This window comes from Rhodococcus sp. WB1, assembly GCF_001700945.1.
Classification (GTDB): domain Bacteria; phylum Actinomycetota; class Actinomycetes; order Mycobacteriales; family Mycobacteriaceae; genus Rhodococcus; species Rhodococcus aetherivorans.
The window spans coordinates 2,693,606-2,808,948 of record NZ_CP015529.1 but is presented as its reverse complement, the minus strand read 5'-3'; the positions used below and the strand labels follow the sequence as shown (position 1 = coordinate 2,808,948).

General features: G+C 71.3%; 101 protein-coding genes and 8 tRNA genes (2 of these 109 running past the window's edge). 63 read left to right on the top strand and 46 right to left on the bottom strand.

The window, feature by feature from the left end:
• The 3 genes in view from hemE to hemQ are tightly spaced (at most 5 nt apart) and all read left to right on the top strand, a layout consistent with a single transcriptional unit that may run on beyond the window.
• On the top strand, positions 1-18 hold the 3' end of the coding sequence (hemE, locus tag A4U64_RS12390; RefSeq protein ID WP_006938085.1) for a uroporphyrinogen decarboxylase. The gene continues 1,080 nt to the left of window position 1, outside the view; the window shows 18 of its 1,098 coding nt (coding positions 1,081-1,098); the start codon falls outside the window, past its left edge; its stop codon occupies positions 16-18.
• Complete coding sequence (locus A4U64_RS12385; RefSeq protein WP_050035139.1) at positions 15-1,379, top strand: protoporphyrinogen oxidase; 1,365 nt, start codon at positions 15-17, stop codon at positions 1,377-1,379. The genes hemE and A4U64_RS12385 overlap by 4 nt, the downstream gene beginning before the upstream one ends.
• 5 nt (positions 1,380-1,384) lie before the next feature.
• Complete coding sequence (gene hemQ / locus A4U64_RS12380) at positions 1,385-2,080, top strand: hydrogen peroxide-dependent heme synthase (RefSeq protein WP_006938082.1); 696 nt, start codon at positions 1,385-1,387, stop codon at positions 2,078-2,080.
• Positions 2,081-2,129: 49 nt separating this feature from the next.
• On the opposite strand, the gene A4U64_RS12375 is transcribed toward hemQ, so the two are convergent.
• Positions 2,130-3,074 carry a lactate/malate family dehydrogenase gene (locus tag A4U64_RS12375; RefSeq protein ID WP_065922614.1) on the bottom strand — a complete coding sequence of 315 codons (945 nt, stop codon included), beginning with the start codon at positions 3,072-3,074 and terminating at the stop codon, positions 2,130-2,132.
• Positions 3,075-3,221: 147 nt separating this feature from the next.
• On the opposite strand from A4U64_RS12375, the gene A4U64_RS12370 reads away from it, so the two are divergent.
• Positions 3,222-5,507, top strand: a complete 2,286-nt coding sequence (locus A4U64_RS12370) for a molybdopterin-dependent oxidoreductase (RefSeq protein WP_084648636.1) — start codon at positions 3,222-3,224, stop codon at positions 5,505-5,507.
• A 90-nt stretch (positions 5,508-5,597) separates the two neighbouring features.
• On the opposite strand, the gene A4U64_RS12365 is transcribed toward A4U64_RS12370, so the two are convergent.
• Complete coding sequence (locus tag A4U64_RS12365; protein WP_029543449.1) at positions 5,598-6,563, bottom strand: L-lactate dehydrogenase; 966 nt, start codon at positions 6,561-6,563, stop codon at positions 5,598-5,600.
• Positions 6,564-6,629: 66 nt separating this feature from the next.
• On the opposite strand from A4U64_RS12365, the gene A4U64_RS12360 reads away from it, so the two are divergent.
• Entirely contained in the window at positions 6,630-7,355 is a 726-nt protein-coding gene (locus A4U64_RS12360; RefSeq protein ID WP_006938076.1) for an HAD family hydrolase, read from the top strand.
• On the opposite strand, the gene msrB is transcribed toward A4U64_RS12360, so the two are convergent.
• The 3 genes from msrB to A4U64_RS12345 are packed head-to-tail and all read right to left on the bottom strand — an operon-like array spanning position 7,318 to position 10,667.
• Entirely contained in the window at positions 7,318-7,746 is a 429-nt protein-coding gene (gene msrB, locus A4U64_RS12355) for a peptide-methionine (R)-S-oxide reductase MsrB (RefSeq protein ID WP_037201669.1), read from the bottom strand. The two genes, A4U64_RS12360 and msrB, sit on opposite strands and share 38 nt — an antisense overlap.
• Before the next feature lie 10 nt (positions 7,747-7,756).
• Positions 7,757-9,064 carry a glycosyltransferase family 87 protein gene (locus A4U64_RS12350; RefSeq protein WP_006938070.1) on the bottom strand — a complete coding sequence of 436 codons (1,308 nt, stop codon included), beginning with the start codon at positions 9,062-9,064 and terminating at the stop codon, positions 7,757-7,759.
• 46 nt (positions 9,065-9,110) lie between these two features.
• Positions 9,111-10,667 (bottom strand): alpha/beta hydrolase, encoded by a 1,557-nt coding sequence (locus A4U64_RS12345; protein ID WP_180987016.1) that lies wholly within the window; start codon positions 10,665-10,667, stop codon positions 9,111-9,113.
• Positions 10,668-10,820: 153 nt separating this feature from the next.
• Between A4U64_RS12345 and zapE the strand changes: the two genes are divergently transcribed.
• Positions 10,821-11,837 carry a cell division protein ZapE gene (gene zapE / locus A4U64_RS12340; RefSeq protein ID WP_043798161.1) on the top strand — a complete coding sequence of 339 codons (1,017 nt, stop codon included), beginning with the start codon at positions 10,821-10,823 and terminating at the stop codon, positions 11,835-11,837.
• Positions 11,838-11,880: 43 nt separating this feature from the next.
• Here zapE and A4U64_RS12335 read toward each other — a convergent pair whose 3' ends face one another.
• Positions 11,881-12,441 carry a GNAT family N-acetyltransferase gene (locus A4U64_RS12335; RefSeq protein ID WP_006938062.1) on the bottom strand — a complete coding sequence of 187 codons (561 nt, stop codon included), beginning with the start codon at positions 12,439-12,441 and terminating at the stop codon, positions 11,881-11,883.
• 366 nt (positions 12,442-12,807) lie between these two features.
• On the opposite strand from A4U64_RS12335, the gene A4U64_RS12330 reads away from it, so the two are divergent.
• Entirely contained in the window at positions 12,808-13,317 is a 510-nt protein-coding gene (locus A4U64_RS12330; RefSeq protein ID WP_006938061.1) for a hypothetical protein, read from the top strand.
• 55 nt (positions 13,318-13,372) lie between these two features.
• On the opposite strand, the gene A4U64_RS12325 is transcribed toward A4U64_RS12330, so the two are convergent.
• From A4U64_RS12325 to A4U64_RS12295, 7 genes are all read right to left on the bottom strand, one after another.
• Positions 13,373-13,447: transfer RNA gene (locus A4U64_RS12325), tRNA-Val, on the bottom strand.
• 6 nt (positions 13,448-13,453) lie between these two features.
• A tRNA-Gly gene (locus A4U64_RS12320) sits at positions 13,454-13,529 on the bottom strand.
• 61 nt (positions 13,530-13,590) lie between these two features.
• A tRNA-Val gene (locus A4U64_RS12315) sits at positions 13,591-13,665 on the bottom strand.
• A gap of 6 nt (positions 13,666-13,671) precedes the next feature.
• Positions 13,672-13,747, bottom strand: a tRNA-Gly gene (locus tag A4U64_RS12310).
• A 61-nt stretch (positions 13,748-13,808) separates the two neighbouring features.
• A tRNA-Val gene (locus A4U64_RS12305) sits at positions 13,809-13,883 on the bottom strand.
• Between the two features lies 1 nt (position 13,884).
• Positions 13,885-13,955 (bottom strand) — tRNA-Cys (locus A4U64_RS12300).
• Positions 13,956-13,980: 25 nt separating this feature from the next.
• Positions 13,981-14,053, bottom strand: a tRNA-Gly gene (locus tag A4U64_RS12295).
• 305 nt (positions 14,054-14,358) lie between these two features.
• On the opposite strand from A4U64_RS12295, the gene A4U64_RS12290 reads away from it, so the two are divergent.
• The 25 genes from A4U64_RS12290 (at position 14,359) to A4U64_RS12170 (ending at position 40,680) form a co-directional block, all read left to right on the top strand.
• A tRNA-Val gene (locus A4U64_RS12290) sits at positions 14,359-14,430 on the top strand.
• Between the two features lie 168 nt (positions 14,431-14,598).
• On the top strand, positions 14,599-15,165 hold the full coding sequence (locus tag A4U64_RS12285) for a DUF742 domain-containing protein (protein WP_050035141.1): 567 nt from the start codon (positions 14,599-14,601) through the stop codon (positions 15,163-15,165).
• Between the two features lie 181 nt (positions 15,166-15,346).
• Positions 15,347-17,428, top strand: coding sequence for a threonine--tRNA ligase (gene thrS, locus A4U64_RS12280; RefSeq protein WP_065922612.1), 2,082 nt, complete (start codon positions 15,347-15,349; stop codon positions 17,426-17,428).
• Positions 17,425-17,973 (top strand): HIT family protein, encoded by a 549-nt coding sequence (locus tag A4U64_RS12275; protein ID WP_006943832.1) that lies wholly within the window; start codon positions 17,425-17,427, stop codon positions 17,971-17,973. The genes thrS and A4U64_RS12275 overlap by 4 nt, the downstream gene beginning before the upstream one ends.
• A gap of 124 nt (positions 17,974-18,097) precedes the next feature.
• Positions 18,098-18,751 carry a phosphatidylinositol phosphate synthase gene (gene pgsA, locus A4U64_RS12270; RefSeq protein ID WP_006943830.1) on the top strand — a complete coding sequence of 218 codons (654 nt, stop codon included), beginning with the start codon at positions 18,098-18,100 and terminating at the stop codon, positions 18,749-18,751.
• Positions 18,748-19,653: a phosphatidylinositol mannoside acyltransferase gene (locus tag A4U64_RS12265; RefSeq protein ID WP_006943828.1), complete on the top strand. Its 906-nt coding sequence runs from the start codon at positions 18,748-18,750 to the stop codon at positions 19,651-19,653. Before pgsA ends, A4U64_RS12265 begins: the two co-directional genes overlap by 4 nt.
• Complete coding sequence (locus A4U64_RS12260) at positions 19,650-20,777, top strand: glycosyltransferase family 4 protein (RefSeq protein ID WP_065922611.1); 1,128 nt, start codon at positions 19,650-19,652, stop codon at positions 20,775-20,777. Before A4U64_RS12265 ends, A4U64_RS12260 begins: the two co-directional genes overlap by 4 nt.
• 40 nt (positions 20,778-20,817) lie before the next feature.
• Positions 20,818-21,837 carry an NUDIX hydrolase gene (locus tag A4U64_RS12255; protein WP_006943826.1) on the top strand — a complete coding sequence of 340 codons (1,020 nt, stop codon included), beginning with the start codon at positions 20,818-20,820 and terminating at the stop codon, positions 21,835-21,837.
• 300 nt (positions 21,838-22,137) lie between these two features.
• Positions 22,138-22,986 carry a pyridoxal 5'-phosphate synthase lyase subunit PdxS gene (pdxS, locus tag A4U64_RS12250; protein WP_202916740.1) on the top strand — a complete coding sequence of 283 codons (849 nt, stop codon included), beginning with the start codon at positions 22,138-22,140 and terminating at the stop codon, positions 22,984-22,986.
• A gap of 116 nt (positions 22,987-23,102) precedes the next feature.
• A complete protein-coding gene (locus A4U64_RS12245) occupies positions 23,103-23,918 on the top strand; it encodes an acyl-CoA thioesterase (RefSeq protein WP_006941032.1) in 816 nt (271 codons plus the stop codon).
• 112 nt (positions 23,919-24,030) lie between these two features.
• Positions 24,031-24,651 carry a pyridoxal 5'-phosphate synthase glutaminase subunit PdxT gene (gene pdxT, locus A4U64_RS12240; protein WP_006941031.1) on the top strand — a complete coding sequence of 207 codons (621 nt, stop codon included), beginning with the start codon at positions 24,031-24,033 and terminating at the stop codon, positions 24,649-24,651.
• Between the two features lie 64 nt (positions 24,652-24,715).
• Positions 24,716-25,468 (top strand): YebC/PmpR family DNA-binding transcriptional regulator, encoded by a 753-nt coding sequence (locus A4U64_RS12235; protein ID WP_006941030.1) that lies wholly within the window; start codon positions 24,716-24,718, stop codon positions 25,466-25,468.
• 101 nt (positions 25,469-25,569) lie between these two features.
• Positions 25,570-26,148 carry a crossover junction endodeoxyribonuclease RuvC gene (gene ruvC, locus A4U64_RS12230; protein ID WP_006941029.1) on the top strand — a complete coding sequence of 193 codons (579 nt, stop codon included), beginning with the start codon at positions 25,570-25,572 and terminating at the stop codon, positions 26,146-26,148.
• Positions 26,145-26,738, top strand: a complete 594-nt coding sequence (gene ruvA, locus A4U64_RS12225; RefSeq protein WP_006941026.1) for a Holliday junction branch migration protein RuvA — start codon at positions 26,145-26,147, stop codon at positions 26,736-26,738. Before ruvC ends, ruvA begins: the two co-directional genes overlap by 4 nt.
• A gap of 41 nt (positions 26,739-26,779) precedes the next feature.
• Positions 26,780-27,829: a Holliday junction branch migration DNA helicase RuvB gene (gene ruvB, locus A4U64_RS12220; protein ID WP_373867520.1), complete on the top strand. Its 1,050-nt coding sequence runs from the start codon at positions 26,780-26,782 to the stop codon at positions 27,827-27,829.
• A gap of 117 nt (positions 27,830-27,946) precedes the next feature.
• Positions 27,947-28,288 (top strand): preprotein translocase subunit YajC, encoded by a 342-nt coding sequence (yajC, locus tag A4U64_RS12215; protein ID WP_050035146.1) that lies wholly within the window; start codon positions 27,947-27,949, stop codon positions 28,286-28,288.
• Positions 28,289-28,413: 125 nt separating this feature from the next.
• A complete protein-coding gene (gene secD / locus A4U64_RS12210) occupies positions 28,414-30,126 on the top strand; it encodes a protein translocase subunit SecD (RefSeq protein WP_065922610.1) in 1,713 nt (570 codons plus the stop codon).
• A gap of 2 nt (positions 30,127-30,128) precedes the next feature.
• On the top strand, positions 30,129-31,331 hold the full coding sequence (gene secF / locus A4U64_RS12205) for a protein translocase subunit SecF (RefSeq protein ID WP_006941022.1): 1,203 nt from the start codon (positions 30,129-30,131) through the stop codon (positions 31,329-31,331).
• A gap of 1 nt (position 31,332) precedes the next feature.
• The gene (locus tag A4U64_RS12200) at positions 31,333-33,087 is read left to right on the top strand and encodes an ABC transporter substrate-binding protein (protein ID WP_006941021.1); all 1,755 of its coding nucleotides are present in this window, start codon (positions 31,333-31,335) and stop codon (positions 33,085-33,087) included.
• On the top strand, positions 33,084-33,641 hold the full coding sequence (locus A4U64_RS12195) for an adenine phosphoribosyltransferase (protein ID WP_043798151.1): 558 nt from the start codon (positions 33,084-33,086) through the stop codon (positions 33,639-33,641). Before A4U64_RS12200 ends, A4U64_RS12195 begins: the two co-directional genes overlap by 4 nt.
• Positions 33,642-33,732: 91 nt before the next feature.
• On the top strand, positions 33,733-36,039 hold the full coding sequence (locus tag A4U64_RS12190; RefSeq protein WP_065922609.1) for a RelA/SpoT family protein: 2,307 nt from the start codon (positions 33,733-33,735) through the stop codon (positions 36,037-36,039).
• A 147-nt stretch (positions 36,040-36,186) separates the two neighbouring features.
• Positions 36,187-36,342, top strand: coding sequence for a putative ATP-grasp target RiPP (locus A4U64_RS12185; RefSeq protein WP_006941017.1), 156 nt, complete (start codon positions 36,187-36,189; stop codon positions 36,340-36,342).
• Between the two features lie 95 nt (positions 36,343-36,437).
• The gene (locus tag A4U64_RS12180) at positions 36,438-37,463 is read left to right on the top strand and encodes an MvdC/MvdD family ATP grasp protein (RefSeq protein ID WP_231772869.1); all 1,026 of its coding nucleotides are present in this window, start codon (positions 36,438-36,440) and stop codon (positions 37,461-37,463) included.
• Complete coding sequence (locus tag A4U64_RS12175; RefSeq protein ID WP_006941015.1) at positions 37,460-38,539, top strand: TIGR04500 family putative peptide maturation system protein; 1,080 nt, start codon at positions 37,460-37,462, stop codon at positions 38,537-38,539. Before A4U64_RS12180 ends, A4U64_RS12175 begins: the two co-directional genes overlap by 4 nt.
• Entirely contained in the window at positions 38,536-40,680 is a 2,145-nt protein-coding gene (locus tag A4U64_RS12170; protein ID WP_065922607.1) for a peptidase domain-containing ABC transporter, read from the top strand. Before A4U64_RS12175 ends, A4U64_RS12170 begins: the two co-directional genes overlap by 4 nt.
• A 28-nt stretch (positions 40,681-40,708) precedes the next feature.
• On the opposite strand, the gene A4U64_RS12165 is transcribed toward A4U64_RS12170, so the two are convergent.
• From A4U64_RS12165 to A4U64_RS12155, 3 genes are all read right to left on the bottom strand, one after another.
• Positions 40,709-41,503 (bottom strand): peptidylprolyl isomerase, encoded by a 795-nt coding sequence (locus A4U64_RS12165; protein WP_006941010.1) that lies wholly within the window; start codon positions 41,501-41,503, stop codon positions 40,709-40,711.
• Positions 41,504-41,615: 112 nt separating this feature from the next.
• The gene (locus tag A4U64_RS12160; protein WP_065922606.1) at positions 41,616-42,410 is read right to left on the bottom strand and encodes a peptidylprolyl isomerase; all 795 of its coding nucleotides are present in this window, start codon (positions 42,408-42,410) and stop codon (positions 41,616-41,618) included.
• Positions 42,410-43,285, bottom strand: coding sequence for a peptidylprolyl isomerase (locus tag A4U64_RS12155; RefSeq protein WP_043798139.1), 876 nt, complete (start codon positions 43,283-43,285; stop codon positions 42,410-42,412). The genes A4U64_RS12160 and A4U64_RS12155 overlap by 1 nt, the downstream gene beginning before the upstream one ends.
• A gap of 167 nt (positions 43,286-43,452) precedes the next feature.
• On the opposite strand from A4U64_RS12155, the gene A4U64_RS12150 reads away from it, so the two are divergent.
• The 4 genes from A4U64_RS12150 to A4U64_RS12135 are packed head-to-tail and all read left to right on the top strand — an operon-like array spanning position 43,453 to position 46,847.
• A complete protein-coding gene (locus A4U64_RS12150; RefSeq protein ID WP_029543491.1) occupies positions 43,453-44,136 on the top strand; it encodes an MBL fold metallo-hydrolase in 684 nt (227 codons plus the stop codon).
• 56 nt (positions 44,137-44,192) lie between these two features.
• Entirely contained in the window at positions 44,193-45,467 is a 1,275-nt protein-coding gene (gene hisS / locus A4U64_RS12145) for a histidine--tRNA ligase (RefSeq protein WP_006940998.1), read from the top strand.
• Entirely contained in the window at positions 45,454-46,098 is a 645-nt protein-coding gene (locus A4U64_RS12140) for a hypothetical protein (protein WP_373566475.1), read from the top strand. Before hisS ends, A4U64_RS12140 begins: the two co-directional genes overlap by 14 nt.
• A 44-nt stretch (positions 46,099-46,142) precedes the next feature.
• Positions 46,143-46,847, top strand: a complete 705-nt coding sequence (locus tag A4U64_RS12135) for a hypothetical protein (protein ID WP_006940995.1) — start codon at positions 46,143-46,145, stop codon at positions 46,845-46,847.
• Positions 46,848-46,918: 71 nt separating this feature from the next.
• On the opposite strand, the gene A4U64_RS12130 is transcribed toward A4U64_RS12135, so the two are convergent.
• Both A4U64_RS12130 and ctaD read right to left on the bottom strand, forming a co-directional pair.
• Complete coding sequence (locus tag A4U64_RS12130) at positions 46,919-47,413, bottom strand: hemerythrin domain-containing protein (RefSeq protein WP_006940993.1); 495 nt, start codon at positions 47,411-47,413, stop codon at positions 46,919-46,921.
• Between the two features lie 98 nt (positions 47,414-47,511).
• On the bottom strand, positions 47,512-49,260 hold the full coding sequence (ctaD, locus tag A4U64_RS12125) for an aa3-type cytochrome oxidase subunit I (RefSeq protein WP_029543495.1): 1,749 nt from the start codon (positions 49,258-49,260) through the stop codon (positions 47,512-47,514).
• Between the two features lie 301 nt (positions 49,261-49,561).
• Here ctaD and A4U64_RS12120 point away from each other — a divergent pair, with 301 nt between their 5' ends.
• Together A4U64_RS12120 and A4U64_RS12115 are read left to right on the top strand one after the other, a co-directional pair.
• Positions 49,562-49,978 (top strand): Hsp20/alpha crystallin family protein, encoded by a 417-nt coding sequence (locus A4U64_RS12120; protein ID WP_029543498.1) that lies wholly within the window; start codon positions 49,562-49,564, stop codon positions 49,976-49,978.
• A gap of 613 nt (positions 49,979-50,591) precedes the next feature.
• Positions 50,592-50,936, top strand: a complete 345-nt coding sequence (locus tag A4U64_RS12115) for a J domain-containing protein (RefSeq protein ID WP_006940988.1) — start codon at positions 50,592-50,594, stop codon at positions 50,934-50,936.
• A gap of 65 nt (positions 50,937-51,001) precedes the next feature.
• Here A4U64_RS12115 and A4U64_RS12110 read toward each other — a convergent pair whose 3' ends face one another.
• The 7 genes from A4U64_RS12110 to A4U64_RS12080 form a co-directional block, all read right to left on the bottom strand.
• Entirely contained in the window at positions 51,002-52,165 is a 1,164-nt protein-coding gene (locus tag A4U64_RS12110; RefSeq protein ID WP_065922605.1) for an amidohydrolase, read from the bottom strand.
• Positions 52,166-52,195: 30 nt separating this feature from the next.
• A complete protein-coding gene (locus A4U64_RS12105; protein ID WP_065923482.1) occupies positions 52,196-54,085 on the bottom strand; it encodes an alpha/beta hydrolase family protein in 1,890 nt (629 codons plus the stop codon).
• A 14-nt stretch (positions 54,086-54,099) separates the two neighbouring features.
• Complete coding sequence (locus tag A4U64_RS12100) at positions 54,100-55,884, bottom strand: N-acetylglutaminylglutamine amidotransferase (RefSeq protein WP_065923481.1); 1,785 nt, start codon at positions 55,882-55,884, stop codon at positions 54,100-54,102.
• Between the two features lie 30 nt (positions 55,885-55,914).
• The gene (locus A4U64_RS12095) at positions 55,915-58,530 is read right to left on the bottom strand and encodes a carboxylate--amine ligase/circularly permuted type 2 ATP-grasp protein (RefSeq protein WP_065922604.1); all 2,616 of its coding nucleotides are present in this window, start codon (positions 58,528-58,530) and stop codon (positions 55,915-55,917) included.
• A 116-nt stretch (positions 58,531-58,646) separates the two neighbouring features.
• Positions 58,647-59,888 (bottom strand): hypothetical protein, encoded by a 1,242-nt coding sequence (locus A4U64_RS12090; RefSeq protein ID WP_065922603.1) that lies wholly within the window; start codon positions 59,886-59,888, stop codon positions 58,647-58,649.
• Positions 59,885-60,232 (bottom strand): type VII secretion target, encoded by a 348-nt coding sequence (locus tag A4U64_RS12085; protein WP_065922602.1) that lies wholly within the window; start codon positions 60,230-60,232, stop codon positions 59,885-59,887. The genes A4U64_RS12090 and A4U64_RS12085 overlap by 4 nt, the downstream gene beginning before the upstream one ends.
• A 35-nt stretch (positions 60,233-60,267) precedes the next feature.
• Positions 60,268-60,945, bottom strand: a complete 678-nt coding sequence (locus tag A4U64_RS12080; protein ID WP_065922601.1) for a TetR/AcrR family transcriptional regulator — start codon at positions 60,943-60,945, stop codon at positions 60,268-60,270.
• Between the two features lie 199 nt (positions 60,946-61,144).
• Here A4U64_RS12080 and A4U64_RS12075 point away from each other — a divergent pair, with 199 nt between their 5' ends.
• The 4 genes from A4U64_RS12075 to A4U64_RS12060 are packed head-to-tail and all read left to right on the top strand — an operon-like array spanning position 61,145 to position 66,156.
• Complete coding sequence (locus tag A4U64_RS12075) at positions 61,145-62,689, top strand: amino acid permease (protein ID WP_037200858.1); 1,545 nt, start codon at positions 61,145-61,147, stop codon at positions 62,687-62,689.
• 1 nt (position 62,690) lies between these two features.
• Positions 62,691-63,530, top strand: a complete 840-nt coding sequence (locus A4U64_RS12070) for an urea amidolyase associated protein UAAP1 (protein ID WP_050035160.1) — start codon at positions 62,691-62,693, stop codon at positions 63,528-63,530.
• Positions 63,531-63,532: 2 nt separating this feature from the next.
• On the top strand, positions 63,533-64,189 hold the full coding sequence (locus A4U64_RS12065) for an urea amidolyase associated protein UAAP2 (protein ID WP_006930633.1): 657 nt from the start codon (positions 63,533-63,535) through the stop codon (positions 64,187-64,189).
• Positions 64,186-66,156: a 5-oxoprolinase/urea amidolyase family protein gene (locus A4U64_RS12060; RefSeq protein ID WP_006930635.1), complete on the top strand. Its 1,971-nt coding sequence runs from the start codon at positions 64,186-64,188 to the stop codon at positions 66,154-66,156. Before A4U64_RS12065 ends, A4U64_RS12060 begins: the two co-directional genes overlap by 4 nt.
• Positions 66,157-66,216: 60 nt before the next feature.
• On the opposite strand, the gene A4U64_RS12055 is transcribed toward A4U64_RS12060, so the two are convergent.
• Positions 66,217-66,576 carry a RidA family protein gene (locus A4U64_RS12055; RefSeq protein ID WP_029543516.1) on the bottom strand — a complete coding sequence of 120 codons (360 nt, stop codon included), beginning with the start codon at positions 66,574-66,576 and terminating at the stop codon, positions 66,217-66,219.
• Between the two features lie 74 nt (positions 66,577-66,650).
• On the opposite strand from A4U64_RS12055, the gene A4U64_RS12050 reads away from it, so the two are divergent.
• Positions 66,651-67,670 carry an Rv2578c family radical SAM protein gene (locus tag A4U64_RS12050; RefSeq protein WP_006930639.1) on the top strand — a complete coding sequence of 340 codons (1,020 nt, stop codon included), beginning with the start codon at positions 66,651-66,653 and terminating at the stop codon, positions 67,668-67,670.
• Between the two features lie 79 nt (positions 67,671-67,749).
• Here A4U64_RS12050 and A4U64_RS12045 read toward each other — a convergent pair whose 3' ends face one another.
• From A4U64_RS12045 to A4U64_RS12020, 6 genes are all read right to left on the bottom strand, one after another.
• A complete protein-coding gene (locus tag A4U64_RS12045; protein ID WP_006930641.1) occupies positions 67,750-69,165 on the bottom strand; it encodes an amino acid permease in 1,416 nt (471 codons plus the stop codon).
• A gap of 301 nt (positions 69,166-69,466) precedes the next feature.
• Positions 69,467-69,892 carry an ATP-binding protein gene (locus A4U64_RS12040; protein ID WP_050035161.1) on the bottom strand — a complete coding sequence of 142 codons (426 nt, stop codon included), beginning with the start codon at positions 69,890-69,892 and terminating at the stop codon, positions 69,467-69,469.
• Positions 69,882-70,220 carry an STAS domain-containing protein gene (locus A4U64_RS12035; protein ID WP_050035162.1) on the bottom strand — a complete coding sequence of 113 codons (339 nt, stop codon included), beginning with the start codon at positions 70,218-70,220 and terminating at the stop codon, positions 69,882-69,884. Before A4U64_RS12035 ends, A4U64_RS12040 begins: the two co-directional genes overlap by 11 nt.
• Entirely contained in the window at positions 70,217-72,181 is a 1,965-nt protein-coding gene (locus tag A4U64_RS12030; protein WP_065922600.1) for a glycosyltransferase, read from the bottom strand. The genes A4U64_RS12035 and A4U64_RS12030 overlap by 4 nt, the downstream gene beginning before the upstream one ends.
• Entirely contained in the window at positions 72,178-73,419 is a 1,242-nt protein-coding gene (locus A4U64_RS12025; RefSeq protein WP_065922599.1) for a PP2C family protein-serine/threonine phosphatase, read from the bottom strand. Before A4U64_RS12025 ends, A4U64_RS12030 begins: the two co-directional genes overlap by 4 nt.
• 1 nt (position 73,420) lies before the next feature.
• Complete coding sequence (locus tag A4U64_RS12020) at positions 73,421-74,407, bottom strand: glycoside hydrolase family 26 protein (RefSeq protein ID WP_185712728.1); 987 nt, start codon at positions 74,405-74,407, stop codon at positions 73,421-73,423.
• A 194-nt stretch (positions 74,408-74,601) separates the two neighbouring features.
• Between A4U64_RS12020 and A4U64_RS12015 the strand changes: the two genes are divergently transcribed.
• The gene (locus A4U64_RS12015) at positions 74,602-76,422 is read left to right on the top strand and encodes an NAD(P)/FAD-dependent oxidoreductase (protein WP_065922598.1); all 1,821 of its coding nucleotides are present in this window, start codon (positions 74,602-74,604) and stop codon (positions 76,420-76,422) included.
• 107 nt (positions 76,423-76,529) lie between these two features.
• Here the strand turns inward: A4U64_RS12015 and A4U64_RS12010 are convergent, their stop codons facing one another.
• Positions 76,530-76,967: an SRPBCC family protein gene (locus A4U64_RS12010; RefSeq protein ID WP_006930655.1), complete on the bottom strand. Its 438-nt coding sequence runs from the start codon at positions 76,965-76,967 to the stop codon at positions 76,530-76,532.
• Positions 76,968-77,110: 143 nt separating this feature from the next.
• On the opposite strand from A4U64_RS12010, the gene A4U64_RS12005 reads away from it, so the two are divergent.
• Complete coding sequence (locus A4U64_RS12005) at positions 77,111-77,410, top strand: protease inhibitor I42 family protein (RefSeq protein WP_029543529.1); 300 nt, start codon at positions 77,111-77,113, stop codon at positions 77,408-77,410.
• Here A4U64_RS12005 and A4U64_RS12000 read toward each other — a convergent pair.
• On the bottom strand, positions 77,397-77,855 hold the full coding sequence (locus tag A4U64_RS12000; protein ID WP_006930659.1) for a hypothetical protein: 459 nt from the start codon (positions 77,853-77,855) through the stop codon (positions 77,397-77,399). The genes A4U64_RS12005 and A4U64_RS12000 overlap by 14 nt on opposite strands.
• 154 nt (positions 77,856-78,009) lie before the next feature.
• Here A4U64_RS12000 and A4U64_RS11995 point away from each other — a divergent pair, with 154 nt between their 5' ends.
• Entirely contained in the window at positions 78,010-78,393 is a 384-nt protein-coding gene (locus A4U64_RS11995; protein WP_065922597.1) for a VOC family protein, read from the top strand.
• Between the two features lie 112 nt (positions 78,394-78,505).
• On the opposite strand, the gene A4U64_RS11990 is transcribed toward A4U64_RS11995, so the two are convergent.
• The 4 genes from A4U64_RS11990 to A4U64_RS11975 all read right to left on the bottom strand — a co-directional run bounded on the left by A4U64_RS11990 (position 78,506) and on the right by A4U64_RS11975 (position 82,013).
• Entirely contained in the window at positions 78,506-79,507 is a 1,002-nt protein-coding gene (locus A4U64_RS11990) for a MerR family transcriptional regulator (RefSeq protein ID WP_065923479.1), read from the bottom strand.
• Positions 79,507-80,172, bottom strand: coding sequence for a HEAT repeat domain-containing protein (locus tag A4U64_RS11985; protein ID WP_065922596.1), 666 nt, complete (start codon positions 80,170-80,172; stop codon positions 79,507-79,509). The genes A4U64_RS11990 and A4U64_RS11985 overlap by 1 nt, the downstream gene beginning before the upstream one ends.
• A gap of 189 nt (positions 80,173-80,361) precedes the next feature.
• Positions 80,362-80,529 (bottom strand): hypothetical protein, encoded by a 168-nt coding sequence (locus A4U64_RS28795; RefSeq protein ID WP_231772855.1) that lies wholly within the window; start codon positions 80,527-80,529, stop codon positions 80,362-80,364.
• Positions 80,530-80,765: 236 nt separating this feature from the next.
• Positions 80,766-82,013, bottom strand: coding sequence for an amidohydrolase (locus A4U64_RS11975; protein ID WP_065922595.1), 1,248 nt, complete (start codon positions 82,011-82,013; stop codon positions 80,766-80,768).
• Positions 82,014-82,477: 464 nt separating this feature from the next.
• On the opposite strand from A4U64_RS11975, the gene A4U64_RS11970 reads away from it, so the two are divergent.
• The 4 genes from A4U64_RS11970 (at position 82,478) to A4U64_RS11955 (ending at position 87,118) form a co-directional block, all read left to right on the top strand.
• Entirely contained in the window at positions 82,478-83,806 is a 1,329-nt protein-coding gene (locus tag A4U64_RS11970; protein WP_065922594.1) for an SAM-dependent methyltransferase, read from the top strand.
• Between the two features lie 193 nt (positions 83,807-83,999).
• A complete protein-coding gene (locus tag A4U64_RS11965; RefSeq protein ID WP_065922593.1) occupies positions 84,000-84,602 on the top strand; it encodes an LppP/LprE family lipoprotein in 603 nt (200 codons plus the stop codon).
• A gap of 111 nt (positions 84,603-84,713) precedes the next feature.
• Positions 84,714-86,615: an ATP-binding protein gene (locus A4U64_RS11960; RefSeq protein WP_065922592.1), complete on the top strand. Its 1,902-nt coding sequence runs from the start codon at positions 84,714-84,716 to the stop codon at positions 86,613-86,615.
• A 65-nt stretch (positions 86,616-86,680) separates the two neighbouring features.
• Entirely contained in the window at positions 86,681-87,118 is a 438-nt protein-coding gene (locus tag A4U64_RS11955; RefSeq protein WP_029543547.1) for a nucleoside deaminase, read from the top strand.
• A gap of 23 nt (positions 87,119-87,141) precedes the next feature.
• On the opposite strand, the gene A4U64_RS11950 is transcribed toward A4U64_RS11955, so the two are convergent.
• From A4U64_RS11950 to A4U64_RS11940, 3 genes are all read right to left on the bottom strand, one after another.
• Complete coding sequence (locus tag A4U64_RS11950) at positions 87,142-88,317, bottom strand: carboxylate-amine ligase (protein WP_065922591.1); 1,176 nt, start codon at positions 88,315-88,317, stop codon at positions 87,142-87,144.
• Positions 88,318-88,413: 96 nt separating this feature from the next.
• On the bottom strand, positions 88,414-88,824 hold the full coding sequence (locus A4U64_RS11945) for a hypothetical protein (RefSeq protein ID WP_065922590.1): 411 nt from the start codon (positions 88,822-88,824) through the stop codon (positions 88,414-88,416).
• A 267-nt stretch (positions 88,825-89,091) separates the two neighbouring features.
• A complete protein-coding gene (locus A4U64_RS11940; RefSeq protein WP_006930700.1) occupies positions 89,092-90,798 on the bottom strand; it encodes a sensor histidine kinase in 1,707 nt (568 codons plus the stop codon).
• Positions 90,799-91,009: 211 nt separating this feature from the next.
• Between A4U64_RS11940 and A4U64_RS11935 the strand changes: the two genes are divergently transcribed.
• From A4U64_RS11935 to A4U64_RS11925, 3 genes are all read left to right on the top strand, one after another.
• The gene (locus A4U64_RS11935; RefSeq protein WP_029543553.1) at positions 91,010-91,432 is read left to right on the top strand and encodes a pyridoxamine 5'-phosphate oxidase family protein; all 423 of its coding nucleotides are present in this window, start codon (positions 91,010-91,012) and stop codon (positions 91,430-91,432) included.
• A gap of 75 nt (positions 91,433-91,507) precedes the next feature.
• Entirely contained in the window at positions 91,508-92,158 is a 651-nt protein-coding gene (locus A4U64_RS11930; RefSeq protein ID WP_029543555.1) for a response regulator, read from the top strand.
• A gap of 44 nt (positions 92,159-92,202) precedes the next feature.
• Positions 92,203-93,585, top strand: coding sequence for a wax ester/triacylglycerol synthase family O-acyltransferase (locus A4U64_RS11925; RefSeq protein ID WP_065922589.1), 1,383 nt, complete (start codon positions 92,203-92,205; stop codon positions 93,583-93,585).
• 480 nt (positions 93,586-94,065) lie between these two features.
• Here A4U64_RS11925 and A4U64_RS11920 read toward each other — a convergent pair whose 3' ends face one another.
• Both A4U64_RS11920 and ypfJ read right to left on the bottom strand, forming a co-directional pair.
• The gene (locus A4U64_RS11920; protein ID WP_065922588.1) at positions 94,066-95,505 is read right to left on the bottom strand and encodes a lipase maturation factor family protein; all 1,440 of its coding nucleotides are present in this window, start codon (positions 95,503-95,505) and stop codon (positions 94,066-94,068) included.
• An 88-nt stretch (positions 95,506-95,593) separates the two neighbouring features.
• Positions 95,594-96,508, bottom strand: a complete 915-nt coding sequence (ypfJ, locus tag A4U64_RS11915; RefSeq protein WP_065923478.1) for a KPN_02809 family neutral zinc metallopeptidase — start codon at positions 96,506-96,508, stop codon at positions 95,594-95,596.
• A 144-nt stretch (positions 96,509-96,652) separates the two neighbouring features.
• Here ypfJ and aspS point away from each other — a divergent pair, with 144 nt between their 5' ends.
• The 5 genes from aspS (at position 96,653) to A4U64_RS11890 (ending at position 104,354) form a co-directional block, all read left to right on the top strand.
• Positions 96,653-98,431 (top strand): aspartate--tRNA ligase, encoded by a 1,779-nt coding sequence (gene aspS / locus A4U64_RS11910; protein WP_006930709.1) that lies wholly within the window; start codon positions 96,653-96,655, stop codon positions 98,429-98,431.
• A 197-nt stretch (positions 98,432-98,628) separates the two neighbouring features.
• Positions 98,629-101,214, top strand: a complete 2,586-nt coding sequence (locus tag A4U64_RS11905) for a circularly permuted type 2 ATP-grasp protein (RefSeq protein WP_065922587.1) — start codon at positions 98,629-98,631, stop codon at positions 101,212-101,214.
• Positions 101,211-102,161 (top strand): transglutaminase family protein, encoded by a 951-nt coding sequence (locus tag A4U64_RS11900; protein ID WP_065922586.1) that lies wholly within the window; start codon positions 101,211-101,213, stop codon positions 102,159-102,161. The genes A4U64_RS11905 and A4U64_RS11900 overlap by 4 nt, the downstream gene beginning before the upstream one ends.
• Positions 102,154-103,179, top strand: coding sequence for a zinc-binding metallopeptidase family protein (locus A4U64_RS11895; protein ID WP_006944841.1), 1,026 nt, complete (start codon positions 102,154-102,156; stop codon positions 103,177-103,179). Before A4U64_RS11900 ends, A4U64_RS11895 begins: the two co-directional genes overlap by 8 nt.
• Positions 103,180-103,214: 35 nt before the next feature.
• On the top strand, positions 103,215-104,354 hold the full coding sequence (locus tag A4U64_RS11890) for a kinase (RefSeq protein ID WP_080688626.1): 1,140 nt from the start codon (positions 103,215-103,217) through the stop codon (positions 104,352-104,354).
• A gap of 43 nt (positions 104,355-104,397) precedes the next feature.
• Here A4U64_RS11890 and A4U64_RS11885 read toward each other — a convergent pair whose 3' ends face one another.
• The 3 genes from A4U64_RS11885 to A4U64_RS11875 all read right to left on the bottom strand — a co-directional run bounded on the left by A4U64_RS11885 (position 104,398) and on the right by A4U64_RS11875 (position 107,851).
• Positions 104,398-104,823: a CBS domain-containing protein gene (locus A4U64_RS11885; RefSeq protein ID WP_006944843.1), complete on the bottom strand. Its 426-nt coding sequence runs from the start codon at positions 104,821-104,823 to the stop codon at positions 104,398-104,400.
• A gap of 86 nt (positions 104,824-104,909) precedes the next feature.
• Positions 104,910-106,208: an alkaline phosphatase family protein gene (locus A4U64_RS11880; RefSeq protein WP_185712730.1), complete on the bottom strand. Its 1,299-nt coding sequence runs from the start codon at positions 106,206-106,208 to the stop codon at positions 104,910-104,912.
• A complete protein-coding gene (locus A4U64_RS11875; protein ID WP_084648634.1) occupies positions 106,205-107,851 on the bottom strand; it encodes an alkaline phosphatase D family protein in 1,647 nt (548 codons plus the stop codon). Before A4U64_RS11875 ends, A4U64_RS11880 begins: the two co-directional genes overlap by 4 nt.
• 148 nt (positions 107,852-107,999) lie before the next feature.
• On the opposite strand from A4U64_RS11875, the gene A4U64_RS11870 reads away from it, so the two are divergent.
• The 5 genes from A4U64_RS11870 to A4U64_RS11850 all read left to right on the top strand — a co-directional run.
• Positions 108,000-109,409: a replication-associated recombination protein A gene (locus A4U64_RS11870; RefSeq protein ID WP_065922584.1), complete on the top strand. Its 1,410-nt coding sequence runs from the start codon at positions 108,000-108,002 to the stop codon at positions 109,407-109,409.
• A 224-nt stretch (positions 109,410-109,633) separates the two neighbouring features.
• Positions 109,634-112,300: an alanine--tRNA ligase gene (gene alaS / locus A4U64_RS11865; protein WP_006947016.1), complete on the top strand. Its 2,667-nt coding sequence runs from the start codon at positions 109,634-109,636 to the stop codon at positions 112,298-112,300.
• Positions 112,300-112,824, top strand: a complete 525-nt coding sequence (ruvX, locus tag A4U64_RS11860) for a Holliday junction resolvase RuvX (protein ID WP_170914086.1) — start codon at positions 112,300-112,302, stop codon at positions 112,822-112,824. The genes alaS and ruvX overlap by 1 nt, the downstream gene beginning before the upstream one ends.
• Positions 112,821-114,614 carry an endolytic transglycosylase MltG gene (gene mltG, locus A4U64_RS11855; protein WP_006947013.1) on the top strand — a complete coding sequence of 598 codons (1,794 nt, stop codon included), beginning with the start codon at positions 112,821-112,823 and terminating at the stop codon, positions 114,612-114,614. Before ruvX ends, mltG begins: the two co-directional genes overlap by 4 nt.
• Positions 114,604-115,343, top strand: the 5' portion of a protein-coding gene (locus tag A4U64_RS11850) for a shikimate dehydrogenase (RefSeq protein WP_050035200.1). 94 nt of this gene lie beyond the right edge of the window; 740 of the gene's 834 nt are visible here — the first part of the coding sequence; its start codon is at positions 114,604-114,606; its stop codon lies off the right edge, out of view. The genes mltG and A4U64_RS11850 overlap by 11 nt, the downstream gene beginning before the upstream one ends.

Sequence of the window (115,343 nt, the reverse complement as noted above, 5' to 3'; positions counted from 1 at the left end):
CTGGTGCACTCGCTGTGAGCGGTGCAGGAGCACCGAGCGTCGCCGTCGTCGGCGGCGGCATCACCGGGCTCGTCGCGGCGTACCGGTTGCGTCGCCTGCTCGGCGCGCACGCCCGGATCGTCCTCCTCGAGGGCTCCGAGCGGCTCGGCGGGAAGCTGCGCACCGTGCCGCTCGCCGGGGATCCGGTCGATGTGGGGGCGGAGGCGTTCATCGGCCGCCGCCCCGAGGTCCCCGCGCTGCTCGAGGAGCTGGGCCTGAGCGACCAGCTCGTGCACCCGTCCGGGGCCCGGCCGCTGATCTACGCCGGTGCCGCGCTGCATCCGCTGCCCAGCGGCACCCTGATGGGGATCCCCGCCGACGCCGGGTCGCTGACCGGTCTCGTCGACGCCGACACCCTTGCGCGGATCGCGGCCGAGCCCACCGTCCCGCTGTACTGGGACCGCGCCGGCGACGTCTCGGTGGCCGACCTGGTCGCCGACCGGTTCGGCGAGCAGGTGGTGCGCCGCTCCGTCGACCCCCTCCTCGGCGGCGTCTACTCCGGGCTCTCCGACACCGCAGGCGTGCGGGCCACCCTGCCGACCCTGGCCGCAGCCCTCGACGCGGGTGCCCCGAGCCTGAGCGAGGCGGTCACCCGTGCGCTGCCGGAGCCCTCGGACGCGCCGGTGTTCGGCACCCTGCGCGACGGCTACGGCACGCTGCTCGACGCGCTGGAGAAGGCCGCCGACGCCGAGATCCGGCACGCCGCCGCGAGCGGTCTGCGCCGCGCCGGCGGCCGCTGGAACCTCGACCCGATCGGACCCGTCGACGGTGTCGTCCTCGCGGTGCCGGCCGACCGTGCCGCCGAGCTGCTCGCCGACGCCGTCCCGGCGGCGGCCGCGCAGGCGTCCCGGATCCCGCTCGCCTCGTCCGCGGTGGTGGCGCTGGCACTGCCGAGCGGTGCCGCGTTGCCGCAGAACTCCGGGATCCTCGTCGCCACCGGTGAGGACCTGTCCGCCAAGGCGTTCACCCTGTCGAGCCGCAAGTGGCCCCACCTGGCCGGGCGCGACGTCGCGCTGGCCCGCGCGTCGTTCGGCCGTTATGGCGAAGCCGCGATCGTCGACGCCCCCGACGACGAGCTGATCGCCCGCGCTCGCGCCGACCTCGCCGCCGTCACCGGGGTCACCGACGAGCCCGTGGCCACGTTCGTCCAGCGCTGGCACGGCGGCCTGCCCCAGTACCGGGCCGGGCACCTCGACGTGGTCGCCGTCCTCGAGGACGCGATCGCTACCGTCGACGGCCTCGAGGTCGCCGGCGCGATGCTTCACGGCGTCGGAGTCCCCGCCTGTGTCGCATCAGGCACGACGGCCGCGACGCGGCTCGCTACGCGAGTGGCAGGATGAGCGGCATGGCACGTCTCGACTTCGACAAGCTCAACTCCACCCTCCGCTACGCGATGTTCTCGGTGTTCCAGGTCCGGCCCGGTGTCCTCGGCGAGGACCGCACCGCGGCGATCGAGGACGCGCAGAAGTTCTTCGCGTCCTTCGAGAACACCGATGTGATCGTCCGCGGCATCTACGACGTCGCCGGCGTCCGCGCCGACGCCGACTTCATGATCTGGACCCACGCCGAGCGGCTCGAGGATCTGCAGAAGCTCTACTCCGATTTCCGGCGCACCACCGTCCTCGGCCGCGCCAGCGCTCCGGTCTGGTCGAACGTCGCGCTGCACCGGCCGGCGGAGTTCAACAAGAGCCACGTCCCGGCCTTCATCGCCGGCGAGGACCCTGGCAACTACATCTGCGTCTACCCCTTCGTGCGGTCGTACGAGTGGTACCTGCTGCCCGACGCCGAGCGCCGCAAGATGCTCGCCGACCACGGCAAGGCCGGCCGTGGCTACCCGGACGTGCGCGCCAATACCGTCCCCGCGTTCGCGCTCGGCGACTACGAGTGGATCCTGGCGTTCGAGGCGCCCGAACTGGACCGCATCGTCGATCTCATGCGTGACCTGCGCGCCACCGAGGCCCGCATGCACGTCCGGGAGGAGACCCCGTTCTTCACCGGTCCTCGCGTCGACGTCGAGAAGCTGATCACCGCGCTGCCCTGACCCGCGCCGCGGCGCCGCCACCGGGGACGGCGCCGCAGCCCGGGCGTGCTCAGGCGGGCAGCCCCGCGATCCGCTCACCGATCCGTTTCGCCGCCTCGCGCAGCAGTTCCAGTTCCTCCGGTGTCAGGTCCAGCTCGACGATGCGCCGCACGCCGCGGCGCCCCAGGACCACCGGGAGACCGACGAACACGTCGCCGATGCCGTACTCGCCGTTCGGGCGCACCGTCGCCGACACGACCGTTCCCGAGTCGGCGACCATCGCCAGCACCATGTGCGCGGCGGCGGTGCCGGGACCGAAGAACGCGCTGCCGGACTTCAGCAGCCCCAGAACCTCCGCGCCCGAGGTGCGGGTGCGGTCGACCAGCGCGTCGAGGCGCGCGGCGTCGAGACGCGCGGCGATCTCCGGTGCCTGCGACAGCGGGATCACCATCTCCTCGCCGTGGCTCCCGAGCGCCACGGCGCCGAGCTCCCGCGCCGCCCCGGCCCCGTCCGCGGCGGCCAGCGCCCGGAACCGCCCCGCGTCGAGCAGCCCGGCCATGCCCAGCACCTGCTCCGCCGGCAACCCCGAGCTGCGCCACGCCTGGTACGTCATCTCGTCCAACGGGTTCGTCACCACAACGAGCACCACGTCGGGGGAGACCGCCGCCGCGCGCCCGGCCACGTCGCCGACGATCCGGGCGTTCGTCGCGGTGAGGTCGCTGCGGCTCATCCCCGGCCGGCGGGCCTTGCCGGCGGTGATGATCACGTAGTCCGCGGGACCGGCCTCCTCCAGCGACACCGCCCCCCGTACCCGCGTCCCGGAGCCCGTCAGCGCGCCGGTGTGGGTCAGGTCCAGAGCGATCCCCGCCGCCAGGCCGGGTTCGACGTCGACGAGCACGACCTCGTCGAACACGTCCGCGTCGGCCAGGCGCATCGCCGAGACCATGCCGACGTGCCCGGCTCCGACCACCACCGCGCGGGCCGGGGCCCCGCCGGATTCGACACCTTCCGCCATCAACGCCTCCCTCTCGTCGGGTACGGCTGTCGCCGTCCGTCGATGCCCACGCTAGGTCCCCGGGCGCCGCTCGGCTCGCCGATCGGACGCTGCGCGCCCACTGGCAGACTGTGCCCCATGAGTTCTCGAGCCGTGCGACACCAGCACATGGCGCACTGGGGGATGTTCGAGGTCGAGACGGACGAGGGCGACGTCACCGCCGTGCACCCCTTCGAAGGCGACACCGATCCGTCGCCGATTCTCGCCAACGCCGTCGGCTCGGTGCGGCACCGGTCGCGCGTGGCCGGACCTGCGGTGCGCCGGGGCTGGCTCGAAGCAGGACCGGGCCCCAGCGACCGACGTGGGGTCGACGAGTTCGTCGCGGTGTCCTGGGACGAGCTGACCGAGCTGCTCGCCGGTGAGCTGCGGCGCGTGGTCGACACGCACGGCAACCGGGCGATCTTCGGCGGCTCGTACGGCTGGTCGTCGCCGGGCCGGTTCCACCACGCGCAGAGCCAGGTCCACCGGTTCCTGAAGATGCTCGGCGGTTACACCCGATCGGTGCACAGCTATTCGCTCGGCGCGACCGGCGTGATCATGCCGCGCGTGGTCGGCACGCACTGGAAGCTGTTCGCCCGCGCCACGAACTGGGACGTCATCGCCCGCGAGACCGACCTGATGGTGTGCTTCGGTGGGGTGCCGCTGAAGAACACGGCGGTCAACGACGGCGGCACCAGCCACCACCCCACCCGCGGCGCGCTCGACGCCCTGCGCGCCCGCGGCGGGACCGTGGTGTCGATCAGCCCCCTGCACGACGACCTGCACGGCGCCGCCGAGCGGCTCGCGCCCCGGCCCGGCACGGACGTCGCGGTCATGCTCGCCCTCGCCTACGTGCTCGCCACCGAGGACCTCGCCGACCGCGACTTCCTCGACCGCTACTGCGTCGGCTACGACCGGTTCGAGGACTATCTCCTCGGCCGCACCGACGGCGTCGCCAAGACCCCGCGGTGGGCAGCCGGCCTGTCCGGCCTGCCCGCCGAGGCCATCGCCGCGCTGGCCCGGCGCATGGCCGCTGGCCGCACCCTGATCACGGTCACCTGGTCGCTGCAGCGGGTCCGGCACGGCGAGCAGGCGCCGTGGGCGGGGGTGACCGTCGCCGCGATGCTCGGCCAGATCGGTCTGCCCGGCGGCGGCTTCGGGCACGGCTACGGCTCGATGAACGAACCCGGCATCGCGCCCGTCCCGTATCCGCTGCCGACCCTGTTCCAGGGCAACAACCCGGTCGACGACCTGATCCCGGTGGCCGCGATCTCCGACCTGCTGCTGCGGCCGGGGCAGGAGTACGACTTCGACGGCCGGCGCCTGACGTACCCCGACATCCGGCTCGTGTACTGGGCCGGCGGCAACCCGTTCCACCACCACCAGGACCTGGGCCGGCTGCGCCGCGCTCTGACCCGGCCGGACACGATCGTCGTGCACGACCCCTACTGGACCGCGACGGCCAAGCACGCCGACATCGTGGTGCCGTCCACCACGTCTCTCGAACGCGAGGATCTCAGCTGCACCCGCAACGACCCGCTGCTCGTCGCGATGCACGCCGCCGCCCCCCGATTCGCCGACGCCCGCGACGACTACGACACGTTCGCCGCCCTGGCGCACCGGCTCGGCTTCGGTGAGCGGTTCACGGAGGGTCGCAGCGCCCGCGAGTGGCTCGAGCACCTGTACGGGCAGTGGCGTGGCTTCGTTCTCGCCGACGAGAACCGCGTCGAGACACCGCCCGAGTTCGACGAGTTCTGGCGGCGCGGCCACGTGCGGATGCGCAGCGAGGACGGGCTCACCCTGTTCGAGGAGTTCCGTGCCGACCCGCAGCGCAATCCGCTGGGCACCCCCAGCGGGCGCATCGAGATCTTCTCCGCCGATATCGACGGCTTCGGATACGACGACTGCGCCGGGCATCCCGCCTGGTTCGAGCCGGAGGAGTGGCTCGGGGGCCCGCGGGCGCAGCATTACCCGCTGCACCTGATCGCGAACCAGCCGAAGACCCGCCTGCACAGCCAGCTCGACCACGGCGCCACCAGCCAGGCCTCGAAGATCCGCGGGCGTGAGCCGATCCGGATGCACCCGGACGACGCGGCGGCACGCGGCGTGGCGGCCGACGACGTTGTGCGGGTCTTCAACGATCGGGGCGCCTGCCTGGCCGGCGCCGTCCTCGACGACGGCCTGCTGCCCGGCGTGGTGCAGCTGGGCACCGGCGCCTGGTACGACCCCCTCGACCCGGCCGACCCCGGCTCGATGTGCGTGCACGGCAACCCCAACGTGCTCACCGCCGACATCGGCACGTCGCGTCTCGCACGCGGTTGCACGGGCCAGCACGTGCTCGTGCAGATCGAGCGCTTCGACGGGGAACTGCCGCCGGTCCGGGCCTTCGACCCGCCGGTGATCCGCACGCGCTGACCCTCCCGGCTTCCCGTGCGCCGAGCGAATGTATCGCTCGCTACCGCTACGGAGATCGACGATACATTCGCTCGGAGCCGGGCCCGGCGGTCACAGCCCCAGCGAGCGCTGCACCTCCCGCAGCGTCTGCGCCGACGCCCGCAGCCCGGCGGCCTCGTCGGGCGACAGCGGGATCTCGAGCACCCGGCCGGCCCCGCGGCCGTCGACGATCGTCGGCAGCGACAGGCACACCCCGTCGATCCCGTGCACGCCGCGCTGCAGCGTCGAGACCGGCAGCACCCGGTGCTGGTCCCTCAGCACCGCCTCCACGATCCGGGCGGTGGACAGGCCGATGGCCAGGTTGGTGGCCCCCTTGCCCAGGATGATCTCGTAGGCGCTGCGGACCACCCGCGTGGAGATCTGCTCCCGGATCGCGGCGTCGAACGCCGCCGCACCGTTCTCGTCCCGGTACTCCGTGGCCGGCACCCCGCCCACCGTCGCGCTCGACCACAGCGTGATCTCGGAGTCGCCGTGCTCGCCGACGATGAGGGCGTGCACGTTCTCCACCGCGATGCCGACGTGCTGCGCGACGAGGAAGCGCAACCGCCCGGAGTCGAGAACCGTGCCGGACCCGAGGATCTGTCCGGCGGGGGCGTCGGTCGCGCGGATTGCCGCATACGTCACCACGTCGACCGGGTTGCTGACGAACAGCACCACGGCGTCGGGGGAGAGCGCGAGGAGGGCGGGCGTGAGCTCCTGCACGATGCGCACGTTCGCCGCCGCCAGCTCGAGCCGTGACTGGCCCGGCTTCTGCTTGGCGCCCGCCGTCACGACGATCAGGTCGGAGCCGGCGGTGACGGCGAGGTCGTCGGCGCCGTCGATGCGGCACGCCGGGGCGAACTGGGTGCCGTGGTTCAGGTCGAGCACCTCGGCCCGCACCTTGTCGGTGTTCGGATCGAACAGGGCCAGCGAATCCGCGGAGCCACGGATCAGGCACGCGTAGGCGACGGCGGTGCCGACGCTGCCGGCACCGACGATCGAAACCTTGGACTTGCGGGACGCACGGGTCGTCGACATGGACTCGATCGTCGTCGCTCCGCGCGCGATCCGCAGCCCGACCCCGCGGCCGCTAGCCTTCGAACCATGAGCGTTCCACCGTTCGACGCCGTGCTGTTCGACTTCTCCGGCACGTTGTTCCGGCTCGAGGAGGACGAATCCTGGCTGGCCGACGTCACCGACGACCGGGGCCGACCGTTCGACGTGCACCGGCAGGCCGAGCTGATGCGCCGGATGACCGCCCCGACCGGCCAGCCCGTCGAGATGGATGCCGCCGAGCATCACGCCTGGATCAACCGCGACCGGGATCCCCGCTGGCACCGCGACGCCTACCTCACGGTGCTGCGCCGCTCCGGGGTCGCCGACGAGGAGCAGGCCCTCGGCCTGTACGCGAAGCTGACCGATCCGCGGTGCTGGACGGTGTACCCGGACACGGTCCCGGTGATCGAGGCCCTCGCCGGCGAGGGCCTCGCCGTGGCGGTGCTGAGCAACATCGCCTTCGACATCCGGCCGGCGTTCGCGGCGCTCGGCATCGACGACCTGGTGTCGGAGTTCGTGTTGTCCTTCGAGGTCGGCGCGGTCAAGCCGGAGCCGGAGATCTTCCGCCACGCCGTCGATGCGCTCGGTGTGTCCCCGGAGCGCACGCTGATGGTGGGCGACAGCGAGGAGGCCGACGGCGCGGCCCGACGCATCGGCTGCTCGTTCGCCCTCGTGGAGCCGCTGCCCACCGCCGAGCGTCGCCGGGGGTTGTGGCGGGCCCTGTTCGCGGCCGGCCTCAGTCCTTCGGAACCAGGCGCAGGGAGATCGAGTTGATGCAGTACCGCTGATCGGTCGGGGTCGGGTACCCCTCGCCCTCGAACACGTGCCCGAGGTGGCTGTGGCAGGACGCGCACAGTACCTCCACCCGGCGCATGCCGAGGGAGTCGTCGGACCGCAGGATCACCGCGTCGCTCGTCGCCGGATCGAAGAAGGAGGGCCACCCGCAGTGCGAATGGAACTTCTCGGTGCTGCGGAACAGTTCGGTCCCGCAGGCGCGGCACTCGTACACGCCCTCGGTCTCCGTGTCGGTGTACTCGCCGACGAAGGGCCGCTCGGTGCCGGCCTGCCGCAGCACCGCGTACTCCTCGGGGGTGAGGCGCGCGCGCCATTCGTCGTCGCTCAGGGACACCTTCGGCGCGGGTTCGGTCGGGACAGGGTCAGCCATGCGCTCCACGCTAGCCCTCACCACGGTTCGTCGCCACGAGCTCGGCCTGCGGCGCGGTCTTGCGTTCCGGCAACAGGAACGACGGCTCGATGCCGTCCGCCAGCCGGCCCTCCCGCCGGGCGGCCAGATACCGGTCGAGCAGCACCGCGAAGATCACGATGAGCAGCAGCGACCAGCCGAACGTCGTCTTCATGTACTCGGCGGCGCGCCCGGCCTCCGGCCACCGCCCCGACAGCCAGCTGTCGTAGCTCATGAAGCCGTAGACCGCGAGCCACGCCGGCCAGTTCCGCATCACCGAGTTGGGCAGCACCACCGTCATCAGCAGCGGGAACAGCATCATCGAGTAGTACATCTGGCCGAGCGAACCGAGCAGGAACGACGCGGTGAGCAGCACCCCGGTGCTCGTGCCGACGAAGAACAGCTCGTCGTGGCGGCAGTACCGGTACAGCAGCCACAGCGAGACGACGACCATGACACCCAGCACGACGCGCAGCGCGAGGATCAACCACGCCGGCAGGCCGTAGTACATGCCGTTGCCGACGATCGCGCTGTTGAAGTAGTCGCGCGCCTCGAACAGGTACGGCGTGGTGCGCTCGACGAACGCCCACGCATCCACCGAGAGCGGCCACGCGACGAGCGTCAGTCCGAGGGGGACCGCCGCGGCGGTGGCGAACACCTTCCACTGCCGCCGCACGAACGGAATCAGCAGCAGCGGCGCGAGGATCGGTTTGACCGCGAACGTCAGCCCGATCGCGACGCCCGCCCACAGGTCGCGCCGCCGGAGCAGCAGCGCCAGGAAGGTGACCTCGCCGAGCAGGACGAGGCCGTTGATGTTGGTGAACACCAGGGTGTTCGTCACCGTCTCGGAGCTGAACGCCGCGAGCAGCAGGATCGGCGCGAGCACCGAGTCGAGGCCGTAGCCGAACATCCGCAGCAGCAGGTACAGCGCCACGATGATCGCGATCGCGTTGGCGATGATGAACAGCCACCGCGATCGCTCCGGGTCGATCACCGCGATCGGGGAGATCAGCAGGGTCCCGGACGGCGGGTACAGGTAGTGCGGGTCCACCCACTCGAAGTTCGCGGTGTACACGGGCCGGCGGTTGAGAAACGCCAGGGCCGCGTTGTAGACGGGGGTGAAATCGTCGGTGCGGAATCCGTTGACGGCCTTGACCGCCACACGGTGCAGCACCGTGAGCACGGCCAACGGCCACACAACGCACTTGACCACCTCCGCGGTGGTGCGGGCGGTGCGGGGCTCGAGGCGGCTGAGGAACACTACGGCACGGTACACCGGGAGCCGGTGGTGGCCACCCACCGTCCCCTCCTCGCGGCGCCGGGCCCGGGCCACGTCGGACGCGGGGTCACGCCGGGCACAGGCTGCCGTTCGGCGGTAGCGCACCGGTGTCGAGATACTCCGCCACCCGTGTCTGGATGCAGCCGGAGTGCAGGGCCGCGGAGTATCCGGCGCCCTGCCACGACAGCGCCGCCCACCGCGCCGAGACGGCGGTGAGGGCTCCGGTGACCGAGTCGAGCCCCGCGCTGCCGACGAGCGGGTCGGCGGCGCCCGTCGTCACCAGCACGGGCACGCGGACCTCCGCCGGCAGCGGCGGGGTCGGCATGCTCGGCCAGGCGCTGCACGCGGTGAGACCGATCGCCGCGTCGCCACCGAACAGTGGGTAGTTCGCCGACCACGTCCGCTGCAGTTCGGCGGCCCGTGCCGTCGTGGGCCACCGCTGCCCGTCGCTGCAGCGGGAGACGAACTGCCCGTCGGACAACAGCACGGCCTCGGCGGCGCCGACGAGCTCGAGCATCGGCGTCACGTCGCCCGCGCCGGCCGCGGACAGCGCGTCGGACAGCTCGCGGACCCGGGTCGGCGCGTCGCTGCGGGGAGTCCCCAGGAACCACGTCACCGCGGTGAGCAGGGAGTTCGACGACAGCGGGGCGAGCGTGCCGGCCGCGGCCCGGGCGTGCAGATCCTCGAGCGCGGCCCGCGGATCCGGGCCCAGCGAGCACGCCAGCGCAACGCACTGGCGGGCGAATGCGTCGACCGCCGACTCTGCGCCGCGCACCCGGCTCTCGGCGAGCATCTCGGCGTCGGCGGTGGCCGCGGCGGGGGAGTCGAGGACGAGACGGCCGAGGGTCGTCGGGTACTTCGACGCGTAGGCCAGGGCGACCGTGGCGCCGTTGCCGATGCCGAGCACACCGATCCGCTCGACCCCCCACGTGGTGCGCAGCTGCTCGAGATCGTCGGCGGCGTGGGCCGCCCCGAACAGCAGTTCCTGCGGCTGCAGGTAGTCGGTGCATGCGATGGTGGCCTGCCGGCCGAGCTCGGCGACCCGGTCGGGTCCGTCGCCGGTACGACCGAACTGTCCGTGGTCGGCCAGGGCGCGTCGGTCCGCTCCGAAGATGCACTCGATCGGCTGGGACGCACCGAGGCCGCGCCGATCCACCGCGACGACCGGCCGGGAGGCCACGAGCTCGGCGAGCGAGCCGGTCGACAGCGCGGCCAGCGCCCGGGTGGAGGGCAGGTCCGCCCCCGTCGTCATGACGAGCGGGGCCGCATCGGCGGGGGTCTGCGCCAGCCGGGCACGCAGCACGTCGAGGGGGAACGAGCCCGGCACGGTGCCCGCGGCGTCGATCGCGGCCGGAATCTGGGCGCACTCGAGGACGAGACCCGTCGGGCCCGGCGGCAGGGCCTGCGCGGCGAGGGTGTCGGCGGTGCAGTCGCGCCAGTCCAGGTCCCGGGCGGGCACCGGCAACTCGGGCGCGGCGGCCGGGTCCTCGCCGGTGGGGGTGGCCCGGCCGTCCGCCTCCTGCACCACGGCGACGTCGGGACGCACCGAGGGGCCCGCCCCGCACGCGGCGGTCATCGCTCCGAGCACGACGATGCCCATCGTGAGCACACCGGTTCTGCGCATGGGCACAGCCTGCCAGGTCGGTGCGGCGGGCCGCGCACGTGACCGGATCGTCCGATCCGCCGGACGTGACGATCAGGTGTACGTGATGTGAAGTAGGTCGCAATCTGCCCTCGGTGTACCGGTCGCCTCGAGCTCCGGCCCTACCCTGGAGAAATGCACGAACGTCTCGTCGATCGCAATCCCGTGGTGCCGTCCGACCAACTGGTGGCCCAGATGGTTCCGCCCGCGATGTTCGACGACGTGAGCTTCGCGTCCTACATTCCCGATCCGAACGAGCCGAGCCAGGCGACCGCCGTCCGGACGGCGGAGGAGTTCGCCCACAAGATCGCCAAGATCCGGGGCGGTGGCCGGCGCGGCCTGTTCGGCCGCAAGGCGCCGTCCACCGGCGCCGGGCTCTACCTCGACGGCGGCTTCGGCGTCGGCAAGACCCACCTGCTGGCCTCGATCTTCCACGCGGCGCCGTCGCCGAAGGCGTTCGGCACGTTCGTGGAGCTGACCCACGTGGTCGGCGCTCTCGGCTTCAACAAGGCCGTCGAGGAGCTGTCGAACCACAGCGTGCTGTGCATCGACGAGTTCGAGCTCGACGACCCGGGCGACACGATGCTGGTGTCCCGGCTGCTGACCGAGCTGTCCGCGCGAGGCGTGTCCATCGTCGCGACGTCCAACACCCTGCCCGGGCAGCTGGGGGAGGGCCGGTTCGCGGCGCAGGACTTTCTGCGCGAGATCAAGAAGCTCGCCGCCATCTTCGAGACCATCCGTGTGGACGGACCCGACTACCGGCACCGCGACCTGCCGCCGGCACCGGACCCGATCAGCTCCGAGGACCTGCTCGATCGAGCCGATGCGGTGGCCGGCGCCACCCTCGACGACTTCGACGAATTGTGCGCGCACCTGAGCACGCTGCACCCGTCGCGGTACGGCAAGCTCGTCGAGGGCGTCCCGGCGGTCTTCCTCAACGGGGTCCATCCCGCCCACGACCAGTCGGTGGCGCTGCGCCTGGTGGTTCTCGCCGACCGGCTCTACGATGCGAGCATCCCGGTGACCGTCGCCGGCGCGAAGCTGGACGAGATCTTCACCGCCGAGATGCTTGCCGGCGGCTACCGCAAGAAGTACCTGCGCGCGACGTCGCGCCTGCTGGCACTGTCGCGGTTCGAGACCGCGGCCAGCTGAGTCACGCTCCCGGCGGACGCCGCCGGGAGCGCAGGACCTCGCGTCAGAGGGTGCGTTGCATGACGTAGTCGTGGTGGGTCTGCGAGCCGACCTGGAACGTCCGCGTCCCCACGACCTCGAACTCGTTCTTGGCGTAGAACCGCCGGGCGCGTGAGTTCTGTTGGTTGACCCCCAGCCACAGCCCCCGGCAGCCGGTCGCCCGGGCGTGGTCGACGATGGCAGCCATCAGTGCCGCCGCCACACCGGTGCCGTGCTTGCCCGGGAGCACGTAGAGCTTGCTGATCTCGGTGGTCGGCAGCGCCGTCACGGCTTCGCGGACCGCCGGGTCGGCGGGTTCGGCATCGATTGCCATGAGGTAGCCCACGATCTCGCCACCGACCGTCGCCTTGAGGACGATGCGGGTCGGGTCGGTGAGGTACTCGCTGAACCGTTCCGCGGACAGGGTCTCGTCGATGAAAGCGGCGATGTCCTCCTGGGAGGCATCGGACGGGCAGGCCAGGGGGAACGTGGTGGCCGCGACGTCGGCGATGGTCTCGGCATCCCAGATCCCGGCCTGCTCGACGGAGACGTTCGCGGTGGATTCCTCGAGTGACGGCGTTGGCATAGCAACCAGTAGATCACTCGGCGCTCCGCCGCGGCGACGCTCGGGGAACGGAGCACGCCCGAGGTCCGGAAATGGCTGAACCCCAGCCTTGGATGGGGGGTCATGGCTGGGGTTCATTACCATCGGGGGGATGGCACCTCCGACAATACATGAGGGATTCCTCAGGTTCCAGCCGGGTGGGTCACGGTTCGGTCACGCGCCGGTTACCGGGGTGGTTGCCTTCTGCGAGCCGACGCTCTACTGTGGGCTCTCATGAAGCGCGTACTCGTAGTTCACCGCCGTAGCGGGGTCTGATTCGGACCGACCCCTCGCTGCGGGTCGTTGAGCTACCTGTCGGTCCTCCCTTCGCGCGGAAGACCTCCTTCGATGAACGCCTTCACCTCCACCGCTCTGATTCCTGCCGCCGGCTGCACGGACACTCCCCGCTCGGCGCCGATCGATCCCTTCGCCGCACGCTACGGTCGGTTCCTGCCGCGCGAGCTGCGCGCCGAGTCCGCCGGCATGAGCTGGGCCGAGTTCACCGCCACCTATGCGCCGCAGCACGGGCCCGTGCGGCTCGGTGGCTGGTACGCCGAGGCTGCGCGCGCCGGCCGCTGCAACTACGAGGCCACCTTCGGCGTGGGGGAGACCATCCACACCGCCGCGGCGACCGCCACCGGCCCGGTGTCTGCGATGACCGCCATGATGCACACCCTCGGGATGCCGCTCGAGATCCTCTCCTTCCACCAGTTCGACCTCGGTGACACCCACGCGACGTTCCTGCTGTGCGAGGCGGACGGCCGCCGGCTCTGGAGCATGGGAATCGCGGCGACCGGGACCGAATCGGCACTGCGCGCGATGACCGCCGGCGCCAACCGGCTGCATGCCTCCCGCTGACGGGGTGGCGATACGGCGAAGGCCCTCCCGGTCGGGAGGGCCTTCGCCGTGTGGATGGTGCGCGATACTGGGATTGAACCAGTGACCTCTTCCGTGTCAGGGAAGCGCTCTCCCGCTGAGCTAATCGCGCGGGTGGTGGAGCGGATGACGGGATTCGAACCCGCGACCCTCACCTTGGCAAGGTGATGCGCTACCAGCTGCGCTACATCCGCATGTGCACCTCTCTTCCCGGTGGCCCGGGTCGAGAAGTGCGGGGTGAAACCTGGTCGATCGTGGTGCGCGATACTGGGATTGAACCAGTGACCTCTTCCGTGTCAGGGAAGCGCTCTCCCGCTGAGCTAATCGCGCGGGTGGTGGAGCGGATGACGGGATTCGAACCCGCGACCCTCACCTTGGCAAGGTGATGCGCTACCAGCTGCGCTACATCCGCATGTGCACCTCTCTTCCCGGTGGCCCGGGTCGAGAAGTGCGGGGTGAAACCTGGTCGATCGTGGTGCGCGATACTGGGATTGAACCAGTGACCTCTTCCGTGTCAGGGAAGCGCTCTCCCGCTGAGCTAATCGCGCGAGGTGGAGACGGGAATCGAACCCGTGTGCACGGCTTTGCAGGCCGTTGCCTCACCACTCGGCCACTCCACCGTAAAAGGTCGAGTCCAACCTCTCGAGCGGATGACGGGATTCGAACCCGCGACCCTCACCTTGGCAAGGTGATGCGCTACCAGCTGCGCTACATCCGCATCGCACCGTCCGGCGTCGTGCTCTCCGTGGTGCGGTTGAGAACATTAGCCGACCATCGTCAGAACACACAAATCTGCAGGTGAGGGCGCGGACGAGGCGTCCTCGTGGGTCGTGAGGGCCCTCACCGGCGCCGGCGTGCGGGCTCCGGCGGATCCGGCGTGCGCGGCACGGGCTCCCGCGCCGGGGCCGATGGCGGTGCGCCCGGCCTCCGTCGCCACCGAAAACGGGGGTCGACCAGGCGATTCGTGTTCACCCGGTGGGCGTGTTAATGTTCCTTCTCGTTCGAGCCGCTGCGAAGCGGCCCGGTCCCGTGGCTCAGTGGAAGAGCGTCCCGTTCACACCGGGGAGGTCGCTGGTTCGATCCCAGCCGGGACCACAGCACCGACGAAGGGCACCCCCACGGGGGTGCCCTTCGTCGTTTCGGGCGCGGCTCGATGCGCGCCCGGACGGAACAGCCGTCGGCGGAGCGGTCGTGACCTGCGCGTTCATCGGACCGCACTGCGCAGATGGCAGGATTGCGGTCGGTGTGAGGAGGATGCGGCTGATGAGTGTCGCCGACAACAACTGGCCCCTGGTCGGGGCCACAGGAGCACGATTCGGATCTGCCGGCCGACGGCGGAAGGACCGCCCGGCCCCGGCCCCCGGCGCGACCGACCGGCACGAGGCCACGCCCGCGGTGGACCCGCCGGCGACGGGTGCCTTCGCGACCGTCGCCGCCCCGGCGTCGACCCCGATGCCCGCCGCCGTGACCGCGGTCCCGAGGGAAGAGGAGCCGAGCGGGGCGCAGCCGTCGTTCGTGCGGCCCTTCGTGCGCAGCCAGGGACGGACCCGCGCCGAGGTGGATCTCCCGCTCGAGGTCCTCGTCTCGGCCGTGCCCGACGCCGTGGGAGCCGCGGGCCTCGAAGAACACCGCACCATTCTGGCGCTGTGCGCCGAACCCCGCTCCATCATGGAGATCGCGGCTCTGGCCAAGCTGCCCCTGGGGGTCGCGCGGGTCCTGGTGGGCGACCTCGCCGCCACCGGGGAACTCACCGTCCACCGGACCGTCGACGGGGTCGGCCCCGACGCCCAGCTCCTGTCGCGGGTTCTCGGCGGACTGCGCCGCCTGTAGCCTGCACCGCTCCAGCCTGCACCGCTCCAGCCTGCACCGCTCCGGCCCGCACCGCCCCGGCGGTGCCCGGGTGAACGGGCGACCGGGGTGGTGTCGATAGCATGGTCTGGTTGCCGACGCGTGGCATGCCCCGCGGCGTCGGTGCACCCATCACCGGCACGAGCCCGAGGAGCCCACCACAGTGACGACGCCCGCATCCGTAGACCCAGCCGTGCTCGTCCGGGTGCCCGCGGGGACCACTGCCGGTGCCGCCCTCCGGGAGGCCGGCCTACCCAACAGCGGACCCGACGCGATCGTCGTGGTCCGCGACGGCGAGGGCCGGCTGCGCGACCTGTCGTGGACGCCGGAACAGGACACCGAGATCGAGCCGGTCGCCGCCGGTACCGAGGACGGCCGCTCCGTCATCCGGCACTCCGCGGCACACGTCCTCGCCCAGGCCGTGCAGCAGGAGTTCCCGGAGGCCAAACTGGGCATCGGGCCCCCGATCAAGGACGGCTTCTACTACGACTTCCAGGTCGACCGACCCTTCACCCCGGAGGACCTCGCGAAGCTCGAGAAGCGCATGAAGCAGATCGTCAAGGGCGCGCAGCGGTTCTCCCGCCGCGTCGTCGAGAACCTGGACGACGCACGCGAGGAACTGAAGAACGAGCCGTTCAAGCTCGAACTGATCAGTGAGAAGTCGGCCGGCAACAGTTCCCTCGACGAGGACCCCGAGATCATGGAGGTCGGCGGCGCGGAACTGACGATCTACGACAACCTCAACCCTCGGACGGGCGAGAAGATCTGGGGCGACCTGTGCCGCGGCCCGCACATCCCCACCACCAAGTACATCCCGGCGTTCAAGCTCACCCGCAGCTCCGCCGCCTACTGGCGCGGTGACCAGGACAACGCCGGCCTGCAGCGCATCTACGGCACCGCGTGGGAATCCCCGGAGGCACAGGAGCGCTACCTCGAGCTGCTCGCCGAGGCCGAGCGCCGCGACCACCGCAAGCTCGGCAACGAGCTCGACCTGTTCAGCTTCCCCGACGAGCTCGGTTCCGGTCTGCCGGTGTTCCACCCCAAGGGCGGCATCATCCGCCAGGAGATGGAGAACTACTCGCGTCGGCGGCACGTCGAGGCCGGCTACGAGTTCGTGTACTCCCCGCACATCACCAAGGGGCACCTCTACGAGGTGTCCGGTCACCTCGACTGGTACCGCGACGGCATGTTCCCGGCGATGCACATCGACGAGGAACTCAACGAGGACGGCACCGTGCGCAAGCCGGGCCAGGACTACTACCTCAAGCCGATGAACTGCCCGATGCACAACCTCGTCTTCCGTTCCCGCGGCCGCTCCTACCGGGAGCTGCCGCTGCGGCTCTTCGAGTTCGGCTCGGTCTACCGGTACGAGAAGTCCGGCGTCGTCCACGGCCTGACCCGGGTGCGCGGTATGACGCAGGACGACGCGCACATCTACTGCACCCGCGAGCAGATGCGCGACGAGCTGACCACGACGCTGAACTTCGTCCTCGACCTGCTGAGGGACTACGGCCTCGAGGACTACCACCTGGAGCTGTCGACGAAGAACCCCAAGAAGTTCGTCGGCGACGACGTCCTGTGGGAGGAGGCCACCGACACGCTGCGCGAGGTGGCCGAGGGCTCCGGGCTCGATCTCGTGCCGGACCCGGGTGGCGCCGCCTTCTACGGGCCGAAGATCTCCGTCCAGGTGCAGGACGCGCTCGGGCGCAGCTGGCAGATGTCGACGATCCAGCTCGACTTCAACCTGCCCGAGCGGTTCGAGCTCGAATACACCGGTCCCGACGGCAGCAAGCATCGGCCGGTGATGATCCACCGGGCCCTGTTCGGCTCGATCGAGCGCTTCTTCGGCGTGCTCACCGAGCACTACGCCGGCGCCTTCCCGGCGTGGCTCGCCCCCGTGCAGGTCGTCGGGATCCCCGTCGCGGAGGCCTTCGAGGATCACCTGTTCGACGTCACCCGGCAGCTGAAGGCGGCCGGGGTGCGTGCGGAGGTCGACACCAGCGACGACCGGATGCAGAAGAAGATCCGCAACCACACCACGCAGAAGGTGCCGTTCATGCTGCTCGCGGGCGAGCGTGACGTCGAGGCCGGGGCGGTCAGCTTCCGGTTCCGGGACGGCAGCCAGGTCAACGGTGTGCCCGTGGCCGACGCGATCCGTCTGGTCACCGAGTGGATCGGACGGCGGGAGAACGCCTCGCCCACCGCGGAGCTCGTCGCTCCCGTCGACCGGGGCGGCGCCGCGTGAGCGGCGACTGCTCCGACGACGCCCTCGTCGATCGCGGTGCCGGAGAACCCGACCACCTGCAGCGGCTGTGGTCCCCGCACCGGATGTCGTACATCGCGGAGGCACCGCGATCCAAGGAGGCGCCGTACGAGCCCTTCACGGACATCCCGAAGATGCGGGACGAGGAGGGTCTCGTCGTCGCGCGCGGCGAGCACGTGTACGCGGTGCTCAACCTGTACCCGTACAACCCCGGTCATCTGATGGTCGTGCCGTACCGCCGGGTCGCCAACCTCGAGGACCTGACCCCCGAGGAGAGCACCGAGTTGATGGCATTCGCGCAGCGGGCGATCCGGGTCATCAAGAGCGTCTCGCGGCCGCACGGCTTCAACGTGGGCCTCAACCTCGGGGCCGCCGCCGGCGGCTCGCTCGCCGAACACCTGCACCTGCACGTGGTGCCGCGGTGGGGCGGCGATGCCAACTTCATCACCGTCCTCGGCGGCGCCAAGGTCATGCCGCAGCTGCTGCGGGACACCCGCGCGTTGCTCGCGGCGGCCTGGAACGAGTGACGCCGCACCGGGCCCCGGCCCCGGTGTCCGTCGCCGCCCCCGCCTGTATGTTTGTCGCCGTTCGCGGGCGTGGCAGGATCGTGTCCCGGACGCAACGGTGTGAACGGAAGACGGGGGTCGGTGGATGCTGAGCTTTTTCGGGCGTGCGTCGGTGTCGAAGGTCACCGCCCCGCTCGGCAGGGCCTTGATCCGCACCGGCCTCACGCCGGACGCGGTGACACTCATCGGCACCGTTGCCACGATCGCCGCCGCCGTGACGCTGTTCCCGATGGGGCAGCTGTTCTGGGGTGCGATCGTGATCTGGCTGTTCGTGATGTTCGACATGCTCGACGGGGCGATGGCCCGCGCCCGCGGCGGCGGCACCCGCTTCGGCGCCGTCCTCGACGCCACCTGTGACCGCCTCGCCGACGGCGCGATCTTCGCCGGGCTGGCCTGGTGGGCCGTCTACGGGGAACAGAGCCGACCGTTGCTGATCGCAACTCTGATCTGCCTGGTCACCTCCCAGGTCATCTCGTACGCCAAGGCCCGCGCCGAAGCGAGTGGCCTGTCCGCCGACGGCGGCCTGATCGAGCGGCCCGACCGGCTCGTCATCGTGCTGGTCGGCGCCGGCGTCACCGGACTCGGCGTGTGGTGGGCGATCCACGCCGCCATGTGGCTGCTCGCCGCCGGCTCGGTGATCACCGTGTTCCAGCGGGTGCTCGCCGTGCGCCGCTCCCCGGACGCCCGCGAGCTGCTGCCCCTGCCGTCGTCGACCCCGGCCGACGGAGAAGCCCGATGAGCGCGACCGAACGTGCCTCCGACCTCGGCTACGCCGCCGGGTGGCGGCTCGTGCGGGCGCTGCCCGAGTCCACCGCCTGCCGCCTGTTCGACCTCGGCGCCGACGTCGCCGCCCGGCGCCACGGTGGCCCACAGCAGTTGCGCCGCAACCTCGCCCGGGTCCTGGGCGTGCCCGCCGCGCAGGTCCCGGACGAGCTGATCCGGCAGTCCGTGCGGTCCTACGCCCGCTACTGGCGGGAAGCGTTCCGGCTGCCCTCGATGGACCTGACCGTGACGGCCGCCGCCCTCGATCACGCCGTCGAGGGCCGCGAGCACATCGAGCAGGCACTGGCGGCCGGGCGCGGTGTGATCCTCGCGCTGCCGCACAGCGGGAACTGGGACATGGCCGGCGTGTGGTGCACGCAGACCTACGGTGGCCTGTCGACGGTGGCCGAACGCCTGCGCCCCGAATCGCTCTACCAGCGGTTCGTCGCGTACCGCGAGAGCCTCGGCTTCGAGATCTTCCCGCTCAGCGGGGGTGAGTCGCCGCCGTTCGACCGGCTCGCGACGCGGCTGCGCGAGAACCGGATCGTCTGCCTGCTCGGCGAGCGCGACCTGGCCCGCAAGGGCGTGCCGGTGACGTTCTTCGGGGAGCCCACCCGCATGCCCGCCGGCCCGGCGAAGCTCGCCGCCGAGACCGGCGCGCCGCTGCTGCCGGTGCACTGCTGGTTCACCGACGGCGGCTGGGGTTTCCGGGTCCACCCCGAACTCGACGTCACCGGCGGGATCGGGCCGGCGACACAGGCCCTCGCCGACTGCTTCGCCGCCGACATCGCCGAACACCCCGCGGACTGGCACATGCTGCAACCGCTCTGGTTCGACGACCTCTCCGAGGCCCGCCTGGCCCGAATGGAGGCGCGGTGAAGATCGGGATGGTGTGCCCGTACTCGTTCGACGTACCGGGCGGGGTGCAGGCGCACGTCGTGGACCTGGCCCACGTGCTCATCGAACGCGGCCACAAGGTCAGCGTCCTCGCCCCGGCGTCCGACCGCACGGAGCTGCCGGACTTCGTCGTCTCCGCCGGGCGCGCCGTCGCCATCCCCTACAACGGGTCCGTGGCGCGCCTGAGCTTCGGCCCCGTCTCCTATGCGCGGGTCCGGCGGTGGATCAACGACAACGACTTCGACGTCCTGCACATCCACGAGCCGAACGCGCCGAGCCTGTCGATGCTCGCGCTGAAGATCGCCGAGGGCCCCATCGTCGCGACGTTCCACACGTCGACGACCAAATCGCTGGTGCTGAGCACCTTCCAGGGTGTGCTGCAGCCGTATCTCGAGAAGATCAGCGGCCGCATCGCCGTGTCCGAACTCGCCCGGCGCTGGCAGGTGACGTCGCTCGGCTCGGACGCCGTGGAGATCCCGAACGGTGTCGACGTGTCCTCGTTCGCTCACGCCCCGACGCTGCCCGGCTATCCCCGCGCCGGCCGCACCGTGCTGTTCCTCGGCCGGTACGACGAGCCGCGCAAGGGCATGGCGGTGCTGCTCGGCGCGTTGCCGCTGCTCGTCGAGCACTACCCGGACCTCGAGATCCTCGTGGTCGGCCGCGGGGACGAGGACCGGTTGCGCAAGGAGGCCGGCCGGTACGCCCGGCACCTGCGGCTGCTCGGCCAGGTGTCCGACGCGGAGAAGGCCTCGGCGATGCGCAGCGCCGACGTGTACTGCGCCCCCAACCTCGGTGGGGAGAGTTTCGGGATCGTGCTGGTGGAGGCGATGGCCGCCGGTACCCCTGTGGTGGCCGGCGAACTCGACGCGTTCCGCCGGGTACTGCGCGACGGGCGCGCCGGCGTGCTCGTCCCGCTGGGCGACTCGGAGGCGCTCGCCGCCGCGATCCGCGGCCTGCTCGACGACGGTGCCCGCCGTCGCGCCCTGGTGGCGGCGGCGAACGAGATCGTCGGCTCCTACGACTGGCCGGTGGTGGCCGAGCAGATCCTGCGCGTATACGAAACCGTCACCGTCGGCGCCGGGCCGGTTCGGGAGGTCCGGTCGTGAGGTGCGGGCCGGCGACGGCACCGCGTGAGGGGAGTGGGACGTGACGCTGTCCGCGGTCACCGTTCTCGTCCTGGCGCTGATCTCCGCGATCATCGTCGCGCTCGGGTTGTGGGCCTACGGCACGGCCAACCGGCTGGACCGGCTCCACGTGCGTTCGGACCTCTCCTGGCAGGCGCTCGACGCCGCCCTGGCCCGTCGCGCCGTGGTGGCGCGCGGCATCGCGGCCTCCACCCCGGTCGCCGAGGGCCGTCGGCTGGCCGCGCTGGCCGACCGCGCCGAACGGGCGGACCGTGCCGAACGGGAATCGGCGGAGAACGCGCTGTCGGCCGCGTTGGCCGCGGTGGACACCGAGCGGCTGCGCCCGCAGTTGGTGGCCGAACTCGCCGATGCCGAGGCGCGGGTGCTGATCGCACGGCGGTTCCACAACGACGCCGTCCGCGACACGCTGACGCTGCGCAGCCGCCGGCCGGTGCGCTGGCTGCATCTCGGCGGCACGGCGCCGTTGCCGAACTACTTCGAGATCGCCGAGCGCACGAACCCGGCTGCGGCGACGGGCCTGTCGCTCGACGAGACGCGCACCTCGGCGCGGGTGGTGCTGTTCGACCACGAGGGACGGGTGCTGCTGCTGCGGGGCCACGACCCGACCACGCCGGACGTGCACTTCTGGTTCACCGTCGGCGGTGCGGTCGAGGTGGGGGAGACGCTGCGCGCGGCCGCCGTCCGCGAGGTGGGGGAGGAGACCGGGTTGCCGGTCGCGCCCGAGCAGCTGTGCGGGCCCATGTGGCGGCGGGTGGCGGTGTTCCCCTTCAACGGCGAGCTCATCCGCTCGGAGGAACTGTTCTTCGCGCTGCAGACGCCCGCCTTCGAGCCGGGCGACGGCGGATTCACCGACCTCGAGCGCCGCATGAGCCTCGAGCACCGCTGGTTCGCCGAGGGCGAGATCCGGGACCTGCAGCGCCACGGCGAGGCCGTGTATCCGCAGGATCTCGCAGACCTGCTGGGGGAGGCGCGCGACGTCGCCGTGCGTCGTGTGGAGCCGGAGGTCCGCGCCATCCGGTGAGCGCCGGCACTCGAGGCAGGCGGAGTCGATTGCCTGCGAGGCAGGCGGAGTCGATTGCCTGCGAGGCAGGCGGAGTCGATTGCCTGCGAGGCAGGCGGAGTCGATTGCCTGCGAGGCAGGCCAGGGCCTCGCGACTGGCTATGGGACGGTCCCCGTGGTGCCCCTAGAATCGGGAGCGGCGCCGCGACGTGCCCGATTCCGTCCGCCGCGTCAGTTTCTGCAGGCCATACCCCAGGAGTTCTTGCTGTGAGCAGCCCCGAGTCCGTTCCCACCACCGGCACCGCCCGCGTCAAGCGCGGTATGGCCGAGATGCTCAAGGGCGGCGTGATCATGGACGTGGTCACCCCCGAGCAGGCGAAGATCGCCGAGGACGCGGGTGCCGTCGCCGTCATGGCGCTCGAGCGCGTCCCCGCCGACATCCGCGCCCAGGGTGGCGTGTCCCGCATGTCCGACCCGGACATGATCGAAGGCATCATCGAGGCCGTGTCCATCCCCGTGATGGCCAAGGCCCGCATCGGTCACTTCGTCGAGGCACAGATCCTGCAGGCCCTCGGCGTGGACTACGTCGACGAGTCGGAGGTGCTCACCCCCGCCGACTACGAGAACCACATCGACAAGTTCGCCTTCACCGTGCCGTTCGTGTGCGGCGCCACCAACCTCGGTGAGGCGCTGCGCCGCATCAACGAGGGCGCGGCGATGATCCGCTCCAAGGGCGAGGCCGGCACCGGCGACGTCTCCAATGCCACCACCCACATGCGGAAGATCCGCCAGGAGATCCGGCGGCTGACCTCCCTGCCCGAGGACGAGCTGTACGTCGCGGCCAAGGAACTGCAGGCGCCGTACGACCTGGTGGTCGAGGTCGCGAAGGCCGGCAAGCTGCCGGTGACGCTGTTCACGGCCGGCGGCATCGCCACCCCGGCCGATGCGGCGATGATGATGCAGCTCGGCGCCGAGGGTGTGTTCGTCGGCTCGGGCATCTTCAAGTCCGGCAACCCCGCCGAGCGTGCCGCCGCGATCGTCAAGGCCACCACCTTCTACGACGACCCGGACGTGCTCGCAAAGGTCTCGCGTGGCCTGGGCGAGGCCATGGTCGGCATCAACGTCGACGACATCCCGGTTCCGCACCGCCTCGCCGAGCGGGGCTGGTGACCCCACCGCCGCCGGCATCCCCGCGTGCGACGGGAGCCTCCGACCGTGTCGGAGGCTCCCGTCGCTTCTCGCCGGGCCCTGCGGATAGCCTGTCGCAGGACCGGGAAGGAGCCCGCATGGCGAAGATCGAGGAGATCCTGGCGCTCGAACACCTCGAGAAGAACATCTTCCGGGGCGTGGCGACGGAGACGTCGCTGCAGCGCACCTTCGGGGGGCAGGTCGCCGGACAGGCGCTGGTATCCGCGGTGCGCACCGTCGATCCCGCGTACTCGGTGCATTCGCTGCACGGGTACTTCGTCCGCCCAGGCAACCCCGAGAAGCCGATCGTGTATCTCGTCGACCCGATCCGCGACGGCCGGTCGTTCGGCACCCGGCGGGTGACCGCCGTGCAGGACGGGCAGGCGATCTTCACCATGTCCGCGTCGTTCCACGTCCAGGACGACGGCATCGAGCACCAGGACGAGATGCCCCAGGTGCCGGATCCCGACGACCTCGCCGACCTCGCGGACTCGGACGACCCGGGGAACCTGTGGGCCAGGCGCGAGTGGCCGGAATGGGACCTGCGACGGGTGCCGGAGGATCGCCTCTTCCGGCGCGCCGGCATCGTGTCACAGCAGCAGGTGTGGTTCCGGGTCCGTGACCCGCTCCCGGACGACAACGTGCTGCACGTGTGCACCCTGGCGTACATGAGCGACATGACGCTGCTCGGCTCCGCGAGCGTCGCCCATCCCGACGAGCAGACGCAGGGCGCCTCCCTCGACCACGCCATGTGGTTCCTGCGCTCGTTCCGCGCCGACGATTGGCTGCTGTACGACCAGACGTCCCCGTCGGCAGGTTTCGGGCGGGCCCTGACGCAGGGCCGCATCTTCGACCGGAACGGGCGGATGGTCGCCGCGGTGGTGCAGGAGGGACTGGCCCGCTACCTGCGCTGATGCGCCGGCATCCGGCTCGCGGTCCGTGAGCCGGGACACCCCGCCGCGGCTGCTAGCGTTGATATCCAGGCTTCGGACGGGTGTCGTCCCGTCCCCGACAGAACAGGCGACAGTGGGAAGTTCTCCGACCATCGGCGTGCTCGCGCTCCAGGGCGATGTACGCGAGCACCTGACCGCACTCGAGGCGGCCGGCGCCCGCGCGATCGGGGTGCGCCGGACCGCCGAACTCGACGCCGTCGACGGCCTGGTGATTCCCGGCGGGGAGTCCACCACGATGAGCCGGCTGCTGCAGGTGTTCGACCTGCTCGAGCCGCTGCGCGCCCGGTTGAAGGCCGGCCTGCCCGCCTACGGGTCCTGCGCGGGCATGATCCTGCTCGCCTCGCAGGTGCTCGACACCCGCCCCGACGCCGAGCACCTCGACGCCCTCGACATCACCGTCCGGCGCAACGCGTTCGGCCGGCAGGTCGACTCGTTCGAGGCCGACCTCGACGTCGCGGGCATCGAGGGGGATCCGGTGCGCGCGGTGTTCATCCGAGCGCCCTGGGTGGAGGAGGTCGGTCCCGGCGTGCAGGTCCTGGCCACCGTCCCCGAGGGACCGGCCGCCGGACGGGTGGTCGCGGTGCGGCAGGGAGCGGTGCTGGCGACGTCGTTCCACCCCGAGGTCACCGGTGACCTGCGGGTGCATCGGCTGTTCGTCGACACCGTCCGTTCGGGGCAGGTCGGCGCGGAGTAGAATCGACCCTCCGAACCAGTCGGACCCGGTCCGACCTCACCTCGCCGGAAGGGGCTCCAATCGAATGAGCGGCCACTCCAAATGGGCCACCACCAAGCACAAGAAGGCGGCCATCGACGCCAAGCGCGGCAAGATGTTCGCGAAGCTGATCAAGAACATCGAGGTGGCGGCCCGGACAGGCGGTGGTGACCCGGCGGGCAACCCGACGCTGTACGACGCCATCCAGAAGGCGAAGAAGAACTCGGTCCCCAACGACAACATCGAGCGGGCCCGCAAGCGCGGCGGCGGCGAGGAAGCCGGCGGCGCGGACTGGCAGACCATCACCTACGAGGGCTACGGCCCCAGCGGTGTCGCCATCCTCATCGAGTGCCTCACCGACAATCGCAACCGCGCGGCGGGCGAGGTCCGCACCGCGATGACCCGCAACGGCGGCAACATGGCCGACCCCGGCTCGGTGTCCTACCTGTTCACCCGCAAGGGCGTCGTCGTGCTCGAGAAGAACGGCCGCACCGAGGACGAGATCCTCGAGGTCGTGCTCGAGGCCGGCGCCGAGGAGATCAACGACCTCGGTGACAGCTTCGAGATCGTTTCCGAGGCCGGCGATCTCATCGCTGTGCGCACCGCGCTCGTCGAGGCCGGCATCGACTACGAATCGGCCGACCCGGACTTCCGGGCCTCGGTCGAGGTCCCCGTCGACGCGGACAGCGCCCGCAAGGTGTTCAAGCTCGTCGACGCCCTCGAGGATTCCGATGACGTGCAGAACGTCTACACCAACGTCGACGTCTCCGACGAGGTCCTCGCCGAACTCGACGCCTGAGACGGACGGCTCCCGGCCGGGGCTGCGTGTCGATACCGCGACGCGCCGCCCCGGCCGCTATGCTCTCGAACAGTTGTTCGTAGCGGTCGAGAGGTGAACGGGTGCGCGTGATGGGTGTGGACCCGGGACTGACGCGATGCGGCTTCGGCATCGTGGACACCGGCCGCGGACGCGAGGTCGCCGCCGTGGCGGTGGACGTGATCCGCACACCCCCCGACCTGGAACTGCCGTCGCGGCTGCTGCGCATCTCCGCGGCCGCCGAGGACTGGCTCGACCGATTCCGGCCCGATGTCGTCGCCGTCGAGCGGGTGTTCTCCCAGCACAACGTCCGCACCGCGATGGGCACCGCCCAGGCCGGGGGAGTGGTGGCGCTCTCCGCTGCCCGACGCGGCATCCCGGTGGCGTTCCACACCCCCAGCCAGGTGAAGTCCGCCGTGACCGGGAACGGCTCGGCCGACAAGAAGCAGGTCACGGCCATGGTCACCAAGATCCTGGGCCTCGCCACCGCGCCGAAGCCCGCGGACGCCGCGGACGCCCTCGCCCTCGCGATCTGCCACTGCTGGCGTGCGCCCATGCTCGCACGCATGGCCGCCGCCGAGGCCGCCGCGGCCGAACAGAAACGACGATACGAAGCGCGGCTGCGGGAACAGGCCGCCGCGCGGAAGGCAGGTGCACGGTGATCGCCTCGGTGCGCGGGGAAGTGCTCGAGATCGCACTCGACCACGTCGTCATCGAATCCGCGGGGGTCGGTTACCGGATCCACGCCACGCCCGCCACCCTGGCCACGCTCCGCCGTGGCGAGGACACCCGCCTGGTGACGGCGATGATCGTGCGCGAGGATTCGATGACGCTGTACGGGTTCCCCGACCCCGACGCCCGGGATCTGTTCGGGTTGCTGCAGACGGTTTCCGGTGTCGGACCCCGCCTCGCCATGGCCACCCTGGCCGTGCTGGATCCGGATTCGTTGCGTGCGGCCCTCGCCGACGGCAACACCGCCGCCCTGACCCGGGTCCCGGGCATCGGCAAGCGTGGCGCCGAACGCATGGTCGTCGAACTGCGGGACAAGGTCGCCGCGTTCGCCGGAACCTCCGCCCCGGCCGCGGTGGTCGGCTCGCCCATGCGCGACCAGGTGGTCGAGGCTCTCGTCGGACTCGGCTTCCCCGTCAAACAGGCGGAGCAGTCCACCGACACGGTCCTCGCGGGTGACCCGCACTCCGACACCTCCACCGCGCTGCGTTCGGCGCTGGCCTTGCTGGGCAAGAGCCGATGATCGAGGACTTCCCCCCTGCGGGTGCCCCCGACGAGGCGCCGATGACCGCCGAGTACACGCCCGCCGACGGCGACGTCGAGGCGAGCCTGCGGCCGAAGAACCTCGACGACTTCATCGGCCAGCCTCGGGTGCGGGAACAGCTGCAGCTGGTGCTGCGCGGGGCGAAGCTGCGCGGCGGCACCCCGGATCACATCCTGCTGTCGGGCCCGCCGGGCCTGGGCAAGACGTCGATGGCCATGATCATCGCCGCCGAACTCGGGTCGTCGCTGCGGCTGACGTCGGGCCCCGCGCTCGAGCGGGCCGGCGACCTGGCCGCGATGCTGTCCAACCTCGTCGAAGGCGACGTGCTGTTCATCGACGAGATCCACCGCATCGCGCGTCCCGCCGAGGAGATGCTGTACCTGGCGATGGAGGACTTCCGGGTCGACGTCGTCGTCGGCAAGGGCCCGGGCGCGACGTCGATTCCGCTCGAGGTCGCCCCGTTCACCCTCGTCGGCGCCACCACCCGTTCCGGCGCGCTGACCGGACCCTTGCGCGACCGGTTCGGTTTCACCGCGCACATGGACTTCTACGACCCGGCGGAACTGCAGCAGATCCTGCTGCGCTCGGCCCGGATCCTCGGCATCGACCTGGGCGAGGAGGCGAGCACCGAGATCGCCGGCCGTTCCCGCGGCACCCCGCGCATCGCCAACCGGCTGCTGCGCCGGGTCCGCGACTACGCCGAGGTCCGCGCCGACGGCATCATCACCCGCGAGATCGCGCAGGCCGCCCTGGCGGTCTACGACGTCGACGCGCTCGGCCTGGACCGGCTCGACCGTGCCGTGCTCGGCGCGCTGGTCCGCAGCTTCGGGGGCGGGCCGGTGGGCGTGTCCACGCTCGCGGTGGCCGTCGGTGAGGAACCCGGCACCGTCGAGGAGGTCTGCGAACCGTTCCTGGTACGGGCGGGGATGATCGCGCGAACTCCGCGCGGGCGGGTCGCGACCCAGGCCGCGTGGCTGCAGCTCGGGCTGACACCGCCGCCGGAGGCTGCTACCGGCGGCATCGAGGTGCGGGCCCGCGAACCGCAACCCGGCCTGTTCGACGACGAATGACCGGTCGGCCACCGGCGCCGGTACAGGAGCCGCGCCGGTAATGGCACACTGGTCTACTGCGCCGGTCCACGACCGCCGGCGCCCGATACCGGACGACCTCGAGGACTGACTTCAACGATGGAACTGCTCTTCCCGCTGCTGATCCTTGCCCTGCTGGTGCCGACGTTCCTCGGCATCCGGCGCCAGAAGAAGGAGATGCAGAAGACCGCGGAACTGCAGGACGCGCTGCGGGTCGGTGACCGGGTGATGACCACGGCGGGGCTGCACGCCACCATCGTCGCGCTCACCGACACCACCGTCGATCTCGAGATCGCTCCCGGCGTGGTGACCACCTGGGCCCGGGTCGTGGTCCGCGAGCGGGTCACCGAGCTCGGCTCGGCGACGGACGAGACCGGTGGCCTCTCGCTGGACAAGGGCGACGACACCGAGCCGCCCGCCGGCCGGCCGACCGAGCACTGAACGGTCGGACACCGACCGGTCGACACCCCGGCCGATGTGCGGGCCGCGCCGGGGGCCGCGCCCGACGGGTGCGGTGGCCCCGTGACCAGCGCATCACTCACTCGCATCGAGGAGACTGACAGACCGTGGCACCTTCCAACGGATCGGTGCATCCAGTTCGCTCCCTCGCCCTGTTCGGGGCGATCCTGGTGGCGCTGTATGCCCTGATCTTCTTCACCGGGGACAAGTCGGCGACGCCGAAACTCGGCATCGACCTGCAGGGCGGCACCCGGGTGACCCTCACCGCCCGCACCCCGGACGGCAGCGCGCCCAGCCAGGACAGTCTCCGGCAGGCCCAGCAGATCATCGAGACCCGCGTGAACGGCCTCGGCGTGTCCGGCTCCGAGGTGGTGATCGACGGTGACAACCTGGTGATCACGGTTCCCGGCGACGACAGCTCGCAGGCCCGCACTCTCGGCCAGACCGCACGGCTGTACATCCGGCCCGTGATCGGTCAGCCCATCGCCAGCGCTAACGCCGCGCAGCCGGCGCCCGCGCCCACGGACCCGCAGGCTCCCGCCCCCGCGACGCCGGCGCCCGACGCCGCCACGCCCGCTCCCGAACCGCAGGGCCGGCCCTTCCCGGCGCAGGATCCCACCGACACCCCGGCGCCCGCCACCGACGCCCCGGCGCCCGCCACCGACGCCCCGGCGCCCGCTCCCGCTCCCACGGAGGACCTCGACCCGCAGGCCCGGGCCGCCGCGGACATCGCCGCCGCCAAGGAGACCCGGCAGAGCGAGGACCCGGCCGTCCTGCAGCAGGCCATGGCCACCCTGGACTGCTCGGCCGCCGACCCGCTCGCCGGCAACGACGATCCGGCAAAGCCGCTCGTCGCGTGCTCCACCGACGGCACCGCCGTCTATCTGCTCGGCCCGAGCATCATCGACGGCCAGCAGATCACCGACGCCTCCTCCGGCTACAACACCCAGCAGTCCCGCTACGAGGTCAGCCTCACGTTCGACTCCGAGGGCAGCAGCACCTGGGCGCAGTTCACCGCCGCCAGCATCGGCCAGCAGGCCGCGTTCGTCCTCGACTCCAAGGTGGTCAGCGCGCCCGTGATCCAGGGCGCCACCCCCGCCGGCAGCGCGACCTCGATCACCGGCAACTTCACCAACACCCAGGCCACCGAGCTCGCCAACACCCTCAAGTACGGCTCGCTGCCCCTGTCGTTCGCCGCGTCGGAGGCCGAGACGGTGTCCGCGACCCTCGGCCTGGCATCGCTCGAGGCCGGGCTGATCGCCGGCATCGTCGGCCTGGCCCTCGTGCTGCTCTACAGCCTCGTCTACTACCGCATGCTCGGCGTGCTCGTCGCGCTGTCGCTGGTGATGTCCGGGCTTGCCGTGTACGCGGTGATGGTGCTGCTCGGCCGGTACATCAACTTCACCCTCGACCTCGCCGGCATCGCCGGCCTGATCATCGGCATCGGCATGACCGCCGACTCGTTCGTGGTGTTCTTCGAACGCATCAAGGACGAGATCCGTGAGGGTCGGAGCTTCCGCTCCGCTGTGCCCCGCGGCTGGGCCCGGGCCCGCCGGACCATCCTGTCCGGCAACGCCGTGAGCTTCATCGCCGCCGCGGTGCTCTATGTCCTCGCGGTCGGTCAGGTCCGCGGCTTCGCCTTCACCCTCGGCCTGACCACCATCCTCGACGTCGTGGTGGTGTTCCTGGTGACGTGGCCGCTGGTGCACCTGGCGTCGACGTCGAAGTTCTGGTCCAAGCCGAGCGTGAACGGTCTCGGCGCCATTCAGCAGGTCGCCCGTGAGCGCCAGCTCGCGGCTGCCTCGGCGAAGGAGGCGTGACGATGACCGACACCACCACGACCGCACCCCGGCACAGCGTCCTCTCCCGCCTCTACACCGGCACCGGCGCGTTCGAGATCGTCGGCCGCCGCAAGTTCTACTACCTGCTCACCGGCGGCATCGTGCTGGTGGCGCTGCTGAGCATGCTGATCCGCGGCTTCACGTGGGGCATCGACTTCGAGGGCGGCACCCGCATCCAGCTCCCGGCCGCCGAGGGCGTCACCACCGAGCAGGTGGAGACGGTGTACTCCGACACCCTCGGCACCGAGCCCGTATCGGTGCAGACCGTCGGGTCCGGCGCGGGCGCCTCGATTCAGATCCGTTCGGAGGCCCTCGACCTCGAGCAGGTCCGGACCCTGCAGAACGCGCTGTACGACGAGTTCCAGCCGACCGGGCCCGACGGCGTGCCGTCGCGCGACGCGATCAGCGTCGCCGACGTCAGCGAGACGTGGGGCGGACAGATCACCCAGAAGGCCCTCATCGCGCTCGCGGTGTTCCTGGTGCTCGTCAGCATCTACATCGCGGTGCGCTACGAGCGGGACATGGCGCTCGCGGCGCTGGCCGCCCTGTTCTTCGACATGATCGTCACCGCGGGGGTGTATTCGCTCGTCGGATTCGAGGTCACTCCGGCCACCGTCATCGGCCTGCTCACCATCCTCGGCTTCTCGCTGTACGACTCCGTGGTGGTGTTCGACAAGGTCGAGGAGAACACGCGCGGCATCCTGCACCTGCATCGTCGGACCTACGCCGAGCAGGCCAACCTCGCCGTCAACCAGACCCTCATGCGGTCGATCAACACCACGGTCATCTCGGTGCTGCCGGTGCTCGCGCTGATGGTCATCGCGGTGTGGCTGCTCGGCGTCGGCACCCTCAAGGACCTCGCCCTCGTCCAGCTCGTCGGCATCGTGGTCGGCGCCTATTCGTCGATCTTCTTCGCGACTCCGCTGCTGGTGACCCTCAAGGAATGGCGCGGGCCGGTGGCCGCACACACCCGCAAGGTGCTCGCCAAGCGCGGCGCCGCCGAATCGCGGACCGTGCCCCCCGCCGGGGAGGCCGTCGGCGCGCACGCCGGCGCGACACCCGTGTCCGTGACCAAGCGCATCGGAGCGACCACGACGGCGGGCGCCGGCGCCGCGCCGGTGGCCGAGCGCACCCCCAGACCGGGCGTCCGGCCCACCGGAAAGCGCGCCAAGAGAAGGCACTGACATGTCGGCACCCGAGCACACACGTCGAGCCCGGCGCCGCCGGTCCGTCCGCGCGGCGATCGCGGGCGCGGCCGCCGCGGCGGCGCTCGCCGCGACCACCGTCGCCTGTGGCACGACGGAGGAGTCCCTGCCCTCCATCGGGTATGCCGTCGACAACACGGTGACCACCTACAACGCCAACACCGTGGACGGCGCCGCCTCGGGAGCCCGGCAGGCCCTGGCCCGCGTGCTGCCCGGCTTCGGCTACGTCGATCCGGCCGGTCAGGTGATCTCCGACACCGACATCGGGGCGGCCACCGTCGTCTCGCAGGACCCGCTGACCGTCCAGTACCGGCTGTCCCCGGACTCCGTGTACTCGGACGGGGTGCCGATGTCGTGCGACGACCTGGTGCTCGCCTGGGCCGCCGCCAGCGGCCGATTCACCGCGCCCGACGCCTCGGGTGCTCCGGCGAACCTGTTCTCCGCCGCCCGGCGCTCCGGCTACGTCGACATCGAACGGATCGACTGTCAGACCGGGTCCAAGGACGCCACCGTCGTCTTCCGCGCCGGCCGAGCCTACGCCGACTGGCGAGCCCTGTTCGGCGCCACCGAGCTGATGCCCGCGCACGTCGCTGCCCGGGTCTCGGGGGTGCCCGACGTGGTCGCCGCCATCGGCGGTGGCGACGTCGAGGCGCTGCGCCGGCTCGCCGACTTCTGGAACACCGGGTGGAACCTGACCCCCGGCCGGCTGGACCTGTCGCTGCTGCCGGCCTCCGGCCCCTACCGGATCGAGTCGTTCACCGCCGAGGACGGGCTCGTCCTCGTCGCGAACGAACGCTGGTGGGGCAACAAGCCCGGCACCGACCGGATCGTGGTGTGGCCGCGCGGCACCGACGCCTCCGCGGCGGCCGCCGACGGCCGCGTCCACGTCGCCGACACCGGCACCGGGGCACTCGACCTGTCCCTCGGGGACGACGTGGAGACGACGGCCGCGGCGTCGCGCAACGTCGAGCAGCTCGTGCTGGGCACCGGCGGGGGCAGCCTCGGCGCCGCCGCCGCGCGCCGGGCGTTCGCGCTGTGCGTGCCCCGCTCGCAGTTGTTCGACGAGTTCGGCCGGGTCGGGGACGTGCCCGCCACCGGACTCGGTTCCGGGACGACGTCGTCGCGGCTGTTGCCCGCCGACTCGCCGCTGTACCCGGGCGTGTCCGGGCCCGCAGCCCGCTACGACCGGGCGGACACGACCGCGGCGCAGGCCGAGCTCGCCGCTGCGGGGACGGACCGCATCACCGTGCGGATCGGGTACCTCGGCCCGGACCCGCGCCGCGCCCGTACCGTCGAGCTGATCGCCCAGTCCTGTCGCGAGGCGGGCATCGAGGTGGTCGACGCCGCCTCGGACACGTTCACGCCGTCGCAGCTCACGGCGGGCCAGGTCGATGCCGTCCTGGCCGGGACCGCCGTCGCGGCAGGGGCGGGAGGCACGGCCGACATGCAGGACGCGCGCGGCGCCCTCAACTCCGCGGCCGGCAGCAACGTCGGGCGCTTCGCCGACGCCCGCGTCGACCAGATCCTCGACGCCCTCGCCGTCACCACCGACGACGCCACCATCTCCGGTCTGGTGGGTGAGGCCGAGACGATCCTGTGGACCGCGATGCCGACCCTGCCGCTGTACGCGCAGCCCCGGGAGACGACCTTCGCCGGCGGCCTGCGTGCCGCCGTCGCCAACCCCAGCGCTGCCGGTGCGGGCTGGAACATGGACAGGTGGATCCTCAACAGATGAACAGCAATCCCGCCGGAGCGCACGCTCTGATCGAACGTGCCGCCACGGCGGTCACCGCCCGTACCCGCTGGGTCGACGACTTCCCGGCGCCCGGCGTCCGCTTCGCCGACCTGACCCCGGTCTTCGCCGACGGCGAGGCCTTCGGGGCGGTCATCGCCGCGCTGGCCGCCACCGCGCCGGACGCGGAACTGGTGGCCGGCGTCGACGCCCGCGGCTTCCTGCTCGGCGGCGGCATCGCCCACGCTCTGGGTGTCGGCGTCCTCGCGGTGCGCAAGGCCGGCAAGCTGCCTCCGCCGGTGGACACCCGCGAGTACTCCCTCGAGTACGGCACCGCGGCGATCGAGATCCCGCAGGATTCGGTTCGGTTGCGCGGGCGGCGGGTACTCGTCGTCGACGACGTGCTCGCCACCGGCGGCACCCTCTCGGCGACGGCGGAGCTTCTCGACGCGGCCGGTGCCCTGGTCGTCGCGGTGGCGGTGGTGACCGAGATCGAGGCCCTCGGTGGGCGGGCGCGGCTGGAAAAGTACCCGGTGACGTCATTGGTTCGGCTCTGAGAGCTAGAGTTGGCGCAGGTGCCGGTGGTTCCGGACGACGAGGAATGTGCGGCGGTGCGTCCGGTGTGCATCGGCGACGGGAGGTGTGGGCATGACCCAGAATCTTGATCGGTCCCAGAATTCCGGTCCGACCCCGACCTCGGCGTCCACGTCGGCCTCCCGCCGGGTGCGGGCGCGGCTGGCGCGCCGCATCACCGGGCAGCGCGGCACCACTCTCAAGCCGGTGCTCGAGCCGCTGGTCACGATCCACCGCGAGCTGTACCCGAAGGCCGACCTGTCGGAGCTGCAGCGCGCCTACGACGTGGCGGAGGAGCGGCACGCGTCGCAGAAGCGCAAGTCCGGCGACCCGTACATCACCCATCCCCTCGCGGTCGCGACGATCCTCGCCGAGCTCGGCATGGACACCACGACGCTGATCGCGGCGCTGCTGCACGACACCGTCGAGGACACCGGTTACAGTCTCGAGCAGCTCACCGCCGAGTTCGGCGAGGAGGTCGCCCACCTCGTCGACGGCGTCACCAAGCTGGACAAGGTGGTGCTCGGCACCGCCGCCGAGGGCGAGACCATCCGCAAGATGATCATCGCGATGGCGCGCGACCCCCGGGTCCTGGTGATCAAGGTCGCCGATCGGCTGCACAACATGCGCACCATGCGCTTCCTGCCGCCGGAGAAGCAGGCCCGCAAGGCGCGCGAGACCCTCGAGGTGATCGCGCCGCTCGCGCACCGTCTCGGCATGGCGACGGTCAAGTGGGAGCTCGAGGACCTGTCCTTCGCGATCCTGCACCCGAAGAAGTACGAGGAGATCGTGCGGCTCGTCGCCACCCGGGCGCCGTCGCGCGACACCTACCTGGCCAAGGTCCGCGCCGAGATCAACGCGACGCTCGCAGCGTCGCGGATCGATGCCACCGTCGAGGGCCGGCCGAAGCACTACTGGTCGATCTACCAGAAGATGATCGTCAAGGGTCGCGACTTCGACGACATCCACGACCTGGTCGGCGTGCGGATCCTGTGCAACGAGATCCGCGACTGCTACGCCGCCGTGGGCGTCGTGCACTCGCTGTGGCAGCCGATGCCGGGCCGGTTCAAGGACTACATCGCCCAGCCGCGGTTCGGCGTGTACCAGTCGCTGCACACCACCGTGATCGGCCCCGAGGGCAAGCCGCTCGAGGTGCAGATCCGCACCCGCGAGATGCACCGCACCGCCGAGTTCGGCATCGCCGCGCACTGGCGGTACAAGGAGACCAAGGGCAAACACTCGGGCGACGTCGCCGAGCTCGACGACATGGCGTGGATGCGGCAGTTGCTCGACTGGCAACGCGAGGCCGCCGACCCCGGCGAGTTCCTCGAGTCGCTGCGTTACGACCTCGCCGTGAAGGAGATCTTCGTCTTCACCCCCAAAGGCGACGTGATCACGCTGCCGTCCGGGTCGACGCCGGTGGACTTCGCGTACGCCGTGCACACCGAGGTGGGGCACCGCTGCATCGGCGCGCGGGTCAACGGCCGGCTCGTCGCGCTCGAACGCAAGCTCGAGAACGGCGAGGTCGTCGAGGTCTTCACGTCCAAGGACCCCAATGCCGGGCCGAGCCGCGACTGGCAGTCGTTCGTGGTCTCGCCGCGCGCGAAGGCCAAGATCCGGCAGTGGTTCGCGAAGGAACGCCGCGAGGAGGCGCTCGAGGCCGGCAAGGACGCCATCGGCAAGGAGGTCAAGCGGGTCGGGCTGCCGCTGCAGCGCCTGATGAACGCGGACCTGATGCAGGCCGTGGCCAAGGAACTGCGGTACGCCGACGTGTCGGCGCTCTACACCGCGGTCGGTGAGCACCACGTCTCGGCGCACCACGTCGTGCAGCGCCTCGTCGCGCTGCTCGGCGGGGTCGGTGGCGTCGAGGAGGAGCTCGCGGAGCGGTCCACCCCGTCGTCCATTCCGACCCGGTCCCGGCAGAGCGGTGACTCCGGCATCCTCGTGCCCGGCGCGCCGGGCACGGTGTCGAAGCTGGCCAAGTGCTGTACGCCGGTGCCCGGCGACGAGATCATGGGCTTCGTGACCCGCACCGGCTCGGTGAGCGTGCACCGCACCGACTGCACCAACGCCGGATCCCTGCAGCAGCAGTCCGAGCGGATCATCGAGGTCAAGTGGGCGCCGTCCCCGTCGTCGGTGTTCCTCGTGGCCATCCAGATCGAGGCGCTCGACCGGCACCGGCTGCTCTCGGACGTCACCAAGGCACTCGCCGACGAGAAGGTGAACATCCTCTCGGCGTCGGTGACCACGACCGGCGACCGGGTCGCGGTGAGCCGCTTCACGTTCGAGATGGGCGATCCCAAGCACCTCGGGCACGTGCTCAACGTCGTCCGCAACGTCGAGGGCGTCTACGACGTGTACCGGGTGACCTCCGCGGCATAGAAGGTCCGCGGCGTAGCAGGATCGGCGACCCCACCTCGCCCATCCGCACGTCGCGGTCCGTCAGCCGACGCTAAGCGCATGCTAAGCGCGCTGCGCGATCGTTCTCCTCGCCGGACGGTCCGGCACATCCTGACAGAGGAGAACGCATTGCGTAACACCGTCATCACCGCCATTTCCGCCGAGGGTGCGGAACTCGACGAGGCGCGCCTCGCGACCGTGTCCGGCGGTCGCGCGTGCGAGGATCGGTCGAGCAAGACGATCGACATGTCGACCGGCGCGGTCGGTACCGATCAGGACTTCTGACGGACCGAGGACGCCGGGTGGGGAGGCGGCTCGCCTCGCCCACCCGGCGCTCGTCCGTCGACCGATCCGATCCGATCCGCCCCGAGGAACAGCTCATGAGCGCGCATCCCGCCCGCATCCTGGTGCTCACCCAGCCGGGTGACCCGCACGCAGACCACGTCGTCGACCTGTTGCGTCGGCGCGACGCCCGGGTCGTCGTGTTCGACCCCGCCGATTTTCCTGTCCACGCGTCGATCTCCGTCGGCTACACCGCCGGCGGTGCGGTCCGCCGCACCCTCGACCACCGCGGTGGGCGGATCGACCTGTCCGCCGTCGACACGGTCTGGTTCCGCCGCCCACGCAACCCGCGGGCGCACCCGGAGGTCACCGCCCCGGCGGTCCGCGAGTACGTCGAAAGGGAATGCGAGGCAATGACCTCCGCGCTCTGGGACGATCTGGACTGTCTCGCGGTGCCGGGAACGCGGGCCGCGATCCGGCAGGCGGCCCGCAAGACCGCCCAGCTCACCCTGGCCGGCCGTCTCGGGTTCGAGCTTCCGCCCACGATCGTGACCACCTCCCCGGACGAGTTCCTCGATTTCTGGGACCGGCACGAGGGGCAGGTGATCAGCAAACCGCTCGACCGGCCGTTCCTGATCGACGGTGACGACGGCTACTTCCGCATGTGCGAGCCTGTCACGACGACGGACCTGGGGTACGCGGAGGCGATGCGCCTGTGCCCGATGATCGTGCAGGGCTATGTGCCCAAACAGATCGAGGTGCGGGTGACGGTGGTCGGGCAGCGGGTCCTCGGCGCCGCCATCCACAGCCAGGACAGCAACCACACGCGGCTCGACTGGCGCAGCTACGACCCTTCCACGACCCGCTACAGCCGGCACGAGTTGCCGGCCGCGCTCGCCGCGTTGTGCCGCAGTCTGGTGGCTGAGCTCGAATTGCAGTACGGGACAATCGATCTCATACTCACTCCGGACGGCCGCTACGTGTTCCTCGAGATCAACCCGTCGGGACAGTGGTTGTGGATCGAGGACGCGACGGGTCTGCCCATCTCCGACGCACTGTGCGAGCTGCTGCTCGACGGTGCCCACCGCTCCCGGCGCCCCGCCGTCCAGGAGGTGCCCGCATGATCGCCCCGGCCGGCGCGGCGCTCGACGACGCTGCTCTCGGGCAGGCGCTGACTCTGCTCGCGCGCCTCAACACCGACCCGGTAGCGGCCGGGTCCGCGGAGGAACTGCTGGCGGCCCTGCGGGCGGAGCACCCCGGACTGCGCCTTCGCCTGCTCCGGCACCGGGAAGCCTACGGGGACACCGTGCAGTTCGGCCTGCTCGTCTCCGGGCCCCGCGGTGGCACCGTCACGCTGTCCTGGGCGCCGCCGTCGGAGGTGCCGTGGATGTTGCGCGGCGCGCAACGCAGCGCCGAATCGATGCTGCTACGCGTCAACGGCGAGGCGCTCGACATCCAGCACGCGATGGCGTATCTGGACGTGATGTGGGAGCAGACGGCCCTGCTCGACCGACTCGTCGACGTGTGTCTCGTCCAGCAGGAACTCGCCGAGAGCCCGGTGACGCTGACCGACGGTGAGCTGCAGGACGCCATGGACGCCTTCCGTCGCGCGCGCGGCCTGCTGACCCCGGCGGCGACCGCTGCATGGATGGCACGGCGGCACCTCGACCACGCGGCGCTCGAGGAGATGGTGGCACGCGAGGCCGCCGTTGCCGCGCTGCGCACGCGGGTGACGGTCGACCGCGTCGACTCGTGGTGCGCGGCGCACCGATCGACGTACGACCGGCTCCGGATCGCCCGCGTGCGCTTCGCCGACCGCGCCGCCGCCGAGCGGTTCGTCGCCGCGTTCGCCGAGCGGCGACGCACCTGCGACACAACGGCCGACGCGTTCGGCGCGGCGCTGACGGCTGTCGCCCCGTCCCGTCCGCTGGGGGCCGAGCTGATGGAGCGGACCGTGGCCGACCTCGACCTCGGCCTCGGCTCCGGCCTGGCCGATGCGGTCGCGCCCGGTACGCTGCTGCCGCCGCGGGCGGTCGGAACGGAATGGGAAGTGGTACAGGTGCTCTCGCGCGCCGCCGCGTCCGATTCGGACCTGCTGGAGCAGGCCTCGAGGCGGTTGTTCGACGAGTGGCTCGCCGACCGGCGCCGCACCGCCCGGATCGAATGGTTCTGGGGCGAGGCGGAGAAGACGCCGCGGTGACGCGCCGCATCCGGCCGCTCGCTCAGACCGGGATGTCCGATTGCGGCGCGGCGTGCCTGGCGATGATCTTCGCCTACTTCGGCGTCCCACGCGGCGTCGCGGACCTCGTCGACGAGCTGGGGGTTTCCCGCGACGGACTCACCGCCCTGGCGCTCGTGCGATGTGCCCGCGGCCACGGGCTCGACGTCCGCGCCTTCGGCCGCTCCGCCGACGCCGTCGCCGGGGGCGGTGCACAGCTGCCCGCCGTCGTGCACTGGGACGGCAACCATTTCGTGGTGGTCGAACGGTGCACGGAGCGGCACGTGCACATCGTCGATCCGGCGCGGGGACGCCGGCGCCTGACCCGGGCACAGTTCCGCGACGGGTACTCGGGCGTGAGCATCGAGTTCGGCCCCGGCGACCCGTCGGTCTATCCGCCGCCGGCCCCGCCCGCCTCCCGGCGACGAACGATGCCGGCCCGGTTCCTGCACGGCCACCGCGCACTGCTCGCGTCGGTCGTGGTGGCCTCGATCGCGTTGCAGGCGATCGGGATGACGCTTCCGGTGGTCTCGGCGATTCTGGTGGACCGGGTCCTGCCGAGCGCCGACCGCCCGCTGCTGTACGCCGTGGTCGGTGCGACGGTCGTCGCGTGCCTTGCGCACGGTGCGGTCGGGGTGGTGCGCAGCCGGATGCTGGAGGCGCTGCGCCGGCGCGCCGACGGTGAGCTCACCGGCGCCGCCGTCGCGCACCTGCTGGCATTGCCGTATGCATACTTCGCTCGCCGGGGAACCAGTGACGTGGTGCAGCGGGTCTCGAGCGTCGGGGCGATTCGGGAGCTGCTCACCGGACCCGTCGTGGCGGCGGTGCTCGACGGGCCGTTGGCGCTGACGTACCTCGCTCTGCTGCTGTGGTGGGCGCCGATGCTCGGCGTCACGCTGATGGTGCTCGCGACGGTGCAGATCGTCCTGATCGTGGGCACCGGCCGCCGGGTCGGTCAGCTCGGTCAGGAGGAGTTGCGCGCGCACGCCCTCGCCGAGGGACGCCTGCTCGAGACCGTGAACGGCATCGAGACGGTGAAGGCCTCCGGTTCCGAGGCGGCTGCGGCCGCGCAGTGGCACGCTCTGTTCACCACCGCCCTGGACGCGGCGTCGCGCAGCGGCCGCCTCGAGGGTGTGGTCGAATCGCTGGTGGCCGGTCTCAGGGTCGCGGCGCCCGCGGTCCTGATGATCGTCGGCGTCGTCGGCGTGCTGGACGGACGGCAGACGCTCGGTGCCATGATCGCCGCGAACGGGATCGCGCTCGCCGCGCTCGCCCCGCTCGGCTCGGTGGTGTCGGTGCTGCAGCGGCTGCAGTTCGCGGCGGCCCACCTGGCCCGGCTGCGGGACATCGTCGACAGCGACGTCGAACAGCACGGCCGGAGCGTGCGGCCCGCCCCGGCACTCAGCGGCGCGATCTCGCTGCGCGGTGTCGGATTCCGGTACGACCCGCGCTCGCCGTGGGTGGTGCGCGACATCGACTGCGACATCCCCGCCGGGTCGACGGTGGCGCTGGTGGGACCGTCCGGCTCCGGCAAGAGCACCCTCGCCCGCCTGCTGCTCGGACTCTACGAGCCGACGGAGGGACGGGTGCTGTTCGACGGACACGACGCCGCGGACCTGGAATCCCGTTCGCTGCGCGCGCAGTTCGGGGTGGTGACGCAGAACAGCGCCCTGTTCACCGGGACCGTCGCGCAGAACATCGCCGCGGGACGGGCGGCGGCTTCCCTCCCCCGCATCGTCGAGGCCGCGAAACTGGCGCACATCCACGACGCGATCGTCGCCATGCCGATGGGGTACGAGACGATGCTGCGGGACGGGTCGGGCCTGTCCGGTGGGCAGTGCCAACGGATCGCGCTTGCGCGGGCGGTGCTCGGCGCGCCCCGGGTGCTGTTGCTCGACGAGGCGACCAGCGCCCTCGACGCCGCGACCGAAGCGTCGGTCGTGGCGTCGCTGGGAGGGCTGCGCCAGACCCGGATCGTCATCGCGCACCGGCTCAGCACCGTCCGCACCGCAGATGTGATTATCGTGCTCGACGACGGCAGGATCGTCGAAAGGGGCGGCCATCACGAACTGCTGAGCCGGGACGGGCGGTACGCGGAACTCGTCGCCCTGCAGACGCGGTAGGTGGCCGGCCGCACTCACTCGGCCGCACTCACCCGACCGCGACGATCCGCATCGGGATCAGGGGGCGCCCACCGCCCAGGGGACTCGATCCGTCGTCGCCCGCCGCGGCGACCTCCTCGAGCGCCCGCAGGCCGGGTTCTCCGACGGTGCCGAACACCGAATACTGCGGCTGCAGCAGGGAATCGCCGAACACGAGCAGGAACTGACTGCCGTTGCTGTCCCGGTGCCCGGCGTTGGCCATCGCGACGGTGCCGCGCGGATACACGACGGGGGACGGCAGGTAGCCGTTCTCCCCGCGGACGACCGTGACGGGGTACTCGTCGGCGAACGTGTAGCCGGGCCCTCCCGTCCCGGATCCGGTGGGGTCGCCGCACCGGAACATCTGCATCCCCGGTTCGTCGGTCACGTGATGGCACTCGGTCCCGTCGAAGAAGCCCTGCCGGGCGAGGCCGACGAAACTCTGCACCGCACACGGCGCTGCGGCGCGCTCGAGGACCAGCGGGACCGGACCCGCGGAGGTCGTCAGCGTCAGCTCCACCGTCCCGGTCGCGGGCACGGACGTCGACGCGGGCACGGTCGCCGTCCTCGCGGCCGGCCCGGCGGCACGGAACGCGCAGGCGACGGTGGCGGCCGCCGGTTCCGGCCGCGGCGGCATCGCAACATAGGCGGACGGGTCGAAGCCGGGGGAGGTGGCGGCCGCGGTGGTCGTCGCCCGCAGCGCGGCAGGGGCGGGCCCGGTGTCGGAAGCGGCACACGCCGCAGCCGCGAGTGCTGCGCCGAGCGTCGCGGCCAGGCGCGCAGCAATGGAGGTACCTGAGGTCACAGACACGGCACAGTAGACGATCCCGTCACAATCCGACAGACCCCTGCCGGCGGCGGGGACGCGAACGCCCCGCCCACCGGCGGGTGGGCGGGGCGTTGGGAGACGCGCCGGATCAGTCCGTGCGGACGGCGGTCAGCGTCGTCGGCGCCGCCGGTGGTCCGTCGGGTCCGCCGCCGTCCACCCCGGCCGCGGCGATCTCGTCGAGGGTCGCCAGGCCGGTCTCGTCGATGGTGCCGAACACGGTGTACTGCGGCGGCAGGATCGAATCGCCGTAGACCAGGAAGAACTGGCTGCCGTCCGTGCCGGGACCGGCATTGGCCATCGCGAGCGTGCCCCGTGGGTAGATCATCGGATTCTGCGCCTGCGGATCTCCGGCCGCGTACTGGTCGGTGGGGAACTCGTTGGCGAACTCGTAGCCCGGTCCGCCGGTACCCGTGGCGGTGGGGTCGCCGCACTGCAGCACCGACAGCGTCGGGTCGGTCGTCAACCGGTGGCAGTCGGTGTCATCGAAATACCCCTGGGAGGCCAGCGACAGGAAGCTGCCGACGGTGCACGGGGACAGCTCGCCCCGCAGGGCCAGCCCGATGTCGCCCTGGGTGGTCGCCACGGTGACGTCGGTGTCGGTGGTGGGGACGGCCTCGGCGCGCGGCGGCTGCACCGGCTTCGCGGCCGGTCGCCCGTCGGACGGGTACGCGCAGCTCACCGTATCGGGCAGCGGCTCGGCCCGCTGGGCGGGCAGGGCCGGGAAGTCGGACAGCGACGGTGCGGACGTCGGTGCCGAGGCCGCGGTGCTCGACGTGGACGTCGCGGACCCGTCGTCCGGGTCGCCGGAGCAGGCGGTGAGCAGCAGCGCCACACCGACCACGGCCACGGCGGCCCGGGCAGCGCCGGATCGGGTACGGGTCATCAGTCCATCCTCACACTGGTCAGGGAGATCGGCTGGGCCGGCGCGCCGTCCTGGCCGCCGCCCTCGACCCCGGCGGCGGCGACCGTGTCGAGGGTCGCCAGGCCGGTCTCGTCGATGGTGCCGAACACGGTGTACTGCGGCGGCAGGATCGAGTCGCCGTACACGAGGAAGAACTGGCTGCCGTTGGTGCCGGCGCCGGCGTTGGCCATCGCGACGGTGCCGCGCGGGTACGTCAGCGGCTGCGTGGCCGCCGGATCCTCGGGCGCGTACTGGTCGGTGGGGAACTCGTTGGCGAACTGGTAGCCGGGGCCGCCGGCGCCGGTGCCGGTCGGGTCGCCGCACTGCAGCACGGCGAGCGAGTCGGACGTGGTCAGGCGGTGGCAGGCGGTGTCGTCGAAGTACCCCTGCGACGCCAGGGACAGGAAGTTGTTGACCGTGCACGGGGAGGTGTCGTTGTGCAGGACCAGGCCGATGTTGCCCTGGGTGGTCTCCACACTGACGCTTATGTCGGTATTGCCCTCGCCGGTGGTGAGGATGCCGTCAGTGCGCGGCGGCTGCACCGGCCTGGCCGGTTCGCCGCCGGGCGGGTACGCACAGTTCACCGATTCGGGCAGCGGTTCCGACCGGCCCGCGGGCAGCGCCGCGAACTCGGTCTGCGCCGGGTCGGTCGTCTCCGACGCCGCGGTGGAGGCGGCGTCGTCGCCGCCGCGGCCGAGCACCCAGATGCCGACGCCCGCCGCGACGACCGCGGCCACACCGAGCGCCGACAGACCGATGGTCAGCTGGCGGCGCTTGCGCGCCCGCTGTGCCCGCCGTTCGAGTTGCCGCTCGAGTTTGCGTTTGGCGGCCTGGCGCCGCTGTGCGTTGCTCGGCACTGCAGTAGTCCTCCCGTAACCGATCGTCGTTGCCGGTCCCAGCGTCGCCGCTGGAACCCGGCTCGAGCCGGATCGAGTCTGCCACCCCAACCTGAGAACCGGGCGACGGGGAGCCCGGCCTAGGCTGTAGGGGCCACGCGAAGGCCCACACCGTAGGAGCGATGCCCGTGCTCGTCACCGGATTCCCCGCCGGGATGTTCCAGACCAACTGCTACATCCTCGCGCAGGACGACGCGAAGGAATGCGTCGTCGTCGACCCCGGGCAGGATGCCGCCGAGCCCCTCGCCGACTTTCTCACCCGGTCCGGACTGACGCCGCGCGCGGTGCTGCTCACCCACGGGCACCTCGACCACATCTGGTCGGCGCAGGCCGTCGCCGACCGCTACGACATCCCGGCCTATATCCATCCGGACGACCGCTACATGCTGACCGATCCCGGGCGCGGCATCGGCCCGACGTTGAAGCCGTTCCTCGAGGGCGCCGAATTCGCCGAGCCGCGGACCGTGATCGAACTGGCCGACGGGGACGAGATCGAGCACGCCGGCATCCGGTTCGCCGTCGATCACACCCCGGGGCACACCCAGGGCTCGGTGGTGCTGCGCACCCACGCGACGACCCCCGACGGCGGCGACGTCGAGATCGCCCTCACCGGCGACACCCTGTTCCAGGGGTCGATCGGCCGCACCGACCTGCCGGGTGGCAACCACGAACAGCTGCTCGCGTCGATCGCGGCGAAACTGCTCGTGCGCGACGACGCCACCGCGATCCTGCCCGGCCACGGCCCGTCCAGCACCATCGGCCAGGAGCGGGTGTCGAACCCGTTCCTGGTGGGGCTGGCCGGCTCCCGCTGACCCCGGCCCCGGGCCGGCCCGGCCTCCGATCCACCGACGAGAGAAAGCAGCGACAGTTGAGCAAGCCCTCCACGTTCTCGGCGCCCAAGGGTGTACCCGATTACGTCCCCCCGCAGTCCGCGGAGTTCGTCGCCGTGCGCGACGGGCTGACCCGCGCGGCGCGGCTGGCCGGCTACGGGCACATCGAGCTGCCGATCTTCGAGGACACCGGACTGTTCGCGCGCGGCGTCGGCGAGTCCACCGACGTCGTCAGCAAAGAGATGTACACGTTCGCCGATCGCGGCGACCGGTCCGTCACGCTGCGCCCGGAGGGCACCGCGGGTGTGATGCGGGCGGTGATCGAGCACGGCCTCGACCGTGGCCAGCTGCCCGTCAAGCTGAGCTACTCGGGCCCGTTCTTCCGGTACGAGCGCCCCCAGGCCGGCCGGTACCGCCAGCTGCAGCAGGTGGGCGTCGAGGCGATCGGCGTCGACGATCCGGCCCTCGACGCCGAGGTCATCGCCGTCGCCGACGCCGGATTCCGCAGCCTGGGCCTCGAGGGGTTCCGCCTCGAGATCACGTCCCTCGGCGACGAGACGTGCCGCCCGCAGTACCGGGAGTTGTTGCAGCAGTTCCTGTTCAAGCTGGACCTGGACGAGGAGACCCGCCGCCGCGCCGAGATCAACCCGTTGCGGGTGCTCGACGACAAACGCCCCCACGTGCGGGAGATGACGGCCGACGCGCCGCTCATGCTCGACCACCTTTCCGACACGGCCAAGGCGCACTTCGACGAGGTGCTCTCGCATCTCGACGCGCTCGGCGTGCCGTACACGATCAACCCGCGCATGGTGCGCGGCCTCGACTATTACACGAAGACGACGTTCGAATTCGTCCACGACGGGCTCGGCGCCCAGTCCGGGATCGGTGGCGGCGGCCGCTACGACGGCCTGATGGCGCAGCTCGGCGGCCAGCCGCTCTCCGGTATCGGCTTCGGGCTCGGCGTCGACCGCACGGTCCTCGCGCTCGCCGCCGAGGGCAGGACCGCGGGCAGCCCCGCCCGCTGCGAGGTGTTCTGCGTGCCGATGGGCGAGGCCGCCAAGTCGACGCTGGTGCCGATCGCCCACCGGCTGCGCGCCGCCGGCATCCGCGTGGACCTGGCGTACGGCGGTCGCGGCGTCAAGGGCGCGATGAAGGCCGCCGACCGTTCCGGTGCCGTGGTCGCGCTCGTGCTGGGGGAGCGCGAACTCGAGGCCGGCGAGATCGTCGTCAAGGACCTGCGCACCGGCGAACAGCACACCGTGCCGCTCGACGACGTGGTCGCCCGGGTCGGGGACGTCGTTGCCCGCACCTGACCCGTCGGCCCGTCCCGCGCCGACCCGTCTGGACCTGATCCCCGCGCGGGTGCTCGCGCCCCGCGCCGGGAGAGTCGCGGTGTTCTCCCTCCTGATCGGCGTGGTGGCCGGTCTGCTGGTGTACCTGGTGTCCAGCCCGCTGGTTGCGGTCGTGTTCGGTGTGCTCGTCGGGGTGCCGCCCGCGGTGGGCGCCCTGGCGGTGCTGCGCCGGCACCGCTGGATCGACGGCACCACGGTCACCGCGAAGGGGGCGCTGCGCACCCGGCGGGTGGAGCTGCGCAACCTCGCCGGGGTCGAGCTGGTGGTGTCGGCGCTGCGGGTGAGTCAGGTGGTGTTGCGGCTCAACGACGGGGATCGGCTCGTGTCGGTTCCGCTGGCGTTGTACGCGAACGGCGGCTGCCGGGAGCTCGACGTACTGGCGTTGCGCCGACTCGCCGACGCGCTGGCGGCGAGCGAGCTGGCCTCGGCCGCCGCGATGTCGTCGGTGCTGGTGGAGCAGCTGCGGGCGGAGGCCCGCGACGCCGGGCTCGAGCAGCGGCCGCTGTACCGGGCGGTGCTGCTGGCCCGTGACGCCGGGCGCGTGCCGCAGACCACGCTCACCGACCACGAGGTGGCCTCGCTCGTCGAGTGAGCGCGGACCGATTGGGCTGTGGGTACCCCGGGTATGCGGGGCGCATGATCTCGCTGCACTCGGTGTTCTCCGGGCCGTTCCGAGCCGCCTCCGCGCTGCGCGGGGCGCGGGTGTTCCATCCACGTGGGGTGCTCTTCCGGGGCGTCGCGGAACTGGATTCGCGGTGGTGGCCGGTTCCGGCACCGGCGCGGGTGCCGGTCACCGCGCGGCTGTCCGGCGCCGTGGGCACGCCCGACGGCGTGCCCGACATCCTGGGTCTGGCGTTGCGGTTCTCCCTCGAGGACGGCCCGTGGGACATCCTGCTCGCCACCCTGCACGTGCCCACCAGGGCGGTCCTGCTGCCGGCCCGGGGCTGGTCGACCGCGCGGTACGGCTCCCTGATGGCCTATCGCACGAATGTCGACCTCGCGCCGCGGTGGATCTTCGCGTTCCCGGAGGGCGACCAGCCGTCCTCGACGTCCGTCCTGGAACTGGCCCGGCACGGCGTCCCGTTGCTGTTCTCGTTGCACGTGGCCTCGGCCCGTGGGCCGCTCGTGCCGGCCGGCCGCGTCACGCTCGAGTCCGCGGTGCCCGCCTCCGACGAGGCCCAGCCGTCGTTCGATCCGGTGCTCAACCACCCGGCGGCCGTCGAGCTGTGGCCGCGCTGGCTCGTGCCGTTCCGCCGCGACGCATACCGCGGCAGCCGCTCGGGACGCGGGGCATCCGACGCGTCCGCGCGGAGCGGTTTCCTCGACACCGCCGGAACGTAGTAGCCGGGGGTGCAGAGCAACTCTGCACCCCCGGCCTTCGTGGGCCGGACCGGAACCGGTCCGGCGACGCGTCAGCTCACGACGGCGTCGATCGTCTTCTTCAGGGCCGAGGGCTGCGCGGGGGAGTGCGGGGCCTTCTCCTTCAGCTCGAGCATCCGCGCCCCGATCTCCTGTAGCTGCTTACGGCCGAGTGCCTCCCGCACCTTCGGGAACCACTCCTCTTCCTCCTCCTCGATGTGGTGCTCGACGTTCTCGATGAGGACGGTCGTCTTCGCGTCGAACCGCTCGGCGTCGGGTTTCATCCCGGCCAGTTCCGTCACGAGGACGTCCGCGACGTGGTGCTCCTCGAACGATTCGAGGATGTCCGATTCGAGGTCGGGCAGCAGCGCGCGCACCTCGGGGTACATGCCCTCGTTCTCGATGTAGGTGTGCACCGTCAGCAGTTCGATGATCCGGCCGACGATCCGGCCCTTCTCGTCGCCGTCGTCCGCTCCGCGGAACTCGCGGAACAGCTTCCGGATCTCCTTGTGGTCTTCCTTCAACAACACGATCGCGTCAGTGGACACCAGGCCTCCCGCCGAAGTGGTTCTCGAATGCCCGCCGCCGTGAGGGGCGTGCGCTCCAGATACCCCGGCGGGAGCCCGATTACACCGATCCGTCCGAATCAGGTGCTCGGCGGTGTCCGCTCGGCGGTGTCCCGGACGTGGGGCTCCTCGGCCACCTCGGCGGCGTGGCGCCGGCCGACGCCGACGTGCGCCTCCGCCCGCATGGTCTCCACCATGTGCGGGTAGTGCAGCTCGAACGCCGGGCGCTCGGAGCGGATGCGCGGCAGCTCGTAGAAGTTGTGCCGCGGCGGCGGGCAGGTGGTGGCCCACTCGAGGGAGTTGCCGTAACCCCACGGGTCGTCGACGATCACGACCTGCCCGTACCGGTAGCTCTTGAACACGTTCCACAGGAACGGCAGGGTCGACACGCCGAGGGTGAAGGCACCGATCGTCGAGATGGTGTTGAGGGTGGTGAACCCGTCCGACGGCAGGTAGTCGGCGTAGCGGCGCGGCATGCCCTCGTTGCCCAGCCAGTGCTGCACCAGGAACGTGGTGTGGAAGCCGAGGAAGGTCAGCCAGAAGTGCCACTTGCCGAGGCGCTCGTCCATCAGCCGCCCGGTCATCTTCGGGAACCAGAAGTAGATGCCCGAGTAGGTGGCGAACACGATGGTGCCGAAGAGCACGTAGTGGAAGTGCGCGACGACGAAGTAGGAGTCGTGGACGTGGAAGTCCAGCGGCGGGCTGGCGAGGACCACGCCGGTCAGGCCGCCGAACAGGAAGGTGATGATGAAGCCGACCGCGAACAGCATCGGGGTCTCGAACGTCACCTGCCCCCGCCACATGGTGCCGATCCAGTTGAAGAACTTCACGCCGGTGGGCACCGCGATCAGGAACGTCATGAACGAGAAGTACGGCAGCAGCACGGCGCCGGTGGCGTACATGTGATGCGCCCACACGGCCATCGACAGGGCGCCGATCGCCAGGGTCGCGTAGACCAGGCCGGTGTAGCCGAAGATCGGCTTACGCGAGAACACCGGAATGACCTCGGAGATGATGCCGAAGAACGGCAGCGCGATGACATACACCTCGGGGTGGCCGAAGAACCAGAACAGGTGCTGGTAGAGCATCACCCCGCCGTTGGCCGGGTCGTAGATGTTGCCGCCGAGCACGCGATCGACCAGCACTCCCATGAACGCGGCGGTCAGCAGCGGGAAGATCAGCAGGATCAGAATCATCGTGATGAAGATGTTCCAGGTGAAGATCGGCATCCGGAACATCGTCATACCGGGGGCACGCAGGCACACGACCGTGGTGATCATGTTGACCCCGCCGAGGATGGTGCCGAGACCGGCGACGGCCAGACCGGCGAACCACAGGTTTCCGCCGACACCGGGGCTGTGCAGGTCGTCCGCGAGCGGAACGTAGGAGGTCCACCCGAAGTCCGGGGCGCCGCCCGGGGTGACGAGGGAGAAGGCCACGACGGAGGCGCCGAACAGGTACAGCCAGTAACTGAACGCGTTCAGCCGGGGGAACGCGACGTCGGGCGCGCCGATCTGCAGCGGCAGGATGTAGTTCGCGAACCCGAACACGATCGGGGTCGCGTACATCAGCAGCATGATGCCGCCGTGCATGGTGAACAGCTGGTTGTACTGCTCGTTGGACAGGAACTGCATGCCCGGGACGGCGAGTTCGCTGCGGATCAGCAGGGCCATCAGCCCGCCGATCAGGAAGAAGGCGAACGAGGTCACGATGTACATCAGCCCGAGCATCTTCGGGTCGGTCGTCGTGACCAGCTTGTAGAACGTCGAGCCCTTGGGCGCATACCGCGGCGGATACGGGCGAACGGCCTTCGTCTCGGTGACAACCATGGTGCCTCCTTGCGCCTCCCGGGGGCGGCGATGTCGCTGCGGCGCCGGGCGCTCCGCTCGGCCTGAGACGGCACCCCGGAACGACCGCGGCATCATGCGGTAGGTCGAGCGTAACCGGCACCGGCCGCGCGCGGGAGGTTTTGCGAGGCGGATTGTCGTCCGTCCGCGCGGAATTCGAGGGGTTTCCGGGAACAATTCCTTGCCCCGCTGTGTTGTGAGTGGTACAAGAAAGGTGTAGCGGCCAGCATAGATCGACCGCTCTCCTCAACCGGCACGAAGAGAGTCTGTGGAGGTGGAAACGATGTTGATGCGCACCGATCCGTTCCGCGAGCTCGACCGCTTCGCGCAGCAGGTTCTCGGCACGGCGGCCCGTCCCGCGGTGATGCCCATGGACGCCTGGCGTGAGGGCGACAAGTTCGTCGTCGAGTTCGATCTGCCCGGCGTCGCCGAGGATTCGCTCGACCTCGACGTCGAACGGAACGTGCTGACGGTGCACGCAGAGCGGCCGGCACGCGACCAGAGTCAGGAGATGGTGGCGGCCGAGCGCCCGCGCGGAGTGTTCAGCCGGCAGCTGTTCCTCGGCGAGAACCTCGACACCGACAACATCGAGGCGACGTACGACGCCGGCGTGCTGAGGCTGACGATCCCGGTCGCGGAGAAGGCCAAGCCGCGCAAGATCGAGATCGCGGTAGGCGACAAGAAGGCGATCGACGGCTGATCCGTCCGAGGCGTGTCCCCGGGAGACGACCATGGACGAACTCGACCTGATTGCCGAACCGCCCGTCGGGCAGCCGCCCACCGTCGACGGCGTGGACCTCGAGCTGCTCCTGCTCGATCTCGAGCTGGAGATGCTCGAGTGGCCCCGGCCGCGACGACCGGTGGCGGACCCGAGGTGCCGGACCGCCGCGGTCCGTCGTCCGCGGGGCGCGGCGCGCACCGCGGGACCGCCGGGTCGAGCCGGGACGCGGGCTCCGGGGGAAGTGGTTGCCACGCAGCGCTCTCCTCCGGTCCGTACCGGATCGGCCCGCCGAAGCCACGTAGTAGCGAAAGGACGGTGATACGACATCGCAGCAGAGTCGCCAGGCGTTGACGTGCGTGCCGCCCGCCCGGACGGCAGCTACGAGGCGCTGGGCGGGGCACCGGCCCGGAGCCGGTGACCGGGCAGCGCACCGCCGGTATTCGGCACACACAGTGCGGGCCGCACCCGATCATCGCCGACGCCCGGCCACCCGCCGTTCGTACCCATCCACGCGGCGGGTGGCCGGGCGTTCGCTCCTGTCACGCGCCGTCACGCCGTTCGGGCGTCGACAACGGAAGGGAAGGGCGGGGCCGTGTCCGGCAGGGAACCCGATCTCTACGCCGTGCTGGGCGTGCCCGGGTCTGCCGGGCAGGCGGAGATCACCGCGGCCTTCCGTCGCAAGCTCCGCGAGCACCACCCCGACCTCCGCAGCCCGGATGTCCCTTTCGGTCCGGATCCGGACGAGCAGCTGCGCAGGATCGTCGCGGCCTACGCCGTCCTGCGCGATCCGCACCGCCGCGCGGAGTACGACCGGCGCCGTGCCGACACGGCCCCCCGGCCCTCCGCGCGGTCCGTCCGGGTGACCGTGCGTCGCTCGGACCCGCCTCCCGCGGCGGATCCGCCCATCCGGGCCGGACCCGTCCGTCGCCACCGGTGACGGCGCCGCGCGGGCGCTTCCCCCGAGCGAATGTATCGCTCACTCGATCAGTCCGACAGCATGGTTCATTCGCTCGCGTCAGGCGTACGAGGTTCGTACTTGCCTCCGTAGGCGAGGGCCAGCAGGGTGCGCGCCCCGTACACCAGGGCTCGTTCGTCCAGTTCGAAGTCGGGCTTGTGGAGATCGTGTCGCGGACTCGTCCCGTCCCAGACTCCCAATCGAGCCATGGCTCCCGGGACGTTCTCGAGATACCACGCGAAGTCCTCGCCGCCGCTGGACTGTCCCGCCTCGGCCAGATTCTCGAGGCCCACCACGGACTCGATCGCGGCGAGCATCTCGGCGGTTGCCTCGGCGTCGTTGACCACCGGCGGCACGCCCTGCACGTAGTCCAGTTCGTGGTCCACCGCGTAGGGCGCGAGCAGTTCCGCGACGCTGCGCCGCACCAGCGGCTCGACCGTCGCCCACGTCCGATGGGACGCGCTGCGCAGCGTGCCCACCAGTTCACCGGACTCGGGGATGGCGTTGCCGACGTGGCCGGCGTGGATCCGGCCCCATGTCAGCACGGTGGCGGTGCGGGCGTCGAGGCGCCGATCGAGCACCGACGCCAACCCGGTCACCAGCACGCCCGCCGCGTGGATCAGGTCGCCGGTCAGGTGCGGGCGGGCCGAGTGGCCGCCGGGGGAGGACAACCGCACCGTGAGAACGGCCCCGGACGAGGTGATCGGCCCGGCGCGGGTGGCGAGCTTGCCCGCCTCGAGCTGGGGGGCGCAGTGCAGGGCGAAGATCCGGGACACCCCGGCGAGGCCACCCGCGGCGACGACCTCGAGGGCACCACCGGGGGTGGTCTCCTCGCCGGGCTGGAAGATCAACCGCACCCGCTGCGGGGGCGGATCCGCCGCGAGCACGGTGGCCGCCTCCAGCAGCATCGCGGTGTGGGCGTCGTGCCCGCACGCGTGACACACGCCCTGCACGGTCGACGCGTACGGCAACCCGGTGGTCTCGGTCAGCGGCAACGCGTCGAGGTCGGCCCGCAACCCGATGCATCCGGTGGTGTCCGGGCCGACGTCGCACCACAGGCCGGTGCCGCCGGGCAGCGTCACCGGGTCCAGCCCGAGCGAGACGAGCTGATCGCGCACCAGGGCGGTGGTCCGGAACTCCGCGAACGACAGCTCCGGGTGGGCATGCAGGTCCCGTCGCCAGGCGACGAGGCGGTCGTGGTCGATCGTCATCCGTCGAGAACTCCGTCGGTTCGGTGACATCTACGGGCCGGCCGTACCGAGCCGGCTCGTCAGCCAGTTCACCATGGCCTCGGCGAGCACGTCCCTGTTCTCGCGTTTGACGATGTCGTGGCCCTCGTCGTCGAACAGGAGGAACTCGGCGATCCCACCCCGGTCCCGTACCGCGGCGACGATCTGCTCCGACTCGCTGACCGGCACGTTGGTGTCGTGCGCCCCGTGCACCACGAGCAGGGGTGCCTGCAGTTCCGCGATCCGGTGGATGGGGGAGAGCTCGCGCAGCAGTTCCCGGTCGTGCACCGGATGCCCGTACTTGGGGTAGGCCGCCGCCGCGATCCACGGCTCGGTGTTGGCGTAGAAACTCTCGAGGTCGCTCATCCCGCAGATCGCTATCCCGGCGGCGAACAACTCGGCGTGGAAGGTCAGCGATGCCAGCGTCAGGTAGCCGCCGTACGATCTGCCCGCGCACGCCACCCGGGCGGGATCGGCGATGCCGTGGTCGACGAGGTACTGCACGCAGTCGGCCACGTCGTCGATCCCGGCGAACCGCCCGTAGCGGTCGTCGGCGTGCATGAACGTCCGCCCGAAACCGCCGGACCCGCGCACGTTCGTCCCGAAGACCGTGAATCCCGCCGCCACGATCGCCGGGTAGTAGTCGCTGTATCCGGGCCGTTCCTGGGCTTCCGGTCCGCCATGGAAGTACAGCAGCACCGGGCCCGGGCCGCCGCCCTGCGCCCGATACAGCCAACCCGAGAGCGGCGTCCCGTCCCCTGCCGGGAACTCGAGCAGCGTCGGCAGATCGTCGTCGTCCATCCGGGTCCGCGCGGCCTCCGCGGGGCCCCACTCCCCGGTCCGCGGATCGACGATCTCCACCGAAGGCGGCATTCCGGGACCCTGCACGGTCACCGCCAGCAGCGAGCCGTCCGCGCTGATGCTCAGTTCGGACGCCACCAGTCCGGGCAACCCGAGAGGGTCGTCGAGCGAGCCGTCCGCCAGGTGCAGGATCTGCAGCTGGCTCAGACCCTTGTGGTTCCACAGCAGGGCTACCGTGCTGTGGTCGTCGCTCACGGCGAACTCGTCGAGATCGCCGTCCTCCCGCTCGGCCAGCACCCGGTACGACACGCCCTCCGACGACACCGCCACGCCCAGCAGCCGCGCGAACTCCGCGCCGTTGTCGCTGCGCACCAGCGAACGCAGATATCTCTCCGGTTCGCCGTCGCTGGACGCCCACGGCGAACGAAGCTGGTCCACCATGCCGAGCAGCCGATGGTCGTCGAGAATGACCCCGGCGTCCGTGGTGGAACCGACGTCGTTGGGTAGCAGCGCAATCCGCGTGCCGTCCTCGTGCAGCAGCAGCAACTCCCGGTGGCCGCGCGGACCGACCCGCAGCAGCGCCGACCCCGCCCACGCGTCGACGAGGTGACCGCCGACGCGGCGATCGAGCACCACGGTGTCCTGGGTGTGCGGGTCCACCAGCCGGGATTCCGCCACCCCCTCCTCGTCGGTGGCGACCGTCGCCACCCGGTTCCCGTCCCACCCGACGAGTTCCGTCGACGAGTCCCCGGCCGACCCGAGGCGGCGGGCGCCGCGGTCGTCGGGGTCGGTGCTCACCACCCATACCTGGGTGCGCGTACCGGCGTCGGGCGCCACCTCGCACGCCAGCCAACGGCCGTCCGCCGAGTGCATGATCCGGGTGACCGGCCCGTCCACCGGCAACTCGACCCACCGCGCCGCGCTCGTGGCGCGGCCGGACAGGAACCGCTGCACCGCACGGGGATAGCCGCCGTCGTCGACGAGATGAGCGATCGCCGTGCCGTCCGGCGCGACCGACGCACCCGACGTGAAGCGGATGTGGCGGGGCTGTGCCGCCGCGGCGGTCGTCGCGGCATCCGGTGTTCGCGCCACCGAGGTCATCTCCGTCTCGCCGCTCACAGCTGTTCCATTTCCTGGAGCCACATTTCCAGCAGGGCCACCTGCCACAGGGCGTTCGCCCCGAGGGTGGTGCGATGCCGGTTCGGGTCGGCGAGCAGCGCGTCGAGTGCTTCGGGCCGGTACAGCCCGCGGTCGCGGGCGCTCCGGCTGTGCACTGCGTCGCGCACCAGGGTCAGTACGTCCCCGTCGAGGTGCCGGATGCCCGGCACCGGGAAGTAGCCCTTGGTCCGGTCGATGATCTCCGCCGGCAGGTGCTTGCGGCTCGCCTCCTTGAGGACGCCCTTGCCGCCGGAGGCCAGCTTCAGTTCGGGCGGGCAGGTCGCGGCCAGTTCGACGAAGTCGTGGTCGAGGAACGGCACCCGCCCCTCGAGGCCCCACGCCATCGTCATCGTGTCGACCCGCTTGACCGGGTCTTCGATCAGCATGACCGTCGTGTCGAGACGCAGCGCCGCATCGACCGCCGTCGCCGCCCCCGCCGCGGCGTGCTGCTCGGCCAGGAACTCGCCACTCGCGTCGTGATCGAGGGAGTACCGAGGGTCGAGCAGCGCGACGATGTCGGCGTGGGTACGGTCGGCGAACACCTTCGCGTACGCCTCGGCGGACCGTTCCCGGGCCACCTCCGTCAGCGGCGGATACCAGTCGTAGCCGGCGAGGATCTCGTCGGCGCCCTGCCCGGACTGCACCACCTTCACCGACTTGCTCACCTCCTCCGACAGCAGGTAGAACGCCACGCAGTCGTGGCTGACCATCGGCTCGCTCATCGCCGCCACGGTCTTCGGCACCGCCGGCAACAGCCGGGACGAGTCGATGTGGATCTTGTGATGGACGGTGCCGAACCTCCGCGCCACGAGATCGGAGTAGACATACTCGTCCCCGGATTCGCCACCGGCCGGATCGAATCCGATGCTGAACGTGGCCAGGTCTCGCTGGCCCTGCTCCGCGAGCAACGCCACGACCAGGCTCGAGTCGATGCCTCCCGAGAGCAGCACCCCCACCGGCACGTCGGCGACCATTCGCCGGCTCACCGCGGTCCGCAGCGAATCCAGCAGTGCTTCCTGCCAATCCACGGCCGTCCACGTCGTCCGCGCGGGGTCCCGCGTGAATGCGGGCTCCCAATAGCGGTGCTCGGTGCTGCCACCGTCGGGCTCGATCACCCGCACGGTCGCCGGCGGCAGCTTCCGGATCCCCCGCAGCATCGTGTGCGGTGCGGGCACCACCGAGTGGAAGCTCAGGTAGTGGTGCAGCGCGACGCGATCGACGGTGGTGTCGACCTCGCCGGCGCGGAGCAACGCCGGCACGGTGGAGGCGAAGCGCAACCGTCCCGGGCCCTCCGCCAGATAGAGCGGCTTGATGCCGAGCCGGTCGCGGGCCAGGGTCACCGCGCCGGTGTCGGTGTCGTGCACGGCGAATGCGAACATGCCCTTGAAGTGCTGCACGCATTCCGCGCCCCAACGGTGGAAGCTCTTGAGCACCACCTCGCTGTCCGCCGTCGAGAAGAACCGGTAGCCGGCCCCCTCCAGTTCCGAGCGCAGCTCCCGGTAGTTGTAGATGCACCCGTTGAAGACCAGTGCCAACCCGAGCTCACTGTCGATCATCGGCTGGCTGCCGCGCGCCGACAGGTCGATGATCGTCAGCCGCCGATGCCCGAACGCCACCGATCCGCGCGCGTGGAGGCCGGCCGCATCGGGGCCCCGGGCGCTCATGGCGTCGGTCATCCGCCCGACCGCGGCCACGTCCGGGGGAGCCCCGTCGAAGCGCATCTCCCCACACACACCGCACATCGTGCTCTCCTTCCGGCTCACGCCCTCCGGTTATTCGTCGCTGCCCGCGCCGCGTGGGGGACCGAGCACCCAGGTGTCCTTCCCCCCGCCGCCCCGGGACGAATTGACGACCATGCTCCCGATGGGGGCCACCCGGGTCAGCGCCGCCGGAGCGACGTGGGCACGCACCGACGGCCCCTCGGCCCGAAGATGAACGAATGCGCGCAGGTCGATATGGTGCGGAAACAGGCCGCTCCCGTCGAACGTCGGATGCGTCGACAACGGCACGACCTCCTGCGCGACGTATCGCTCCGGGTGGGTGAGCAGGTCCCGACGCCGCTCCAGCAGTTCGTGTCGCGACGCTTCCGGGCCGATGGTGATTCCGGCGCCGCCGAACCCGTCGATCGGCTTGACCACCAGCTCCGCCAACCGGTCGAGGACGTAGTCGCGTTGCTCACGCTCGGCGCACACCCACGTGGGTACCTGCTCGAGGATCGGCTTCTCGCCGAGGTAGTACTCGATCATTGCCGGCACATACGAATAGACGGCCTTGTCGTCCCCGACCCCGTTCCCCAGGGCATTGGCGATCGTCACGTTGCCGGCCTGCAGCGCGGCCCGAAGCCCCCTGCGCAGCGGGTGCCCGTCGTGCCCGATCGAGGACAGCAGCATGTCCTCGTCGAGGCGGACGTACAGCACGTCCACTCGCGTGGCCTCGCGGCCCCGGTGTCGGTACACGACGTCGTCGCGTACCGACAGTTCCCCGGTCAGCACGAGGGGCAGTCCGGACTTCTCGGCGAGCAACCGGTGCTCGAACCATGCCGAGTCCTTCCACCCGGCGCTGAGCAGCGCCACGGAGACGCCCGGTCCCGCGGCCGCGGCGGGCGCCGCCGCCTGCAGCGTCTGCCGCGTCATCTCCGGCATCGAGTCCACGGACATCACGTCGGCCGGCATGCCGAGGGCCCCGAGGAACCGTGTCGTCATCGCGCGATGCGCCATCGCATACCCCACGCCCGACGGCACCCGCAGGTTGTCCTCGAGCACCACGAAGTCGCCCGGGCCCGTGCTGACGAGGTCGATCCCGCAGATGTGGGCGCGCACCGGGGGATTTGCTGCGGCGGCCCCGGTGGCCCGATAGCCCGGGGCACGGTCGAGCAACTCGGAGGGAATCACCCCGTCCCGCACCGCGGCCTGCTCGCCGTAGATGTCGCCGAGGAAGGCGTTGAGGGCCAGGGCGCGTTGCTGCAAACCCGGGATCAGGTGCGACCATTCGGTGTGCGGGACGATGCGCGGGACGATGTCCATGGGAAAGACCTGGGCACGATCCTCGCCGCTCACCCGGAACGTCACGCCGTCGACGCTCTGTTCCCGGTCGATGGACTCCTGGATGCGGCGCAGTTCGGCCGCACCGACCCGCGCCACCGCGGCCAGGACCGCCTCGTACTCGCGTCGGGGACGCCCGCCGACCTCGACGGCCTCGTCGTACCGGTCGTCCACGTCGCCCGCTCGCAGCGGAACGTAGCCGTGGAGCAGGGTTGCACCGGGATCGGCGATCTCCGGCACCGCGCGCACGCGCCCCGCGGTTTCGTCGAGAAGCAGGTCCACCACGTCGGTCAGGCGGCCCCGTCGGCGCAGCACCCGCCGCTGGCGGGCGGCCGAACTGCCGACCTGCAGGGCGGTCTCCGCGAGCTCCGACACCAGGGCCCAGTCGTCGTTCCCCTCGAGCTGGGGCCGGAGCGACCGGATCAGTCCGTCGACGATCTCCCGTGCCGGCCGCGGGGTGGCCGACCGCACGTCGACCAGAGGACCCTCGAGGCCGGAGCGCGAGGCGCGCCACATGGCGGCGCGCACCAGGGTCGGCGAGACGTCGAGCCCCGGGACACCGGCCCGAAGGTCGGTCACCTCCCGATCGACCAGGGCGCGGAACAGCCCGGCTATCAGCGTGATCGTGTCCACCGACGGGCAACTGTCGCACACGCGCAGCTCGAGGGTCGGATACCGGTCCGACGGGCGGAGATCGAAGTACACCATGCCCGGGTCGGTGATCACGCCGGTCGAGACCAGGTCCGCGATGAGCTTGTCGTACTCGGCGGCCGACGACACCGGCGCGGCCGGCCCGGTACTCGGCCACCGGATCCACACCAGGTTGCGGACGCTGGCATATCCGGTGTCCGTGCCGTCGGCCCAGAACGGCGAGCTCGCGCTCAGGGCGAGGAAGATCGGCAGGAACGGGGCGACCCGATTGGCGACCTGCACCGCCTCGTCCCGGTCGGGAATGTCCACGTGCACCTGGGTGCCGCAGATCAGCTGCTCGCGGGCCAGGAGCTGGTAGTCGGCCAGCATGCGGCGATACCGCGGCGTCTCGGTGACCTGCATCTCCGCGGGCACGGCCAGTGGGACCGCGCCCGCGGCGGCGATGCCGAGGCCGAGCTCGGCGGCGGTGTCGACGAGAACGGACCGGCGGTGCACCAGATCTGCGCGGAGACCCGCGAGATCCGGAAACACGCCGCTGTTGACCTCGACGACGCAGCGCTGCAGTTCCTCGACGTAGACGTCGCCGGGCAGGCGCGCGAGCAGTTCCGGGGCGCGCGGCGTGAGACGCCGAGTCTTCGCGTCGATGAGGTGGAATTCCTCCTCGACACCAAGCTTGCGGGCACCGCCACCGAACATGCGTTTACACGCTACGCGGCCCGGATCGTCCTCGCAGAAGGAAACCGCGGGTCACGGACACCAGCGTGGCCGTCGACCGTGTCCCCGCCCCGCGCGCCGGGGCGGGGGACTCGGAATCACCAGTCGTCGCCGGCCCCGATCACCGGGGCGGTCGCCGGCGGCACCTCGCCGATCACGGCGGTGGTGTTCGCCGCGGTCACCAGGATCGTCGGACGCGCCCGTCGCGGAGCGTCCTCGTCGGCGCGTCCGGTGCCCGGGACGGCGGCGGGGAGCGGATGACGTGCGGCCGCAGCTGCGGCCGTCACCGGAGCGGACGTGGGCGGTCGCGGGCCCGACGGCGTGCCGGCGGGACCCCCGCCCGCGGTCCCCAGCGCCACGGCGCCTCCCGCGCCCAGCGCCACGGCGCTTCCGGCGCCCGGTGCAACGGCGCTTCCGGCACCCGGTGCCACGGCGCCTCCGGCGCCCGGTGCCACGGCGCCGGTGCTCACCGGTGCGGTCGCGGCGGTCATCGTGGGGCCGGCGGTGACGGTGCCACCCCCGAACGCCGCGGCGTGCGTCTGCGCGGGAAGGTCGTCGGACACACCGACCGCGCCGGCGACGGTGTCTACGGCTCCCGTGGCCGCCGCTGCGACGTCGGCCGGAGCCGGCAGGCAGGGCGCGGCGACGGGGGCGGGCACGGCGATGGGTGCGGCGAGGGCGTTCATCGCCGTGGTGTAGCCGAGAAGCTCACCGCGGGTACGCGCGACCACCGCCAGTGCCGCGGATACATGCTCGGCGGCGGCGGTGAGCAGCGCGATCTGACCCGGCGGCGTCAGCGCGACGGGCGCGGTCGCGGTGGCGAAGGCCAGGAAGGACTGGGCGATCCCGCCGAGTTCGACGTTGCCCCGCTCGACACTCGCGGTGGCGGCGCGCGTGACGGCCCCGATTTCGTCGCCCCGTTCGCTCAGCTCGACCGCGGTGACCTGGGCCTGGCGACCCTTGTCGAGCGCCGCCTCGGCGGGTGCGCCCGCCCACGAGTCCGGCAGCGCGTGCAGTGCCGTGCGGGCCAGCGACGCCGCGCCGTCGAGCATCCGCGACGACTGCTGCAGGACCGCCGACGGATCGAGCGCGTCGACGATGCCGGTACCGAACAGGTCGCCGAGGTCGCGCAGTGGACGCAGCATTTCGTCGATTCCCGGCACTGCCGGAATCGGAAGAGACTGCAGCACTTCGGTTATCGCGTCGAGCTCGGGTTCGGGCGACCACGACGGCGGGGCCGGCGGCGCGGGCAGCGGCAGGTCGAGGGCCGGGCCGGCGGGGGACGCGCGCAGTGCGTCGAGGACGGTGGGCGAAGCGACCGGCGTCTCCTGTGCGATCACCGCGCGCCCCCGAGTCCCGCGGCGACCGCGGCGTCGAGCGCCTCGTACCGGGTGGCGGCGTCGTGCGCGGCGGCACCGCCGGACGCGTAGACGTATGCCAGCTGCGCGACGGTGCGGGTGTGCGCACCCTGCGTGACGGCGAACGCCGCGACGAAGTCCGCGCCGATCAGGCCCATGGCGGGGCTCAGCGACGAGACGTTGGCCTGCAGATCTATTGCGCCCGCGCGGGCGACCTCCTCCGCGGCGCGCAGGGATGTGCTGCCGAAGGCCCGGACCCCGTCGGGTACGACACGGACGCCGCCTCCCGTCGAGAACGAGCCGACAGCGTCGAGTAAACCGCTCATGATGACCCCCCAATCAGATTCGCGTGGGCAGCACTCTAACTCGAGTCGGCGACACGGGCGACGAGCGTGCGGGCGACGTCGCGCACGGGCTCTGCGGGCGCGGTGAATCCGAGCACGCGCAGCGCCGCCTCCGCCAGCACGTCGGGCAGGTCGGCGACGGCGTCCGTGCCCCGGTCCGCGCGGATGTTGATGGCGGATTCGACCAGCCGGAACGGCAGATCGGCGCGCGGGTCGTCGGCGTCCGCGCCGGCGCCGAGGCGGTCGAGGACGGCGACCGTGAGCCGCCGGTAGCACTCGCGCAGACCGGTCCGGGCGGTGTGGAACTGTGCGAAGCGCTCGGTGCGCACCTCCGGAAGCAGGTACAGCGCACCGAGATTCCAGCGTCCCGCGACGAGCTGCGCGGTGTCGAACAGCGCCAGGGCGTACAGCCGCGCCTCGGCGGGCGCGTCGTCGCCGAGGTGCTCGCAGAACGACAGGGTGGGGGCGACGGTCTGCTCGAGCAGCGCCGCGAGGATGTCGTCCTTGGTGGCGAAGTGGTTGTACAGGGAGGCCTGCCGGACGCCGACCGCCTCGGCCACGAGCCGCGTCGAGGTCGACGCGAATCCACGGGTGGTGAACAGTTCTGCTGCGGCGTCGAGAATTTCGGCGCGCGCGGTGGAACCGGGCCGGCGTGGCCGGTGCAGTCGGGGGCGTCCGGGACGGGCGTGGGTCACGTCCTCGACGATGGCACAGATCGGACGGTGACAGCGCCCCGGGCGGGCGGTGAGCAGACCGTCACACGGAGGAAACGTCGGTCACGAACTCGTTACGCCGCGGTCATTCGGACAAGACGTGACCTCGCGAAAACTGTCACTCGACAGTTTTTCGACGGTCACCCGGCCGCCGCCACCGCGCACAGAAACGGACACCGCCATGAGCCTGACGCTCACCCGGCCGGCTGCCGCTGCACCGACCGCCTCGCACCAGGACGCGGGCGACTTGGGCGAATTCGGCTACCAGCAGCAGCTGCACCGCAACCTCGGCAAGTTCGCCTCCTTCGCCGCCGGCTTCTCGTTCGTCTCCATCCTGACGACCATCTTCCAGCTGTTCGGCCTCGGCTTCGGCTTCGGCGGCCCCGCCTTCTTCTGGACGTGGGTGGTGGTCTTCGCCGGTCAGTTCATGGTCGCCCTGAACTTCGCCGAACTCGCGGCGCGCTATCCGATCTCCGGGGCGATCTATCAATGGGCCCGCCGGATGGGCGGCGAGGTGGTCGGCTGGTTCGCCGGCTGGTTCATGATCCTCGCCCAGATGGTCACCGCCTCGGCCGCCGCGATCGCCCTGCAGGTGGTCCTGCCGAACATCTGGAGCGGATTCCAGATCATCGGCGACGACCCGTCGCTGACCTCCTCCTCCGGCGCCGCCAATGCCGTCCTGCTCGGCTCGGTGCTGCTCGTGCTCACCACGATCATCAACAGCATCGGCGTGAACTGGATGTCGCGGATCAACAGCATCGGCGTCACCTGCGAGATCGTCGGTGTCGTCGCCGTGATCGGCATGTTCTTCACCCACGCCGTCCGCGGCCCGCAGGTCGTCCTCGACACCGGCGTCACCGGGGAGGCCCCCGGCTACGGCTGGGCGTGGATCGTCTCGGGCCTCATGGCCGCGTACGTCATGGTCGGCTTCGGCTCGGCCGGCGAACTCGCCGAGGAGACCCGCAACCCGCGGCGCGTCGCACCCCGCACCATCCGCCTCGCCCTGTCGGTCTCCGCCCTCGGCGGCGGCCTGATGATCCTCGGCGCCCTCATGGCCGCCCCCAGCCTCACCGACGGCCGCCTCGCCGCCGAGGGCCTGCCCTACGTGCTCGGCGCCATCCTGTCCTCACCGTGGGGCACGCTGCTCCTCGTCGACGTCGCCATCGCCGTGTTCATCTGCACCCTCGCCATCCAGACCGCCGCGTCGCGCCTGATCTTCTCGATGGCCCGCGACGAGCGCCTGCCCGCGTCGAAGATCCTCTCGCACGTCAACGCCCGCACCGGCACCCCCATCGCGCCGGCCGTGCTGATCGGCGTGGTGTGCATCGGCATCCTCGCGGTCAACATGGGCAACAGCGCGATCTTCGCGACTCTGTCGAGCGTGTGCATCGTGCTCATCTACCTCGCGTACCTGATGGTCACCGTGCCGCTGCTGCTGCGCCGGCTGCGCGGTTGGCCGCACGACGGCACGGCGACCGACGCCGACGGCGACCCGCTGTTCTCCCTCGGCCGATGGGGCCTGCCCGTCAACGCCCTTGCCGTCGCGTACGGCCTGCTGATGGTGATCAACCTGTCCTGGCCGCGCGCCGAGATCTTCAACCCGGACGGCACCATGCCGCTGCTGCAGTGGGCCGCACCGCTCACCGTCGCCGCCGTCGTCGCTCTGGGCGCCCTGTGCTTCCCGCGCCGCGCCGCGCACCCGAACCCCGTCACGATCGGAGCCTGAGATGACCGGCGTCCTCGACACCGCCACCACCCACGCCGCCAAGGCGCACGCCCGCGCGCAGGCCGGCACCGTCACCGACGGCATGCCCACCGTGCCCGCCACCGCGTACCCCACCCCGCCCGGCGGCCGCACCGCCGCCATGACCTGGGCGGAGACCGTGCCCGGCGGCCGTTACACCGCCAAGGTCCTCGCCCGCGGCACCCGGCTGCGGCTGCGTGACATCGACGGCGCCGCCTGCGCCCACCTGCTGCTCTTCCGCGCCGACGCCCCGCACGAGCGGCTCAACGTCGCCGACACCGTCAAGGTGCCGTGGCAGGCCTACCTCGGCGTCGGGCACCCGCTGCTGTCGGACCAGGGCCGGGTGCTCGCCACCGTCGTCGCCGACACATCCGGCCGCCACGACGCCCTGTGCGGCACCACGAACCTCGCCGGGAACACGGCGAAATACGGGGCGGGCAGCCTGCATTCGCACGCCCCCGCCGGGCGGGAGCTGTTCACCGTCGCCGCCGCGAAGCACGGCCTCGCCCCGCGCGACCTGCCGCCGTCCCTCTCGTTCTTCCACGGCGTGCGCGTCGCGGCCGACGGGGCCCTGACCAGCACCGGCACCGCCGGCGCCGGAGCCTGCGTCGAGCTGCTGATCCACCTGCCGGTGATCGCACTCATCGCCAACACCGCCCACCCCCTCGACCCGGCACCCGGGTTCCCCACCACCACCCTCGAGGTGCTCGCCTGGCACGCCCCGCGTGACCTCGACACCCTGCCGAACACGGACCCCGAATACCGGCGCGCCGTCCTCAACACCGAGGACGCCTGGACTGCCGCCACCGGAACGGAGCACTGATCATGACCTCGACCCTCGACCTGCCGGCGCTCGTCCCCGGGACCGTGATCCGCGACGAGATCGCCGGCGCCCGCGGACCGTGGTCGGCCGTCGTCGCCGCCGGCGACGTGCTCACCATCGTCGATCTGCACGGCAACCAGGCCGTCGACACCCTGATCTACGACGCCCACGACACCACCGTCCGCTACAGCGCCGCCGCCACCGTCGCCGCGCAGGGCAACCTGTTCCTCACCGCCGGCTCGGTGCTGCGCGCCGCCGACGGCGAGGAACTGATGACCCTCGTCGCCGACGAGGTCGGCAACCACGACACCGTCGGCGGCGCCTGCTCGCAGGAGTCGAACACCCTGCGCTACGGCCACCACACCAAGCACCAGCACGCCTGCGTCGAGAACTTCCTCGTCGAGGGTGCCCGGTGGGGCCTGGGCAAACGCGACCTGGTGTCCAACATCAACTTCTTCATGAACGTGCCCGTCGACCCCGACGGCACCCTCGGCATCGTCGACGGACTCTCCGCGCCCGGCAAGCGCCTCGCACTGCGCGCCGACCGCGACGTGCTCGTCCTCGTCTCCAACTGCCCGCAGATCAACAATCCGTGCAACGGTTTCGACCCCACCACGGTGCGGATGATCGTCACCCGACCGGAGGCCCGACCGTCATGACCACCAAGATCACCGTCGACCGTCCCGGCATGCTCACCACGGTGCAGGACTATCCGGGCCGCACCGGGTACTGGCAGATCGGGGTCCCGCCCTCCGGCCCGATGGACGACCTGTCGTTCCGACTCGGCAACGCCGCACTCGGCAACCCCGAGGGCGCGGCCGGCCTCGAATCCACCATGGCCGGGCCGGCCCTGCGCTTCACCGATGCCACCGAGGTGTGCGTCACCGGCGCCCCGGCGACCGTGACGGTGAACGGCACGGTGGTCCCGCAGTGGCGTCCCGTCACCGTCCCCGCCGGCGGCGTGCTCGACGTCGGCGCCGTCGCCGGCCCAGGCCTGCGCGTGTACGTACTCGTCGGCGGCGGACTCGACGTCCCCGAATTCCTCGGCAGCGCAGCCACCTTCACCCTCGGAAGGTTCGGCGGCCACGAGGGCCGCACCCTCACCGAGGGCGACGTGCTCGTCGTCGGGGAGGTCGCGACCGGCGCGGCCGTCCCGGTGCCGGCCGAACACGTGCCAGCCATGACCGCCCGCTGGGAGATCGCCGTCACCGAGGGCCCGCACGGCGCTCCGGAGTTCTTCACCCGCAGCGACATCGACACGCTCTACGCCACCGACTACGAGGTGCACTTCAACTCCGACCGCACCGGCGTGCGCCTGACCGGGCCGAAGCCGCAGTGGGCACGCACCGACGGCGGGGAGGCCGGCCTGCACCCGTCCAACATCCACGACAACGCGTACTCCGTCGGTGCGCTCGACTTCACCGGTGACACCCCCATCCTCCTCGGGCCGGACGGCCCGAGCCTGGGCGGATTCGTCTGTCCCGTCACCGTCGTCGCCGCGGACCGGTGGAAGCTCGGCCAGCTCGCGCCCGGGCACACGGTGCGGTTCGTGCCTGTCCGCGCCGAGCACGCCGCGTCGCGCCGCGCGCTCGGCGTCGCCCGTCGCGCCGGGCTGTCGCTGGTGGTCTCGCCCGGCGGCGACGGCGACGACGGCGTCCTCGCCCGCCGCGACGGCGACACCGCCGTCACCTACCGGCGCAGCGGCGACGACAACGTCCTGGTCGAATACGGTGACATGACGCTCGATCTCGCGCTGCGGGCCCGCGTGCACGCGCTGCACCGGCGGCTCGACACCGAACGCCCCGCGGGCCTGCTCGAACTCACCCCCGGCATCCGGTCGCTCCAGGTCAAGGTCGACCCCGACGTGCTGCCGGTGCCGACGCTGCTCGATCTGCTCGCCGAGGCCGAGGAGCAGCTCCCGGCGAGCGACGAGCTCGTGGTGCCGAGCCGGCGGGTGCGCCTGCCCCTGTCGTGGGACGACCCGGCCACCCGCGAGGCGATCCAGCGGTACATGCACGGGGTGCGGGCGGATGCGCCGTGGTGCCCGTGGAACATCGAGTTCATCCGCCGGATGAACGGCCTCGATTCGGTGAACGACGTGTTCGACACCGTCTTCGCCGCCGACTACATGGTGCTCGGTCTCGGCGACGTGTACCTCGGGGCGCCGGTCGCGACCCCGCTCGACCCGCGGCACCGGCTCGTGACGACCAAGTACAACCCGGCCCGCACGTGGACGCCGGAGAACGCCGTCGGCATCGGCGGGGCGTACCTGTGCATCTACGGCATGGAGGGCCCGGGTGGCTACCAGTTCGTCGGCCGCACGACCCAGGTGTGGAACCACCGCCACCCGCAGGCCGCGGGCCCGTTCGAGGCCGGCACACCGTGGCTGCTGCGCTTCTTCGACCGGATCTCCTGGTATCCCGTCGAACCGGAGGAGCTGATGGACCTGCGCGCCGACCTCGCGGCGGGCCGCGGCGGGGGAGTGGACATCACCGACGGCACGTTCTCCCTGGCCGAGCATCAGCGGTTCCTGGCCGGCAACGCCGCGTCGATCGACGCCTTCCAGCAGGTGCAGTCGGTGGCGTTCGCCGCCGAGCGCGCCCGCTGGGAGGCCGCGGGCGCGTAGCACCGGTGTGTCCTTCGGGCTGTTCCTGCCGCCCGAAGGACGCACCGGCGGCGCAGCCGCCTACACGACGGCGTCGGCCTCGATCTCGATGAACAGGCCCTTGTCGATGAGGCTCGAGACCTCGAGGATGGTGGAGGCCGGGCGGATCTCGCCGAACACCTCGCCGTGCACGAGCGCGGCCTCCTCCCATGTCGACATGTCGGTGAGGTACATGCGCGTGCGGATCACGTCCGTCAGCGAGGCGCCGGCCTCGCCGAGCGCGGCCTCGATGGTCTTCAGTGCGGCGCGCGTCTGATCGGCGAGCGTGTCGCCGGCGCCGGTGGTGCCGGACACGGCGATCTGGTTGCCGATGCGCACGGCGCGGGAGTAGCCGATCCTGGGCTCCCATTCGGAGCCGGACGAGATGTTCACACGGGTCATGGCCCGGAATTCTGTCAGGCCGCCCCCGCCGCCCCGCGCTTGACTGTCCTTAGCACGTATGTTCGACTGGCTGCATGCGGTGGGCGGCACAGACTCTCGACGTCGACGACGGCGCGCTCCCCGGCCTCGAACGGGCCGGGCTCGTCCGCAGCGTCCAGACCCCCGAGTTCGAGGGCATCACCTTCCACGAGGTGCTGTGCAAGAGCGCGCTCAACAAGACCCCCGAGGCGTCGAACCTGCCGTTCCGCTTCACCGTCAACACTTTTCGCGGCTGCTCGCACGCGTGCCGATACTGCTTCGCCCGACCGACCCACGAGTATCTCGACCTCGACGCGGGCCGCGACTTCGACAGCCGGATCGTGGTCAAGACCAACGTCGCGGCCGTGCTGCGCCGCGAACTCGCGCGACGGTCGTGGAAGCGCGAGCACGTCGCCCTGGGCACCAATACCGACCCGTACCAGCGGGCCGAGGGCCGCTACCGGCTGATGCCCGGCGTCATCCGGGCCCTCGCCGAATCCGGCACCCCGTTCTCGATCCTGACCAAGGGCACGCTGCTGCGCCGCGACCTGCCGTTGCTCACCCTCGCCGCCGGGCAGGTCGACATCGGCGTCGCCGTCTCCCTCGCGATCGGCGAGCCCGACCTGCAGAAGCAGATCGAACCCGGCACCCCGTCGCCCAAGGCACGTCTGGACCTGATCCGGGCCGTCAGCGACGCCGGGCTGCCCTGCCACGTCATGGTCGCCCCGGTCATCCCGTGCCTCACCGACTCCACCCGGCACCTCGACGATCTGCTCGGTGCGATCTCGGCGGCGGGGGCGACCGGCGTGACGGTGCTGCCGATGCATCTGCGCGGCGCCACCCGCGGCTGGTTCCTGTCGTGGCTGGGTCAGGAGCACCCCGCCCTGATCCGGCGGTACCGGCAGATCTACGGCCGCGGCGCGTACGTCTCACCGGAGTACAAGACGTGGTTGAAGGACCGCGTCGATCCGCTGGTGTCCCGCTACGGGCTCGGCGCGCGCGTGGCCGAGCACCGGCGCCCGGTCGCAGCGCCGCCGCGGCCGGCAGCCGAGTCGGCGGACCCCACCCTGTTCTGAGCGGCGCTGCGGAACTCGGGACACGACGTCGCCCCCCGGGGTGAGGCAGGTACCCGCGAGGGCGACACCGGCCGGTCGGTCAGGTGGTTTCCGGGACCACGTCGGCGACGCCGGCGTTCGCGTCCACCGGCGCAGCCGGAGCGGCACTGCGGCGCTGCCGGTAGACGCCGACTCCGACGACGACGGCGGCGAGGGCCGCGGACGTCAGCATCTGGCTGCGCGTGCTCTCCAGGGCGATCATGCCGGCGCACAGCGCGACGATCGCCGCGATGGTGAACCAGGTGAGGTACGGGAAGAGCCACATCCTCGGCGACAGCTCCCGGCCCTGGGCCTCGAGCGAGCGGCGCATGCGCAGCTGGGACGCGGCAATGACGAGCCACACGAACAGGGCGATCGCTCCGGAGGAATTGACCAGGAACAGGAACACCGTCTCGGGGTAGAGGTAGTTCAGGCCCACGGTGAGGAAGCCGACCACGGTGGAGACGAGAACCGCGTTGCGGGGCACACCGGACCGCCCGATGGTGGCCAGCGACGGCGGGGCGTCACCGCGGCGCGACAGGGAGAAGATCATGCGGCTGGCGGTGTACAGGCCCGAGTTCAGGCACGAGAGCACCGACGTCAGCACGATGACGTCCATGATGGTGGCGGCCGCCGGGATGCCGAAGGAGTCGATGACCGCCACGTACGGGCTCAACGCCACCGAGGCGTCGTCCCACGGCAGCAGGGTGACGACGACGGCGATCGAGCCGATGTAGAAGATCAGGATCCGCCACACGACCGACCGCACCGCCTTGCGCACCGCCTCGGCCGGGTTGGCGGACTCGCCGGCGGCGATGGTCGCGATCTCGGCTCCGAAGAAGGAGAACACCACGACGAGGACCCCGGCGAGTACGGCGCCTGTCCCGTTGGGGAAGAAGCCGCCGTGACCGGTGAGGTTGCTCAGTCCCGGCGCCTCGACGCCGGGCAGAAAGCCGCAGATCGCGAGGACGCCGAGCACGAGGAACGCCACGATCGCCGTGACCTTGATGGCGGCGAACCAGAACTCGAACTCGCCGAACGACTTCACCGACGCGATGTTGGTCAGCGTCAGCACGACCATGAGCACCAGCGCCCACGTCCACTGGGGCACGCCGGGAATCCAGCGGTTCATGATCACCGCGCCGGCCGTCGCTTCGATGCCCAGGACGATGATCCAGAACCAGGCGTAGAGCCATCCGATGGAGAACCCGGCCCATCGGCCGATGGCCCGGTCGGCGTACGCCGAGAACGACCCCGTCTGCGGATTCGCCGCCGCCATCTCGCCGAGCATGCGCATGACGAGCACGACGACCACCCCGGCGAGTGCGTAGGCGACCAGCACCCCGGGACCGGTCTCCCGGATCGCAGCGCCCGAGCCGACGAACAAGCCTGCACCGATGACACCCGCGATCGCGATCATCGACAGGTGCCGCTTCTCGAGCGTGTGCCTCAGCTCGGGCTGATCGCTGTTCGACATGGGAACCCCTTCACAACCAGGTTTGGTATCGAGTGTGATGTACCTCTCGACCGCCTGAGTCTGAGGTTCCCGCTCCGCCGCTGTAATAGACACATCGGCGAGCCGTCGATCCCGACGTTCGACGAAACGGCAGATGCGCGGCGCCGGCCTGGGCTTTTCCGGCGGTCCGAGCGGTCGCGTGGGAGTCGACTTAACGGGAAGTTAACGGGTGTGGTCCGGACAAAGTCGGCATCTCGGTCGCCGCGGCGAGGGCGGACGCCGGGCCGGTCGCGTGGCCGGCCCCGGGCGGACCGGTGCGCGGTTATGCCGGGTCGGCCCGTTCCCGCACGAGGATCCACCGGTTGCTGCCGCCCCGCCTGCGGTAGGACAACTCGTCCAGCGCCGCCAGGGCGATCGCCAGGCCCCGGCCCCGCTCGGCCATGTCCCCGGGCATCCGGACCGTCTCGAGGTCGACGCGCGCGGGCCGGCCGTCGTCGTGGAAGCAGGCCTCGATCCGGTCCGGGGACAGGCGCAGCTCCAGCCGCATCGTGACCGGAGCGCCGTCGCCTGCGTGCTCGACGATGTTGGCGGCGATCTCGGCCACCGCGATCTCGAACGGGAATCGATCCTCGTCCTCCACCTGCCCCGCGCACATCATCTTCTCGATCAGCGCGTGCACGTCGGTGAGCGTGTCGGCGCCCGTGACGGTCGTCAGGGCCCAAGATCCCGCGCCGGGGTCAGTCGCCATCGAACGCGGCGTCCGCGGAGTCGTACGTGCGCAGCACGCGGTCGAGGCTCGTCAGCGACAGCACGCTGCGCACCTGCGCCGTGGGCGCCGCCAGCCGCAGGTCCCCGCCGGCCTGCCGGGCGGCCTTGAGCCCCGACACCAGCGCCCCGAGCCCCGACGAGTCGATGAACTCGGTGGCGCCGAGGTCGACGACGACGCGGGCGGACCCGCTCTCGACGAGGCCGCGCAGCTGTTCCCGCAGCCGCGGTGCGGCGACCATGTTCAGCCGGCCCTCGGGCCGGACCACCACCACGTCCGAGCCGGTGGTGCGGGTTGCGAAGTGCGTCATCGTCTTCCTTCCATGTCGGGCCCGCGGTAGCGGACCGCCGGTATCACCACACTCAGGATCGCCAGGTCGAACAGCACCCAGAACAGGTTGACGCCGACGCCCAGCACCGAGCTCGCGCCCAGATACAAGCGCACCACGCCCACCACCGACGCGATCACCAGCAGCGCCATGGCCGCGATCTGGTACCGCACCTTGCCCCACGGGAGCGTGGCGCGGCCCTGCCGCGTCTTCGGGGTCACCGCGAAGTCGAGGGGCTTGTGCAGGTACACGTTGCGAAACGCCGTCCAGCACGCCTTGATCCACACCGGGAACAGCGCCAGGCTGTACTGCTGCCCCCGCCAGGTCGGGGTGCCCCGACCGACCACGAAGAACAGCATCTGGTTCAACAGCAGGAACGGGATGAGCCGGCCGAAGAAGTCCCAGCTGTAGGCCTGCACGGGCAGCACTCCGAAGATCAGGTAGATCACCGGCGCGGCGATGTAGGCGACGGCCGCGAAACCCGCGAGGTAGCTCCACATCGTCGCCCAGTACATCAGCCGCTGCGGGATCGTCAATCCTCGCTGCACGAGCGGATTCTCCCGCAGCATCACCTGGATCGTGCCCTGCGCCCAGCGCAGCCGCTGGGTGAGCATCGTGCCCACGTCCTCCGGCGCGAGACCGTGCGCGAGCACCTCGTGGTGGTAGACCGACTTCCAGCCCATCCCGTGCAGGCGCATCGACGTGGCCATGTCCTCGGTCACCGAGATCGTTGCCAGCGCCAGCGTCGGTTCGGCCTCGTCGTCGCGGCTGACGTCGACGGCGCGGATCATCGTGCGGATCGACTCGAGCGCCCCGAGCGGCGACCACTCGCGGTCTGCGAGGCGCGACAGTGTCGTCTCGTCGAGCAGAACTCCGTCGGCGTCGGACCCGGGGGTGGCGGTCAGGGCGGCGATCGCCTCCAGGTCTGCGCGGATCGATCCGGCGTCCGCGTCGACCACGGCCCGCGCGGCCTCGTCCACGCTCTGCTGGAACCGGTAGGTCACCTCGGCGAGCGGCTGTCCCTGCCGGACGGCCGCGCGGGCCGTGCGCACGGCCACCCGCACCGAATCGAGGGCGGCGAGAACCTCCGGCTGGTTCGCACCGACCTCGGATCGCGCCCGGTCGAGCACCTTGCCGGCCGTGCGCAGCGCCCGCACCACGCCCTCCTCGACGGCACGGACGTAGCCGGTGATGCCCAGCTGCATCAGCGCCTCGCGGCGCAGGATCGCGTTCGAGCCGCAGAAGAAGGCGGCGTTCCAGCCGTCCTTGCCCTGCTGGATCGGGCCGTAGAACAGCGGGGCCTGGCTGCCCAGCGGATCGGAGTCCGGCACGTTGACGAAGTACTGCGGTGTCTGCACCAGGGCCGTCCGCTCATCCTCGAAGTAGCCGAGGGTGCGGTGCAGGATCTCCGGGTCGGGCACCTGGTCGGCGTCGAGGACGAGGATGAACTCGCCGTGCGTGTGCAGCAGGGCGTTGTTGAGGTTGCCCGCCTTGGCGTGCCGGGGCTTGTTCGTCCAGCTGGCCGCCCGCGTCATGTACCGGACCCCGAGTTCGGCTGCGGCGCGCTCCAATTCGGGCCGCTCCCCGTCGTCGAGGATCCATGTCTCGTGCGGATACCGGATGCGTGCCGCCGCCTCGGCGGTCCCGATCACCAGGTCGACCGGCTCGTTGTAGGTGGTGATGAAGACGTCGACGGTCAGCCCGTCCGGCGGGACCGGCGGCGCGGCCCGCCGGCGCCACCGCCACATCGTGAGCCCGAACAGCATCGAGTCGATCAGGCTGTACGTCTCGGCGACGACGAGTGGCACCGCGATCCACCACGCGGACCAGTTGACGGAGAACAGCCAGCGCCACACCACGTAGTTCACGCCGAGCAGCACCGTCGCGGTGATCAGGATCCGCAGGCCCGGCGACGGGTAGCGGTCCGCACCGGCCGCACTCATGCGTCCTCGCAGCGACGGACGGCGACGACGGTGACGTCGTCCATCGGTGGGTTGCCTTCGGCCAGCGCCCGCGCCGCCTCGGTCAGGTCGTGCGGCGTCGCATGGTCGGCCACGAACCGGTACAGGGCCTCCCGGTCGCTGTGCTCGTCGAGCAGGTCGAGCAGCCCGTCGGAGCAGATCACCAGCGTGTCACCGGGTTCGAGGCGCGTGCACTGCGCCTGCCACGATGTGTCGCGGAGCACGCCGACGGGTAGCCCGGTGCCGGTCAGCGGCACCACGGAGCCGTCCGTGCGGCGGATCGCGGCCAGGCCGTGCCCGGCGTCGACGTAGTCCACCGACCCGGTGACGAACTCGACGGCGGCATGGAACACGGTGACGAAGGTGCCGGTGTGTTCGCAGTCGTCCGTGAGGTTCTCGGCGGCGGCGCCGAGCGCGGCGCCCGTGTCCAGGACGCTGCACGCCTCGGCGTGGCTGAACCGCTCCATCACCCGGGACGCGCCGCGGAACGTGGAGCGCACCGCCGAGGACAGGATCGCCGCGCCGAGGCCCTTGCCCATCACGTCGGCGACGGTGACGACCAGCCCGCCGCGCAACCGGTAGTGGTCGTAGAAGTCGCCGCCGACCACGAACGCCGGAATGCACACGGCCTGCACCTCGAATCCGGGCAGCCCGGTCAACGGGCGCGGCAGCAGCTGGGCCTGCATCGCGGCGGCGCGATCGAGTTCGTCGGCGCGTTGCAGTTCCCGCTGCGCCCATTCGGCGAGTTCGGCGAACGCGTCGAGCTGGTCGGGGTCGAGTGTCCGCGGCTCGGTGTCGTAGATGCAGAACGTGCCGACGGGATGACCCGCGGGACCGTACAACGGGTAGCCCGCGTAGAAGCGGACGCCGTCGGCGCCGCCGACACCGGGAATGCCGGCGAACCGGGGGTCGGCGGAGGCGTCCTCCACGATCAGCGTCGGATCGCCGGGATGGTGGTAGGTGCGCGCAATCGTGGTCTTGCACATGCTCTCCTCGCGCGGCACCTGTACGAGGTCGAGCCCCTGGAGGGACTTGAACCAGAGCCGGTCCCGGTCGAGCAGTGCCACACTCGCCATGGGCACCCCGAACACGTGCCGGGCCATGCGGGTGATCTGCTCGAACCGGTCTTCTCGGGGCGTGTCGAGGATCTCCAGCCGTTCGAGGTCGCGGACCCGCTGGTCCTCGAGGTCGTCGGGGAGGTGCGAGGCGTCGGTCGTCATGTCAGCGCTGCCCCCTCTGCAGGGCTTCCGCCAGCGCGGCAGCCCCTTCCGGGGTGCTCGCCAGCCGCCAGTCGGTTTCCTTGTCGTGATCGAACCAGACGAACGCCGCCACATCCGTCCGGTCGTCGAGGAAGGAGATCAGGTCGCCGACCCAGTCCGGCTTCGACCCGCCGACATCGGTGCTGCCCACCTCGGTGACCACGATCGGCTTGCCCGGCGCGATCCGGCCGAGCTCGTCGAGGGTCTCCTCGAACAGCTCCCGCGGCGACGTCCAGCGGCTCCACGGCTGCGTGGCGCCCCAGTTGTATCCGTCGGCCCCGACCACGTCGACATACTCCGCCCCCGGGTACAGGTCCGCGATCATGCTGCTGCCCTCGAACGAGACGTTCGGAGCCCACACCCATTTCACGTTGGCCACCCCTTTCGACGCGAACAACTCGTGCACGTGACGCCACGCGGCGACGTAGACGTGCGGCGGTGTCCCCCCGGCCGGACTCCAGGGGTACCAGGTCCCGTTCGGCTCGTGCGCGAAACGCAGGTAGACGGTCGAACCCCACGCGGCGAGCTCGTCGGCCCAGCGGTAGAGGTAGTCGTCGTGCACGCCCGCGGCGATCGACGCCATCGTGAACTCGCCGCGCTCGTACCGCCCGTCGCCGAGCCAGCGCCACGGCTCCCACGTGACGATCGGGTCGGCGCCCAGCCGCCGCACGGCGGCGAGCCCCGCGACGGGCGGCGGCGAGGCGAAGTCGGAGAACGACAGCACCACGGTCGGGGGAGTGCCCGCGATCTCGGCGACCCGTTCGAACTCGTCGACGGCGGTCGGGCCGCCGGGCGTGCTCACGCCGAATCGCAGGCACGCGCCGACCGGCTCGTGCAGCGGCGTGATCGCGGCGCCGCAGTCGATCGCAGGCGCGCATCCCACGGCGGTCGACACCGCGACGGCGAGGCCCGCCGCGACCGCCGCCGGGCGAGGATGTCCGTTTCTCACCGCTCCACCCTCGCATCCCGGACGAACCGTCGCCGGGTTTGTGACGGTTCGTCCGGGATGGGAGCGGGGTCTATGCCGGACGTCCGGGTCCGTGCAGCGGTGTGCCGCAGGGTGCAACACGATGCAACGCTGGCCGCACCCACCTGCAGTGCGGTGTGCTCTGTATCACAACAGTTCAGGACGAGGAGCACGCAATGACCGACACACTGACCCCACCCGACGCCGCGATCACCGGACCGCAGGAGAGGGTCGACGCGTGGCTGGCCGACTTCGAGGCCGCCCTCGCCGCGCGCGACGTCGAGGCCGCCGCGGGCATGTTCGCCACCGACAGCTTCTGGCGCGACCTGGTCGCCTTCACCTGGAACCTCAAGACCGTCGAGGGCCGGGAAGGTGTCGGCGACATGCTCCGTGCGCGGCTGCACGACGCCGACCCCAGCGGGTTCCGCACCACCGAGCCCCCCACCGAGGACGGCGGCGTCGTCAGCGCCTGGATCGCGTTCGAGACCGCTGTGGGCCGCGGCGTCGGGCACCTGCGGCTGAAGGACGAGGGTGCCTGGACCCTGCTCACCACGATGCAGGAGCTGAAGGGGCACGAGGAGAGCAAGGGTGTCCGCCGGCCCAAGGGCGTGCAGCACGGCGCCGACCGCAACCGCGTCACCTGGTCCGAGAAGCGCGAGGCCGAGGAGCGCGAACTCGGCTACACCACCCAGCCGTACGTCGTGATCGTCGGCGGCGGCCAGGGCGGCATCGCCCTGGGCGCCCGCCTGCGCCAGCTCGGCGTGCCCGCGCTCGTGCTCGACAAGCACGACCGGCCCGGCGACCAGTGGCGCGGCCGCTACAAGTCGCTGTGCCTGCACGATCCCGTCTGGTACGACCACCTGCCGTACATGCCGTTCCCCGAGAACTGGCCGGTGTTCGCGCCCAAGGACAAGATCGGTGACTGGCTCGAGATGTACACCAAGGTCATGGAGGTGCCCTACTGGTCCAAAACCACGTGCACCTCGGCGTCCTACGACGAGGCGACCGGCGAGTGGACCGTGAACGTGGTCCGCGACGGCGAACCCGTCGTGCTGAGGCCGAAGCAGCTGGTGCTCGCCACCGGCATGTCCGGCAAGCCCAACATCCCGACCTTCCCCGGCATGGACCGGTTCCGGGGGGACCAGCACCACTCCAGCCAGCATCCCGGGCCGGACGCGTATGCGGGCAAGAAGACCGTGGTGATCGGCGCGAACAACTCGGCGCACGACATCTGCGCCGCGTTGTGGGAGGTCGGCGCCGACGTGACGATGGTGCAGCGCTCGTCCACGCACATCGTCAAATCCGACTCATTGATGGACCTCGGCCTCGGCGACCTGTACTCCGAGCGGGCCCTGGCCGCGGGGATGACGACGGCCAAGGCCGACCTGACGTTCGCGTCGCTGCCGTACCGGATCATGCACGAGTTCCAGATTCCCGTCTACAACGCGATCCGGGAGCGCGACGCCGACTTCTACGCCCGGCTCGAGAAGGCCGGGTTCATGCTCGACTTCGGGGACGACGGCTCCGGGTTGTTCATGAAGTACCTGCGCCGCGGGTCCGGCTACTACATCGACGTCGGTGCCGCCGAACTCGTCGCCGACGGCGAGATCAAGCTGGCCCACGGCGGCGTCCGCGAACTCACCGAGAACAGCGTGATCCTCGAGGACGGCACCGAGCTCGAGGCCGACCTGGTGGTCTACGCGACCGGCTACGGCTCGATGAACGGGTGGGCGGCGGACCTGATCGGCCAGGACGTCGCCGACAAGGTCGGCAAGTGCTGGGGCCTGGGGTCGGACACCACCAAGGACCCCGGCCCGTGGGAGGGCGAGCAGCGCAACATGTGGAAGCCCACCCGGCAGGAGGGCCTGTGGTTCCACGGCGGCAACCTGCACCAGTCGCGGCACTACTCGCTGTACCTGGCGTTGCAGCTCAAGGCCCGGCACGAGGGGATCCCGACGCCGGTGTACGGGCTTCAGGAGGTCCACCACCTGAGCTGATCCGGGAAAGCGACGAGCCGCCGGCGCGCACGACGCGCCGGCGGCTCGGCGTGCCGAGACTGTGGGCGGGTGGCGTGCCGGACCTGGTGCCGGGTCGGGCTGCCGGGTCAGGCGTAGTGCCGCAGGACGAACTCGGTCAGACCCTTGCGGATCGTCTTCACCGCGTGCTTCTGGCCCTGCTTGAGCATGAAGCCCGGCACCGGGATCTTCGGGTCGGTGGACATCGTCACCCGCACGCGCGTCCCGCGCTCGGTGCGGGTCAGGCGGTACTCGCCGTCCTGGGAGTGCTGCATCTCGCTCTCGATCAGCGTCCACGAGGTGGACTCCTCGGTCCACTCGTGCTCGATCACCTGCGTGTCCGAGATGCCGAACAGTGCGAGCGTCATGCGCACGACGCGGGGCCGGCCGTCGTCGTGCCGCGATTCGACCTGCACGTCCTTGTGGGAGGACGACCACTCCGGGATGCGCTCGATGTCGGTCAACGCGCGCATCACCTGCTCGGGCGTCGCCTCGATCTCGAACTCGTCTGACACCGATGCGGCCATATGTGTTCCCACTCCCTGGTCGATTCCCATGCCGGTGGTCCGGGTACCCGCCTCGCGGACCCCCGACACGTGTTCCGACGAACGAGGCCCCCGGATCGCTCCCGATAGTGACATAGATCACAAAGCCGCCGTACTCTGGTCCAATGAGGCACGTGACGACCGGACCCCGGGACCTGCAGGTCGCCGTGGGCGACACCATCGAACTGCACCTGCCGGAGAACACCTCCCGCGACTACACCTGGTGCCCCACCCACATCGGCAAGGGTCTCCTGCTCAGCGACGTGCGATTCGTACCGTCCCGGAATCCGCTCCCCGGCGCCGGCAGCGAACGCATCCTCTACCTGCGCGCCAAGCGGCCCGGCACCTGGCCGGTGTCGCTCCAGTTGCAGCGGGCCGAGCACAGGTCGGCGGACGAGCGGAGCATGACCGTCACCGTGACCTGACGGACCACTGCTCGTCGCCCCCGGCCGGTTGCGGTTCGCCCAGGCTCCGGCAGTGCGCCAGGTAGCGCCGTGCCCAGTAGTGCACCGGCCGATGGTCGCCGGCCGCGGTGAGTCGAGCCAGCGCCCGGGTGCGGTCCACCAGCTGCTCGTGCAGGACCCGTTCCAGCACCGCCACCCGGCGCCCGTCGCCGGACGTCGCAATCTGCTCCACGCAGCGACTCAGGCGCGCGGCCCGCGCCGACGGGCGCTCGGCCGGCGCGCCGCCATCCTGGAGGGCCTGCTCCAGAGCGTCCCGGTAGCCGAGCGCGTGCTCCAGATCGTCCGCGATCTCCCGCAGGCGCACCGGGTCGGCCGTGCGCTCCCGGCGCGCCGCCAAGATCTGGATCTGCGTCTGCGTCAACTGCAGCACCGCCCGGAGGTGGACGGTCAACGTGCTCTCGTGCATGGTTCTTCCTCGCTCGACCGGGCTGTCACGGTCGAGTACACCCGCATCCTCTTAGCGGTGGCTTAGCGCCGATCGGCCTCGATCGGGCGGGTCCACCAGTTCGCGGAGGCTACGCTGAAACCCGGTCGTTCCGGTCGCACAGGAGGCGAACGTCATGGCAGGACGCATCGTGCACTTCGAGCTCCCCTACGACGACGGTGACCGCGCCCGGTCCTTCTATCGCGACGCATTCGGATGGTCGCTCGCGGACGTCCCCGGCATGGACTACACCCTCGTCACCACCGGTCCCGTCGACGAGACCGGCACCTCCACCGAACCCGGGTACATCAACGGGGGCATGTTCCGACGCGACGAGTTGAAGAGTCCCGTCGTGACCGTCGACGTCGAGGACATCGACGCCGCGCTGCAGAGGATCGAATCCCTCGGCGGGAAGACGGTGACGGGGCGAATGCCCATCGGCGACATGGGATTCGCAGCGTACTTCGCCGACACCGAGGGCAACGTGATCGGGTTGTGGGAGTCGAGGCGCGGCGTGTAGCGGCCGCGTCGGGGGCTGTTCGACGTCGACTGTGAACGCACCCTGCGAGGAGGGCCGGGGCGGATCGACTCGGCCCGTGCACCCCGCGGGGTGCTGGGCGCACCTCAGCCGTTCACGGTGACTCGCGCCTGTCCAGGATCACGGACGCGGTCGTTGCGACCACCCGGTCGGGGTGGTCGGTCAGTGCGATGAGGACGTCCCGTGCCGCAGGTCCGGGGATCTCGGCGAGTGCCTGCGTCACGCGCAGGCGTGCAGGTGCGTCGAGCGAGCCGTCGAGCACCTCCTGCACGGCGCGGACAACGTCGACCGTGGACCCCGATGCGCCGGCCAGGATGCCCAGAACCTCGGCGGCTTCGACGTCGGCCCGGCCCTCGACGACCATCTCCAGCAGGATCGGCACGGCCTCCCCGGCACCCCGGGAGCCGAGGGCCACGGCGGCGCGGTCGCGGACGGTGACATCGCTGTCGTCGAGAGCCTTCGACAGCAGCGCGGTCGCGGCTGGGACGTGCACCTCCGCGACAGCAGCGATCGTCCTCCGCCGGACGTCGACGTCTGCCGAGTCCAACCCGGCAGCCAACTCCGCCAGCCCCGCAGCCCCTGCCCTCGCCAACGACCAGCGCAGCGCCCCGGCGACGTTCGGGTCGTCCTCTGCGAGTGCTGCCTCGGCCAGAGCCTCGACGGGCAGCGCCGCGTTCTCGTGCTGCGACAGGACGGCCTGCTGACGGCGGGACCCGGACTCCGATTCGAACGCGTGTAGCAGTGTGACGATGCGCAGGACGTCCTCCCACGCTTCCGGCGCGGCCGAGTCGACCCGCTCGAGTCGCGCAAGCAGTTCGGTCTCGGCAGCGATCCGCGCACGGGTGTGCCGGATCAGGTCGTGCACCAACTCGGCCGGCGCGAAGTCGAGTTCGTCCAGCGCGCGTTTGGTTTCGTGCAGCGACAAGCCCAGACTCCTGAGGCTCTCCACATGGAAGAGGCGACGGATGTCGTCGGTGGTGTACTCGCGGTAGCCGCCGGAGGTGCGACCCGTCGGCGTCACCAGACCCAGGGCGTCGTAGTGGCGCAGCATGCGGGTGCTGACACCGGAACGTCGCGAGACCTCACCGATCAACATCACGTCACTTCCCGGTCCGGTGCGGTGGCGGCGACACGTTTCGCCAGCTCCAGCGACAGTGTGAACCCGCTGTCGGGATCGAGGCGGAGCCGTTCGGTAGCTTCCGCATGCGCCCGGACGCCGGGGTCGGAGCTCACCATGGCCGCTTCCAGGACCGGCGTCGCCGCCTCGTCGAGCATCGCCAGTGCACGGCTGAGGCTGAGTTGCAGGTCGTGGTCGCCTCGGCCGAGTGCGGTCCCCAGAGCCGCGGCGAGCCGGCCCTCGCTGCCGGCCGGCACGAGCGTGACAGCCGCCCGCCAGGCGCTGCGGGCAACGTCGTCGTCCCCGTCGTGCAGCATCGTCGACACCGCAGGCCAGGCCTTCCGATCGCCGATCTTGGACAGCGTGTGCAGGGCCTGACTGCGGGCCTGCGCGCTGCCGGAGCCGAGTTCCTCGAGCAGTCTCGGCACGGTGACGTCGGCCGGGAGCCGGCACAGCGCCCACGTCAGCATGTCGCGGACGAAGAAGTCCGGTTCGACGCCGCACCGGCCGACGAGGATGGTCGTGAGCCGCACGTCGGCGAGGGTGCCGGCCTCGAGCGCCGACCGCAGCCGAGTTGCCGGATCGGCACTGACGAGGGCGGCGACGAGGCGAGCATCCGGCTCGCCGTGGCTGGCTGTGTTCATGGGATACACCTCCTTCGTCGACCATTCGAGCGCTTGTCACAGTGTGAAGGTCAAGTGATGCTCGCCGTCGGCGCAGCGCCTGGCGTCACGATCCGCGCGCACCGACGAAAGCATCTCCCTCGGCCGCATCCGTCGTGCGGGGAATCGGCGCTGTTCGAGGGGCCGTCCGGCCCCGGATTCACCGCTCGTTCACGCGGCGTGCCAGGTGGGGGCGCCCGACTGCAGCGTGATACTTGCCCCGTCGATGGTGACGGTAGCGGTGATCGCGTCCGCAGCGGTCTGCACCGGCAGCAGGTCGGTGTGGGCTTTGCGGTGCCGGGGGCGCCGGTCGTCTCGTTGCGCCAGTGAACCGTGCACGGGCAGTAGTCGAAGTCCATGGTCCACCCGCGAAGCGGCGGGGTGCTCGGATCGGTGCGCAGGTACACCGCCGCATTGATCAGGGGGTGATGTTGCCGGCCGAGCCGGTGTTGCCGGTCACCAGACCCAAGTCACTTGACGTAAGGTCGCTTGTCGTCCAGCAACTCGGTATGGGTCGATGCGGTGCAGCCGGTAGCGGGTGATTGCGGACGCATCGAGACCGGTGCTGCGGACGGTCAGTGAGTCGACGGCAGCCACGTCCGGGCAGCGGTCACCAACGCGGCGACCCCGATCGGCAGCGTTGGTTCGATTACAGGGGCGTAGTGGGGTGAATGGTTGGACGGCACGGTGAGCAGCGCGGGATCGGTCATGTCACCGGTGGTGAAGAGCGACGGATCGGCGCCGCCGAGAAGCCAGTAGGACAGCGGTGCCCCGGCGCTGGTGGCGAGAATGCCGACGTCCTCGCTTCCGGCGCCGGCTCCCGGATCGAGAATGTTGTCCTGCCCCAGCCACGTCGCGAAGGCCTCGAGGCTCGTGCGCAACGCGTCCGCGTCGTTGGTGACGACCGGAAAGCGTTCGATCTCGGTGATGGTCGGGTCCTCCGGCGCGCCGGCCGTGGCAGCTTCGCCGCGCACGATGCGTTCGACACTGTCGAGGATGCGGCGGCGCACGGCGGTGTCGTAACTGCGGATGTTCAACTGGATCTCGGCGTGCCCGGGAATCACGTTCGCGGCGTCACCGGCATGGATCGACCCGACGGTGAGCACCGCGGTCGCGGTACTCGGAATCTCCCGGGAGACGACGGTCTGCAGACGCAACACCGTGGCGGCGGCCAACACGATGGGATCGACCGACGCCTCCGGCATCGGTCCGTGCGCGCCCCTTCCGACGAGCCGCACCCGCAGAGAATCCGAGCCCGCGTACGACGGGCCGGGATGTCCGGCGATCTTGCCGGCCGGCAGGGGCGCCACGTGCTGACCGAGCACGACGTCCGGCTTCGGGAATCTGTCGAACAGTCCGTCGTCCACCATGGCCTGCGCACCCGCGCCCAGCTCCTCGGCGGGCTGGAACACCAGCAGTAGGGTGCCGGTCCAGCCGGACCGGTCGGTAGCGAGAATTCGGGCCGCGCCCAGCAGGCAGGTGGTGTGCAGGTCGTGGCCGCACGCATGAGCGACCGGCACCGTGCCGTCGTGCTCGTCGGTGGCCGTGGCGGTGCCGGCGTAGTCGAGCCCGGTGTCCTCCCGGACGGGAAGGGCGTCCATGTCCGCCCGCAGCAGCGCGGTCGGCCCCGGCCCGTTCTTCAGGACGCCGACCACGCCGGTCTTCCCTACGCCGGTGGTGACCTCGAATCCCGATGCCCTCAGCCGGTCGGCCACGATCGCGGCGGTGCGATCTTCTCGGAATCCGAGCTCGGGATGCCGGTGCAGGTCCTTGTACAGATCGACGAGTGCCGGATCGATCGTGATACCGCCGGGTGCGGTCATGGTTTTCTTCGATTACGTCTTCTGCTGGGCAGACGACTCGACCTTCGGGTTCCATGGGGCTGGCTGTGCACACGGAGCGCGGTTGTGCGTGAGGCCATCCTTCCACGCCCTTACTCGGCGCGGGGTGACTTCATGCGACCCGGCTCGAACGGGTTGCGCACGAAGACGTTCGGCCACCGCCTCGCCCGAAGCGCTATCGGCCACAGCCGGCTCGGGTCGAGGGCTGCCCTGGCGGAGCCTGTGGCGCTGGACCGGTGGTCGACGAGGTGTGCAAGCTCGGCGAAGCCGGTTTGGTGACACGGAGATTGGTGTAATGGTGTGCGGCGAGGGGGGTCCATCGATACTGTCGACGAGGTGGCGTTGCGGGACGCGGGTGCGGGTTGACAGGCCCTGAGCGTCACGGCGAGCAGCGGGAACCGCGCAGTCGCGATGGTGGTCGGGCCCGAACTGTGACGGAGGTGCGTATGACGGTCGCTGACACGGTGGCGCCGCTGGTTCGTGCGGTGCTGGGCGAGGAGGCTCCGGTCGGGATCAGGTGTTGGGACGGCAGTCGGAGTGGGCCTGCGGACGCGCCCTGGCGGGTGCACCTGGTCAATAGGCGTGGTCTACGGCGATTGCTGTGGTCGCCCAACGATCTCGGTTTCGCTCGGGCCTACGTCTCCGGCGACATCGACATCGAGGGAGACCTGCTCCCCGGTCTGGACGTGTTGGAGCAGGTGTCGGACCCGAGCCGCGGCCCGGGTGTCCGGATCGACGGGCACACGAAGAAGGCGGTGGTGAAAGCGGCGCTGCGCCTGGGGATCCTCGGCCCGCCCCCGCGGCCGCCGGTGGAGGAGATGAAACCGGTGCGCGGGCGCCGGCACGACAAGGGGCGTGACGCCGCCGCGATCAGCCACCACTACGACGTCGGCAACGACTTCTATCGACTCGTGCTCGGAGAGTCGATGACCTACTCGTGCGCATACTGGGCGGCGCAGAGCGAGGATCTGGACGCCGCCCAGTACGCCAAATGCGATCTGGTGGCCCGCAAGCTCGGCCTGACCGCGGGGATGCGGGTGCTCGACGTCGGCTGCGGGTGGGGGACCTTCGCGCTGCACGCGGCACGTCACTACGGCGCGCACGTCGTCGGTGTCACCCTGTCCCACGAACAGGCGGACTACGCCGGCAAGCGGATGGTCGACGCGGGCGTGGGCGAGTTGGTGCAGATCCGGGTCCAGGACTACCGCGACGTCACCGACGGCCCCTACGACGCGATCTCGAGCATCGGCATGGCCGAGCACGTCGGCGCTGCGATGCTGGCGACCTATGCCGCGGACCTGTTCGCGCTGCTACGCCCGCAGGGGCGATTGCTCAACCACGCGATCTCGCGGCGACCGGGCAAATCCCTCGCCGAGTTCTCGAAAACGTCGTTCATCGATCGCTATGTGTTCCCCGATGGCGAGATCTTGCCGCTCGCGACGATGATCGAGGCGCTCGAAGGGGCCGGTTTCGAGGTGCGCGATGTCGAGTCGCTGCGCGAGCACTACGCGACGACCCTGCGGGCCTGGGTGGCGAACCTGGAGTCGAACTGGGACGAGGCGGTGGCCCACAGCAGCGCCGGGCGGGCACGAGTATGGCGGCTGTACATGGCCGGCTCGGCGTTGGCATTTGCGGCGAACCGGCTCGGGATCAATCAGGTCCTGGCGGTCAAATGCACCGAACGGGGTCACAGCGGCATGCCCGGCACCCGCGCCGAACTCTTGCGGCCACCCGAACCGGACCCCTCTCCGCCGGGCCACAGTCACACGCAGTGATGTCGGTCCTCTGCCGGCACACGGACACGATGCGGAGTTCTACCGGCTTCTGACGAGGTAGCCGGAGTTTGCTCGGCTCGACCGAGCTGACCATTCCGCGACCTTGCCACGGGCCTCGACTGGGATGATCCGAACTGACACCATTCGTACCCGTCGCGGCGACCGCCGTCGCACCCGAGAGTCCGAGGAGCCCATGCCGAGTCGCACAGCCGGTGTCACCCTTGTGTCGGCCCTTGCGATGGCGATCCTGGCCAGCTGCGCCCAGGTGCAGGACGGGCAGCCGGTGGCCGAACCGTCCACCGAGACGTCCTCCCGTCAGGCACCCACCGGCGGGGCCGCCGTGTCCACGACGGTGGACGAACAGCCGTGCGACCCGGACGTCGACCTCGACGCACCCGAGGTGTTCGCGGTGATCGAGCAGCTACCCCCGCCGCAGCAGATCCCCGATGCCACGTGGCTGCAGGCGTACAACGGCAACTACAACCGCTGCAGCGACCTGAGCTACGCGCAGGTCGGGATCGTGGGGGCGACGGGATCGTCGCCGACCCACCTGCTGTTGTTCCACCGCGGCGAGTATGTCGGCACCGCCACGCCGTGCGCGCTGAACCCGGCGGTGGTCGCAACGGCGTTCGACTCCATCGACGTCGAATACAACTACCCGCGCGAGGGCGAGCCGAACGCGGCCGCCACCGGTTTCGCGGAGCTGACGTTCACGTGGTCCGACGGCGGGGTCGTCACCGACGGGCGACTGCCGGACGAGTACCTGGAGTCGACGGGCTGCGACGAAATGCGGTGACATCGCCGGGCACTTCGATTGCCGCGGCATCGACGCGAACGTCGGTACGATCGCGGCAAGTTCGGGAAGCCACCCTCAGGACTGCCCGACGGAACAGACAAGGCAGAAACGATGGCAGTCGCCCCCATTCCGGTGGACCAGCGTGTGATCGGGATCGATTCGCGGCGCTTCGCCTCGATCGAGAAGGCGCTCGTCGAACTGATCACCAACAGTGACGACAGCTACTCCCGGCTGGACAACGGCCGCGCGCAGGCGAACGGCCGCATCGACATCACCTACGAGCGCCACCAGTCGGGTGCGGTCCTGCAGGTCACCGACCATGCCGAAGGGATGCCGTTCGATCAGGCCGCCCGCATCCTGGCGTACGGGGCAGCCCACAGCCCGCTGTCGCGGGGCGAGGGCCATGGGCGGGGCTACTTCGGGCGCGGCCTCAAGCAGGCCGTGTTCGGTGTCGGCGCCGGAACGGTCGAGACCGTCAAGGACGGCCGGCTCACCCGCATCGACCTCTTCCGCGGCGAGAACGGCGGCTACCTCTACGACGACCACGGCGGCGACCGGCCGGTCTCCGACGACGACCGCGAACGCCTCGGCATCCCCGGGAACGGTACCCGGGTGACGTTGGTCGTGGAGAACCCGCACGTGGTCATCTCCCGGTACCAGACCGTGGTTCAGGCGCTGTCCGACAACGTCTACCTGCGTGAGGTGCTGTCGCGGCGGAGCGTGGAGGTGGTGCACGTCGCCGGTCGGCACGAGATCCAGCGCAGCGGCCGGGTGCTCTTCGACGAACCCCCGGCGCTCGTGCTGATCGGTCCGGACGCGCCCGGCAGCTTCGACTTCGACGGCGACGAGTACACCTTCACCCTCACCCTGAAGCGGGCCGAAGGTGCCGAGCTGACCATGTCGGGGGACGAGCGCACGAACGGTCTCGTCGTCGTCTCGGGCCTCGCCGTGCTCGACTGTCAGATGTTCGAGTACGAGAACCAGGTGGGCGCCGAGTACCTGTTCGGCACCGTGCACTGCGCGGCCCTGATCGAGCGGCTCGGGCAGGGTGAGCCGATCATCAGCGACGAGCGTGAGGGTCTGAACCACAAGGACCGGTTCGTCGCCGCATTCTCGCATGCGGTCAGCGTTCGGCTCGCCGAATATGTGCTGGCCGAACGCGATCAGCTCAGACACCTCGAGCACGCGATAACCTCCGAGCACACCGCGCACATGATCGACCGGCTGCTGCACCGGATGAGCGAGTCGGCGATCCGGGATCTCGGGATCGGGCCGGCGCCGGCATCGGCACCGCTGACGACCGCGACCGGCACGGGGAAGTCGGTCGTCCTTCAATTCACGACGCCCTTCTACTACCGCAGGCCCGGCCATCGGTTCCACGTCACTCTGGAAGTCGACACCGAGCGCCTGCCCGGCGACGACAGGCTGACGATCACGTACACGCTGCCCGACTCGATGCGGATCGACCCCCGGCCCGCCGAGATTGCCGTGGAGCAGAAGGCCGGTGTGCAGCGGCTGGAATGGACGGTCGTCGGCGAGGCGGCCGGGGAGCGCGGCGAGATCATGGTGCGGTCCGGGGCGTTCTGGGCGTGGTGCGAGATCGTCATCGCCGAGAACGCGCCGTCGCCGCACCATGTGCCGCGCCCGCACACCCCGCCCCATCCGGAGGAACATCGACGGCCGCCACGCGACCACGGCGAGGACATGTTCGTCGGCTACGACCTGCGCTATCTCGGGGACGACGGTGGACGTGCCGTGTACGACCCCGAGCAGCGAACGATCCTCATCAACACCGGCGACCCCACCGTGCAGCTGTATCTCGACGGCCGGGGCCGGTTCCGGGACGCGGCACGACTGCTGCTGGCCGAGTTGTTCCTCGACGTGATCGCCGGCGAGTTGGCGCGCCGATCGCTCGAGAACAGGGGCTTGCAGGACGACGTCCACGCCTATACCGCCGCCAAGCAGAAGATCGTCCGCCGCTACGGCGCGCAGATCCACAAGTCGTTCAGCTGACCGCGATTCGGGGTGGTGCCGTGACGAATGCACGCGGACCGGCCGGGAGTCCGTCCCCGGACGCGATGCTCGAGGTCGCGCTCGCGGAGGCCCGGCTCGGCCTCGCCGAGGGCGGCATCCCGATCGGCGCGGCCCTGTTCGCCGCCGACGGGACGCTGCTCGGCCGCGGCCACAACCGGCGGGTGCAGGAGGGGGACCCGTCGCTGCACGCCGAGACCGCCGCCTTCCGGGCCGCGGGCCGCCGGCGCGACTACCGCTCGACGATCATGGTGACGACGTTGTCGCCGTGCTGGTACTGCAGCGGCCTGATCCGGCAGTTCGGCATCGGCGCGGTGGTGATCGGGGAGAGCGTCACGTTCACCGGCGGCCACGACTGGCTCGCGGAGCACGGGGTCGAGGTGACGGTGCTGAACGATCGACGCTGCATCGACATGATGGCGACGTTCGTCGCCGAGCACCCGGACCTGTGGCACGAGGACATCGGCGTCACACCCCCCGAGTAGGGGCGATCACCGAGTAGGAGCGATCACCGGGCCGTCGGTGGGGGAGCGGCCGGTTCGCACCCCTCGACGGTGATGCGGGCCAGTTCCGCGACGAAGTCCGCCGTGCTCCGGGACGCCGCGAGCGCTCGCCGCTGACGGCGCGCGCCGTTGCCCCGGCGCAGGATCCGCCGCACCGACGCGCGCGCGGACGGGAAGTCGCCGGCCTCCTCGAGGCCGGGCCGCACGTGCTCGAGCAGCGAGCCCAGCAGCCGGGCGGCGGGGACGGGCCGTTGCGTCAGCGGGTCCATCCCGTAGCCGTCGATGCCCTCCCGCGCGGCGCGCCAGCACGCGGCCTTCAGCCGGTCGGCCTCGAGCCGGGGCGCCGGGTCACCGCGGTGGACGGCGGTGAGCGCGGTGGACACGAGTCCGCGGACGAGGGTGGCGGCGGTGACGGTCTCCTCGATCGTGGCGGGCACGTCGCAGACCCGGATCTCGAGGGTGGGCAGGTGCGGCGAGAGCCGGATGTCCCAGTAGACCATCGCGGGGTCGAGGACGGTGCCGGCGTCGAGCATCATGGCGACGACGTCGTCGTAGTGCCGGGCGGACCGGAAGAAGGGCGGCGGCCCCCCGCTGCCCCAGCGCCCCCACTGGATGTGACGCCAGCTGGCGTAACCGGTGTCGGCGCCGGCGGTGACGGACGAGTTCGCCGTGAGCGCGAGCAGGGCGGGCAACCAGGGCCGCAGGTGATTGCAGACCTGCACCGCGACGTCGCGATCGGGCACCCCGACGTGGACGTGACAGCCGCAGATCACCTGATCGGTCACCACCCCGAAGTGCTCGGCCATCCGCCGATACCGGGCGGCGTCCGTGAGCGCCCCGGGCGGGGTGGTGTCGAACGGGGGCACTGCCGCCGCGAGCAGGCGGGACCCGGCGCGTGCGGCCGCCGCCGCCGCCACCGTGCGCGAGACGCGCAGTTCCTGCCGCAGGTCGTCGATCCGGGTGCAGACCGGTGTGGCGGTCTCGACCTGGCAGCGCGACAGCTCAAGCTGGAGGTCGAGCCCGGCCTCGCGGGCATCGGCCACGACGGCGGCGTTGCTCAGCCGGGGCCGGCCGGAGTCGGCGTCGACGAGCAGCAACTCCTCCTCGACGCCCATGGTCAGCAGCCGGCCCGGGACATCGCCACGGTCGGATCCGGCACGGCGCGGCAGCGTGGACGTCATCGTCTCCTCCAACCGGAACGGCCGAAACAGCTCGGCAGGACCGTGGCTCCAGCCTGGCACGCGTCCCGGGCAGGTGGGAAGGAAACGGGAGGGAAATCAGGCGGCGCCGACGGCGTGGATACCGCGTGCCCACTGCTGCAGCGGCCGGTCTCCGAGCGCGATCGCGAGGGATTCGAGGGTGCGGATGCGGTCGGCCAGCTGGTCCGCGAGGACGTGTTCGAGGGCGGCGACGCTGCGCCTGTCCGCCGAGCCGGCGATGGTGGCGATGCAGTCGCTCAGCCGCGCCGCCCGAGACGACGACGACTTCGCGGATGTCGTGTGCGAATGCAGAATTCGTTCGAGGGCGTCGCATCGTTCCGACAAATAGCGAATGTCCGCCGCAATTTGCTGCTTCGCCATCGGATGCGAGCTGCGCTCGTGGCGAATTTCGAGTATCTGCAGTTGCGTCCGCACCAATTGGTGTACGGCCCGAATCTGGTCGCTCAGTGCGCTCGTGTTCGTGTTCATCGGGTTCCCTCTGCCGAATTCGATGATAGCCCTCGCACCGGGCGATCCGGCGCATACCGGAGAATCTCGACTTCCGGCCGAGAAAGGACAGAAACGGCGATTCGGAATTCGGATCGGCACGGCCGCGAAGGGAAACGGCGACGAGGAGCGCCGCAGCAATTGTTGCCGCCTTCCCCCACCGAGCCGGTCACCGCCTCGGTGCGGCCCGCTGCCGCGCCCGCGGCGAGATACCGGGGCCGGGAGCCGTCCGCCGCCGGCGGTGCGAGCTCAGTCCTCGGGCAGCGGCGCCGACCAGAGCAGGCGGGTGCCGCCGGTGTCGACCGCGGTAGCGGTGAAGGTGCCCGCGACCTCCTCGGCGCGGGAGGCGAGGTTGTGCAGTCCGCTGCGCGCGACGGTGGCGGGAATGCCGACGCCGTTGTCGGTGACGTCGATGGTGAGGTAGTCGTCGACCGACACGGTGACGGTGACGTTGTTCGCGCCGGAGTGGTGCACCACGTTGCTCATCGCCTCCCGCAGCACCGCCTCGGCGTGATCGGCGAGGGGCCCGGTGACCACGTTGAGCGGCCCGGACATGCGCACGACGGTCCGCAAGCCGACGTCGGCGGTGTGTTCGGCGACGATGTCGTGCAGGGCCTGCCGCAGTTGCCGGGTGCCCTCCATCCCGCCGTGCAGGTCGAAGATCGCGGTGCGCACGTCGGTGATGATGCTCTGCACGTCGTCGATCATGTCCGCCAGGCGCCCGCGGATCTCCGGCGCCCGGGTGCGGGCGTGGGTGCTCTGCAGGTTCAGGCCGTGGGCGAACAGCCGCTGAATGACGTGATCGTGCAGGTCCCGCGCGATGCGGTCCCGGTCGGCGAGCACGGTCAGAGAGTTGAGCCGTCGCTGGTCGTCGGCCAGCTTCAGCGCGAGCGCCGCCTGATCGGTGAAGGAGGTGGCGAGGAAGAGCTGACGGTCGTCGAACGGCTCCCGCCCCGGATCGCGAATGACCGACAGCACCCCCGAAATGGTGTCGGTCGACGCGCGCAGCGGCAGCAGCAGCGCCGGCCCGTGCCGGTCGCCGTCACCGTCGAACTCCGTGACCTGCAGAGGCTCACCGCACCGGTACACGGTTCCGGTCGCGGTCCCTTCGACCCGGATCCGCTTGCCCCCGAACCCGGACGGGTCCGAACCGGCGTATGCGGTGACGATCAGGGCCGCGACCTCCTCCGGCGGCACGTCGGGATCCTCGGGTTGGGCGATCTGCACGTGGTCCGCCTCCGACAGGGCCAGCGCGCGTCGGGCGATCAGGCCGAGCACCTCCTCCGGGTCGGTGTCGGCGAGCAGCTCGGCGCGGATCTCGCTCGTGGCCTCCTGCCAGCGCTGCCGCAGCCGGGCCTCCTCGAACAGGCGCGCATTGTCCACCGCGATGCCCGCCGCGGCCGCGAGGGCCTGCACGATCACCTCGTCGTCCTCGGTGAACGACTGACCGTTGGCCTTCTCGGTGAGGTAGAGGTTGCCGAACGCCTCACCGTGCACCCGGACCGGGACACCCAGGAAGGTCCGCATGGGCGGGTGGTGGGCCGGGAAGCCGGACGAGGCCACGTGCTGGGCCAGATTGTCGAGGCGGATCGGTTTCGGCTGTTCGATCAGCAGTCCGAGCAGTCCGTGGCCGGTGGGGAGGTCGCCGATCAGCGCGCGGGTGTCTGCGTCTATGCCCTCGTACACAAAGTTCTGCAATCCGTCGCCGCGGCGGTTGAGGACGCCCAGAGCGCCGTAGCGGCAGTCCACGAGCTCGATCGCGGCGTGCACGATGCGCTCGAGCGTCGCCTCGAGCTCGAGCCCGGACGCGACCGTGAGCACGGCCTCGAGCAGACCGTCGATCTGATCGCGCGCGACGATCACCTGGTCGATGCGGTCCTGGACCTCCGCGAGCAGCTCCCTCAGTCGCAGCTGCGAGAGCGTCCCCGCGAGCAACGTTTCCTCGTCGGCGGCCATCGCTCACCCCTTCGGTGGATTACGTCCCGTGCGCCGCGTGCCGGGCCGCTTCGAAAGGCCCGGTTTTTCCCATTGTGCCGAGGGTAATCCGTGGGTCACCCCCGGCGCGGTGACTTGCGCCCCGGTGGTGACGACTTTGGACCCTGCCGCGGGCCGCCTCGACGGGCGAGGGTGGAGTGCGGAGATGTCTTTGCAGGAGGGAAAGCCCAGGATGACGACGGGTCCGGAAGCTCCGCTGGCGCCGGGTCGGTGCATGGCGTTGCTGCGGTCGGTGCCGACCGGCCGTCTGGTCTACACCGACGGGGCGTTGCCCGCGGTGCACCCGGTGACCTTCGCGGCGCCGAACGGCGAGATCGTCGTTCCCACCGGCGACGACGGGTGGTTCGAGCGTTTCGACGGCAGGCTGCTCGCCTTCCATGCCGAACAACTCGAGGCGCCGACCCGGTCGGGGTGGAGCGTGGTCGCGATCGGCCGCGCCCGGCTCGCGCGCGGCACGGACGGTCTCCGCGGATTCGACGGCGCCGGCGGCCTGCCGTGGGGCATCGGCACGGAGGATCCCCTCCTCGTCATCGACGTCGAGCACATCAGTGGGCGTCGTGCCACGCTGCCGTGGTGGCCCGGCGAGCGCGGTTGACAATCCAGTCCCCGAGCCGACCGTGAGTCGGCACACCGTGCGGTACCGTGCTGACCGGGGATTGGAGGCTGGCGCATGGTCAAGGTCTTTCTCGTCGACGACCACGAGGTCGTCCGCCGTGGCATCGCGGACCTGCTCACCACGGATCCCGAACTGACGATCGCGGGGGAGGCGTCGTCGTACGGCGAGGCTCTCGTGCGGGTTCCTGCCGTAGAACCCGACGTCGCCGTGCTCGACGTCCGGCTCCCCGACGGCAACGGCATCGAGCTGTGCCGGGAACTGCTCTCGCAGATGCCGCGACTGCGCTGCCTGATGCTGACCTCGTTCACCGACGAGCAGGCGATGCTCGACGCGATACTCGCCGGCGCGAGCGGCTACGCACTCAAGGACATCCGCGGCACCGAGCTGATCCAGGCCGTGCGGGACGTCGGGGCAGGCAAGTCCCTGCTCGACAGCCGCGCCGCGACCACGCTGATGGCGAAGCTGCGCGCCGACACCAGTAACGACGGCGGACCGTATGCGAACCTGACCGATCAGGAACGGACCCTGCTCGCGCTGCTCGGGGAGGGGCTGACCAACCGTCAGATCGCCGAACGGATGTTCCTGGCCGAGAAAACGGTGAAGAATTATGTGTCGCGGCTCCTGGCCAAGCTCGGGGTCGAACGCCGCACTCAGGCCGCGGTACTGGCGACGAAGGTGCCGCCGAGACGCCCCGGCGGCCGCTGAACGTTCCGCGCCGCCCGGGCGTTGCCGACGGCAGGACGGGCACCATGACGGACGACCGGCCCCGATTCGAGCGGCTGAGCCCGCTCGACGTAGGGAACCTGCGCGTCGAGGACCGCGGGGTGCCCATGCACGTGGCCGCGCTCGCCGTCCTGGACGGAGCGCCGCTGCGCGATGCGGCCGGACGCCTCCGGCTGGCGGCGATCCGCGAGCACGTCGCGCGGCGCACCCGCCGCGCGCCCCGACTGCGCCAGCGGCTGCACCGCCCGCCGCCGGGTGCCGGACCGCCCGTGTGGGTCGACGACCCGCACTTCGACATCTCGTGCCACGTGCGGACCCGCGCCCTGCCCGCTCCCGGCGACGAGGCCACCCTGTTGCGCACCTGCGCGGAACTCGACGAACCACGCCTCGACCGGTCCCGGCCGCTGTGGGAGATGTGGCTGCTCACGGACCGGGACGACGGGACGATCGCGCTGCTGCTGCGGCTCCACCACGTGGTCGCCGACGGCATCGCCGCCCTCGAACTGTTCGGCGCCCTGCTCGACACTGCCGCGACCACGCCCGACGAGGACCCCGGTCCCGTGCCCACCCCGGTTCCGCCACCTTCCGTGCGTGCGCTCGTCCGCGACAACCTGCACCGTCGGCCCGGGGCCGCGTGGCGGTGGCTCCGGGCAGTGCGGCCGGCGGTGGCGGCGCGACGTGCCGCCCTGCGGGTGCGGCAGCTGCGCTCGCTCGCCCGGCAGGGCCGGGCCCCGCGGGTGTCGTTCGACGGTCCCGTCGGGCCGCACCGCCGGCTGAGCCTGGTGCGCTGCGACCTCGCCGAGGTCAGGCGCGTCGCACACGCGCACGGTGCGACGGTCAACGACGTCGTGCTCGCCGCCGTGGCCGCCGGCGCGCGGCGGCTCCTCGCGGCGCGCGGCGAACTCGACCCGGACCTGATCCTGAAGGCGTCGGTGGCGGCGTCGCTGCGCACCGCCGACGACCGGAGCCCGGGGAACCGGGTCGGGATCCTGCTCGTGCCCCTGCCGGTGGGGCCCGGGTCGGTGGCCGCCCGGGTCGCGGCCGTCGCCCGCGAGACCGCGCGGCTCAAGCGGGAGCCGCCGCTGCAGCCCGGGGGACGGCTGCTCCAGCGGTGGACGGTGCGGGTGATGCGGCGCCAACGGCTGGTCAATCTGTTCGTCAGCAATCTGGTCGGCCCGCCCGTGCCGCTGTACTTCGCGGGTGCCCGCGTGCGCGAGCTGTTCCAGGTCGGCGTGGTGCAGGGCAACGTCGGTGTCGCCGTCGGCGTGCTGTCCTACGCGGGCCGGCTGAACGTCGACGTCGTCGCCGATGCCGATCTCGTCCCGGACGTCGACGAGTTCGCCGGGGGGATCGTCGACGGCCTCGCGGAGCTGGGCGTCGCGGCGGTCGGCGGCCCGCCGCGTCGCTGACCCGGCCCTTCAGGCGCGATCGCGCCGACCGTGCGCGCCAGCGAATTGCATGCGCGGAGTGCTGAGAATTTCGCGAACCCGATTTCCCCTACCGCGTGCGGCAGCCGGGTCCGCGCTCGAATTGCGGGACCCGGCGCGTTTGGTAACAATTGGGTTCGGTGCACGGCACCGGTACGGTATGTACAAGATCAGAAATGGAGCTCCAGCATGGACTTTGGAACGTTGGCCGACTTCTTCGGAGCAATCGCCGACCTCTTCGGCGCGTTCGACTTCTTCTCCGGTTCCGCCGAGGACATGAACCTCAGCTGATCCGGGGGAAATAGAGGGGGCCTGCGGGTTGAGGACGCAGGCCCCCTTTTCCTGTCCGGGTCCCGGATACCGGTCGCCCGGTCGATCTCATTCTTTACCCGACGTTGATGTTCGATAAAGGTGAGATAACGCGAGATTGAATTTTCGAAAGCGCCGCCGGCTCCGGGGACCTCATTCGGCGTCGCGTTCGGCCAGGGCCACCGGCCGCATGTAGTCGGTGATGTACTCGCGCACCCACCACGCGCCGGTCTCGCGGCGCTCGCGCCACGTGGTGTACCGGTAGCTGAAGTACCGCGCCCGCACCCAGCGGGGCGGCGCGTCGGGGAACGGGTTACGCCGCAGCAGTGCCGTCACGTGCTCGTCGTTGGTCAGCAGCTTTTCGAGCAGTCGCCCGAACCAGGAGCGCGCGTAGTCGGGGGACAGCGCGGCGAACCACATCAGCCAGTCCAGCCGCAGGTGATACGGCGCGTACTGGCGGGGCCGGCGGCGCACGTCGCCGGGCTTGCCCTTGAACTCGTACTCGCGCCACACGGTGCCGGGGCCCACCTCCCGATCGGAGGTGCCCTCGACGATCACCTCGTGCCGGTGCCGGGTGATGCTGCCGAACGCGCCGTAGGTGTTGACGAAGTGCCACCGGTTGAACGAGGCGTTCATCGCCTGCCGGTGGGAGAGCATGTTCCGCACCGGCAGGTAGCTGAGCACCGCGACCGTCCCGGTCAGCGCCACGACCACCGCCACGAACACCGTCGGCGTCGTCCCGTACCCCGGACCGGGTTCGAGCGGCAGCAGACGCTCCCACCAGCTGTCCGGGATCACCGACAGGCCCAGCACGATCGCCAGCCAGTTCAGCCAGGAGAAGTTGCCGCTGACCACCAGCCACAACTGGGTGACGATCATGATCGACGCCGCGATCCCCGCGATCGGCTGCGGCGCGAACAGGAAGAAGGGCACCACGAGCTGGGTGACGTGGTTCCCGGCCACCTCGACCCGGTGCAGGGGCCTGGGCAGGTGGTGGAAGTACCAGCTCAGCGGGCCCGGCATCGGCTGGGTCTCGTGGTGGTAGTACAGGCACGTCAGATCCCGCCAGCACCGGTCGCCGCGCATCTTGATCAGGCCCGCCCCGAACTCGAGCCGGAACAGCAGCCAGCGCAGCAGGATCAGGACGAGCAGTGGCGGGGCGGTGTCCGCGTTGCCGAGGAAGATCGCCAGGAAGCCGGTTTCGAGCAGCAACGATTCCCAGCCGAACGAGTACCAGACCTGTCCGACGTTGACGATCGACAAGTACAGCAGCCACAGCAGGAACCAGACGAGCATCGACGCGATCAGCGGCAGCCGGTCCGTCACCCCGAGCGCGGTGGCGGCGGCCAGGACCGCGCCGAGACCGGCGACCGCCGCGAAGAGACGGTCCGAGTAGCGCAGGTGGAACACGCTCGGGGCCCGGCCGAACGACGTCGCCTTCAGGAAGCGGGGGATCGGCGTCAGGCCGGTGCTCCCGAGCAGCGCCCGGAACTGGTTGAGCGCCACCAGGAACGCGACGAGGTACACCAGGGCCAGCGCGCGCGTGCACAGCAGCCGTCCCAGCGAATACCCGTCGGCGTCGTACCATTCCACGGCAGGTCACCTCGTACCGGTGCGGACCCCTCGAGCATGGCACGCGCACCGCGTTTCGGGAGTGGATTCCCCGTGGTGGGCGGCGGGGTCAGCGCAGCGCCGGCGGGTTGTCCAGATCTCGCGCCGTGTACGTGTCGCACGCCGCGATCTGCCCGGTGGTGTACCCGGCGAGGAACCACTTCTGCCGCTGGTCGGACGACCCGTGCGTCCAGCCCTCGGGGTTCACCCGCCCGCCGGCGGAAGCCTGGATCCGGTCGTCGCCGACGGCGGACGCCGCCGACAGCGCGTCGCGGATGTCCTGCTGGGTGAGGGGCTGCAGGAACGGCTCCCCGGTGTTCGGATCCGCCTGCTTGTCGGCGTGGTACGCCCACGCCCCGGCATAGCAGTCGGCCTGCAGCTCGGTGCGGACGGCCCCGGAGTCGGCACCGCGCGGATCGGCCTGCGCGCGGCCGAGGTCCCCGAGCTGGTTCTGCAGGTGGTGACCCACCTCGTGCGCGACGACGTACTCCTGCGCGAGCGGGCCGGCGTTGGCGCCGAACCGGGTGACCAGGTCCTGGAAGAAGCTGGTGTCGAAGTACGCGGTCCGGTCGGCCGGGCAGTAGAACGGTCCGACGTCGCTCGTGGCGTTGCCGCAGCCCGTCGCGACCGCACCGGAGAACAGCACGACCGCGGGCCGGACGTACTCGACGCCGGTCTGCGGCCCGAGCTGCTGTTCCCACACCGCGTCGAGGCTGCCGACGGTGAACTGGACGCGGCAGTCGACGCTCGCGTTGGCGTCCGCCCCGGTCTCACAGCCCTCCAGGGTGCCCGAGCCGTACTGCCCGGACTGCTCCGGGGCGCCGCTGCCGAGGAGCGAGCCGGGATCACCTCCGAGCAGCAGTGCCAGGATCAGCACCAGCAGGCCGCCGGCGCCACCGCCGATCGCGATCTTCCCGCCCGGTCCGCCTCCGCCGCCGACCCGGATGCGGCCGCCCTCCATCCGAGCACCCTCGTTGAACGTCATCGCCGCCTTCACTTCCTCGTCGCAGGGGGACCGATCGGTTCAGCTTGGCACGGCCGATCGGGTACGGGTGTCCTCGGCGGATGTGTGTCTTTCGTAGGATTGCAACGACGACGTCCCTCGTTAGGTTGTTTCGAAAGGAATTCCGTGCTGCGCACCCATCTCGCCGGCTCGTTGCGAGCCGAGCACGCCGAGCAGACCGTCACCCTCACCGGCTGGGTGGCCCGGCGCCGCGACCACGGCGGGGTGATCTTCATCGACCTGCGCGACGCGTCGGGTGTGTCGCAGGTCGTCTTCCGTGAGGGCGCGGTCCTCGAGCAGGCACACCGTCTGCGCGCCGAGTACTGCATCAAGGTCGTCGGAGTGGTCGAGGTCCGGCCGGAGGGCAACCAGAACTTCGACATCCCCACCGGCGCCGTCGAGGTCAATGCCTCGACGCTCGAGGTTCTCAACGAGGCCGCGCCGCTGCCGTTCCAGCTCGACGACCAGGTCGGCGAGGAAGCCCGCCTGAAGTACCGCTACCTGGACCTGCGCCGCGAGGGCCCGGGCAAGGCGATCCGGCTGCGCAGCAAGGTCAACGCCGCCGCCCGCGGCGTGCTCGCCCACCACAGCTTCGTGGAGGTCGAGACCCCGACGCTGACCCGCTCCACCCCGGAGGGCGCCCGCGACTTCGTGGTGCCGGCGCGGCTGCAGCCCGGCAGCTTCTACGCACTGCCGCAGTCGCCGCAGCTGTTCAAGCAGTTGCTGATGGCCGGCGGCATCGAGCGGTACTACCAGATCGCCCGCTGCTACCGCGACGAGGACTTCCGCGCCGACCGGCAGCCGGAGTTCACCCAGCTCGACATCGAGATGGCGTTCGTGAGCCAGGACGACGTGATCCTGCTCGCCGAGGAGATCCTGCACGCGCTGTGGCGCCTGGTCGGGCACGAGCTGACCACCCCGATCCCGCGCATGACCTACGCCGACGCGATGCGCCGCTACGGCTCCGACAAGCCCGACCTGCGTTTCGGCCTCGAGCTCGTCGAGTGCCGGGAGTTCTTCAAGGACACCACCTTCCGGGTGTTCCAGGCCGAGTACGTCGGCGCGGTCGTCATGCCCGGCGGCGCGAGCCAGCCGCGGCGCCAGCTCGACGCCTGGCAGGAGTGGGCCAAGCAGCGCGGCGCGAAGGGCTTGGCGTACGTGCTGGTCGGCGAGGACGGGGAGCTGTCCGGACCGGTCGCGAAGAACCTCACCGACGCCGAGCGCGAGGGCCTGGCCAAGCACGTCGGCGCCCAGCCCGGGGACTGCATCTTCTTCGCCGCCGGCGCCACCAAGCCCATGCGCGCGCTGCTCGGTGCCGCTCGCGGCGAGATCGCCCGCAAGCTCGATCTCATCGATCCCGACGACTGGAAGTTCGTGTGGGTCGTCGACGCCCCGCTGTTCGAGCCGGCCGCCGACGCCACCGCCTCCGGCGACGTCGCGCTCGGCAGCTCCGCATGGACGGCGGTGCACCACGCCTTCACCTCGCCGATGCCCGAGCACCTCGACACGTTCGACACCGATCCCGGCTCGGCCCTCGCCTACGCCTACGACATCGTGTGCAACGGTCACGAGATCGGCGGCGGCTCGATCCGAATCCACCGCACCGACATCCAGCAGCGCGTGTTCAAGGTGATGGGCATCTCCGAGGAGGAGGCGAACGAGAAGTTCGGCTTCCTGCTCGAGGCATTCAAGTACGGCGCTCCGCCGCACGGCGGCATCGCCTTCGGGTGGGACCGCATCACCGCCCTGCTCGCCGGCGCGGACTCGATCCGCGAGGTCATCGCGTTCCCGAAGTCCGGCGGCGGTGTCGACCCGCTGACCGACGCTCCGGCGCCGATCACCCCCGAGCAGCGCAAGGAGTCCGGGATCGACTTCAAGCCGGAGCCGAAGAAGGCCGAGAAGTAGGGCACCGACAGGACCTCGTCGGCGGCGCCTGCCCACGGGCCGGCGCCGCCGCGGTGTCACGGGCCGGCGCCGCCGCGGTGTCACGGGCCGGCGCCGCCGCGGTGTCAGAGGGCAGCGCGCACGGCGGGGGCGCACGGCGGGGCACGGCCTGGCACAGTGACAGCAGGCGCCGGACGGACGGAGAGGGCGGCAACGGCATGACCGACATGGTCGCCACACAGTCGCTGCGGGCGCGGTACGCCCACCGCGGACCGGAATTCGACGAACTCTTCGACCCCGCGGGCGACGTCCGCGAGCACTGGGCCGAACTGGCGGAGGGCCTGCAGGCACGTGGCCCCCAGGCGCTGGCCCGCTACCGGCAGCGGCTGCGCCGGCTCGTCGACAACCACGGCATCACCTACACCCCCGTCGACGCCCGCACCGAGGAGACCGGTCCGGCCGCGCCGCACCGGTGGGAACTCGACGGGGTGCCGTTCGTCCTCTCCGCCGACGATTGGAGCACCCTCGAGCAGGGTCTGCTGCAGCGCTCACGGCTGCTCGACACGCTGCTCGCCGACCTGTACGGGCCGATGCGCACGCTCCGGGAGGGACTGCTGCCCCCGCAACTGGTGTTCGGCCATCGCGGCTACGTGCGGGCCGCGCACGGGCTCTCGCTCCCCGGGCCGCACCAGCTGTTCGTCCACGCAATCGACGTCGCCCGTGCCCGCGACGGCCGGTTCCGGGTGGTGCGGGACCACACCCAGGCCCCGTCCGGCGCCGGGTACGCCCTCGCAGACCGGCGGGTGACGGCACGCGCCATGCCCGACCTGTACCAGGCGACGAACCCACGGCCGCTGTCGCCGTTCGTCGAGGCGATGCGCCTCGCGCTGCGCGAGGCCGCACCCGCCGGCGCGGAGGACCCGGTGGTGGTCGTCCTCGGCCCGGGCGCACACTCGGAGACCGCCTTCGATCAGGCCCACATCGCGGGCGTCCTCGGGTTCCCGCTGGTCGAGGCCGCCGACCTGGTGGTGCGCGAGGGCCGGTTGTGGATGCGCTCGCTCGGCTCGCTCACCCGCGTCGACGTCGTGCTACGCCGCGTCGACGCCGCCTACGCGGACCCGCTCGACCTGCGGCCGGACTCGCGGCTCGGCGTGGTCGGGCTCGTGGAGGTGGTGCGGCGCGGCGCCGTCACCGTCGTCAACACCCTCGGCAGCGGGGTGCTCGAGAATCCGGCCCTGGCGGAGTTCCTGCCGTCGCTGTGCCGGGCGCTGCTGGACGAGGACCTGCTGCTCGAGCCGGTCCCCGCATACTGGGGCGGCACCCCGGCCGGGGTCGCGGCGCTGACGGAGAGGTTCGAGCAGCTGGTGCTGCGGTCGGCGGTCACCGCCCGGTCGGTGATGGTCGGCAGCCTCGACGCGCAGCAGCGCGAGGGCCTGCTCGCCCAGGTGCGAGCGCAGCCGGGGCGGTGGGTCGGCCAGGAGATTCCCGACCACTCGTACGTCCCGTCGCTGTCCGGAATCTCCGGCGGGCTCGGTGCCGCGCCGGTCGGCGTCCGACTGTTCACCGTCGCCCAGCGGGTCGGATTCACCCCCATGCCCGGTGGGCTCGGCGAGATCGTCGTCCCGGGCGCGACGCCGCGCACGCGGCCGCCGATGCGCGTCGTCGCCAAGGACGTGTGGGTGCGCACCGCCGCGCCCACGGCCACCACCGGCGCGACGGGCGTTCCGGCCGGGGACGAGGTGTCCACCTTCGCCGTGCCCCCCGTCGACGTCGTCGCCTCGCCTCGGGTGCTCAACGACCTGTTCTGGCTGGGCCGCTACGGCGAGCGTGCCGAGGACACCGCCCGCCTGCTCGTCGCGGTCCGCGAGCGCTACCAGGACTACCGCTTCCGGCCCTGGCTGCCGGGCAGCGAGTGCCTGCCCGTGCTGCTGTCGGCGCTCACCGCCGCGGCCCCCGGACCGGCGATCGCGGCGCAGCACACCGGTGCCGACGTCATGGACGACTACCACTCCGCCACAGCGGAATTCCGCTCCATGACCGTCGATCCGGAACGGCTCGGCTCGCTCGCCCAATCGTTCGCCGGACTCGACCAGGCGGCCCGGGCCGTGCGCGACCAGCTCTCCAACGACACGTGGGCCGTGCTCGCCGACGTCCAGCGCGCCCTCGACGCGCTCACCGAGGACCCCGACGACGACGGCTCCCTGCTCGGCGCCACCCAGTCCGCCGTCCTCGCCGGGATGCTCGCCCTGTCCGGGCTCGGGGCCGAATCGATGGTCCGTGACCTGGGCTGGCACGTGATGGACCTCGGCAAGCGGATCGAGCGGGCGCTGTCGCTGACCACCCTGCTGGCGACCACCCTCACCGTCGCCCGCGACGCCGCCACCGACCGGGCGCTGATGGAGACGGTGCTCGGCGCCGCGGAGAGCTCGGTGACCTACCGCCGCCGCAACCACCGGGTGCGCCCGGCCGCCGTCGCGCAGCTGCTGCTGCTCGACACCACCAACCCCCGCTCGCTGGCGTGGGTGCTCGAACGCCTGCGCGAGAACTTGCGGGCGCTGCCCGACGCCTCCGGCTCGACCCGGCCCGAACGCCTCGCCGACGAGCTGCTGACCCGGCTGCGCCGGGTGGACCCGGTCGACCTCGAGACCGCCACCGACGGCGTCCGCCGTGAGCTCGCCGATCTCCTCGCGGCCGTCCACACCGGACTCGAGCAGCTGGCCGAGCAGCTGCTGCGCGGGCCGCTGTCGCTGCCCGGCGGCACCCGGCCGCTGTGGGGCGGCGCCCAGCGGAGGACCCTGCCGTGACCGATCCGCTCGACCCCGCCCGGCGCCGGTACCGCATCGTGCATCGCACCACCTACCGGTACTCCGGCGTGGTGACCTCCTCGTACGGCCGCGGCTACCTGCTGCCCCGCGACACCGACAACCAGCGGGTCGTCTCGAGCAGCGTCACCGTCGACCCCGCCCCGGCCGACACGTCGGTGGGGGCGGACCTGTGGGGCAACCGCGACGTCTACTTCCACGTCGCCGAGCCCCACGACACGCTCGTCGTCACCGCGGAGTCCGAGGTGGCGGTGACCCCGCCGGATCCGGCGCGGCTGGTCGCCGGTCCCGCCGTCGCGCCGTGGGAGTCGGCGCGGCCGGTCGGCACGGCCGGCGCCCTGGCCACCGACTTCGTTCTGGACCTCGACCCGCCCGAGGTCGACGCCGAGGTACTCGCCTACGCCGCGCCCACCTTCCCTCCGGGCCGGCCGCTGGTCGAGGCGATCGCCGAACTCACCCACCGCATCTTCACCGACTTCGCCTACCACTCCGGATCGACGTCGGTGTCCACGCGCGTCGCCGAGGTCCTGGTCGCGCGCTCCGGCGTGTGCCAGGACTTCGCGCGCCTGGCCCTCGCCTGCCTGCGCGCGCACGGCCTCGCCGCCCGCTACGTGTCCGGCTACCTCGCCACCGATCCGCCCCCCGGACGCGAACGCATGGTGGGCGTCGACGCGACGCACGCCTGGGCGGCGGTGTGGCTGCCCGGCGACACGTGGCTCGCCTTCGACCCGACCAACGACCAGTTCGTGGACGAGCGGTACACCACCGTCGCGTGGGGCCGCGACTACGCCGACGTGCCGCCGCTGCGCGGGGTGATCTACACCGAAGCCAAGGACAGCACCATCGACGTGTCCGTCGACGTGGCGCCGCTCGCGCCCACCAGCGGCGACCGCACCGACCCCGAACCGACAGGAGCGGCCGATGCGTGACTTCTCGTGCCCGATGTGCGGGCAGCAACTGACCTTCGAGAACTCGGTCTGCCTGCGCTGTGGCAGCGCAATCGGCTTCGACCTCGGCACCGTCTCGATGGTCGCGATCCTGCCCGAGGACGACGCCGACGGTCCGGCCTCCGGTGCGGTGCCGGCCCGCCGCTACCGGCTGTGCGACAACCTGCACCTGGCCCGCTGCAACTGGATCGTCGGCCGCGACGAGCCCGGCCTGTGCCGGTCGTGCCGGCTCACCCGCACCCGCCCGGCCGACGACGACACCGACGCGCTGGCCGCGTTCGCCGACGCCGAGGCCGCCAAGCGCCGGCTGATCGTCGAACTCACCGAACTCGGCCTGCCGCTCACCGGCCGCGACACCGACCCGGACACCGGCCTCGCGTTCGACCTGCTGTCGAGCCGCGACGAGCAGGTCCTCACCGGACACGCGTCGGGAGTGATCTCCCTCGATCTCGCCGAGGGCGACGACGTGCACCGTGAGCAGCTGCGGATCGAGATGGGCGAGCCGTACCGCACCCTGCTGGGCCACTTCCGGCACGAGATCGGGCACTACTACCAGATGGTCCTGATCGCCACCCCCGCCGTGCGGGCCCGGTTCGAGGCGCTGTTCGGCGATCCCGACGCGGACTACCAGGCGGCGCTGGACCGGCACTACTCCGAGGGAGCACCCGACGGGTGGGAGGACGAGTTCGTCTCCTCGTACGCGACGATGCATCCGGCCGAGGACTGGGCCGAGACGTTCGCGCACTATCTGCACATGCGGGACGCGCTGGACACCGCCGCCGGGTTCGGGTTCGCACCCGCCGGCGCCGCCCTGGACCGCCCCCAGCCCGGCCCGGCCGGCTTCGACAAACTCCTCGAGCGCTGGCTGCCGCTGGCCTGGTCGCTGAACATGGTCAACCGGTCGATGGGTCACACCGATCTGTATCCGTTCGTGCTACCCCCGCCCGTTTTGGTCAAGATGCGGTTCGTGCACGAACTGATCGTCGCCCGAACCGGGTAGATTGTCAGACGATGACTGCAACATTGGCGGAGCCCATGTCGGAAGTGGTGGAGGCGGCCGAAAAGCTGCTGACCCGGCGCACCGGCGCACCCGTGACCTTGGCCGATCCGGTGGATCTCGGCGGCAGTGGCCGCTCGGTGGTTCTGCGCGTGCGGGTCGCGGCGAACCCGTTCTCCCTGCCGCGCACCCTGGTGCTCAAGCAGGTGCCCCCGCGCGCCGAACGGCGGGTGGGCTTCCGTGGCGCCGCCACCGACGACGAGGTCGCGTTCCTGCGCGAGGCGGTGTCCTACCAGTTCGCCACCGCCCTGGCCAAGGACGACCGGCCGGGCGCCGAACTGCTGGCCTACGACTTCGAGTCGCGGCTGCTGGTGCTCAGCGACCTCGGCGACGCCACCCCGATCGCCACGCTGCTGCGCAGCGACGACACCGACACCGTCACCAACACCCTCATGGCGTTCGCCCAGGCCCTCGGCCGGATGCATGCCGCGACCGTCGGGCGCGAGGAGGACTTCGCCGCCCTGCTGCGCCGTGCCGAGGTGGCGCACTTCGCCGACGCCGTCGTCGAGCAGGCCACCGGCGCGCTGCGCGTCGTGCCCGACCGCTTCGCCACCGAGTTCGGCCTCGAGGTGCCGCAGAGCGTGATCGACCGCGCCGAGCGGGCCGCGAAGCTGTTCACCGCCGGCCGGTTCCGGGCCTTCAGCCCCTCGGACCTGTGCCCGGACAACATCGTCGTCGGCGACGAGGGCGTGCAGTTCCTCGACTACGAGTGGGGCGGCTTCCGCGACGCCACCCTCGACATCGCCTACGCCCTGACCTCCTTCCCGGCGTGCCTGTGCAAGGCGCCGCTCACGCTCGAGCGGGCCCGCGCGATGGCCGACGCGTGGCGGGCCGAGGTGGTGGGCATGTGGCCCTCGCTCGGCTTCGACGAGGTGCTCGCCGAGCGGCTGCTCGACGCGCAGCTCGCGTGGGTGTGGCTGAGCACCTACCTGTTCGTCCCCGAGGACCATGCCCGCATCGCGGCGGTGCGGGACCACCACCTGTCCGTGCCGTGGTCCGACGCGCTGCGCAGCCGCTGGTCGCTGCTCGCCGACTACGCCGCCGACACCGGACACGACGACGTCGCCGGGCATGCCCGAGACGTCCTCGAACGTCTCGAGCAGCGCGTCGGCGACTGACCGCGCTACGCCCGGGCCGTCACGCGCGGTATGCCCGGCCCGCCTACGGCGCGGTACGTGCGCAGATGGCCTCGACGAACCGGCCCACCTCCGACTCGGGCAGATGCGTGGCCAGGTCGGCCTCGCTGATCATGCCGATCAGCCGATGCTCCTCGACCACCGGCAGCCTGCGGATGCGGTGTTCCTCCATCATCGTCAGGACCCGGTCGACGTCCGCGTCCGCGTCGACCACGTAGGGCTTGCCCTGGGCGAGCTCACCGGCCGTCATGGAACTCGGGTCGCCGCCCGCGGCGACGCACTCGAGCACGATGTCGCGGTCGGTGATGATGCCGTGGAGCCGGTCGTCGTCGCCGCAGATCGGCAACGCGCCGATGTCCAGTTCCCGCATCCGCTGGGCCGCGGTCTCGAGGGTGTCGTGTTCGCCGATGCAGACCGCGTCGCGGTGCATGATGTCGCGTGCAGTGGTCATCACTGCCTCCTCCGTTGAAAACGGTTACTGCACTTCCATTGTCACGCGCGACGGCGACCGGCGGAAGGGCTGCGGAGGCATCGGGCTCACCCGGCGAAGGCGTGCGTTGCCGCGCGGCCGTCCCAGCCACCCGCCGGCCCGGCCAACCCGAACAGCGCCGCGACCGTCGGGGCGACGTCGAGGGTGCGCACGGGGTCGGCGACGGTGAGGCCGCGGCGGATACTCGCATGCCCGCCGGCGACGAAGAACGGGATCTCGACGGTCGCGGCGTGACCGTGATTGCCCGGAATCGGATTCGACAACGGGCTCGGATCGGAGAACCGCCACCCCGCGTCGCACAACGCCACCAGATCACCCGCGGCGGCGCCGAGACCCAGATCCGCACCCGCGTACAGTGCGGCCACGCCCGGGACGGCGGCGGCGACCTCCCGCATCCGCGCCACCGCGTCCACCCGGGCCGCCGGATCGCCGACCCAGTACAGCAGGTTCGCACCGCCGTTCTGGGCGGTGCGCACCGATCCGGCGAGCAGCGGGTCGGCGCCGAGCACGTCGACGAGGCCGATCAGCTGGTCCGGCGCCGACCAGTCCATCCCGTGGTCGGCCAGCACCATCAGCACCGACCGTTCCCACCGTCCCGTCGCGCGCAGGAACTCCACGAACCGGGCCACCTGCTCGTCCGCCGAGCGCAGCGCCGCGGTACGCGCGAGCCGCAGCGACGCGCCGAGCACGTCCAGGTGCCCGACGCGGTCCACGTCGCCGAGATTGGTGAACGTGAACCGCGGCGACCGCTCCTCCACCACGGAGATCAGCGCGTCGACCGTGAACCGATCCGGCGCGTGTTCGGTGAGCGGCAGCAGCGGCACCGGATCCCACGCCACCGACGCGCGGCCGCCGAACAGGCCGTGCAGGTACCGCTTGGACAGCACGCTCGCGGTCGTCAGCCCCAGCTCGCGGGGCAGCCGGTCGAGCACCGTCCCGGCGCGCAGGTCGGTCGGCCGGTCGAGGTCCCGGGTGCGGCCGAGCACCGGGTCGAAGATCGAGTTGGCGGGCACGCCGGAGCGGTGCGGCAGCACACCGGTCATCATCGCCGCATGGTTCGGCAGCGTCTCGGCCACCGAGATCGCCCGGGCCGCGGTGTACCGGGTGCCGGCGTCGGCGAGCGCGAGCAGATGCGGCGTGAGACCCGGCGCGAGCTCGTCCGGGCGCATCCCGTCGACGACGAGGACGTGCACGTCCGCGTCCGGTAGCAGCGCCGACGGCGTCGCCGCCCGGGCCGGAGCCGTGCCGATCAGGGCCGGAGCCGTGCCGATCAGGGCCGCGCCGGCCAGCACGGCCGTGCCGGCGAGCATCGTGCGCCGATCGATCGCTCCGGCGGGTGGCGTCACGGCCGGGCCTGCCGGCCGTGCGCACCCGGATCGAGCGCGGCCGCCGGCTCCAGCCGCGGCGTGCCGGCGGCGACCCGCCGGCTCGTGCCGTACCGCACGCCGGTGCCCGGGTCGGTCGGATCGAGCACGTACAGCCAGTCCATCTGCACCGCGTCGGGTGTCACGTCGAGGACACCGAAGCCGTGCGAGTCCAGTTCGACGTACCGGATGTGGTGGTTCGTCGCCAACACCGCCGCCTCGATCGACGGGGTGACGGTGCGGGGCGCGACGCCCAGCATCTCGTCGATATTCGCCGAGGTCACCGACGGCACCACCAGTTCGGTGGCCACGGTGCCCGCGCCGGGGTAGTTCGCGGCGTCGACGGGGATGTCGGCGGCCCACGACGAGTGGATGTCGCCGGTGAGGAACACCACGTCGCGGCCGGAGGCACGAATCGCGTCGAGCAGCCGTCGCCGGTCGGCGGGATAGCCGTCCCACTGGTCGACGTTGAACGGTGCCCCCGCCGCGGGGAGCCCCGCAACTGCGGTCAGCGCCGCCGTGGTCCGCTCGTCCAGGGGCGGCAGCAGCACCGGGGCGATCATCACCGGGTTCCCGATGAGCTGCCATCGCGTGCCCGAACTCGTCACGCCCGCGGTCAGCCACGCCATCTGCTCCGCGCCGGTGATGGTGCGCGCCGGGTCGTCGATGCGGCGCCCGTGCACCTGCTCGGTGCGATAGCTGCGCAGATCCAGCATCGACAGCTCGGCCAGGTCCCCGAACTGCAGCCGCCGGTACAGCCGGGGCGCGTCGGCGGTGCCGCCCGGCCGGAGGGGCTGCCACTCCAGGTAGGCCTGCAGGGCCGCGGCCCGTCGCTCCGCCCAGGCTCCCTCGACGGCGGGGTCGTGGTTCTGGGCGCCGCCGGACCACGCGTCGTTGGCGCTCTCGTGGTCGTCCCACACCACGATCCACGGCAGCAGCGCGTGCAGCCGCTGCAGATCGGGATCGCTCTTGTACTGGCCGTGCCGGATCCGGTAGTCGGCGAGGGTGACGATTTCGTGCCGCGGGTCGTGCGGGCGCACCACCCGGTTGCCGCCGGAGGCGTATTCGCCCGTGCCGTACTCGTACAGGTAGTCGCCGAGGTGCACGACGGCGTCGAGGTCCGGGCGCGCCGCCAGGTGCCGGTAGACGCCGAAGAACCCGGCCTCCCAGTTCGAGCACGACACCACCGCGAACCGCAGCCGGTTCAGCTCGGCCCCCGGCCCGGGCGCGGTGCGGGTGCGGCCGACCGGGGAGGCCGCGTCGCCGGCGGTGAAGCGGTAGAAGTAGGCGGTGTCCGGCTCGAGGCCCGTCGCATCGACCTTGACCGTGTGGTCGGACGCGGGGGACGTCGTCACGGACCCCGAGGCCACCACGTCGCGGAGGTCGCCGTCGGTGGCGATCTCCCAGCGGACCGTCGTCGCGGCGCCGAGGCCGGAACCGGGCACGGCGTCCGGGGCGGGCGTGACGCGGGTCCACAGGATCACCCGGTCGGGTAGGGGATCGCCGGAGGCCACGCCGTGCGCGAACACGACGCTCTCCGCCGCGGCGGGGGAGACGGAGACGGCCGCCAGGGCCGCGGCGCCGAGGGCGACGCCGCCCGCGCGCAGCGCGGTCCGTCGCGACACGACGCGGGTTTCGGTGGGAGGCACCGGACGATCAGACCAGCGTCCCCCGCGATGAGCAAGTACCGCGACGGAATGTCCCGAACGTTCACGGCCGGTTCACGCGCCGTCGGCCCGACCCGCCGTCGGGCCGGGACGGTAGCGTCGTGGGGTGAGCACCTTCTTCGGAGCGGAGGAACCAGCCGGACCGGACGCCCTGTTCGAGACCCCCCGCACGACCGAGCCCGACCCCGCACCCGTACCACCGGCGTCGCGCACGTCCCGCGGTGCCGGACCGAACGCGCCGCTCGCCGCGCGGATGCGCCCGGCCGACCTGAGCGAAGTCGTCGGCCAGCAGCACCTGCTCGCCCCCGGTGCGCCGCTGCGCCGCCTCGTCGAGGGCTCCGGCGCCGCGTCCGTCGTGCTCTACGGCCCGCCGGGGACCGGCAAGACCACCCTGGCCTCCCTCATCTCCGGTACCACCGGCCGCCGCTTCGAGGCGCTGTCCGCGCTGTCGGCCGGCGTCAAGGACGTGCGGGCCGTGATCGACCTGGCCCGTCGCCGCCTGGGCGCCGGTGAACAGACCGTGCTCTTCATCGACGAGGTGCACCGCTTCTCCAAGACCCAGCAGGACGCGCTGCTCGCCGCGGTGGAGAACCGGATCGTGCTGCTCGTGGCGGCCACCACCGAGAATCCGTCGTTTTCCGTCGTCGCCCCGCTGCTGTCCCGCTCGCTGGTGCTGCAGCTGCAGCCGCTGGGCCCGGACGACATCCGGGCGCTGCTCGAGCGGGCCCGTACCGACGAACGCGGTCTCGGCGGCGGTGTGGAGATCACCGACGACGCGCTCGACCACCTGGTGCGCCTCGCGGGCGGAGATGCACGTCGCGCGCTGACCGCGCTCGAGGCGGCGGCCGAGACCGCGCTCGACCGCGGCGGTACGGGCGCGACGATCGACCTGCCGACCGTCGAGTCGAGCATCGACAAGGCCGCGGTGCGCTACGACCGCGACGGCGACCAGCACTACGACGTCGCGAGCGCGTTCATCAAGTCGCTGCGCGGCTCCGACGTCGACGCGGCGCTGCACTATCTCGCGCGGATGATCGTCGCGGGGGAGGACCCGCGGTTCATCGCGCGGCGGCTGATGATCCAGGCCAGCGAGGAGGTCGGCATGGCCGATCCCACCGCGCTGCAGGCCGCGACGGCGGCCGCGCAGGTCGTGCAGCTCGTCGGCATGCCCGAGGCGCAGCTCGCCCTGGCGCAGGCCACCATCCACATCGCGACCGCGCCCAAGTCGGGTGCGGTGACCGCCGCGCTCGGCGCCGCGATCGCCGACGTCAAGGCCGGCCGGTCCGGGTCGGTGCCGGCGCATCTGCGCGACGGTCACTACGCCGGCGCCCAGAAGCTCGGTAACGCCGTCGGCTACCGCTACCCGCACGACCACCCCGACGGCGTGCTGGCGCAGCAGTACGCGCCGGACGAACTCGTCGGCGTCGACTACTACACCCCGACCGGCCACGGCGCCGAGCGCGAGCTGGCGCAGCGGGTGCCCAAGCTGCGCCGGATCGTGCGCGGCGAACGGTAGGGCACCGCGTGCGCCGCAGGTCGCGCGGCAGGCGCCGAGCGAATGAACCATGCCGTCGGACTACGGAGGTGAACGATACATTCGCTCGCCCCCCGGCGGGGGACGGAGCGGCGCGGGTGGCGAGAACGGCCACCGTCGCCCGCGCGATAAGCTGAACGATGGCCGATTCGCCGTGCCCGCGCGGGTTCGGCAGCCCACACCGTCAGACAAAGAGGACCATCGACGTGCAGACCCACGAGATCCGCAGGCGCTTTCTCGACCACTTCGTGAAGGCCGGCCACACCGAGGTGCCCAGCGCGTCGCTGATCCTCGCCGACCCGAACCTGCTGTTCGTCAACGCCGGCATGGTCCCGTTCGTGCCCTACTTCCTCGGCCAGCAGACCCCGCCGTTCAGCACCGCGACATCGGTGCAGAAGTGCGTGCGCACCCTCGACATCGAGGAGGTGGGCATCACCACCCGGCACAACACGTTCTTCCAGATGGCGGGCAACTTCTCGTTCGGCGACTACTTCAAGGAAGAGGCGATAGGCCATGCGTGGTCGCTGCTGACCAGCCCCGTCGAGGACGGCGGCTACGGCATCGATCCCGAGAAGCTCTGGGCGACGGTGTATCTGGACGACGACGAGGCGTACTCGATCTGGCACGACAAGATCGGTGTCCCCGCCGAGCGCATCCAGCGTCGCGGCATGAAGGACAACTACTGGTCCATGGGTATCCCCGGCCCGTGTGGCCCCTGCTCGGAGATCTTCTACGACCGCGGCCCCGAGTACGGCGCCCCGGGCGGCCCGGAGGCCGACGAGGACCGCTACATCGAGATCTGGAATCTCGTGTTCATGCAGAACGAGCGCGGTGAGGGCGGCGCCAAGGAGGGCTACCCGATCCTCGGGCCGCTGCCGAAGAAGAACATCGACACCGGCATGGGCGTCGAGCGCGTCGCGTTCCTGCTCCAGGGCGTCGAGAACGTCTACGAGACCGACCTGCTGCGCCCGGTCATCGACAAGGCCGCCGAGCTGACCGGCAGTGTCTACGGCGCCGACCACGCCTCCGACGTGCGGTTCCGCGTCATCGCCGACCACGCCCGCACCGCCGCGATGCTCATCGTCGACGGCGTCAACCCCGGCAACGACGGTCGTGGCTACGTGCTGCGCCGCCTGCTGCGCCGGATCGTGCGCTCGGCCCGGCTGCTCGGCGCCGACACGCCGACGATGGCCGAGTTCATGGCCGTCGTGCGCGACACCATGAGCCCGTCCTACCCGGAACTGGCCACGGACTACTCGCGCATCGAGACCGTCGCCGTCGGCGAGGAGACCGCGTTCCTCAAGACCCTGGGCACCGGCAGCAAGCTGTTCGAGGGTGCGGTCGAGACCGCGAAGGCGCAGGGCAGGTCCGTCCTCGGCGGCACCGAGGCCTTCACCTTGCACGACACCTACGGGTTCCCCATCGATCTGACGCTGGAGATGGCCTCCGAGGCGGGCCTGACCGTCGACGAGGACGGGTTCCGTTCCCTCATGGCCGAGCAGCGCCAGCGCGCGAAGGACGACGCCCGCGCCCGCAAGCACGCCCACGCCGACCTGACCGTCTACAAGGAGCTGCTCGACCGCGGCCCCACGGAGTTCACCGGCTTCACCGAGCTGGTGACCGAGGCGACGGTGCTGGCCGTCATCACCGGCGGCGAGCGGCTGCACGCGGCGCAGGCCGGCCAGGACGTCGAGCTGATCCTCGACCGCAGCCCCCTCTACGCCGAGTCCGGCGGCCAGATCGCCGACGTCGGCACCATCACCGCCGGCGGCCTGCGCATCAAGGTCAACGACGTCCAGAAGATCGCCAAGCAGCTGTGGGTGCACAAGGTGACCGTGCTCGAGGGACAGGTCACCGAGGGCGATGCCGTGCTCGTGCAGGTCGACCCGTCCTGGCGCAAGGGCGCCACCCAGGGCCACTCGGGTACCCACCTGGTCCACGCCGCGCTGCGTGAGGTCCTCGGCCCCAACGCCGTGCAGGCCGGCTCGCTGAACAAGCCGGGCTACCTGCGGTTCGACTTCTCCTGGCCCGGCGCGCTCAGCGAGCAGCAGAAGACCGACATCGAGGCCGTCACCAACGAGGCCGTCGCCGCGAACTACCCGGTGAACACCTTCGTCACGGACCTGGACAAGGCCAAGAAGATGGGCGCGATGGCGCTCTTCGGCGAGAACTACGGCGACGAGGTCCGCGTCGTGGAGATCGGCGGCCCGTTCTCGATGGAGCTGTGCGGCGGCACCCACGTCGAGCACTCCTCCCACGTCGGCACCGTCACCCTGCTCGGCGAGCAGTCCGTCGGTTCGGGCGTGCGCCGCGTCGAGGCGTACGTCGGCCTGGACTCGTACCGGCACCTGGCCAAGGAACGGGCGCTGCTCGCGGGTCTCTCCTCGACGCTGAAGGTGCCCTCCGAGGAGGTGCCCGCACGGGTCGAATCCCTGATCGAGCGGCTGAAGGTGGCCGAGAAGGAGCTCGAACGCACCCGCGCCGCCGCGGTGCTCGCCTCGGCCGGCACCTTCGCCGAGAAGGCGCAGCGCACCGGGGATCTTCTCGTCGTCGCCGAGACCGCCCCCGAGGGCGTGGCCGGGAACGACCTGCGCAGCCTCGCCTCCGACGTCCGCGGCCGGCTCGGCAGCGAGCCCGCCGTGGTGCTGCTGCTCGGTTCCGCCGACGGCAAGGTGCCGTTCGTCGTCGCCACCACCAAGGCGGCCCAGGCGAGGGGCATCAAGGCCGGCGACCTGGTGTCGAGCTTCGGGCCCGCCATCGGTGGCCGCGGCGGCGGCAAGCCCGACATGGCGCAGGGATCCGGATCCGATCCGGCCGGGATCCCTGCGGCGCTGACCGCGTTCCGGGCCCGGCTGAGCGAGCTGGCCGGCTGATCGTGGCCGACTTCGCCGGTCCCGACCGTCCGGGCGTCGACGACCCCGGCCGCGGCCGCCGCATCGGCATCGATGTCGGAAGTGTCCGAATCGGGGTCGCCTCGTCCGACCCTGACGGCATCCTGGCCACTCCGGTCGAGACCGTGCCCCGCTCGAAGGAACGCGGGTCCGACGCGCCGGATATCCGGCGCATTGTGGACATCGTCACGGAGTACGAGGCCGTGGAGGTTATCGTCGGACTGCCGCAGACCCTGCGCGGGGAGCCCGGCAAGGCCGCGAAACTGGCCCGTGATTTCGCGGGACGGCTGCGCCGGCGCCTGACCGGGATCCCTGTGCGGATGGCCGACGAACGATTCACGACGGTCACTGCGGCGCGGGCGCTCCGCGAGAGCGGAGTCAGCGCGCGCGGTGCGCGGCCGGTGATCGACCAGGCCGCCGCCGTCGCCATCTTGCAGGGTTGGTTGGACGAGCGGAGTGCAGTTGTGAACGTGGCCGAGGACGGCAAGCCGGGGAGCGGGCAGTGAGCCGGCACGGGCGGCCGGACGACGAGTCCACCGGGGCGGACCACGACTTCCCCGGGGGGCGCTCCGGCTTCGGACCCGCGCAGCAGGACGAGTGGTACCGGCCGCGGCACGGTTCTCCGGGGCCCGACGTCCCGGAGCCGCCGGCCCCGGCCGGGGACGGCTACCGATACGAGCACCCACCGCATCCGGCCGCCGGACATCCCTTCGACGACGCGCCGACCACCGAGCACGTCTACCGGCTCGACGACTACGCCCCCGGCGCCCCGTCGCAGCCCGACCCCCGCCACGACCGGCAGGACCTCGATCCCCACGGCCGGACTCCCACCGACGGCCCGGGCCACGACACCTTCGAGGCCCGGGCCTACGAGACGCAGGGCTACGAGCCCCGGGACTACGACCCCCGCGACCACGACGGGTACGACCCCGAGCCGGGGGCCTACCGGTACGACGACTACGAGCAGCGGCCGGCCTACGACGAGGCGGGCTACGACCAGTTCGGCTACGCCGCGGTGGACGACGACCCCCGCGGATACGCCGAGACGCCGGCCGCAGGGCGGGACTGGACCGACTCCGCCGACCGCGCCGCCCCCGAAACCGTCGGGGTGTCCCCGGCCCGCCGGGCCCACGCCCGCTCGGCCCGGGCCCGCCGCACCCGCGGCCGGATCGTCGGGATCCTCGCCGTCGCGGCCGTGCTGGTCCTGCTCCTCGGCGGCGGATTCTTCGCCTACCAGAAATTCACCGGCCCGGACCTGCCGCCCGACTACACCGGTGCGGGCGGTCCCGCCGTCGTGGTGCAGGTGCACCCGGGCGACACCGCCGAGCAGATCGGCGCCGCCTTCAAGGAGGCGGACATCGTCGCCAGCTCCGATGCCTTCTACAACGCCGCCGTCCAGGACCCCGGCATGAACTCGCTGCAGCCGGGCTTCTACTCGATCGCCAGCCGGCTTCCCGCCCGCGAGGCCGTCGCCGCCCTGGTCGACCCCGCGAACCGGGTGGGGGCGGTGGTGATCTCCGAGGGCCGGCAGTTGCACGACATCCGCGACGTCAACACCGGCGCGGTGCGCAAGGGCATCTACACCCTCATCGCGGAGGCCAGCTGCCTCGACCGCGACGGGCAGCGCACCTGCCTGACGTACGAGGAGCTCGACGCGGCCGGCGCGAGCACCGACCTCGCCGCGCTCGGCGTGCCGGAATGGGCGCGGGGCGCGGTCGCGAACGTGCCCGACCGCAACCGTCAGCTCGAGGGGCTCATCGCGGCGGGCCGCTGGGACTTCGACCCCAGTGCCGGGGCCGCCGAGATCCTGCGGTACCTCGTCTCCACCAGCGCGCAGCGCTACGACGAGACCGGCATCACCCAGGCCGCGGCGAAGGTCGGGCTGACCCCGTACGAGATGCTCGTCGCCGCGTCCCTCGTGGAACGCGAGGCGCTGCCGGACGACTTCGCGAAGGTCGCGCGGGTGATCCTCAACCGCCTGAAGATCGGGCAGCCGCTGCAGTTCGACTCGACGGTCAACTATGCCCTCGACGAAACCGAGCTGGCGACCACCGACGCCGACCGGGCGCAGGTCACCCCCTGGAACACGTACGCGAGCCCCGGACTGCCCGCCACGCCGATCTCGTCGCCGAGCATCGAGGCGCTGCAGGCCGTGGAGAACCCGGAGGCGGGGGACTGGACGTACTTCGTGACCATCGACGCCCAGGGCACGACCCTGTTCACCAACAGCTACGACGAACACCTGACGAATACGCAGCAGGCTCTGGAAAGCGGAATCCTCGACAGTGGCAGATGACATCGTGACCGGCGGCCGCAAGGCCGCGGTCCTCGGCAGCCCCATCGCGCATTCGAAGTCCCCGCTGTTGCACCTGGCGGCCTACCGGGCGCTGGGGCTGACGGACTGGACGTACGAGCGCATCGAATGCACCGGCGAGCAGCTGCCGGCGCTGGTGGCCGGGCTCGGCCCCGAGTGGGTCGGGGTGTCGGTGACGATGCCCGGCAAGTTCGCGGCGCTCGAGTTCGCCACCGAGCGTACCGACCGGGCGGTGCTGATCGGCTCGGCGAACACCCTGGTGCGGACCGCGGACGGCTGGCGGGCCGACTGTACCGACGTCGACGGCGTCACCGGCGCGCTGCGCGCCGCCGGCGTCGGGGATCTGACCGGCGCCTCGGCGGTGGTGGTCGGGGCCGGGGGGACGGCGCGCCCGGCCCTCGTGGGGCTCGCCGAGCTCGGGGTCACGTCGGTGACCGTCGTCGCCCGCAGCGAGCTCCGGGCCGCCGAGACATTCGACTGTGCCGAGGCGGTGGGCATGAAGCCGCGCTGGCTGCCGTTCGACGCCCCGGAACTCGGGGAGGTGTGCGCGTCCGCGGGCGCGCTGGTGAGCACCGTGCCGGCGGCGGCGGCCGCGCCCTACGCGCAGCAGCTCGGCCGCGCGCCGTTCGTCCTCGACGCGATCTACGACCCGTGGCCCACGCCGCTCGCCGAGGCCGCCGCGGCGCACGGCTCGGTCGTCGTGGGTGGCCT

Bases quoted from the DNA above. Each gene is read 5' to 3' on its own strand.
- hemQ (WP_006938082.1), top strand. From the start codon at position 1,385: ATGGCACGTCTCGACTTCGACAAGCTCAACTCCACCCTCCGCTACGCG.
- A4U64_RS12375 (WP_065922614.1), bottom strand. From the start codon at position 3,074: ATGGCGGAAGGTGTCGAATCCGGCGGGGCCCCGGCCCGCGCGGTGGTG.
- A4U64_RS12370 (WP_084648636.1), top strand. From the start codon at position 3,222: ATGGCGCACTGGGGGATGTTCGAGGTCGAGACGGACGAGGGCGACGTC.
- A4U64_RS12365 (WP_029543449.1), bottom strand. From the start codon at position 6,563: ATGTCGACGACCCGTGCGTCCCGCAAGTCCAAGGTTTCGATCGTCGGT.
- A4U64_RS12360 (WP_006938076.1), top strand. From the start codon at position 6,630: ATGAGCGTTCCACCGTTCGACGCCGTGCTGTTCGACTTCTCCGGCACG.
- msrB (WP_037201669.1), bottom strand. From the start codon at position 7,746: ATGGCTGACCCTGTCCCGACCGAACCCGCGCCGAAGGTGTCCCTGAGC.
- A4U64_RS12345 (WP_180987016.1), bottom strand. From the start codon at position 10,667: ATGCGCAGAACCGGTGTGCTCACGATGGGCATCGTCGTGCTCGGAGCG.
- zapE (WP_043798161.1), top strand. From the start codon at position 10,821: ATGCACGAACGTCTCGTCGATCGCAATCCCGTGGTGCCGTCCGACCAA.
- A4U64_RS12335 (WP_006938062.1), bottom strand. From the start codon at position 12,441: ATGCCAACGCCGTCACTCGAGGAATCCACCGCGAACGTCTCCGTCGAG.
- A4U64_RS12330 (WP_006938061.1), top strand. From the start codon at position 12,808: ATGAACGCCTTCACCTCCACCGCTCTGATTCCTGCCGCCGGCTGCACG.
- A4U64_RS12285 (WP_050035141.1), top strand. From the start codon at position 14,599: ATGAGTGTCGCCGACAACAACTGGCCCCTGGTCGGGGCCACAGGAGCA.
- pgsA (WP_006943830.1), top strand. From the start codon at position 18,098: ATGCTGAGCTTTTTCGGGCGTGCGTCGGTGTCGAAGGTCACCGCCCCG.
- A4U64_RS12265 (WP_006943828.1), top strand. From the start codon at position 18,748: ATGAGCGCGACCGAACGTGCCTCCGACCTCGGCTACGCCGCCGGGTGG.
- pdxS (WP_202916740.1), top strand. From the start codon at position 22,138: ATGGCCGAGATGCTCAAGGGCGGCGTGATCATGGACGTGGTCACCCCC.
- A4U64_RS12245 (WP_006941032.1), top strand. From the start codon at position 23,103: ATGGCGAAGATCGAGGAGATCCTGGCGCTCGAACACCTCGAGAAGAAC.
- A4U64_RS12235 (WP_006941030.1), top strand. From the start codon at position 24,716: ATGAGCGGCCACTCCAAATGGGCCACCACCAAGCACAAGAAGGCGGCC.
- ruvB (WP_373867520.1), top strand. From the start codon at position 26,780: ATGACCGCCGAGTACACGCCCGCCGACGGCGACGTCGAGGCGAGCCTG.
- yajC (WP_050035146.1), top strand. From the start codon at position 27,947: ATGGAACTGCTCTTCCCGCTGCTGATCCTTGCCCTGCTGGTGCCGACG.
- secF (WP_006941022.1), top strand. From the start codon at position 30,129: ATGACCGACACCACCACGACCGCACCCCGGCACAGCGTCCTCTCCCGC.
- A4U64_RS12200 (WP_006941021.1), top strand. From the start codon at position 31,333: ATGTCGGCACCCGAGCACACACGTCGAGCCCGGCGCCGCCGGTCCGTC.
- A4U64_RS12195 (WP_043798151.1), top strand. From the start codon at position 33,084: ATGAACAGCAATCCCGCCGGAGCGCACGCTCTGATCGAACGTGCCGCC.
- A4U64_RS12190 (WP_065922609.1), top strand. From the start codon at position 33,733: ATGACCCAGAATCTTGATCGGTCCCAGAATTCCGGTCCGACCCCGACC.
- A4U64_RS12180 (WP_231772869.1), top strand. From the start codon at position 36,438: ATGAGCGCGCATCCCGCCCGCATCCTGGTGCTCACCCAGCCGGGTGAC.
- A4U64_RS12175 (WP_006941015.1), top strand. From the start codon at position 37,460: ATGATCGCCCCGGCCGGCGCGGCGCTCGACGACGCTGCTCTCGGGCAG.
- A4U64_RS12160 (WP_065922606.1), bottom strand. From the start codon at position 42,410: ATGACCCGTACCCGATCCGGCGCTGCCCGGGCCGCCGTGGCCGTGGTC.
- A4U64_RS12135 (WP_006940995.1), top strand. From the start codon at position 46,143: ATGATCTCGCTGCACTCGGTGTTCTCCGGGCCGTTCCGAGCCGCCTCC.
- ctaD (WP_029543495.1), bottom strand. From the start codon at position 49,260: ATGGTTGTCACCGAGACGAAGGCCGTTCGCCCGTATCCGCCGCGGTAT.
- A4U64_RS12120 (WP_029543498.1), top strand. From the start codon at position 49,562: ATGTTGATGCGCACCGATCCGTTCCGCGAGCTCGACCGCTTCGCGCAG.
- A4U64_RS12110 (WP_065922605.1), bottom strand. From the start codon at position 52,165: ATGACGATCGACCACGACCGCCTCGTCGCCTGGCGACGGGACCTGCAT.
- A4U64_RS12105 (WP_065923482.1), bottom strand. From the start codon at position 54,085: ATGACCTCGGTGGCGCGAACACCGGATGCCGCGACGACCGCCGCGGCG.
- A4U64_RS12100 (WP_065923481.1), bottom strand. From the start codon at position 55,884: ATGTGCGGTGTGTGTGGGGAGATGCGCTTCGACGGGGCTCCCCCGGAC.
- A4U64_RS12095 (WP_065922604.1), bottom strand. From the start codon at position 58,530: ATGTTCGGTGGCGGTGCCCGCAAGCTTGGTGTCGAGGAGGAATTCCAC.
- A4U64_RS12085 (WP_065922602.1), bottom strand. From the start codon at position 60,232: ATGAGCGGTTTACTCGACGCTGTCGGCTCGTTCTCGACGGGAGGCGGC.
- A4U64_RS12075 (WP_037200858.1), top strand. From the start codon at position 61,145: ATGAGCCTGACGCTCACCCGGCCGGCTGCCGCTGCACCGACCGCCTCG.
- A4U64_RS12070 (WP_050035160.1), top strand. From the start codon at position 62,691: ATGACCGGCGTCCTCGACACCGCCACCACCCACGCCGCCAAGGCGCAC.
- A4U64_RS12065 (WP_006930633.1), top strand. From the start codon at position 63,533: ATGACCTCGACCCTCGACCTGCCGGCGCTCGTCCCCGGGACCGTGATC.
- A4U64_RS12060 (WP_006930635.1), top strand. From the start codon at position 64,186: ATGACCACCAAGATCACCGTCGACCGTCCCGGCATGCTCACCACGGTG.
- A4U64_RS12055 (WP_029543516.1), bottom strand. From the start codon at position 66,576: ATGACCCGTGTGAACATCTCGTCCGGCTCCGAATGGGAGCCCAGGATC.
- A4U64_RS12050 (WP_006930639.1), top strand. From the start codon at position 66,651: ATGCGGTGGGCGGCACAGACTCTCGACGTCGACGACGGCGCGCTCCCC.
- A4U64_RS12045 (WP_006930641.1), bottom strand. From the start codon at position 69,165: ATGTCGAACAGCGATCAGCCCGAGCTGAGGCACACGCTCGAGAAGCGG.
- A4U64_RS12040 (WP_050035161.1), bottom strand. From the start codon at position 69,892: ATGGCGACTGACCCCGGCGCGGGATCTTGGGCCCTGACGACCGTCACG.
- A4U64_RS12035 (WP_050035162.1), bottom strand. From the start codon at position 70,220: ATGACGCACTTCGCAACCCGCACCACCGGCTCGGACGTGGTGGTGGTC.
- A4U64_RS12030 (WP_065922600.1), bottom strand. From the start codon at position 72,181: ATGAGTGCGGCCGGTGCGGACCGCTACCCGTCGCCGGGCCTGCGGATC.
- A4U64_RS12025 (WP_065922599.1), bottom strand. From the start codon at position 73,419: ATGACGACCGACGCCTCGCACCTCCCCGACGACCTCGAGGACCAGCGG.
- A4U64_RS12015 (WP_065922598.1), top strand. From the start codon at position 74,602: ATGACCGACACACTGACCCCACCCGACGCCGCGATCACCGGACCGCAG.
- A4U64_RS12010 (WP_006930655.1), bottom strand. From the start codon at position 76,967: ATGGCCGCATCGGTGTCAGACGAGTTCGAGATCGAGGCGACGCCCGAG.
- A4U64_RS12005 (WP_029543529.1), top strand. From the start codon at position 77,111: ATGAGGCACGTGACGACCGGACCCCGGGACCTGCAGGTCGCCGTGGGC.
- A4U64_RS12000 (WP_006930659.1), bottom strand. From the start codon at position 77,855: ATGCACGAGAGCACGTTGACCGTCCACCTCCGGGCGGTGCTGCAGTTG.
- A4U64_RS11995 (WP_065922597.1), top strand. From the start codon at position 78,010: ATGGCAGGACGCATCGTGCACTTCGAGCTCCCCTACGACGACGGTGAC.
- A4U64_RS11990 (WP_065923479.1), bottom strand. From the start codon at position 79,507: ATGTTGATCGGTGAGGTCTCGCGACGTTCCGGTGTCAGCACCCGCATG.
- A4U64_RS11985 (WP_065922596.1), bottom strand. From the start codon at position 80,172: ATGAACACAGCCAGCCACGGCGAGCCGGATGCTCGCCTCGTCGCCGCC.
- A4U64_RS11975 (WP_065922595.1), bottom strand. From the start codon at position 82,013: ATGACCGCACCCGGCGGTATCACGATCGATCCGGCACTCGTCGATCTG.
- A4U64_RS11970 (WP_065922594.1), top strand. From the start codon at position 82,478: ATGACGGTCGCTGACACGGTGGCGCCGCTGGTTCGTGCGGTGCTGGGC.
- A4U64_RS11965 (WP_065922593.1), top strand. From the start codon at position 84,000: ATGCCGAGTCGCACAGCCGGTGTCACCCTTGTGTCGGCCCTTGCGATG.
- A4U64_RS11960 (WP_065922592.1), top strand. From the start codon at position 84,714: ATGGCAGTCGCCCCCATTCCGGTGGACCAGCGTGTGATCGGGATCGAT.
- A4U64_RS11955 (WP_029543547.1), top strand. From the start codon at position 86,681: ATGCTCGAGGTCGCGCTCGCGGAGGCCCGGCTCGGCCTCGCCGAGGGC.
- A4U64_RS11950 (WP_065922591.1), bottom strand. From the start codon at position 88,317: ATGACGTCCACGCTGCCGCGCCGTGCCGGATCCGACCGTGGCGATGTC.
- A4U64_RS11945 (WP_065922590.1), bottom strand. From the start codon at position 88,824: ATGAACACGAACACGAGCGCACTGAGCGACCAGATTCGGGCCGTACAC.
- A4U64_RS11940 (WP_006930700.1), bottom strand. From the start codon at position 90,798: ATGGCCGCCGACGAGGAAACGTTGCTCGCGGGGACGCTCTCGCAGCTG.
- A4U64_RS11935 (WP_029543553.1), top strand. From the start codon at position 91,010: ATGACGACGGGTCCGGAAGCTCCGCTGGCGCCGGGTCGGTGCATGGCG.
- A4U64_RS11930 (WP_029543555.1), top strand. From the start codon at position 91,508: ATGGTCAAGGTCTTTCTCGTCGACGACCACGAGGTCGTCCGCCGTGGC.
- A4U64_RS11925 (WP_065922589.1), top strand. From the start codon at position 92,203: ATGACGGACGACCGGCCCCGATTCGAGCGGCTGAGCCCGCTCGACGTA.
- ypfJ (WP_065923478.1), bottom strand. From the start codon at position 96,508: ATGACGTTCAACGAGGGTGCTCGGATGGAGGGCGGCCGCATCCGGGTC.
- A4U64_RS11905 (WP_065922587.1), top strand. From the start codon at position 98,629: ATGACCGACATGGTCGCCACACAGTCGCTGCGGGCGCGGTACGCCCAC.
- A4U64_RS11895 (WP_006944841.1), top strand. From the start codon at position 102,154: ATGCGTGACTTCTCGTGCCCGATGTGCGGGCAGCAACTGACCTTCGAG.
- A4U64_RS11890 (WP_080688626.1), top strand. From the start codon at position 103,215: ATGTCGGAAGTGGTGGAGGCGGCCGAAAAGCTGCTGACCCGGCGCACC.
- A4U64_RS11885 (WP_006944843.1), bottom strand. From the start codon at position 104,823: ATGACCACTGCACGCGACATCATGCACCGCGACGCGGTCTGCATCGGC.